Annotated in this window: 97 protein-coding genes and 1 tRNA gene (1 of these 98 running past the window's edge); 47 read left to right on the top strand and 51 right to left on the bottom strand. The window is 70.4% G+C overall.

Features of this window, described 5'->3' with window-relative positions; all coding sequences use genetic code 11:
- From ACH34W_RS31130 to ACH34W_RS31110, 5 genes are all read right to left on the bottom strand, one after another.
- Positions 1-1,842 carry the 5' portion of a HelD family protein gene (locus tag ACH34W_RS31130; RefSeq protein WP_395964695.1) on the bottom strand. It extends 171 nt beyond the left edge of the window, so 1,842 of the gene's 2,013 nt are visible here — the first part of the coding sequence; the start codon lies at positions 1,840-1,842; the stop codon falls past the left edge of the window.
- A gap of 74 nt (positions 1,843-1,916) precedes the next feature.
- Entirely contained in the window at positions 1,917-3,314 is a 1,398-nt protein-coding gene (locus ACH34W_RS31125) for a M1 family metallopeptidase (RefSeq protein WP_395964694.1), read from the bottom strand.
- Positions 3,296-7,153: a Pls/PosA family non-ribosomal peptide synthetase gene (locus tag ACH34W_RS31120; RefSeq protein WP_395964693.1), complete on the bottom strand. Its 3,858-nt coding sequence runs from the start codon at positions 7,151-7,153 to the stop codon at positions 3,296-3,298. Before ACH34W_RS31120 ends, ACH34W_RS31125 begins: the two co-directional genes overlap by 19 nt.
- A 308-nt stretch (positions 7,154-7,461) precedes the next feature.
- Entirely contained in the window at positions 7,462-8,832 is a 1,371-nt protein-coding gene (locus ACH34W_RS31115) for a M28 family peptidase (protein ID WP_395964692.1), read from the bottom strand.
- A gap of 179 nt (positions 8,833-9,011) precedes the next feature.
- The gene (locus ACH34W_RS31110; protein WP_395964691.1) at positions 9,012-10,022 is read right to left on the bottom strand and encodes an NAD(P)-dependent oxidoreductase; all 1,011 of its coding nucleotides are present in this window, start codon (positions 10,020-10,022) and stop codon (positions 9,012-9,014) included.
- Positions 10,023-10,171: 149 nt separating this feature from the next.
- On the opposite strand from ACH34W_RS31110, the gene ACH34W_RS31105 reads away from it, so the two are divergent.
- Positions 10,172-10,597, top strand: coding sequence for a Fur family transcriptional regulator (locus tag ACH34W_RS31105; RefSeq protein WP_395964690.1), 426 nt, complete (start codon positions 10,172-10,174; stop codon positions 10,595-10,597).
- A gap of 30 nt (positions 10,598-10,627) precedes the next feature.
- On the top strand, positions 10,628-12,856 hold the full coding sequence (gene katG, locus ACH34W_RS31100; RefSeq protein ID WP_395964689.1) for a catalase/peroxidase HPI: 2,229 nt from the start codon (positions 10,628-10,630) through the stop codon (positions 12,854-12,856).
- A gap of 78 nt (positions 12,857-12,934) precedes the next feature.
- Here the strand turns inward: katG and ACH34W_RS31095 are convergent, their stop codons facing one another.
- Positions 12,935-16,117, bottom strand: coding sequence for a carboxyl transferase domain-containing protein (locus ACH34W_RS31095; protein ID WP_395964688.1), 3,183 nt, complete (start codon positions 16,115-16,117; stop codon positions 12,935-12,937).
- A 12-nt stretch (positions 16,118-16,129) separates the two neighbouring features.
- Positions 16,130-16,939, bottom strand: a complete 810-nt coding sequence (locus tag ACH34W_RS31090; RefSeq protein ID WP_395964687.1) for a class I SAM-dependent methyltransferase — start codon at positions 16,937-16,939, stop codon at positions 16,130-16,132.
- Positions 16,940-16,989: 50 nt separating this feature from the next.
- Here ACH34W_RS31090 and ACH34W_RS31085 point away from each other — a divergent pair, with 50 nt between their 5' ends.
- Entirely contained in the window at positions 16,990-17,580 is a 591-nt protein-coding gene (locus ACH34W_RS31085; RefSeq protein WP_395964686.1) for a TetR family transcriptional regulator, read from the top strand.
- Positions 17,581-17,776: 196 nt separating this feature from the next.
- Entirely contained in the window at positions 17,777-19,261 is a 1,485-nt protein-coding gene (locus tag ACH34W_RS31080) for an RtcB family protein (protein WP_395964685.1), read from the top strand.
- On the opposite strand, the gene ACH34W_RS31075 is transcribed toward ACH34W_RS31080, so the two are convergent.
- The gene (locus tag ACH34W_RS31075) at positions 19,262-19,657 is read right to left on the bottom strand and encodes a DUF6463 family protein (protein ID WP_395964684.1); all 396 of its coding nucleotides are present in this window, start codon (positions 19,655-19,657) and stop codon (positions 19,262-19,264) included. It abuts the gene before it with no gap.
- Complete coding sequence (locus ACH34W_RS31070; protein ID WP_395964683.1) at positions 19,654-20,232, bottom strand: TetR/AcrR family transcriptional regulator; 579 nt, start codon at positions 20,230-20,232, stop codon at positions 19,654-19,656. The genes ACH34W_RS31075 and ACH34W_RS31070 overlap by 4 nt, the downstream gene beginning before the upstream one ends.
- A 137-nt stretch (positions 20,233-20,369) precedes the next feature.
- Here ACH34W_RS31070 and ACH34W_RS31065 point away from each other — a divergent pair, with 137 nt between their 5' ends.
- Both ACH34W_RS31065 and ACH34W_RS31060 read left to right on the top strand, forming a co-directional pair.
- A complete protein-coding gene (locus ACH34W_RS31065; protein ID WP_395964682.1) occupies positions 20,370-21,551 on the top strand; it encodes an acyl-CoA dehydrogenase family protein in 1,182 nt (393 codons plus the stop codon).
- A 113-nt stretch (positions 21,552-21,664) separates the two neighbouring features.
- Positions 21,665-22,141, top strand: coding sequence for an OsmC family protein (locus ACH34W_RS31060; protein WP_395964681.1), 477 nt, complete (start codon positions 21,665-21,667; stop codon positions 22,139-22,141).
- A 20-nt stretch (positions 22,142-22,161) separates the two neighbouring features.
- Here the strand turns inward: ACH34W_RS31060 and ACH34W_RS31055 are convergent, their stop codons facing one another.
- The 3 genes from ACH34W_RS31055 to ACH34W_RS31045 form a co-directional block, all read right to left on the bottom strand.
- Entirely contained in the window at positions 22,162-23,007 is an 846-nt protein-coding gene (locus ACH34W_RS31055; RefSeq protein ID WP_395964680.1) for an enoyl-CoA hydratase/isomerase family protein, read from the bottom strand.
- Positions 23,004-23,957 (bottom strand): alpha/beta hydrolase, encoded by a 954-nt coding sequence (locus ACH34W_RS31050; protein WP_395964679.1) that lies wholly within the window; start codon positions 23,955-23,957, stop codon positions 23,004-23,006. The genes ACH34W_RS31055 and ACH34W_RS31050 overlap by 4 nt, the downstream gene beginning before the upstream one ends.
- Positions 23,958-24,048: 91 nt before the next feature.
- On the bottom strand, positions 24,049-24,801 hold the full coding sequence (locus ACH34W_RS31045; protein ID WP_395964678.1) for a gamma-glutamyl-gamma-aminobutyrate hydrolase family protein: 753 nt from the start codon (positions 24,799-24,801) through the stop codon (positions 24,049-24,051).
- Positions 24,802-25,361: 560 nt separating this feature from the next.
- On the opposite strand from ACH34W_RS31045, the gene ACH34W_RS31040 reads away from it, so the two are divergent.
- Complete coding sequence (locus tag ACH34W_RS31040) at positions 25,362-26,495, top strand: globin domain-containing protein (RefSeq protein WP_395964677.1); 1,134 nt, start codon at positions 25,362-25,364, stop codon at positions 26,493-26,495.
- Positions 26,496-26,544: 49 nt separating this feature from the next.
- Here the strand turns inward: ACH34W_RS31040 and ACH34W_RS31035 are convergent, their stop codons facing one another.
- On the bottom strand, positions 26,545-27,381 hold the full coding sequence (locus ACH34W_RS31035; protein ID WP_395964676.1) for a helix-turn-helix domain-containing protein: 837 nt from the start codon (positions 27,379-27,381) through the stop codon (positions 26,545-26,547).
- Between the two features lie 119 nt (positions 27,382-27,500).
- Here ACH34W_RS31035 and ACH34W_RS31030 point away from each other — a divergent pair, with 119 nt between their 5' ends.
- The 4 genes from ACH34W_RS31030 (at position 27,501) to ACH34W_RS31015 (ending at position 29,800) form a co-directional block, all read left to right on the top strand.
- Positions 27,501-27,908: a PaaI family thioesterase gene (locus ACH34W_RS31030; RefSeq protein ID WP_395964675.1), complete on the top strand. Its 408-nt coding sequence runs from the start codon at positions 27,501-27,503 to the stop codon at positions 27,906-27,908.
- Between the two features lie 87 nt (positions 27,909-27,995).
- Positions 27,996-29,090 (top strand): WD40/YVTN/BNR-like repeat-containing protein, encoded by a 1,095-nt coding sequence (locus ACH34W_RS31025; protein ID WP_395964674.1) that lies wholly within the window; start codon positions 27,996-27,998, stop codon positions 29,088-29,090.
- On the top strand, positions 29,087-29,374 hold the full coding sequence (locus ACH34W_RS31020) for a ubiquitin-like small modifier protein 1 (RefSeq protein WP_395964673.1): 288 nt from the start codon (positions 29,087-29,089) through the stop codon (positions 29,372-29,374). The genes ACH34W_RS31025 and ACH34W_RS31020 overlap by 4 nt, the downstream gene beginning before the upstream one ends.
- 45 nt (positions 29,375-29,419) lie before the next feature.
- On the top strand, positions 29,420-29,800 hold the full coding sequence (locus ACH34W_RS31015) for a VOC family protein (RefSeq protein WP_395964672.1): 381 nt from the start codon (positions 29,420-29,422) through the stop codon (positions 29,798-29,800).
- A gap of 30 nt (positions 29,801-29,830) precedes the next feature.
- Here ACH34W_RS31015 and thyX read toward each other — a convergent pair whose 3' ends face one another.
- Entirely contained in the window at positions 29,831-30,559 is a 729-nt protein-coding gene (gene thyX, locus ACH34W_RS31010; protein ID WP_395964671.1) for an FAD-dependent thymidylate synthase, read from the bottom strand.
- Between the two features lie 168 nt (positions 30,560-30,727).
- On the opposite strand from thyX, the gene ACH34W_RS31005 reads away from it, so the two are divergent.
- Both ACH34W_RS31005 and ACH34W_RS31000 read left to right on the top strand, forming a co-directional pair.
- Complete coding sequence (locus ACH34W_RS31005; protein ID WP_395964670.1) at positions 30,728-32,785, top strand: molybdopterin-dependent oxidoreductase; 2,058 nt, start codon at positions 30,728-30,730, stop codon at positions 32,783-32,785.
- Positions 32,786-32,809: 24 nt separating this feature from the next.
- Positions 32,810-34,084: a DUF1266 domain-containing protein gene (locus ACH34W_RS31000; RefSeq protein ID WP_395964669.1), complete on the top strand. Its 1,275-nt coding sequence runs from the start codon at positions 32,810-32,812 to the stop codon at positions 34,082-34,084.
- An 18-nt stretch (positions 34,085-34,102) separates the two neighbouring features.
- On the opposite strand, the gene add is transcribed toward ACH34W_RS31000, so the two are convergent.
- Together add and ACH34W_RS30990 are read right to left on the bottom strand one after the other, a co-directional pair.
- Entirely contained in the window at positions 34,103-35,215 is a 1,113-nt protein-coding gene (gene add / locus ACH34W_RS30995; protein WP_395964668.1) for an adenosine deaminase, read from the bottom strand.
- A 68-nt stretch (positions 35,216-35,283) separates the two neighbouring features.
- Positions 35,284-36,000 carry a FadR/GntR family transcriptional regulator gene (locus tag ACH34W_RS30990; protein ID WP_395964667.1) on the bottom strand — a complete coding sequence of 239 codons (717 nt, stop codon included), beginning with the start codon at positions 35,998-36,000 and terminating at the stop codon, positions 35,284-35,286.
- Positions 36,001-36,085: 85 nt separating this feature from the next.
- Between ACH34W_RS30990 and ACH34W_RS30985 the strand changes: the two genes are divergently transcribed.
- Complete coding sequence (locus ACH34W_RS30985; RefSeq protein WP_395964666.1) at positions 36,086-37,048, top strand: helix-turn-helix transcriptional regulator; 963 nt, start codon at positions 36,086-36,088, stop codon at positions 37,046-37,048.
- Here ACH34W_RS30985 and ACH34W_RS30980 read toward each other — a convergent pair.
- The 3 genes from ACH34W_RS30980 to ACH34W_RS30970 form a co-directional block, all read right to left on the bottom strand.
- Positions 37,039-37,959 carry an SDR family oxidoreductase gene (locus tag ACH34W_RS30980; RefSeq protein WP_395964665.1) on the bottom strand — a complete coding sequence of 307 codons (921 nt, stop codon included), beginning with the start codon at positions 37,957-37,959 and terminating at the stop codon, positions 37,039-37,041. The two genes, ACH34W_RS30985 and ACH34W_RS30980, sit on opposite strands and share 10 nt — an antisense overlap.
- Before the next feature lie 36 nt (positions 37,960-37,995).
- A complete protein-coding gene (locus ACH34W_RS30975) occupies positions 37,996-38,145 on the bottom strand; it encodes a GPGG-motif small membrane protein (RefSeq protein ID WP_192809483.1) in 150 nt (49 codons plus the stop codon).
- Positions 38,146-38,237: 92 nt separating this feature from the next.
- Positions 38,238-40,388, bottom strand: a complete 2,151-nt coding sequence (locus ACH34W_RS30970) for an anthranilate synthase component I (RefSeq protein WP_395964664.1) — start codon at positions 40,386-40,388, stop codon at positions 38,238-38,240.
- Between the two features lie 291 nt (positions 40,389-40,679).
- Here ACH34W_RS30970 and ACH34W_RS30965 point away from each other — a divergent pair, with 291 nt between their 5' ends.
- The 3 genes from ACH34W_RS30965 to mctP all read left to right on the top strand — a co-directional run bounded on the left by ACH34W_RS30965 (position 40,680) and on the right by mctP (position 43,226).
- On the top strand, positions 40,680-41,237 hold the full coding sequence (locus ACH34W_RS30965; protein ID WP_395964663.1) for a VOC family protein: 558 nt from the start codon (positions 40,680-40,682) through the stop codon (positions 41,235-41,237).
- Between the two features lie 165 nt (positions 41,238-41,402).
- Positions 41,403-41,627: a DUF3311 domain-containing protein gene (locus ACH34W_RS30960; RefSeq protein ID WP_395964662.1), complete on the top strand. Its 225-nt coding sequence runs from the start codon at positions 41,403-41,405 to the stop codon at positions 41,625-41,627.
- Positions 41,628-41,630: 3 nt separating this feature from the next.
- Complete coding sequence (mctP, locus tag ACH34W_RS30955) at positions 41,631-43,226, top strand: monocarboxylate uptake permease MctP (RefSeq protein ID WP_395964661.1); 1,596 nt, start codon at positions 41,631-41,633, stop codon at positions 43,224-43,226.
- 53 nt (positions 43,227-43,279) lie between these two features.
- Here mctP and ACH34W_RS30950 read toward each other — a convergent pair whose 3' ends face one another.
- Complete coding sequence (locus ACH34W_RS30950) at positions 43,280-43,621, bottom strand: DUF6285 domain-containing protein (protein WP_395964660.1); 342 nt, start codon at positions 43,619-43,621, stop codon at positions 43,280-43,282.
- Between the two features lie 80 nt (positions 43,622-43,701).
- Here ACH34W_RS30950 and ACH34W_RS30945 point away from each other — a divergent pair, with 80 nt between their 5' ends.
- The 4 genes from ACH34W_RS30945 (at position 43,702) to ACH34W_RS30930 (ending at position 49,180) form a co-directional block, all read left to right on the top strand.
- The gene (locus ACH34W_RS30945) at positions 43,702-44,895 is read left to right on the top strand and encodes an acyl-CoA dehydrogenase family protein (RefSeq protein ID WP_395964659.1); all 1,194 of its coding nucleotides are present in this window, start codon (positions 43,702-43,704) and stop codon (positions 44,893-44,895) included.
- A 169-nt stretch (positions 44,896-45,064) separates the two neighbouring features.
- A complete protein-coding gene (locus tag ACH34W_RS30940) occupies positions 45,065-47,869 on the top strand; it encodes a family 20 glycosylhydrolase (protein ID WP_395964658.1) in 2,805 nt (934 codons plus the stop codon).
- Positions 47,870-48,036: 167 nt separating this feature from the next.
- Positions 48,037-48,576, top strand: coding sequence for a hypothetical protein (locus tag ACH34W_RS30935; RefSeq protein ID WP_395964657.1), 540 nt, complete (start codon positions 48,037-48,039; stop codon positions 48,574-48,576).
- A complete protein-coding gene (locus tag ACH34W_RS30930; protein ID WP_395964656.1) occupies positions 48,563-49,180 on the top strand; it encodes a class F sortase in 618 nt (205 codons plus the stop codon). The genes ACH34W_RS30935 and ACH34W_RS30930 overlap by 14 nt, the downstream gene beginning before the upstream one ends.
- On the opposite strand, the gene ACH34W_RS30925 is transcribed toward ACH34W_RS30930, so the two are convergent.
- Positions 49,181-50,149 carry a phosphotransferase family protein gene (locus tag ACH34W_RS30925; RefSeq protein ID WP_395964655.1) on the bottom strand — a complete coding sequence of 323 codons (969 nt, stop codon included), beginning with the start codon at positions 50,147-50,149 and terminating at the stop codon, positions 49,181-49,183.
- A gap of 122 nt (positions 50,150-50,271) precedes the next feature.
- Between ACH34W_RS30925 and ACH34W_RS30920 the strand changes: the two genes are divergently transcribed.
- The 4 genes from ACH34W_RS30920 to ACH34W_RS30905 are packed head-to-tail and all read left to right on the top strand — an operon-like array spanning position 50,272 to position 54,034.
- Positions 50,272-51,018 (top strand): dolichyl-phosphate beta-glucosyltransferase, encoded by a 747-nt coding sequence (locus ACH34W_RS30920; RefSeq protein WP_395964654.1) that lies wholly within the window; start codon positions 50,272-50,274, stop codon positions 51,016-51,018.
- Positions 51,015-52,739 (top strand): hypothetical protein, encoded by a 1,725-nt coding sequence (locus ACH34W_RS30915; RefSeq protein ID WP_395964653.1) that lies wholly within the window; start codon positions 51,015-51,017, stop codon positions 52,737-52,739. Before ACH34W_RS30920 ends, ACH34W_RS30915 begins: the two co-directional genes overlap by 4 nt.
- 6 nt (positions 52,740-52,745) lie before the next feature.
- Positions 52,746-53,369 carry a SigE family RNA polymerase sigma factor gene (locus ACH34W_RS30910; protein WP_395964652.1) on the top strand — a complete coding sequence of 208 codons (624 nt, stop codon included), beginning with the start codon at positions 52,746-52,748 and terminating at the stop codon, positions 53,367-53,369.
- Positions 53,366-54,034 carry a hypothetical protein gene (locus tag ACH34W_RS30905; RefSeq protein WP_395964651.1) on the top strand — a complete coding sequence of 223 codons (669 nt, stop codon included), beginning with the start codon at positions 53,366-53,368 and terminating at the stop codon, positions 54,032-54,034. The genes ACH34W_RS30910 and ACH34W_RS30905 overlap by 4 nt, the downstream gene beginning before the upstream one ends.
- A gap of 24 nt (positions 54,035-54,058) precedes the next feature.
- Here the strand turns inward: ACH34W_RS30905 and ACH34W_RS30900 are convergent, their stop codons facing one another.
- The 6 genes from ACH34W_RS30900 to ACH34W_RS30875 all read right to left on the bottom strand — a co-directional run bounded on the left by ACH34W_RS30900 (position 54,059) and on the right by ACH34W_RS30875 (position 64,488).
- Positions 54,059-54,637 carry a TetR family transcriptional regulator gene (locus ACH34W_RS30900; RefSeq protein WP_395964926.1) on the bottom strand — a complete coding sequence of 193 codons (579 nt, stop codon included), beginning with the start codon at positions 54,635-54,637 and terminating at the stop codon, positions 54,059-54,061.
- Positions 54,638-54,795: 158 nt separating this feature from the next.
- Entirely contained in the window at positions 54,796-56,223 is a 1,428-nt protein-coding gene (locus tag ACH34W_RS30895; protein WP_395964650.1) for a cellulase family glycosylhydrolase, read from the bottom strand.
- A complete protein-coding gene (locus tag ACH34W_RS30890) occupies positions 56,220-57,860 on the bottom strand; it encodes a carbohydrate-binding protein (RefSeq protein ID WP_395964649.1) in 1,641 nt (546 codons plus the stop codon). Before ACH34W_RS30890 ends, ACH34W_RS30895 begins: the two co-directional genes overlap by 4 nt.
- 50 nt (positions 57,861-57,910) lie before the next feature.
- Positions 57,911-59,875: a glycosyl hydrolase family 28 protein gene (locus ACH34W_RS30885; protein ID WP_395964648.1), complete on the bottom strand. Its 1,965-nt coding sequence runs from the start codon at positions 59,873-59,875 to the stop codon at positions 57,911-57,913.
- Complete coding sequence (locus ACH34W_RS30880; RefSeq protein WP_395964647.1) at positions 59,872-62,019, bottom strand: discoidin domain-containing protein; 2,148 nt, start codon at positions 62,017-62,019, stop codon at positions 59,872-59,874. Before ACH34W_RS30880 ends, ACH34W_RS30885 begins: the two co-directional genes overlap by 4 nt.
- A gap of 21 nt (positions 62,020-62,040) precedes the next feature.
- Entirely contained in the window at positions 62,041-64,488 is a 2,448-nt protein-coding gene (locus ACH34W_RS30875; RefSeq protein ID WP_395964646.1) for a PQQ-dependent sugar dehydrogenase, read from the bottom strand.
- 229 nt (positions 64,489-64,717) lie between these two features.
- Here ACH34W_RS30875 and ACH34W_RS30870 point away from each other — a divergent pair, with 229 nt between their 5' ends.
- Positions 64,718-65,518, top strand: coding sequence for a twin-arginine translocation signal domain-containing protein (locus tag ACH34W_RS30870; protein WP_395964645.1), 801 nt, complete (start codon positions 64,718-64,720; stop codon positions 65,516-65,518).
- A 44-nt stretch (positions 65,519-65,562) separates the two neighbouring features.
- Here ACH34W_RS30870 and ACH34W_RS30865 read toward each other — a convergent pair whose 3' ends face one another.
- The 7 genes from ACH34W_RS30865 to ACH34W_RS30835 form a co-directional block, all read right to left on the bottom strand.
- Entirely contained in the window at positions 65,563-67,890 is a 2,328-nt protein-coding gene (locus tag ACH34W_RS30865) for a glycosyl hydrolase family 95 catalytic domain-containing protein (protein WP_395964644.1), read from the bottom strand.
- Positions 67,891-67,896: 6 nt separating this feature from the next.
- Positions 67,897-69,255, bottom strand: a complete 1,359-nt coding sequence (locus tag ACH34W_RS30860) for a BNR-4 repeat-containing protein (RefSeq protein ID WP_395964643.1) — start codon at positions 69,253-69,255, stop codon at positions 67,897-67,899.
- Complete coding sequence (locus tag ACH34W_RS30855; RefSeq protein ID WP_395964642.1) at positions 69,252-72,095, bottom strand: glycosyl hydrolase family 95 catalytic domain-containing protein; 2,844 nt, start codon at positions 72,093-72,095, stop codon at positions 69,252-69,254. The genes ACH34W_RS30860 and ACH34W_RS30855 overlap by 4 nt, the downstream gene beginning before the upstream one ends.
- Positions 72,096-72,107: 12 nt before the next feature.
- Positions 72,108-74,192, bottom strand: a complete 2,085-nt coding sequence (locus ACH34W_RS30850; RefSeq protein ID WP_395964641.1) for an NPCBM/NEW2 domain-containing protein — start codon at positions 74,190-74,192, stop codon at positions 72,108-72,110.
- A 221-nt stretch (positions 74,193-74,413) separates the two neighbouring features.
- Positions 74,414-75,643 carry an acyl-CoA dehydrogenase family protein gene (locus ACH34W_RS30845; protein ID WP_395964640.1) on the bottom strand — a complete coding sequence of 410 codons (1,230 nt, stop codon included), beginning with the start codon at positions 75,641-75,643 and terminating at the stop codon, positions 74,414-74,416.
- Positions 75,644-75,766: 123 nt separating this feature from the next.
- A complete protein-coding gene (folP, locus tag ACH34W_RS30840) occupies positions 75,767-76,672 on the bottom strand; it encodes a dihydropteroate synthase (RefSeq protein ID WP_395964639.1) in 906 nt (301 codons plus the stop codon).
- Between the two features lie 96 nt (positions 76,673-76,768).
- Positions 76,769-78,361, bottom strand: coding sequence for a hypothetical protein (locus ACH34W_RS30835; RefSeq protein ID WP_395964638.1), 1,593 nt, complete (start codon positions 78,359-78,361; stop codon positions 76,769-76,771).
- On the opposite strand from ACH34W_RS30835, the gene ACH34W_RS30830 reads away from it, so the two are divergent.
- On the top strand, positions 78,354-79,166 hold the full coding sequence (locus ACH34W_RS30830) for a glycosyltransferase family 2 protein (RefSeq protein WP_395964637.1): 813 nt from the start codon (positions 78,354-78,356) through the stop codon (positions 79,164-79,166). The two genes, ACH34W_RS30835 and ACH34W_RS30830, sit on opposite strands and share 8 nt — an antisense overlap.
- Before the next feature lie 42 nt (positions 79,167-79,208).
- Here ACH34W_RS30830 and ACH34W_RS30825 read toward each other — a convergent pair whose 3' ends face one another.
- Entirely contained in the window at positions 79,209-80,645 is a 1,437-nt protein-coding gene (locus ACH34W_RS30825) for a helix-turn-helix domain-containing protein (protein ID WP_395964925.1), read from the bottom strand.
- A gap of 150 nt (positions 80,646-80,795) precedes the next feature.
- Here ACH34W_RS30825 and aceA point away from each other — a divergent pair, with 150 nt between their 5' ends.
- The 5 genes from aceA (at position 80,796) to ACH34W_RS30800 (ending at position 86,569) form a co-directional block, all read left to right on the top strand.
- Positions 80,796-82,079: an isocitrate lyase gene (gene aceA / locus ACH34W_RS30820; protein WP_395964636.1), complete on the top strand. Its 1,284-nt coding sequence runs from the start codon at positions 80,796-80,798 to the stop codon at positions 82,077-82,079.
- A 238-nt stretch (positions 82,080-82,317) separates the two neighbouring features.
- A complete protein-coding gene (locus ACH34W_RS30815) occupies positions 82,318-83,820 on the top strand; it encodes a M1 family metallopeptidase (RefSeq protein WP_395964635.1) in 1,503 nt (500 codons plus the stop codon).
- A 181-nt stretch (positions 83,821-84,001) separates the two neighbouring features.
- Positions 84,002-84,790 carry an ABC transporter permease gene (locus ACH34W_RS30810; protein WP_395964634.1) on the top strand — a complete coding sequence of 263 codons (789 nt, stop codon included), beginning with the start codon at positions 84,002-84,004 and terminating at the stop codon, positions 84,788-84,790.
- On the top strand, positions 84,783-85,604 hold the full coding sequence (locus ACH34W_RS30805; protein WP_395964633.1) for an ABC transporter permease: 822 nt from the start codon (positions 84,783-84,785) through the stop codon (positions 85,602-85,604). Before ACH34W_RS30810 ends, ACH34W_RS30805 begins: the two co-directional genes overlap by 8 nt.
- Positions 85,605-85,609: 5 nt before the next feature.
- On the top strand, positions 85,610-86,569 hold the full coding sequence (locus ACH34W_RS30800) for an ATP-binding cassette domain-containing protein (protein ID WP_395964632.1): 960 nt from the start codon (positions 85,610-85,612) through the stop codon (positions 86,567-86,569).
- On the opposite strand, the gene ACH34W_RS30795 is transcribed toward ACH34W_RS30800, so the two are convergent.
- Positions 86,545-87,027 (bottom strand): hypothetical protein, encoded by a 483-nt coding sequence (locus tag ACH34W_RS30795; protein WP_395964631.1) that lies wholly within the window; start codon positions 87,025-87,027, stop codon positions 86,545-86,547. The genes ACH34W_RS30800 and ACH34W_RS30795 overlap by 25 nt on opposite strands.
- 206 nt (positions 87,028-87,233) lie before the next feature.
- Here ACH34W_RS30795 and ACH34W_RS30790 point away from each other — a divergent pair, with 206 nt between their 5' ends.
- Together ACH34W_RS30790 and ACH34W_RS30785 are read left to right on the top strand one after the other, a co-directional pair.
- A complete protein-coding gene (locus ACH34W_RS30790) occupies positions 87,234-87,833 on the top strand; it encodes a hypothetical protein (protein ID WP_395964630.1) in 600 nt (199 codons plus the stop codon).
- Between the two features lie 6 nt (positions 87,834-87,839).
- Positions 87,840-88,412, top strand: a complete 573-nt coding sequence (locus ACH34W_RS30785) for a hypothetical protein (RefSeq protein WP_395964629.1) — start codon at positions 87,840-87,842, stop codon at positions 88,410-88,412.
- 120 nt (positions 88,413-88,532) lie between these two features.
- Here ACH34W_RS30785 and ACH34W_RS30780 read toward each other — a convergent pair whose 3' ends face one another.
- On the bottom strand, positions 88,533-89,990 hold the full coding sequence (locus ACH34W_RS30780) for an alpha/beta fold hydrolase (RefSeq protein ID WP_395964628.1): 1,458 nt from the start codon (positions 89,988-89,990) through the stop codon (positions 88,533-88,535).
- Between the two features lie 193 nt (positions 89,991-90,183).
- On the opposite strand from ACH34W_RS30780, the gene ACH34W_RS30775 reads away from it, so the two are divergent.
- The 6 genes from ACH34W_RS30775 (at position 90,184) to ACH34W_RS30750 (ending at position 94,876) form a co-directional block, all read left to right on the top strand.
- Positions 90,184-91,590, top strand: a complete 1,407-nt coding sequence (locus ACH34W_RS30775; protein WP_395964627.1) for an aldehyde dehydrogenase family protein — start codon at positions 90,184-90,186, stop codon at positions 91,588-91,590.
- A gap of 123 nt (positions 91,591-91,713) precedes the next feature.
- Positions 91,714-92,466, top strand: a complete 753-nt coding sequence (locus tag ACH34W_RS30770; RefSeq protein ID WP_395964626.1) for a hypothetical protein — start codon at positions 91,714-91,716, stop codon at positions 92,464-92,466.
- A gap of 45 nt (positions 92,467-92,511) precedes the next feature.
- A complete protein-coding gene (locus ACH34W_RS30765; protein ID WP_395964625.1) occupies positions 92,512-93,369 on the top strand; it encodes a helix-turn-helix domain-containing protein in 858 nt (285 codons plus the stop codon).
- Positions 93,370-93,460: 91 nt separating this feature from the next.
- Positions 93,461-93,853 carry a VOC family protein gene (locus tag ACH34W_RS30760; protein WP_395964624.1) on the top strand — a complete coding sequence of 131 codons (393 nt, stop codon included), beginning with the start codon at positions 93,461-93,463 and terminating at the stop codon, positions 93,851-93,853.
- Between the two features lie 57 nt (positions 93,854-93,910).
- Positions 93,911-94,468: a hypothetical protein gene (locus ACH34W_RS30755; protein ID WP_395964623.1), complete on the top strand. Its 558-nt coding sequence runs from the start codon at positions 93,911-93,913 to the stop codon at positions 94,466-94,468.
- An 18-nt stretch (positions 94,469-94,486) separates the two neighbouring features.
- Positions 94,487-94,876, top strand: a complete 390-nt coding sequence (locus tag ACH34W_RS30750) for a YkvA family protein (RefSeq protein ID WP_395964622.1) — start codon at positions 94,487-94,489, stop codon at positions 94,874-94,876.
- On the opposite strand, the gene ACH34W_RS30745 is transcribed toward ACH34W_RS30750, so the two are convergent.
- The 5 genes from ACH34W_RS30745 to ACH34W_RS30725 form a co-directional block, all read right to left on the bottom strand.
- Positions 94,809-95,249: a DUF5360 family protein gene (locus tag ACH34W_RS30745; protein WP_395964621.1), complete on the bottom strand. Its 441-nt coding sequence runs from the start codon at positions 95,247-95,249 to the stop codon at positions 94,809-94,811. The two genes, ACH34W_RS30750 and ACH34W_RS30745, sit on opposite strands and share 68 nt — an antisense overlap.
- Complete coding sequence (locus tag ACH34W_RS30740) at positions 95,246-95,575, bottom strand: DMT family transporter (protein ID WP_395964620.1); 330 nt, start codon at positions 95,573-95,575, stop codon at positions 95,246-95,248. Before ACH34W_RS30740 ends, ACH34W_RS30745 begins: the two co-directional genes overlap by 4 nt.
- A 1-nt stretch (position 95,576) precedes the next feature.
- The gene (locus tag ACH34W_RS30735; protein ID WP_395964619.1) at positions 95,577-96,107 is read right to left on the bottom strand and encodes a TetR/AcrR family transcriptional regulator; all 531 of its coding nucleotides are present in this window, start codon (positions 96,105-96,107) and stop codon (positions 95,577-95,579) included.
- 96 nt (positions 96,108-96,203) lie between these two features.
- Positions 96,204-97,067, bottom strand: a complete 864-nt coding sequence (locus ACH34W_RS30730; protein WP_395964924.1) for an LLM class flavin-dependent oxidoreductase — start codon at positions 97,065-97,067, stop codon at positions 96,204-96,206.
- Positions 97,068-97,113: 46 nt separating this feature from the next.
- Positions 97,114-98,223, bottom strand: a complete 1,110-nt coding sequence (locus ACH34W_RS30725; protein WP_395964618.1) for a helix-turn-helix domain-containing protein — start codon at positions 98,221-98,223, stop codon at positions 97,114-97,116.
- Between the two features lie 131 nt (positions 98,224-98,354).
- Between ACH34W_RS30725 and ACH34W_RS30720 the strand changes: the two genes are divergently transcribed.
- A complete protein-coding gene (locus ACH34W_RS30720) occupies positions 98,355-99,149 on the top strand; it encodes a class II aldolase/adducin family protein (protein WP_395964617.1) in 795 nt (264 codons plus the stop codon).
- 215 nt (positions 99,150-99,364) lie between these two features.
- Entirely contained in the window at positions 99,365-100,204 is an 840-nt protein-coding gene (locus ACH34W_RS30715) for an endonuclease/exonuclease/phosphatase family protein (protein ID WP_395964616.1), read from the top strand.
- Here the strand turns inward: ACH34W_RS30715 and ACH34W_RS30710 are convergent.
- Positions 100,198-101,256, bottom strand: a complete 1,059-nt coding sequence (locus ACH34W_RS30710) for a Gfo/Idh/MocA family oxidoreductase (protein ID WP_395964615.1) — start codon at positions 101,254-101,256, stop codon at positions 100,198-100,200. The two genes, ACH34W_RS30715 and ACH34W_RS30710, sit on opposite strands and share 7 nt — an antisense overlap.
- 194 nt (positions 101,257-101,450) lie before the next feature.
- Here ACH34W_RS30710 and ACH34W_RS30705 point away from each other — a divergent pair, with 194 nt between their 5' ends.
- Together ACH34W_RS30705 and ACH34W_RS30700 are read left to right on the top strand one after the other, a co-directional pair.
- Positions 101,451-103,097: an FAD-dependent oxidoreductase gene (locus ACH34W_RS30705; RefSeq protein ID WP_395964614.1), complete on the top strand. Its 1,647-nt coding sequence runs from the start codon at positions 101,451-101,453 to the stop codon at positions 103,095-103,097.
- 52 nt (positions 103,098-103,149) lie between these two features.
- Positions 103,150-104,544, top strand: a complete 1,395-nt coding sequence (locus ACH34W_RS30700; protein WP_395964613.1) for an ATP-binding protein — start codon at positions 103,150-103,152, stop codon at positions 104,542-104,544.
- Between the two features lie 65 nt (positions 104,545-104,609).
- Here ACH34W_RS30700 and ACH34W_RS30695 read toward each other — a convergent pair whose 3' ends face one another.
- The 8 genes from ACH34W_RS30695 to ACH34W_RS30660 form a co-directional block, all read right to left on the bottom strand.
- Positions 104,610-105,617 (bottom strand): coiled-coil domain-containing protein, encoded by a 1,008-nt coding sequence (locus ACH34W_RS30695; protein WP_395964612.1) that lies wholly within the window; start codon positions 105,615-105,617, stop codon positions 104,610-104,612.
- Positions 105,618-105,779: 162 nt separating this feature from the next.
- Positions 105,780-106,229 carry an HNH endonuclease gene (locus ACH34W_RS30690; RefSeq protein WP_395964611.1) on the bottom strand — a complete coding sequence of 150 codons (450 nt, stop codon included), beginning with the start codon at positions 106,227-106,229 and terminating at the stop codon, positions 105,780-105,782.
- 14 nt (positions 106,230-106,243) lie between these two features.
- Positions 106,244-106,314: transfer RNA gene (locus ACH34W_RS30685), tRNA-Asn, on the bottom strand.
- Between the two features lie 117 nt (positions 106,315-106,431).
- A complete protein-coding gene (locus ACH34W_RS30680) occupies positions 106,432-107,337 on the bottom strand; it encodes a hypothetical protein (protein ID WP_395964610.1) in 906 nt (301 codons plus the stop codon).
- Positions 107,338-107,440: 103 nt separating this feature from the next.
- Entirely contained in the window at positions 107,441-108,415 is a 975-nt protein-coding gene (locus ACH34W_RS30675; protein ID WP_395964609.1) for a GNAT family N-acetyltransferase, read from the bottom strand.
- An 80-nt stretch (positions 108,416-108,495) separates the two neighbouring features.
- Positions 108,496-109,476, bottom strand: a complete 981-nt coding sequence (gene meaB, locus ACH34W_RS30670; RefSeq protein WP_395964608.1) for a methylmalonyl Co-A mutase-associated GTPase MeaB — start codon at positions 109,474-109,476, stop codon at positions 108,496-108,498.
- 7 nt (positions 109,477-109,483) lie between these two features.
- Positions 109,484-111,694, bottom strand: coding sequence for a methylmalonyl-CoA mutase (scpA, locus tag ACH34W_RS30665; protein ID WP_395964607.1), 2,211 nt, complete (start codon positions 111,692-111,694; stop codon positions 109,484-109,486).
- Positions 111,691-113,520, bottom strand: coding sequence for a methylmalonyl-CoA mutase family protein (locus tag ACH34W_RS30660; protein ID WP_395964606.1), 1,830 nt, complete (start codon positions 113,518-113,520; stop codon positions 111,691-111,693). The genes scpA and ACH34W_RS30660 overlap by 4 nt, the downstream gene beginning before the upstream one ends.
- 197 nt (positions 113,521-113,717) lie before the next feature.
- Here ACH34W_RS30660 and ACH34W_RS30655 point away from each other — a divergent pair, with 197 nt between their 5' ends.
- From ACH34W_RS30655 to ACH34W_RS30645, 3 genes are all read left to right on the top strand, one after another.
- Positions 113,718-113,927 (top strand): HGxxPAAW family protein, encoded by a 210-nt coding sequence (locus tag ACH34W_RS30655; protein ID WP_395964605.1) that lies wholly within the window; start codon positions 113,718-113,720, stop codon positions 113,925-113,927.
- A gap of 13 nt (positions 113,928-113,940) precedes the next feature.
- Positions 113,941-114,126 carry a hypothetical protein gene (locus ACH34W_RS30650; protein WP_395964604.1) on the top strand — a complete coding sequence of 62 codons (186 nt, stop codon included), beginning with the start codon at positions 113,941-113,943 and terminating at the stop codon, positions 114,124-114,126.
- Positions 114,127-114,198: 72 nt separating this feature from the next.
- On the top strand, positions 114,199-115,284 hold the full coding sequence (locus tag ACH34W_RS30645) for a glutamate--cysteine ligase (RefSeq protein WP_395964603.1): 1,086 nt from the start codon (positions 114,199-114,201) through the stop codon (positions 115,282-115,284).
- The last annotated feature ends 59 nt before the right edge of the window (positions 115,285-115,343 follow it).

Raw genomic sequence — 115,343 nt, 5'->3', positions numbered from 1 at the left:
AACGATCAAGACCCGCTCGTCCGCGACGGCCTGCGGGCCGAGCACATCGTGCGCCAGGCCCGCCTCGGACAGGACCGCCGCGTACGCGGGAACGGCGTCGTCCGGCACGATCAGGCCGATCGAGCCCTCGCGCTCCCGCGTGGTCATCACCGCTTCGACGGCACCGGCGGCCAGCTCCGGAACGCGCCGTACGGTCAGCGCACCCGCCCCGGGCCGCAGCGAGCGCGGCACCGCCAGCTCGGGCGCCACGTGGGGCAGGAGCCGAGCCGCGAAGTCCAGTACCGAGCCGGGGACGCGGAAGCCGAGCGTCAGTTCGGTGACCTCCCCCTTCTGGCCGAGGTGCCTGAGCACGTCGTCCCAGGAACGCGCGGACCACGCGGTGGTGCCCTGCGCGAGATCGCCCAACACCGTCGCCGACCCGGTGCCACAGCGGCGGCCCAGCGCGCGCAGCTGCATCTCCGACAGGTCCTGGGCCTCGTCCACCACGAGGTGGCCCAGCGACGGCGTCCGCTCGATCAGGTCGTTGAGCTCGTCCAGAAGCGCGCGGTCGGCCGCGGTCCACCGGGCCGAACGGTGTGAGCGGGCAGGCTTGGCCCACGCGATCGCCGCCTGCTCCTCATCGGTGAGCACGCCCTTGGCGGCGGCCCGGAGCTCCGCCGGATCCGACAGCAGCCGGAAGAGCACCTGCTCGGCGGTGACCTTGGGCCAGACCTGGTCGAGGAGCTCCTTCACCGGCTTGGACCGGGCGACCTGATCCTGCACCCGGTCGTCGGGCGCCTCGCCGCGTTCCTCCATCCGGACCAGGATCTGGTGCGCGAGTCTCTGGGCGAACGAGGTGCGGCCGTTGCCGTACCGCATGGTCCCGCGGAGTGCCGCGGCGATCTCGCGGACCTCGTGCTCGGCGAGCCGGAAGCGGCTCGCGCCGCGCGTGACGACCAGGCCCTCCTCCGGCTTGCGCAGGTGGCGCCAGAGTGCCCTGCGCAGCACGTCCGCCATCCGGGCGTGGCCCTTGACGGCCGCGACCGCGGCGGGTTCGGTGGCCGCGGGCTCGCCGAGCAGGTCGTCGATGGTGGCCTGGTCGACCTGGACCTCGCCGAGCGCGGGCAGCACGGCGGAGATGTAGGCGAGGAACGCGCGGTTGGGGCCGACGATCAGCACACCGGACCGGGCCAGCCGCTCCCGGTGGGTGAACAGCAGGTACGCGGCGCGGTGCAGGCCGACAGCCGTCTTGCCGGTGCCCGGCGCACCCTGAACGCACACGGTCGCCGGCAGGCCGGCGCGGACGATCACGTCCTGCTCCGGCTGGATGGTGGCGACGATGTCGCGCATCGGCCCGGTGCGCGGCCGTTCGATCTCCTCAGTCAAAATCGCCGAAGGGCCCAGGGTGCGGCCGTCCAGGGGCTCGTCCTCGAACGCGGTCAGCTCGCCGCCGCTGAAGCCGAACCGGCGGCGCCGCCGCCACCCCATCGGGTCGGCCGGTCCCGCCTGGTAGAACGCCCGCGAGACCGGCGCCCGCCAGTCCAGGACCAGCGGGCGGCCCTCGTCGCCGTCGTGGATGTGCCGCCGCCCCACGTACATCGTCTCCGGCAGGTCGCTGCCCGAGTCATCGTGGTCCATCCGGCCGAAGAAGAGCGGGGCGTCGGGGTGATCGGCGAGGGCGGCGACGCGCAACTCCAGCTGCGATTCCAGGATCTGCTTGGACACCCAGTCCGCGGCCACGTCGGCGGACAGCGCCGCGGTGTGCTCGCGCATCCGGCGCAGCGCCGCGCGCGATTCAGCCAGGTGCGCCCGCTCGGCGGTGAGGGTCTCCGCTTCGGTGATCTCGGGTTCGGCTGTGGGCATGCGAGCAGACCTCCGGACGAAGGCGTGATTGCGGGCGAACCGAACAGCTTAGCGGTCTCTGGAGCCCGTGTGGCTCAGGGCAGCCGGGGCAACTGGCGGCCGTAGAGCCACGACGCGAACAAGGGCTCGGTCGTCTGCGAGGCATGGCGTTCGGCCAGCCTGGTGAACTCCTCGGTCGTCACCGTGCCGTGCCGGTGCTCGGCCGTCCACTCGCGCAACATCGGGAAGAACCGCCCCTCCCCCATTGTCCGCCGCAACGCGTGCAGGGTCAGCGCACCCCGCTTGTAGACGCGGTCGTCGAAGATCCGCTCTACGCCGGGGTCGGCCAGGACGAGGTCCTGGGGCTGCACTGTAAGGCGTCTGTGCCAGCGAAGCGCGTGCTCGTCGGCGGAGTCGCCTCCGGAGGCCTCCGACCACAACCACTCGGCGTAGGTGGCGAAGCCCTCGTGCAGCCAGATGTCACGCCACCGCGCCAGGGTCAGGCTGTTGCCGAACCACTGGTGGGCCAGCTCGTGCGCGACCAAGCGCTCGGCGCCGCGCCGCCCGTCCACATGGTTGGTCCCGAAGATCGACATCCCCTGGGCCTCGACCGGGATCTCCAGCTCGTCGTCGGCGACCACGACGGTGTACGCGCCGAACGGGTAAGGCCCGAACCGTTCCTCGAACGCCGCGATCATCTCGCCCTGGCGCCCGAAGTCATGCCGGATCCGGCTGGCCGCCCGGCTCGGATAGGCCAAGCGCTGCTGCACCCGTCCGTGTATTTCTGTGGTCTGGTAACGGCCGATCTGGACGCTCGCCAGGTAGGGCGCCATCGGCTCGTCCTGCTCGTACACCCACGTGGTGCTGGCTCCGGACCGGCTCCGCCCGGTCTCGCGGCCGTTGGCGACGACGTGATAGGCGGACGCGGTGGTCACCGAGATCCGGAAGGGGGCCTTGTGGTCGGCCCGGTCGTTGCAGGGGAACCATGAGGGGGCGCCGATCGGCTGCCCCGCCACGAGCGATCCGTCGGTGAGCTGCTCCCAGCCGAGCCCGCCCCACGGGCTGGAGACCGGGCGCGGGTTGCCGGTGTAGCGGACCTCGACGGTGAACCGCTGGCCGCTGCCGAGACCTCGCGGCGGCGTGACGTGGAGCTTGTCCCGCCGATGCCGGAAATGGCTGGGTTTGCCGTCGACCAGGACCTTGCCGATGCGGAACGGTCCAAGGTCGAGGTCGAACCGCACGAGCGGCGCGGTGGCGACCGCCGACAGGCGCGCGGTGCCGCTCAGCCGGTTGGGCCCGACCCGGTAGTCGAGCTCCAGGTCATAGTGGCCGACCCGGTAGCCGTCGTCGCCGTGCCCGGGAAAATACGTGCACCGCTCGATGCCCGGAGCATCCTCGATCATGACGCGTTCACTGCGGTCGGAGTCCTCCGGGGTCGAGCTCGTCGGCGTGCCGCTCCTCAGCGCGCCCCTCCTCAGCGCGCGCCAGGCCATGCCGCGATCGGGTTGCCCAGCCACCGGGTGCCGGCGGGCAGCTGCTCGCCGCGCATCACCAGGGACGCGGGTCCGACCGTGGTGTCCGCCCCGAGGCGCGCCGCGGGGAGGACCACACCGTTCGAGCCTAGCGTCGCACCCCGCTCCAGCACGACCGTGTCAATGCTCATGATTCGGTCATGGAAGAGGTGAGTCTGCAGGACACAGCCCTGGTTGACGGTGGCGCCGTCGCCGAGCCGCACGAGGTCGGCCTCGGGCAGCCAGTACGTGCCGCACCAGACACCGCGGCCGATGCGGGCACCGAGCGAGCGGAGCCAGAGGTTCAGTGGCGCGGTGCCGAGCCACGGTTCGGCGAACCAGGGGGCGGCGAGCACCTCGACGAAGTTGTCGGCCAGCTCGTTGCGCCAGACGAACGAGCTCCACAGCGGCCGTTCACCGGCCTTGATCCGGCCGACCACGGCCCACTTGGCCGCCGTCGCGATCGTGGCCGCGAGCACTCCGGCGGCGATGGCCACGGCGCCGCCGAGCAGGGCGGCCGTCCCGAATCCGTACGAGCCCGCGAGCCATTCCAGGGCCGCCACGGCCAGCACGCCGACGGCGACCGTGAGCATGGCGGGAATGATCCGGCAGAGCTCCACGGCGGCACGCGCGGCCTTGAGCCCATGGGGCGGCCGGTAGGTGCGTGACTGGTCGCCCGCGCCGACCGTGCGGTGCAGCTTGACCGGCGGCATGCCCAGGTAGGAAGACCCGGCCTTGGCTTTCTTCGGCGCGGCCGACAGGACGCCGATCAGCCCGCCCTTGGGCACCTTGCGGCCGGGGGCGGTCATCCCGGAGTTGCCGAGGAACGCGCGCTTGCCGATGCGGGCCCGGGCGATCCGCATCCGGCCGCCGCCCAGCTCGTACGGCGCCACCATCGTGTCGTCGGCGAGGAACGCCCCGTCGTTGACCGTGGTCATGGAGGGCAGGGCCAGCACCGTGGACAGCTCGACGTCACGGCCGACCTTCATCCCGAGGGCGCGCAGCCAGGCGGGCGTGAGGATGCTGGCGTACAGCGGGAACAACCACACGCGCGCCATGCCCATCAGCCTGCTGGTCGCCCACACCTGCCAGGCCTGGCGACTGTGCACAGGATGGTCGCCCTCGTGCAGTCCGAGGGAGAGCAGCCGGACCAATACCAGCGTGGCCAGCGCGAAGGTGCCCATGCCCGCGAGGGTGGCGAGGGGCACACCAGCGAGCGCGGCCGTAAGCGCCTCACCCAGCGTTGTCGTGCCCTGTACGAACGCGCCGAGCACGGCCAGCCCGGGGACCGCCGTGATCAGCGGGAGCATGCTCAGCAACACCGCGGACGTGCCATAGAGCGCCGCCCATCGACGCCGCCGCGCCGGCGGTTCGCCCTCGTGGGGACGCGCCTTGCCCCTGCGCACGGCAGGCGCACCGGCCCAGCGCTGCCCGGCCGGGACCCGTCCGGTCACCGCCGAACCGGCCGCCACGCGCGCGTTCTTGCCGATCCGGGTGCCGGGGAAGAGCATGGCGCGGGCGCCGACCGTGGCCCCCGAGCCGACGCGGATCTCACCGATCCGCAGCAGGTCGCCGTCCAGCCAGTGGCCGGTCAGGTCCACTTCGGGATCGATCGCGGCGTTGCGCCCGACCCTGAGCATCCCGGTGATGGGCGGCGGCGAGTGCAGGTCGACGTCGGGGCCGATCTGGGCGCCGAGCGCGCGGGCGTACAGCGTGAACCACGGCGCGCCCGACAACTCCGCGGCGCCGAGCCGCGCGGCGAGCTGCTCGGCGGTCCAGAGCCGCAGGTGCACGGATCCGCCGCGCGGGTGGTCGCCGGGCTGGACGCCGCGCAGGAGCAGCCGTGCTCCGGCGGCCGACAAGCACATCCGCCCTGCGGGCGTCACGAACAGCAGCCCGCCCGCGAGCACCCACCACCAGGACACCGACGGCGCCCATGGCAGGCCCGCCACGTTGTTGAACGCGGCGAGACCGACCACCCAGCGCATCGTGCCGAGCGTCAGCAGCGGGATCATCAGCAGTGCCTGGAGCAGCGCGGCGCGCCTCGGCATGGGCGTGACCACCCGGTCGGCGACCGCGCTCTCGGGTGCGTCCTCGACCTCGGTCGCGCCGAGATGACCGGCGAGCGCCCGGAGCGTGGGGTGCTCGTAGATGTCGCCGACCGCCACCGACGGGTGGTGCGGACGCAGCGCGGAGACCAGCTGCGCCGCGCCAAGGCTGCTGCCGCCGAGGGCGAAGAAGTCTGCGTCGGGGCCGCTGGGCGTCTCTCCGAGGATCTCCGCCCAACGTGCGGCCAACCATTGCTCCGCGCCGGTCATGGGCGCGCCGGATCCGGCCGTGTCGTCGCCGCTGCCGGGCAGCGGCCACGGCAGCGCATCCCGATCGACCTTGCCGGAGGTACGGGTGGGCAGCGTCTCGACGCGTGCGAGCCGCGGTATCAGCGAAGCGGGCAGGGCCTCCCGCAGGCGTTCGCGCGCCGTCGCCTCGTCGAAGCCCTCGTCGGGAACGAGATAACCAACAAGAAGCTGGTGCCCGGCCCCGGTCGCGCGCACGGCCGCAGCCGCGCCGGTGACGCCGGGCAGGGCCTGCAGCGCGGCGTCGACCTCGCCGAGCTCGATGCGGCGGCCGCCCAGTTTGATCTGCTCGTCGGCACGCCCCATGAAGACGAGGCCCTCGGAGTCGGCGCGCACCAGGTCGCCGCTGCGGTAGGCGCGGTCCCAGTCCAGTGCGGGCAGCGGTGCGTACTTCTCGGCGTCCTTGTCCGGGTCGAGGTAGCGGGCCAGGCCGACGCCGCCGATGACCAGCTCGCCGGTCTCACCGAAGGCGACCGGCTCGCCGCCGGAGTCCACGACCGCGAGATCCCAGCCGTCGAGCGGCAGGCCGATGCGTACCGGGCCGTCACCGCCGAGCGGAGCGGCGCACGCCACCACGGTGGCCTCGGTCGGGCCGTAGGTGTTCCACACCTGGCGGCCGGGAACGGCCAGGCGCTCGGCGAGCTCGGGTGGACAGGCCTCCCCGCCGAAGATCAGCAGCCGGATGCCGTCCAGGGTCTCCACCGGCCAGAGCGCGGCCAGGGTGGGCACGGTCGACACGACGGTGATGCCGCGTCCGGCCAGCCAGGGCCCGAGGTCCATGCCGGTGCGCACCAGTGACCGCGGCGCGGGGACCAGGCAGGCGCCATGCCGCCAGGCCAGCCACATCTCCTCGCAGGAGGCGTCGAACGCCACCGAGAGCCCGGCCAGCACACGGTCGGACTCGGCGGCCGGGAAGAGCCGGGCCTCGGCGTCGACGAACGCCGCCGCGCTGCGGTGCGTGACGGCCACGCCCTTGGGCTTGCCGGTCGACCCCGACGTGAAGATGATCCAGGCGTCGTCGTCCAGGCCGGCACGCCCGGTGCGGCCGCCGGGCGTGCCGAGCATCGTGATGGCGCAGCCGTCGCCGATGACGGCGCAGACCCCGGCCTCGCCGAAGACCAGCGCGGCTCGTTCGTCCGGGTCGTCGGCGTCGACCGGAACGTACGCGGCGCCGGCGGTGAGCACGCCCAGGATCGCCACGTACAGGTCGACGGTGCCCGAGGGCACGCGGACGCCGACGCGGTCACCGGGGCCGATCCCGGCCTGCTCCAGCTCCTTGGCCAGGCGGCAGGCCTGGGAGCACATGCCGTCGTAGTCGAGGCGGGTGACGCCGTCGTCGAGCGCGGGCGCGTAGGGATGCCGCAGCGTCGTGGCGTCGAGGATGTCCAGCAGCGTGCGCGGCGGCGGTGCGCCGCCAGGCGAGCGGAACATGGCGCTCGCAGGCGCGTCGGCGAGAATCGGGCGCAAGCTCTCCCCCGGTGTAGAGGCGACGTTAAGCCAAAACGGGGTGGCCGCCCCACCGCGGCACCATCGTGGCGCCCCGGTGATGCCCGGGGGGCCGTGCCGCTCGGCCACCGCGGCGGCGCACCTCGCGCCACCGGGGATACCAGCGATCCCCGCGGCCGCCGGCCACCCGGACGGTTCCCGTCCGGCCCCGGTCGGCGAGCCACAAGCTCGACACTCTACTCGATGGAGACGAAAACGCTCGGTGGCGGGCGCGCCGTCAGGAATCCCCCTGACGGCGCGCCCGCCACCGGTGCGCGCGAAACCTCAGGTCAGCGGCGGCGCGCCACGTCGTACGCGGCGGTGCCGATCAGTTCCAGCGACACCTGGAGCCGCTGGAGGCTGACGTTGCCCCGGACGGTGTCCTCGGGGGTGTGGTAGACCGGCTCCAGCTGCGCCGGGGACTCGCCGCCACGCCAGCTGAAGTTGCCCGCCGCGACGCCCTTCTCGAAGAAGGCCTCGTGGTCGCTCGAACCGCGGGCGACCGGGCCCTTGGTCTGGCCGACGTAGCCGAGCCGCTTGGCGGCCTCCAGCACGGCGGTCGTGGTGGTGTTGGCGTTGCCGTCCACCGACAGCAGCCAGTAGGTGCCCGCCGGCGGGTGGCTGGTGGCGACCATGTCGTTCTGGAACACGCCCGTGATCTGCTTGAGCTCCTCGGCGCTGAGCTTGCTCACGTAGTAGCGGGCGCCGACCAGGCCGAGCTCCTCCGCGCCCCACAGGCAGATCCGGATGTTCTGCTGGGTGGGCAGGCGCTTCAGCACCCGCGCCAGCTCCATGGACAGCACGGTGCCGCTGCCGTCGTCGTTGCCGCCGGGCGACCCGGGCACGGTGTCGTAGTGGCCGCTGACGATGACCGTCTTGCCCTCGGGGTTGGGGAAGGTGGCCTTGCGGTCGGCGATGACGTTGTACGAGGTCAGGTTGGTGTGCTTGGTGACCTCGAGGGTGAAGCGCCGGGCGCCGGAGCGCAGCTGCGTGCCGTGGTACTCGGCCAGGACCAGCACCGGGACGGGCACGTACTCGGCGAACACGATGTTGAGGGACTGGGCCTTGCGCTCGGGGTAGGTGGTCGAGCGCACGTTCTGGATCAGGACGGCCTTGGCGCCCTTGGCGACGGCGGCCTTGGCCTGGTCGAGCTCCTTGCCGGCGACCCGGTTGAAGAGCGCGATCTTGCCCGTCAGGTCGGCGGTGACCTCGGTGGCGTCCTTGAGGTCGACGACCTCGCCCTTGACCCGGCCGGTGGCGGCGTTGAGGATGGCCCAGCTCTGCCAGTGCTCGCGGCGGCCCTTCACCTCCACGCGCATCTCGGCGAGGTTCTTGTCGGGCACAGGCAGCGGCTGGAGCTGGACCTTGTAGCCCAGGTCGCGCAGCACTCCGGCGGCGTAGCGGGCGGCGCGGTGCTCGCCGCGGGTGCCGGCCACACGCCAGCCGATCTCGTCGCTGAGCACCTTCAGGTGCTTCAGCGCGCGGCGCGCGTCGACGCGGGCGACCACGGCCTTGTCGCCGGTGCTCAGCGAGGGCGGCAGGGCGGCGCCGGGGCGCTGCCGGGTCGTCGCGGCGGCCGTGCCGGGCAGCAGGCCCACGGTGGCGAAGCCCGCGAAGGCCGCGGCTCCGGCCAGCAGGTCGCGGCGGTTGACCTCGGACATGGCGTCTCCTCCGGGGGAGTAAGGGCAGGTCTGCACGCCCGAACCCGGACCCGGATCGACGGGCGGGACGGTCGACGCTGACCTGCCGGGGACGTTCAGGGGCACCCCGTTTGCGGCGAACTTACGAAATGCCCGGTTCATCAGGCAAGATCGTCTACGGCTGTGCAACCGAAACGTGATCAACTTGATCGCCCCGGCCCGGCGCCGAGAACACCCTGGAAGACCTCGGGATTGACGCAGTGCTGGGGCAGTTCGCCCAGTCGCAGCCGCTCGATGTCGGCGGCCACGAGCTCCGCCTGCTCGGCCTCGGCGTCGAAGGTCGCCCCGCCTATGTGCGGCGTCAGCACCACGTTCGGCACCCCCGCCAGCGGATGCGAAGGCTCACCGGAATCGAGTCCGGCCCCTGCCAGATGGCCCGAGGACAGCGCGCTCGCCAGCGCGCCGGTGTCATGCAGCTCGGCCCGGGCGGTGTTGAGGAACACCGCGCCGTCCTTCATGATCTCGAACTGCCGCTCCCCGATCATCCCGTGGGTCTCGTCGGTGAGCGCCGCGTGCATCGACACCACGTCGGCGACGTTGAGCAGCTCCGGCAGCTTGTGCGTCGCGCCCTCCGCGTAGGGATCGCAGGCGACGACCCGCATGCCCAGGCCGTCCATCCGCCACCACACGGCCCGGCCCACCGCGCCCAGGCCCACGATGCCGAACGTCCGCCCAGCCAGCTGCCATGCCCGGTGCCGCTGGTACGGGGTGACACCCCCGGCGTAGACCGACGCCTCCCGTACCGTCCGGTCGGCCGCCACGACTCCCCGCGCGACCGCGAAGAGCAGCGCGACCGTGAGCTCGGCGACCGCGTCCGCGCCCTTCCCCGGGGTGTAGAGCACCGGAATCCCCCGGGCGGTCGCCGCCGCGACGTCCACGTTCCCCGGATCACCCCGGGTGACCGCGATCAGCTCCAAGGGATGGTCGAACACCGGCCCGGCGACCTCGTCCGCCTCGGTCATCAGGATCGTGGCGCCGGTCTCCGCAAGGCCCCGCGCGACATCGGCCGCCGAACGGAGCGGGAAGGGCCGCTGCTCCGCCGCTGGTTCGTACACGGGCTCGTAAACAATGTCCGTCAGCTCGTTCAGCAGTTCCCAACCCGGCCCCCGCATGGGCGCGAGCACCAGCGCCCGCCCTTTCCGCTCGGCCATGCCGTCCCCTTTCGCTCCGCGACGTCCCGTTTCTCACCCATAGAAGGCGAGGGAAACCGGCATCGGATCGTTTGGGGGCCCGGGCCACGCCGCTCCGAGCGCTTGTCTTGACTCATTCAAGAAAATGGGCTTACCTGTCTCCCGTGGCCATGACCTCGGATTTCCAGGAGCTGCTGCGCGGCGCCGCGCTGCGGGTGACCCGCCCTCGGGTCGCCGTGCTGAGCGCCGTGTACGCGCATCCGCACGCCGACACGGATTTGATCATCCGTGCCGTGCGTGAGGATCTCCCGACGGTGTCCCACCAGGCCGTCTACGACTCCCTGCACACCTTGACGACCGCGGGGCTGGTGCGCCGCATCCAGCCGTCCGGTTCCGTGGCCCGCTACGAGTCCCGCGTCGGGGACAACCACCACCACGTCGTGTGCCGGTCGTGCGGTGTCGTCGCCGACGTCGACTGCGCGGTCGGGGAGGCGCCCTGCCTGACCGCGTCCGACGACCAGAGCTTCTCGATCGACGAGGCCGAGGTCACCTACTGGGGCCTGTGCCCCGACTGTTCCACCACTCGCAGTTCCTGAGCTCCGATCCCCTGGTCCGGAAGGATTCCCATGACCGAGAACCACGACGCAATCGTCACAGACGAGAAGCCGGAGAGCGCGGGCGGCTGCCCGGTCGCGCACGGGCGCGCACCGCACCCGACTCAGGGCGGCGGAAACCGCCAGTGGTGGCCGGAGCGGCTCAATCTGAAGATTCTTGCCAAGAACCCCGCCGTGGCCAACCCGCTCGGCGAGGAGTTCGACTACGCCGAGGCCTTCCAGAACCTCGACCTCGCGGCCGTGAAGCGCGACATCGCGGAGGTCCTGACGACCTCCCAGGACTGGTGGCCTGCCGACTTCGGCAACTACGGCCCGTTCATGATCCGGATGGCGTGGCACAGCGCGGGCACCTACCGCATCAGCGACGGCCGCGGCGGCGCCGGGGCGGGCCAGCAGCGCTTCGCTCCGCTCAACAGCTGGCCGGACAACGGCAACCTGGACAAGGCGCGCCGGCTGCTGTGGCCGGTCAAGAAGAAGTACGGCCAGAGCCTCTCGTGGGCCGACCTCATGATCCTCACCGGCAACGTCGCCCTGGAGACGATGGGCTTCGAGACCTTCGGCTTCGCCGGTGGCCGTGCGGACGTCTGGGAGGCCGACGAGGACGTCTACTGGGGCCCCGAGACCACCTGGCTCGCCGACGAGCGCTACACCGGCGACCGTGAGCTGGAGGACCCGCTGGGCGCCGTCCAGATGGGCCTCATCTACGTCAACCCCGAGGGCCCGAACGGCAACCCCGACCCGCTGGCCGCGGCCCGCGACATCCGTGAGACGTTCCGCCGGATGGCGATGAACGACGAGGAGACGGCGGCCCTGATCGTCGGCGGCCACACGTTCGGCAAGACCCACGGCGCCGGCCCGTCGGAGCACGTCGGCGACGACCCCGAGGCCGCCCCGATCGAGGAGCAGGGCTTCGGCTGGAAGAGCACCTTCGGCACCGGCAAGGGCGCCGACGCGATCACCAGCGGTCTGGAGGGCATCTGGACGCCCACCCCGACCCAGTGGGACAACAGCTTCCTGGAGACCCTGTACGGCTACGAGTGGGAGCTGTTCCAGAGCCCGGCCGGCGCGAACCAGTGGCGGCCGAAGGACGGCGCCGGGACCGACACCGTCCCCGACGCCCACGACCCGTCCAAGCGCGTCGCCCCGACGATGCTGACGACCGACCTCTCGATGCGCGTCGACCCGGTCTACGAGCAGATCACGCGGCGCTGGCTCGACCACCCCGACGAGCTGGCGGACGCCTTCGCCCGGGCGTGGTTCAAGCTGACCCACCGCGACATGGGCCCGGTCGTGCGCTACCTCGGCCCGGAGGTCCCCGCCGAGACGCTGATCTGGCAGGACCCGCTGCCCGCCGTGACGGGCGAACTCATCGACGCCGACGACGTCGCCTCCCTCAAGGCCCAGGTCCTCGCGTCCGGCCTGTCGGTGTCCCAGCTGGTGTCCACCGCGTGGGCGTCGGCCTCGACGTTCCGCGGCAGCGACAAGCGCGGCGGCGCCAACGGCGCCCGCATCCGCCTCCAGCCGCAGAGCGCGTGGGAGGTCAACGAGCCCGACCGGCTCGCGGTGGTGCTGCGCACCCTGGAAGGCATCCAGCAGTCCTTCAACGCCGCCCAGACCGGCGGCAAGCAGGTCTCGCTCGCCGACCTGATCGTGCTCGCCGGCGGCGCGGCCGTCGAGAAGGCCGCCAAGGACGCCGGTCTCGACGTGACGGTCCCCTTCACTCCGGGCCGCGTGGACGCCTCGCAGGAGCAGACCGACGCCGAGTCGTTCGCCGCCCTTGAGCCGAAGGCCGACGGGTTCCGCAACTACCAAGGGAAGGCCAACCGCCTGCCGGCCGAGTACCTGCTGCTCGACAAGGCGAACCTGCTCACCCTGAGCGCCCCCGAGTTGACGGTCCTCGTCGGCGGCCTCCGCGTCCTCGGCGCGAACTACCAGCAGTCGCCGCTCGGCGTCCTCACCGAGAACCCCGGGACTCTGACCAACGACTTCTTCGTCAACCTGCTCGAGCTGGGCACGACGTGGAAGGCGACGTCGGAGGACGCGACCACGTTCGAGGGCCGCGACGCCACGGGCAAGGTCACGTGGAACGCCAGCCGCGCCGACCTCGTCTTCGGCTCGAACTCCGAGCTGCGCGCGCTCGCGGAGGTCTACGCGAGCGATGACGCGAAGGAGAAGTTCGTGACCGACTTCGTCGCGGCGTGGGACAAGGTCATGAACCTCGACCGGTTCGACCTCGCCTGATCACGCTCCGCTGATCACGCTCCGCTGATCAGGACGTCCGTCTGAACGCCGGCGCAGGGGGTCACCCTGCGCCGGCGTTCACCATGTGTCGATCCAGGGGCGGGGGGTCGTGGGGAGTTCCGCGCCGGCGAAGGCCGTGGTGATCCAGCGGCGAGTGTCGGCGGGGTCGATGACGTCGTCGAGTTCGAAGACCGAGGCCGCGTTGAGCGCCTTTCCATGCTCGTAGGCCGCGGCGACCATCTGCTCGAAGAGTGCCTGGGGGTCCTCGGCGGCTTCGAGTTCCTTACGGAAGCCCAGGCGGACCGCGCCTTCCAGGCCCATGCCGCCGATCTCGCCGGTCGGCCAGGCGACGGTCGCGAGCGGCGCCTTGAAACTGCCGCCCGCCATGGCCTGCGCACCGAGGCCGTAACCCTTGCGCAGCACGATCGTGACGATCGGGACGCGGAGGTTGGCGCCGATCACGAAGAGGCGGCTGAAGTGCCGGACGGTGGCGGTGCGTTCGGCGTCGGGGCCGACCATGAAGCCCGGGGTGTCACAGAGCGAGACGACCGGGAGGCCGTGGGCGTCGCAGAGCTGCAGGAAGCGGGCGGCCTTGTCGGCCGCGTCGCGGTCGATGGCGCCGCCGAGGTGCACGGGATTGTTGGCGATCAGCCCCATGGGGCGGCCCTCGACGCGGATCAGGGCGGTGATGATGCCGGCGCCGAAGCCGCGGCGGAGTTCGAGCACCGAACCGGTGTCGGCCAGGTGCTCGACGGCGCGGCGGACGTCGTAGGCGCGGAGGCGGTTCTCGGGGATGAGGTGGCGGAGGAGGCGCTGGTCGTCGCAGGTCCACGAGGCTTGCCGGTCGTGACGACGCGTGTCCTGGAAGTAGGAGAGGTAGCGCTTGGCCGCGTCCACGGCCTCGGACTCGTCCTCGACGAGGATGTCGATGACGCCGTTGGGCACCTGGTCGGCGGCAGGGCCGATCTCCTCGGGACGGAAGACGCCCAGGCCGCCGCCCTCGATCATCGCGGGGCCGCCCATGCCGATGTTGGCGTCGCGGGTGGCGATGATGACGTCGCAGCAGCCGAGAAGCGCGGCGTTCCCCGCGAAGCAGCGGCCGGACGCGATGCCGACGAGCGGGACCAGCCCGCTCAGGCGGCCCATCGCGTGGAAGCTCATGACGTCCAGGCCGGACACGGTCGTGGTGTCGGTGTCGCCGGGCCGCCCGCCGCCGCCCTCGGCGAAGAGCACGAGGGGCAGGCGGCGGCGTTCGGCGAGCTCCAGCATCCGGTCGGTCTTGCGGTGGTTCTGGTAGCCCTGCGTCCCGGCCAGCACCATGTAGTCGTAGGACATGATCACGCACTGGTGCCCGTTGACGTCGCCGACGCCGCAGACCATGCCGTCGGCGGGGGTCCGTTCGATGAGGTCTTCCAGGGAACGCCGCTGGCGCTGGGCGGCGATGGCGAGCGCGCCGTACTCGGTGAAGGTGCCGGGGTCGCAGAGGTCACCGATGTTCTCGCGGGCGGTCCGGTGGCCGCGCGCGTGCCGCCGCGCGACGGCCTCGGGGCGTGAGGCGTCCAGGCCGATGTCGTGGCGCCGCCGAACCTCGGCCAGGTCGTCGCGGATCTCGTCCAGGTCGATCTCGGCTTCGTCGTCGGCGTGATCGCCGCCGGTCTCCGCGGGTTCGATGAAGAGCAGCGGGGCGCCGTCGGTGACGGTTTGGCCCGGCGTGACGGCGAGCGCCTGGACGAGGCCCGACTCGGCGGCACGGACGACGTGCTCCATCTTCATGGCTTCGAGGATCACCACGGGTGCCCCCGCCCGGACGAGATCGCCCTCGGCCACGTCCACGCTGACCACCGTGCCCTGGAGCGGCGCGGCCACCGCGACCATGCCGGGTGCAGCGGGAACGGCGGCGGGCCGTTCCGAGGTCGTCGGCAGCTCGGCGAGGTGCTCGGCCACGAATCCGGTGTCGAACGTGCCGGAGGCGAACGCCGGGTGCCGCAGGATCCCCTGGAGCAGCGGCACGGTCGTCGACACTCCCGCGATCTCGAACTCGCTGAGCGCGCCGGTCGCCCTGGCCACTGCGGCCGGGAAGTCCTCCGCGCGGACGATGACCTTGGCCAGCAGCGAGTCGTACCGCAGGCTCGTCCGGTAGCCCGTGTAGCCGTGGGTGTCGACGCGCACGCCGGGCCCCATGGGCGGGCTGAAACCGCTGAGCGTGCCCGCCTCCGGCCTGGGCGTGCCGTCGGGATCAAGCGTCTCGGTGTTGACCCGTACCTCCAGCGCGCATCCGGTCAGCGCAGGCGGGCGCACCAGTCCGAGGTCGGCGAGGCTCTCTCCCCGCGCCAGGCGGATCTGCGTCTTCACAAGGTCGACACCGGTGATCTCTTCGGTGACGGTGTGCTCGACCTGCAGGCGTGGGTTGGCCTCCAGAAACCAGAACTCCTCGCCTGTGACGAGGAACTCGAACGTGCCGAGGCTCCCGTACCGCACGTGAGCCGCCATCGTCGTCGCCGCGCCGAGGATGCGGTCGCGAAGTCCGGCGGCGAGCGAAGGGGCGGGCGCGATCTCGATGAGCTTCTGGTGCCGCCGCTGGATGCTGCAGTCGCGTTCCCACAGGTGGGTGACGGCACCGGAGCCGTCACCCACGATCTGCACCTCGATGTGCCGGGCGTGCGGTGCGTACCGTTCGACGTAGAGATCGCCATTGCCGAACGCGGCGAACGCCTCGGACCGGCAACGTTCGTACGCCTCGGGCAGCTCGGCGGCGCTCTCGACGACGCGCATGCCGCGTCCGCCGCCTCCGGCGATCGCCTTGAGCATCACCGGCCCGTGGGCCGCCGCGAACGCCTGCGCGTCCGCCGGCGAGGTGGACCCGCTCGTGCCCGGGGTCACCGGCACGCCGAGCTCGGCGGCGACCTGCCGGGACCGGGTCTTGTCACCGAACAGCTCCAGCAGCTCAGGCCGCGGCCCGGCAAAGGTCAGCCCGGCGTCGGCGCACCGCGCCGCGAACGAGGCGTTCTCGCTCAGGAACCCGTACCCGGGATGGATCGCGGAGACGCCGCAGTCCTTGGCCGCGGCCAGGATCGTGTCCGCGTCCAGGTAGCCGGCGGCGCCCTCCCCGGGCAGCTCGCGCACCTCGTCGGCCCGCCGCGTGTGCAGAGCCGTGGCGTCGTCTCGGGTGTGGACGGCGATCGTCCTGATGCCCAGCTCGGCCGCCGCACGCATCACCCGTACGGCGATCTCACCGCGGTTGGCCACCAGGATGCCGTTCATGACCCTCCCAGATCAGGACGCGCCAGGCTTTTCCGCCTTCAAGGAGTACATCAGAGGCACCCGGGGCCGCCCGGCGGGGAGGCGGTAGACCGCGCCCTCCCGCTCCAGCGACCGGTAACGCTGGGAGAGCGTGTAGTCGAACTCGTGCAGGAACTCCACCCGCAGCCCGGCCGCCGCGAGCGCGCTGACGACATCGCCGATCCCGTGCTCGAACTGCACCGACGTGGTGTTGGCCGTGTCCGCGTCCGGGTCGGTGTAGCTGCCTTGCACGTCCCAGACCTGCGGCGACCGGTCGAAATAGTCGTAGGCGACGGTCCGGCCGTCCTCATCGTCCAGGACGTCACCGAACGGATGGAACTCGACGAGGTAGAGGAAGCCGCCCGGCTCCAGGAGCCCGGCCACGGTCCGCGCCCACCGCTCGACGTCCGGCAGCCACACGAGCGCGCCCAGGCCCGTGTAGACGATCTCGTACGTCTCCCCCAGCGCCTCGACGGCGTCGTACACGTCAGCGGCCACGAACCGCGCGGGCAAGCCGAACTCGGCGGCCAGTTCCTGCCCGGCCTTGACCGCCGGCTGGGAGAAGTCCAGACCCGTCACCACGGCTCCCCGGCGAGCCCACGAGAGCGTGTCGAGCCCGAAGTGACACTGCAGGTGGACCAGCCGGCGCCCGGTCACGTCACCCATCTCGGCGGGCTCGAAGTCCCGCAGGCTGGACGCCCCCGCGCGGAATCCGGCCACGTCGTAGAAGTCGCTGGCGACATGGATCGGTACGCGTTCGTCCCACAGGGCACGATTCAGTGACAGGTAGTCATCTTTGACCATGTGCCGACGATAATGGTCACCGGCGAACGGACAGGAAGGGAGGGCCTCGCATGCCCGGAGACCGTGGCTCCCTCCGGCCCTCGCTCCGTGACTCCCTGCTGGACGCCGCCGCCGAGCTCCTCGTCCAGCGCGGCTACCGGGGTGTGCGGATGCGGGACGTCGCCGTCGCCGTGGGCGTGAGCAGGCAGACCGTCTACAACGAGTTCGGCGACAAGTGGGGCATGGCCCAGGCGGTGGTCATGCGCGACAACGACCGGTACCTGGACGGCATCGACAGGATCCTCACCGAGCACAGCGACGACCTTTACTCCGCCGTCGCCGCCGCGGTGCGCTTCACGCTGGAGCTGTCCGCCGACGACCCGATCTCGAAGGTGGTGCTGACCGGCGCCGGCGGCGACGAGCTGCTCCCCCTCCTCACCACCCAGGCCGAGCCCGTGTTGTTCACCGCGCGGACCCGCATCATCGAGCACGCCCTGGCCGAATGGCCGGAGCTCGACCGCGATGCGTTCGCCGAGATCGCCGAGGCCGCGGTCAGGCTGACGATGAGCCACATCGTGCTGCCCACCGAACCCCCCGACCAGGTGGCCGATCTGATCGCCCGCATGGTCACGCGCTATCTGGACCTCCCCGGAAGCCGATAACCGCTGGCGCGCGCCGCCCAGCGCGCGCTACATTCGCCTCCGACCTCGCGGCTGCTGAACCCGAGGCCCCAGGCGGGGAGCCACCCGCCCTTCTCTCTTTTCCCGTCTCCTTTTCGCGCGCTCCGCCGCGCTTCCAGCAGCCCGAAGGATCTTCGTCATCATGCCTGCTCGCCCATCCATGCCTGCTCGACCATCCATGCCTGCTCGCCAGGACCACCGGCTCGTCCGCGTCGACGACGCCTGGCTCCGCCTTCCCAACCCCTGGGACATCCCCGTCGAGATCTGCGCCGGCCCCGACGTCCCGCTCGAACCCGCCGCCGTCGACGAGGTGCTCACCCTCCTCGAGACCGCCGACACGCTCGCCCGGGTCGCGCCCGGCGCGCGCATCACCCGGGTCGCCCTGACGCCCGACCTCCACAAGGGCGCCGGGATCCCGATCGGCACGGTCCTGGAGACCGAGCACGCGCTGCTCCCCCAGGCCGTCGGCAACGACATCAACTGCGGCATGCGGCTGGAGATCACCTCGCTCCAGGCCGACCGGGTGCGCCCCCGGCTGGACGCGCTCGAACGCCGCCTCCGGCATCTGTTCTTCGAGGGCGGCCGGCGGATCGCGCTCACCCCGGCCCAGCGCGAGGCCCTGTTGCGCGACGGTCTGCCGGGGCTGCTGCTCACAGGCGACGCCCGCTGGCCGGGTGTCCAGCCGGAGGACGCCGACGACTCCCTCGACCGGATGCACGCGCCGGCCTTCCCTGCGGCCACCGCCGAGGCGTTCGCGGACTGGATCGGCAGCGCGGGCGGCGCGAGCCACGACAGCATCATCGGCGGCATCGGCGGCGGCAACCACTTCGTCGAATTGCAGTACGTCTCGGCCGTGCACGACGCCGGCGCCGCCCACGCATGGGGGCTGTCCCCCGGAACGGTCGTCGTGATGGCGCACAGCGGCTCGCTGTCGCTGGGACACCAGGCCAATGCCACCGCGCTCGACCGCCTCCGCGCGAGCTGGCCGTCCGGCTTGCCCCGGCCACGGAACGGGATCTTGCCGTTCCCCCTTGACGAAGGGTCTGAGCCTGCGCGGCGCCCCTACCTCGACGCCTTCGGCAACGCCGCGAACTTCGCGGTCGGCAACCGGTTCTTTCTCGCCCTCACGATGCGGGCGGGCCTGGCGGCCGAGTGCGGCGAGCTGTCGGCGCGCCTGCTGTACGACGCGCCGCACAACCTCTTCTGGCGGGACGGCGATCGTGTCGTGCACCGCAAGGGCGCGACGCCCGCTGGTGGTTTCGCCGAGACCGCGGACGGCCCGTACGCGATGTGGGGCGAGCCGGTGATCGTGCCCGGCTCGATGGGGGCGGCGAGTTACGTGCTCCGCGGCCACGGCAACCCGCGGACGCTGGCGAGCGCCTGCCATGGCGCCGGGCGGCGCGTTCCGCGCGGGGCGACGGCGCGCGCCGGTGACGACGAGCTCGACGCATTCCTGCGGGACTTCCGTGTGGTCACCCCGCTGGACCACCGCGACCCCATGGTGGCGCGGCGGTCCGACGTGATGGCGGCGTGGCGCCGCGATCTCAAGCAGGAGGCGCCCTGGGCGTACAAGGACATCGGCCCCGTCGTCGCCGGCCTGGCGGCGGGGGGCGTCGCCGACCCGGTCGCCGAGCTCCGCCCCCTCCTCACCGTCAAGGGGTGATCAGCGGGTGTCGGCGGCGGTGAGGCGTGCGGCTGCCAGGGACAGGGCGCCGGCGACGAGGACGAGGATCCCTCCGGAGGCGGGCATGATGACGACCATGGTCCCGCCGATCAGGAGCAGGTAGACGCCCACCTGGAGGGGCAGACGGCCGGTGGTGTGGATCGCACGGTAGGCGAACGTGCCGATGGCCATGAAGCCGATGCCCGCGTAGAAGAACCAGAGGGCGGCCTCGCGTTCGGGGTCGCCGCTGACCGCGTTGAAAACGCCGTCCTGGAAGATGTCGCCCCAGGTTCCGGCCAAGGCGACGAACGCGTAGACGGTGTGCAGAATCGCGATTCCGATGATGAGCCAGGGGATGACGGCCGGCCGGGGAACGCGGCGGTTGAGGGTGTTCATGGGGCGTCCTCCTGTGAGGGGTCGGCTGCGCGGTCGCCGGCGGCGAGGCGCAAGGTGTGTTCGAAGAGGCAGCGCAGATCGGCCTTCTCCAGCGGCGGGATGACGTGCTCCGCCCCGATCGTGATCATGTAGAAGAGGTTCGCGACCCGGACGGCTTCGTCCGGGTCGCCGGTGAGTTCCTGCCAGAGGGCACGCAGGTAGTCGACCCTGGTGCGGTCAACACGTTCCTGGAGCTCGCGCGCCTCGGCGTCCTGCTGTGCCCAGGCCCGGACCGCCACCTCCAACTCCGGGCCGTAGTCGTCCTTGTCGACGACCAGGTCGAGGAGCCGTTGGAGGCGGGTCAGGGCCGGGGCGTGCGGGTCCGCCTCGGTGAGCTCGATGAAAAGGGTCGTCGACTCCGCCTCGAAGTGGGCGAGCAGCGCGGTCTTGTAGCCGCCCATCCCCTTGAAGTGGTGGTAGAAGGACCCCTTGGTCAGCCCGAGCCGCCCAGTGAGCCGCTCGATCGTGAGCGCCGGGGCGCCCCGCTCCGCCAGGATCGCCAGGCCCGCGTCCAGCCAGTCTCGTCTGCTCGCCATGCCCTCACCATTCCATACCGTTTGGTATGGCACGAACATACCAAACCGTATGGCATGGCGCGAAGAGGGGTGTGATGTCAGTGACCGCTTACCGGGTCGGCTACGGTCTGGGGAGAACGGCTTGCGGAGGAGGCGCAGTGGACTTCAACCTGCCCGAGAGCGCGATCGCGGTCCAGGAGGGCGTGCGGGCGATCGCCGGGAAGTACGACCAGGCCTACTGGGACCGGTGCGACGCGGAGAAGCGCTGGCCGGAGGAGGTCTGGCAGGAGCTCGTCCAGGGCGGCTGGCACAGCCTCGCCGTTCCGGAGGAGTACGGCGGCGCCGGCCAGGGGCTGCTGGAGCTGTCGGTCGCGCTGGAGAGCCTGGCGGCCGGCGGCGCGGGCGGCGCGGCCTCGTTCATGTACCTGCTGACCCCGGCCTTCGGCGGGCTGACCATCATGCGGCACGGCACCGAGGAGCAGAAACGCGAGTTCCTGCCGAAGATCGTGTCCGGCGAGATCGAGACCTGCTTCGCCATCACCGAGCCCGACGCGGGCAGCAACGCCATCAACATCACCACCCAGGCCCGCCGCGAGGGTGATCACTTCCTGGTCGGCGGCCAGAAGATCTGGATCTCCGGGGTGGAGCGCGCCGACTTCCTGGTGCTGGTCGCCCGGACGATCCCGGCGGCCGAGGCCGAGCCGCGTACGGCCGGCTTCACGGTCTTCCTCGTCGACATCAAGGAGGCGATCGCCCAGGGCACGCTCAGCTACCAGCCGATCCCCAAGCTCGGCACCAACACCGTCGCGTCCAGCATGGTGTTCCTGGACGACGTGCGGGTCCCGGCCGAGCGCGTCCTCGGGCACGTGGACCAGGGCTTCGCCGTGATGTGGGACATCCTCAATCCCGAGCGCATCCTCGCGGCGGCCAGCGGCGTGGGCTTCGGCGAGCTCGTGCTCCAGGTCGCCTGCGACTACGCGCGCGACCGTGCCCCGTTCGGCAAGCCCATCGGCGCCAACCAGGCCGTCGCCTTCCCGCTCGCCAAGATCAAGGCGCAGGTCGAGCTGGCCCGCCTCATGACCTACAAGGCGGCGTGGCTCTGGGACCAGGGCCGGCCGTGCGGCTCGGAGGCCAACATCGCCAAGCTCACCGCCGCCGACGCGGCGTGGCAGGCGGCCGACCGGGCGTTCCAGACGCACGGCGGCATGGCGTACTCGCTGGAGTACCCGGTGGCCCGCATGTTCCGCGACGCGCGCATCGCCAAGAACATCCCGGTCGCCGAGGAGCTCGTCCTCGCCCACATCGCCCAGCATGAGCTCGGCTTGCCCAAGTCCTACTGAACCGCAAGCGGTTCATGGCACTAGTTTGGCCTCTTGAGGACGACATCGGAGGGCCACCACCCGTATCTCGGCGGGGTAGTCCTTCGTTGCGGGCGCTGAGGAAGAGAGGCTGCATGCCGAAAACGCACCACTACGCACTGGAAGTCACCTGGACCGGCAATTCGGGCACGGGCACCAGCGGATACCGGGCCTTCGGACGCGACCACGACGTGAGCGCCGCCGGGAAACCCGGCATCCCCGGCTCCGCCGATCCCGCGTTCCGCGGTGATCCCGAACGCTGGAACCCCGAGGAGCTGATGGTCGCCGCCCTGTCGCAGTGCCACATGTTGTGGTACCTGCATCTGTGCGTGGGCGCCAAGATCACCGTCACGGCGTACGTCGACCGCCCGTACGGGACGATGCTGGAGACGCCCAACGGCAGCGGCCACTTCCAGGAGGTCGTGCTGCGGCCCCACGTGACGGTCACCGACCCGGCGGACGCCGATCGCGCCGTCGCCCTTCACGAGCGGGCCCACGAGATGTGCTTCATCGCCAATTCGGTCAACTTCAAGGTGCACCACGAACCGACGGTCAGCGCCCCGGAATCCTGAGCACGGCACCCCGAACGAGATCAGCCGAATTGGGCGGGCCGCTTTTCCCGGATGGCGGCGACGCCCTCGCGGACGTCGGCTCCGGTGAATCCGAGGAACTCCAGCGCGAGCGAGGCGTCGAAGGCCGGCCCGGCCATGCGCAGCCAGTTGTTGAGCGCGTGCTTGGTGAACCGCACCGCCTCGGCGGCGCCGTCGGCGAGCCGCCCGGCGATCTCCAGTGCCCGCTCGTGCACTTCGTCGTCGGCCACGCAGAGGCTGACGAGCCCGATGCGCTCGGCCTCCTCGCCGGTGAGGACGTCGTTGAGCAGCAGGTAGTACTTGGCCTTGGCCATCCCGCACAGCAGCGGCCAGATGATCGCCGCGTGGTCGCCGGCCGCGACGCCGAGGCGGGTGTGGCCGTCGAGCAGCTTGGCCGTGCGCCCGGCGACCGAGATGTCGGCCAGCAGCGCCACGGCCAGCCCTGCGCCGACGGCGGGCCCCTGGATCGCGCTGACGACCGGCTTGCCGCACTCGATGATGTTCATGACGATGTCGCGGGCCTCACGCAGGATCCGGGTGCGGACCGCGTGGTCGGTCATCATCTCCTCGATCATGGCGAGGTCGCCGCCCGCGCAGAACGCTGTGCCCTCGCCGCGCACCACCACCGCGCGCACCCGGTCGTCGGCGTCGACGTCACGCCAGATCCCGGCGAGCTCACGGTGCCCGACGGTGTCGACGGCGTTGAGCTTGCCCGGGCTGCTGATCGTGACGCGCAGCACCCGCGGCGCCGCCCAGTCGATCTTCAGCCGCTCGTACGCCGCGTACCGTGCCAGGCCGTCGTCAGCCGCATCGTCCCGTGCCAGGTCGTCACTCACGCCGCTGCTCATGCCGCACCCATCTCCCCGGAGATCGCGTCGTCGAATGCCGCGCGCAATCGTCGCACAGCGAACTCCATCGCCTCGACACCGGCATCGAAGATCTCGGGGAGCAGGAAGAACGAGTGCACGACACCCTCGAAACGGCGGAGTTCGACCGGGACTCCGGCCGCCCGCAGCTTGCGCGCGTAGGCCTCGCCCTCGTCGCGGAGGATGTCGTATTCGGCGATGATGACCGTGGCGGGGGCGAGCCCGGACAGGTCGGGCGCGCGCAGCGGCGCCATCCTCGGGTCGGCGGGATCGGCGGCGCCGCGGTAGAGCTCCATGAATCGGCCCAGCGCCGGCCCGTCCAAGCCGTATCCCGTGGCGAACTCGGCATGGCTGGCGGTGTCCATGGCGGTGTCGGTGACCGGGTAGACGAGCAGCTGGTGGACGAGCCGCACGGCGCGTTCACGGGCGAGCAGGGAGACCACGGCGGCCAGGTTGCCGCCGGCGCTGTCGCCGGCCACGGCGACGGCGCGCGGATCGACACCGTACGGCTCGGGATCGTGCACGACGCCGGCCGTCACCGCCCAGGCGTCCTCCACGGCCGCCGGGAAGGGATGCTCGGGCGCGAGCCGGTAGTCCACGCTGATCACTGCGCAGCGGGCGCGCGCAGCCAGCTCGCGGCAGGCGGCGTCCACGCACTCCAGATCACCGATCACCCACCCGCCGCCATGGAAGTAGACGACGGCGGGCAGGGGCGGGCCGCCTGGGGGCACGGGGCGGTAGAGGCGCACGGGCACCGGTCCGCCCGCGGCCGGGACGGTCGTGTCGATCACCTGCGGCAGATCGCGCCGTTCGCTGAAGAACGAGAGACCCAGCGCGCGGCGCATGTCCTCGATCGTGGGCTCGGGTCCGGCGAACGCGGTCAGGGCACGGACGTCTTCGAGGAATCTCGCGGTCTGCGGATGCAGGGGCATGCGGCGACCTCCGGCGGGCGGTGTGGCACGAAATCTACCCACCGGGAGGGACAATGATCAGCGGCCTGGACAGTGATCAGCGGCCGAGTGATCAGCGGCCGGACGCCTCGGCTATCAGGGCCTCGAACAGGCGGCGGTCATCCCCCTCCTCGGGGTGCCACTGCACGCCGAGCCCGAACCGGTGGCCCTGGAGCTCGACCGCCTCGACGACCTGGTCTTCGGCCCAGGCGACCGCGACCAGGCCCTTGCCCAGCCGGCTGACCGCCTGGTGGTGGTAGGTCGGCACCTCCGCCGCGTCCCCGAGGATCTTGCCGATCGTGCTGGTCGCGCTGATCTGCACCCCGTGCCTGCCCACCAGTCCCGCATCGGGGGCGTGCCTCTCATGGCCGACGGCCTCGGGCAGGTGCTGGATCAGCGCCCCGCCGCGGGCCACGTTGAGGACCTGCATCCCCCGGCAGATGGCCAGGAACGGAAGGTCGGCGTCCACCACCGCGCGGGCGAGCGCGAGCTCGAAACGGTCCCGCTGCGGCTGGGGCGGCCCGGTGGCCTCGTGCCGTTCCGCGCCGTACAGCTCCGGATCGAGATCCCCGCCCCCGGCGAGGATGACGCCGTCGAGCCCGCCGACCAGGCTGTCGAGCCCGCGCAGGCCGGCCATCGGCGGCACCATGACCGGAACGCCTCCCGCACGTTCGACCGCGCGCACGTAGGGCGCGGGCAGCAGCGCCGCTTCGCGGACCCACACGCCCCAGCGGGCCGGTTCGAGGTAGGTCGTGATGCCGATGAGCGGCGGAGATTTCTCGGGGGTGGCGTGGGGGCCCGGGGCCCCGCGGGTCGCCTCTCGCATGACTGTGTCCCCCTCCTCGATGAGCACTGGCCACGGCTCGGTACCCGATCTGCGGCGAATCGTCGTGTTCGCCAGGGCCATCATGACGGATGACCCCGCTTTTCGGACCGTCCCACCCCTGGCCTGGTCCCGTCCCAGCTTGCCGTAATCCCCCGGCCCACGCAGGCCCACCCCCTCCCCCGAGCATGAATTCGGAAACTTCATACCCAGGATGAAGTTTTTCCACCGCCTCCACCTCCCTCCTCTTTCCCCTTCCTTGCCGATCTCCAGGCCCATTTGTGGTGCCGGATTTTGCGATCCACAAGGGTTATTCGTCGCGACGATCACCCCCGGGGCAACCCGCCACATTGAATACCGATCAGTATTCTTCACCCAATTGCAATTACAGAGAATAATGCTGTGATTACTAATAGTGGGCAAGCGTGTACCTTGCCGCGAAACGGTTGAGTAGCAGCGGCTTTGGGTGCGAGAATCTCATCAGGCCGGGCACCTCGTGGGCGTTGGAGACGCCGTGGAAGGTCGAGGGACCGGAGACAAAGCCAGGGGGGCGAGCTTGGCAAATGTCATTGGAACCCCGCCTTATAAAAGAGAATTTCGCGCAACTCGGGACATCCGCCGACAAGGCGGCTGCCTATTTCTACGGGCGGCTATTCGCGGAGAATCCGCGGCTGCGCGCCATGTTCCCACCGGCAATGGACGCCCAGCGCGACCGTCTCTTTCACGCGCTCACCAAGATCGTATGGAGCCTGGACAGTCCCGGTACGCTCGCGGGCTACCTCGCACAGCTCAGCCGTGATCACCGCAAGTTCGGGGTGCTCCGGGAGCACTACCCGGCCGTGGGGGCCGCGCTCATCGCGACGCTGCGCAAGTTCAGCGACGAGTGGACCCCGGAAGTGGAGGCCGCCTGGACCGCCGCCTACCAGGAGGCGAGCGGCCTGATGCTCGCCGCCGCCGACGAGGACGCCGCGCAGGCGCCGCCCTGGTGGGTGGCCGAAGTCCACGACCACGACCGCCGCTCGCATGATCTGGCCGTGCTGACCGTACGGCCCGCCCAGCCGCTGCCGTACATCGCCGGGCAGTACGTCACGGTGCAGGCCGCCCGGTGGCCGCGCGTCTGGCGGCCCTACTCGATCGCCAACGCGCCGCGCTCGGACGGCATGATGCGTCTGCACGTCCGGGCCCTGCCCGGCGGCTGGGTCAGCGGCAGCCTGGTCCGGGACACCAAGGCCGGCGACAGCGTGCTGCTCGGCCCTGCGCTGGGCACCATGACCCTCGACCCGGAAGGCGATCGGGACCTCCTGCTCCTCGCCGGAGGGACCGGCCTGGCCCCCCTCAAGGCCCTGACCGAGCAGGTCATCATGTCCGGACGGCATCGCAACATCCACCTGCTGGTGGGCGCGCGCGCCGAGCACGGCCTGTACGACCTGCCGGATCTGCGTCTGCTGGAGTCCAGCTATCCCTGGCTCCAGGTGATCCCCGTCGTGTCAGAGGAGCCCGGATACGACGGCATGCGGGGGCGGATACCCGATGTGCTCAGCCAATTCCACGACTGGGAGGACCACGACGTCTACGTGTCCGGTCCCACCGAGATGATCCGGAGTTCGGTCGGCGAGCTCCAGCGGCTCGGCGTGCCGCCGGCCCGCATCCACCACGACCTCCTCGGCGCCGAGGACTCCCAGCCCGGCAAGTCCTAGTCCGCAGAGTCCGTCGAAGTCCCGCTCACCGTCCCGCTCACCAGCCCGCTCACCAGCCCGCGCGCCGGCGAAGGAAGTCGGTCGTACGCTGATCAGCCGGGTAGAACGACTCGATGGCCAGCTCGGCGACCGTGATGTCGACCGGCGTGCCGAACGTGGCGATCGTGCCGATGAACGACAGCTCCTCGCCGCCGACCCGCATCCGCAGCGGCACCACGACCTCGTTCCCGGAAGGCGTCACCACGGCCTCGGCCACCGGGTCGGTGCCCGGGTAGTCACGCAGCTCGCGGTAGAGCTGCGCGAGGGACTCGTCGGCGGTGAGCGCCACATGCCTGCGCACCCGGTCGACCATGTGAGCGCGCCACTCCCCCAGGTTGAGGATGTTCCTGGCCATGCCCTCCGGATGCATGCTGAGCCGCAGCACGTTCACCGGCGGCTCCAGCAGTTCGGGCGGCGCACCCTCCATGAACAGGGCCGCGGCGCCGTTGGCGTCGATCAGGTTCCAGAACCGGTCCACGACCACCGCGGGAAACGGTTCGTGCGCCTCCAGGACGAGCCGCAGCGCCGACCGCACCGAGTCCATCCGTGGTTCCTCCATCGGCGTCTCGGCGTACACCGGCGCGAACCCCGCGGAGACCAGCAGCAGGTTGCGGTCGCGCAGCGGCACATCCAGATGCTCGGCCAGCCGCAGGACCATCTCCCGGCTCGGCGCGGAACGCCCCGTCTCCACGAAGCTCAGGTGGCGGGTCGACACGTCGGCCGCCGAAGCCAGCTCCAACTGGCTCAGCCGCCGCCGCTGGCGCCAGGCGCGCAGTTGCTCCCCGATCGGCCGCACGTCGCTGAGTGATGTCGTCATCGTCGTCACGTCCAGGACGCTACCGATCATCACGTCACGGAAGCCATTACCTTCCACGTAATGCCGCTCACCCGCCGCTTTACCTCCCAGGTAATGGACCCCGCCATGGTCGGGCCACGAAGGTGATCTCAACCCTGATCGCAAGGAGCATGATGACCACCGAGATCACCCCCGGCCAGCTGGCCGATGCCATGCCGTTCGCCCGCGCGCTGGGGCTGGAGATCGACACCGCGGGGCCCGAGGAGGTCACCGGGCGGCTGGCATGGGACCCGGACCGGTGCACCGCCGGCGGTGTGATGCACGGTGGCGCCCTGATGGCCCTGGCCGACACCCTGGGCGCCGCGTGCGCGTTCCTCAATCTGCAGCCGGGAACGTCCACGACCACGCTGGAGTCGAAGACCAACTTCTTCCGCGCCGTCCGCTCCGGGCACGTGAACGCCGTGGCACGGCCGCTCCATGTCGGCCGCACGTCCATCGTCGTGCAGACCGACCTGCACGACGCCGACGGCAAACGGATCGCCCAGGTCACGCAAACACAGGCCGTCTTGCGGCCCTGATCTCAATCTCGTTCCACGAGTCGCTGGGCCAGGCGGCCAGCAGCGTGTCAGCATGGCGTTACACCAGGTCTCACCGGGGAGAACGTCATGGACGACGTCGTACTCGTCATCGGCACACGGAAGGGTCTCTTCACCGCCCGCAGCCGGCACGGCCGGGCAGAGTGGACGACGGATCCCCTCCGTTTCCCCAGTACTCCGGTCACCGCCATCGGGATCGCGGACGGCGGCCGGATGCTGGCCGCCGTCAACAGCCCGTTCTGGGGCATCTCGATCGTCACCTCGGACGACTTCGGGCAGACCTGGAGCGAGCCCGCCAAGGACGCCGAAGAGCCGCCGATCGCCTTCCCGGAGTCGGCGGAGACCACCCTCGCCGACATCTGGCAGCTGCGCTTCTCCGAGGCCGAGCCCGATGTGGTGTACGCGGGCGTCGAGCCCGCGGCGTTGTTCCGGTCCGAGGACGGCGGGCACACGTTCCAGCTCGTCGAAGGCCTGTGGGGCCATCCGCACCGGCCTACCTGGCAGCCCGGCGGTGGCGGGCTGTGCCTGCACACCGTGCTGCCCGACCCTGAGGACCCCCGGACGCTCACCGTGGCCATCTCGACCGGGGGCGTGTACAGGACGACCGACGGCGGTGCGACGTGGGCGCCGCACAACCAGGGCATCAAGGCGGACTTCTTCCCCGAGGCCGAGGCGTTCCCCGAGTACGGCCAGTGCGTGCACAAGGTGGACCTGCACCCGTCGCGCCCAGGGCGCTTCTTCCTGCAGCATCACGGCGGCGTCTACCGGAGCGACGACGCCGGCTCCTCGTGGACGCGCATCGACGAGGGGCTCCCCGCCGACTTCGGCTTCCCGATCGCCGTCCACCCGCACCGGCCCGACACGGTGTACGTGCTGCCCCTCAACGGCGCCGAAGACCGCAGCCCCGCCGGCCATCGCCTGCAGGTCTACCGGTCGGACGACGCGGGCGGCTCCTGGCGGTCACTGAGCAAGGGACTCCCCGAGGACCCCTGCTACACGACCGTCCTGCGCGACGCGATGTGCACCGACCAGGCCGACCCGGCGGGGGTCTACTTCGGCACCCGCGACGGCTGTGTCTACGCCAGCCGCGACGATGGCGAGTCGTGGACCGAGGTCGTCCGCCATCTGCCCGACGTCCTCTGCGTGCGGGCGGCCACAACGTGATCACCGTTGAGGTCCGGCTGCCGGGAGCCCTGCGCGACCTCGCCGGCGCCCGGCCGGTCGTCCCTGTGGAGCTGCCCGACGGGGCGACGGTGGGCGATCTTCTGGACGCGCTCGGCCGCGAGCTGCCCGTCGTCGAACGCCGCGTACGGGACGAGCAGGGCGCGCTCCGGCCGCATGTCAACGTGTTCATCGGGCCCGCGAACGTGCGGGACCTCGCGTTGCTGGCGACGCCGCTGGTGCCGGACGCCGAGGTCTACATCCTCCCCGCCGTCTCCGGAGGCTGACGCCTTTACATTGTAGATCTATTCCGCGGCTTCTACGGTGAGAGCATGCGCATCGACAGGCTCGACCACCTGGTACTGACCGTCGCCGACCTGGACGCCACGATCGACTTCTACACCCGGGTCCTGGGCATGGAGGCGGTCTCGTTCGGCGACGGCCGCCACGCCCTCGCGTTCGGCCAGAGCAAGATCAACCTGCACCGGGCCGGTCACGAGTTCAAGCCCAAGGCCGACCAGGCCCTCCCGGGCACCGCCGACCTCTGCCTGATCGCCACCACCCCGCTCGACCAGGTCGCCAAGGAGCTCACCGAGCACGGCGTGCGCATCGAGGAGGGGCCCGTCGAACGCACCGGCGCGACCGGCCCCATCCGCAGCGTCTACTTCCGCGACCCCGACCGCAACCTGATCGAGATCAGCAACTACCTGTGACCGCTGAGCGGCATGGGCAGACGCTGAGCGCTAGGGGCAGACGCGGCCGTTGGCTTCGAAGGCGGCGTGGGTGAGCGGCATGAGGGCCGCCCACTGCTCCTCCATCTGCTCGGCGACCATCTCGATCTCGCGCTGCGGGAACGAGGGGAACGCCGAGTCCTCGCGCTGGGTGCGCAGGGAGAGGAAGTTCATGAGGGCGCGGGCGTTGCAGGTCGCGTACATCGAGGAGTAGAGGCCGACCGGCAGCACCGTGCGGGCCACCTCACGCGCCACGCCTGCTTCGAGCATCTCCAGGTAGGCGCGGTAGGACTGCCGGTAGCTCTCCTTGGTGGCCTCGGTCACCAGCTTGTGCTGCTCGGGCGTGCCGTCCACGAAGACGTACTTGCCCGGCTTGCCCTCCTGGACGAGCTTGCGCTCGGGGCCAGGGACGTAAAAGACCGGGTCGAGCTTGCGGTAGCGGCCGGACTCCTCGTTGTAAGAAAAGGTGCGGTGCCGCATGTGCTCGCGAAATACGAAGATCGGAGCCTTGATGTAGAAGGTCATGGACGAGTGCTCGAACGGCGTGCCGTGCCGGTCGCGCATCAGGAAGTTGATCAGGCCCTTGGAGCGCTCGGGGTCGGCCTCGATCTCCGCCAATGAGCTCTCGCCCTTGGTGGACACGCGGGCCGCCCACAGCACGTCGGCGTCCGACGCCGCGGACTTGATCAGCTCGACGACCATGTCACTGCGAAACTCGATCTCGACCTCGTCGACCGCCACCGGGATCTCCCCCTCCTCGTTCGGTTCACCGCCCCGGCAACCTTAGTCCCGCCCGCCGACAGGATCCGCTCTGGGCGCGACGTAATGTCCGTCTCAGGATGACACTCGTGATGTCTTCGAGCACAATGGTGACGTCCGCCTCGCCGACACGTTCGAAGGGAAGGTCTGATGGGCACCGAGTTGAAGGTCCTGGGGGCCTGCCCGCTGGACTGCCCCGACGGCTGCTCGTGGGTGGTGACCGTCAAGGACGGCAAGGCGGTCAAGCTGCGCGGCAATCCCGACCACCCGTACACCCGGGGCGCGCTGTGCACCAAGGTCAACCGGTGGCTGGAGCACGCCGAGGCACCCGACCGGATCCTTCATCCGATGCGCCGGGTCGGCGCCAAGGGCGAGGGCCGGTTCGAACGCATCAGCTGGGACGAGGCGCTCGACGAGATCGCGACGCGGCTCGGCCGGGTCGTCGAGGAGCACGGCGGCGAGGCGATCTGGCCCTATTGGGGCACCGGAACGCTGGGCTTCATCCAGGGCCTGGGCGGTACCCCGGGGCGCCGGTTCTTCAACACGCTGGGCGCGTCCGGTCACGCGCCCAACATCTGCTCGTGGGCGGGCAGCGAGGGCCTGAGGCAGGCAATGGGCTCCTCGGCGGGCATGGACCCTGAGGACCTCGCCCATGCCAAGCTGATCATCCTCTGGGGCTCGAACCCTCTGACCAGCGGACACCATGTCTGGAAGTTCATCCAGGAGGCCCGCCAGGCCGGTGCCCATCTGGTCGCCATCGACCCGGTGCGCACCCGTAGCGCCCAGCAGGCGGACGAGCACCTGGCGCCGCTGCCCGGCACCGACGGGGCGCTCGCCCTCGCCCTGCTCCACGTGGTCGTCGGCCTCGGCGCCCAGGACGAGGACTTCCTCGCCCAGCACACGCTGGGCTGGGAGGAGTTCCGGGACCGGATCGCCGAGTTCCCGCCCGACCGCGCCGCCGAGATCACCGGCATCCCCGCCGAGTCGATCGTGGCTCTGGGTGAGCGCATCGCGCGGACCCGGCCGACCGCCATCCGCGCCACCATGGGCCTGCAGCGCAACGCGGGCGGCGGCATGACGCTGCGGACCATCGCGGGCATCCCCGGCGTGACCGGCGACTGGGCGCTGCGCGGCGGCGGGGTCAGCTACTCCACGTCCGAGCACGTCAAGCTCGACCAGGCCGCGGTGTTCCGTGACGACCTGCGGCCCGGCCCGGTGCGCACGCTCTCGATGAGCAGGCTGGGCGAGGGATTGCTCGAACGGGACGATCCGCCGGTCAAGGCGTTGTTCGTCATCGCCGCCAATCCGGTTGGCAGCACCCCGCACCAGAACAAGGTCCGCGAAGGGCTGGCCCGCGAGGATCTGTTCACGGTCGTGCTGGAGCAGTTCCCCACTGACACCGTCGACTACGCCGACATCGTGCTGCCCGCGACGATGCAGCACGAGCACAAGGACCTGAACGCGGGCTACGGGCATCTCTACCTCGCGTGGAACGAGCCCGCCGTGGAGCCCGCAGGCGAGTGCCTGTCCGGCACCGAGACGTTCCGCCGGCTGGCGCACCGGATGGGTCTGACCGAGCCGAGCCTGTACGACTCCGACGAGGAGATCGCCGAGCAGCTCCTCTCGTCCGGGCACCCGTGGCTGGACGGCATCACGCTGGACCGGCTCCGCAAGGAGGGCTTCGTCCGCTTCAACGTGCCGGAGCCGTTCCTGCCGTACGCGGAGGAGTTCCCCACGCCTTCGGGCCGCCTGGAGTTCCGGTCTCAGCGGGCGGCCGGCGGCGGGCACCCGGTGCTCCCCACCTACGTCGCGCCGGTCGAGGTCGCGGACCCCGAACGGGCCCGCCGCTATCCCCTGGCGCTGGTGTCGGGCGCGTCCCACACGTTCCTCAACACGATCTTCGGCAACAACGCCGAGCTGCGCCGCCGGTCGGGCGGTCCGGCCGTCCAGCTCCACCCGGACGACGCCGCCGCGCGCGGGCTCGCCACCGGCGACCGCGCCCGGATCGTCAACGAGCGCGGCTCGTTCGAGGTGACCGTGGAGGTGACCGACCGGCTGCGCCCGGGGGTCGCGGGCACCACGAAGGGACACTGGGCCAAGTTCGGCGGCGGGGCGAACGCCAACGCCGTCGTCGACGAACGCGATACCGACCTGGGCGGCGGCCCCGTCTTCCACGACACCCGCGTCGAAGTGGAGCCCCTGGCCTGACCGCGGCCGGTACGGTGTGATCCCATGACATACCAGGCCGCCGACAACACCGGCGAGCTGCTCGCCCAGGCGCGGAAGTACGAGCGGCAGGGACGGTTCGAGGACGCCGCCGCCGCGTTCGCCGCCCTCGCCGACACGATGGAGGCCGGCGGTGACCGGGCCTCGGCCGTCGCCGTGCGGGGCCGGGAGGCCCGTGCGTTACAGGGCGCGGGCCGTACGGACGAGGCGCTGCACGTGCTGGGCCGGGCCGACCAGGCCGCGGGCGGGCTTCCCGGCGACGCGGCCGAGGCGCGCGCCGTCCTCGACGGCCAGGCCGCCCACGTGCTGGCGGGTGCCGGACGGACGGGCGAGGCGGCCCGGCGTGCCTGGGGCGCGATGACGGGCTTCCGCGCCCTGCAGGACAACAAGCGCGCCGACCGGGCAGCGGTCCACGCGGCCCGCCTGATCGTGGCCGACGCCGGAGCGCGCGAGGCAGTCGCGCCCCTGCGGGACATGCTCGCCCAGATGCCGCCTGCCGGCGACGGCTACCAGCAGGTCGCCGCCATCCTCGCGGAGGCCGAACGGCGTCCCGACCGCGACTACGACATCCTCATCACCGACCACGAGGCTCCCACTTGGGGACGGCTCACCGCCGCGCTCGCGGTGGGCGCGCACCTGGCCGTCGGCAACGGCGTCGCGTGGAACACCATCACCGGCACCGACCGCGACCCCGAGCACAACCGCACGCTGCTCTCCCGCGACTGGGGCATCACCGGCACCGACAGCTGGAAGAGCGCGATGGACGCGCTCCTGGCGGCCGAGAACTGCGATCCGGCCATCCAGATCGTCCTGGACCGGCGCGCGGCCGGGATGACGGATCCGCTCGCCTGGCACTCGGCCATCGCGGGCTGGTGCCAGGAGAAGCAGATCTCCGTGGAGACCACCGAGGAGCTCGTCCAGCTCGCCCGGCAGATCGCCCGGTATGAGGAACGGTTCCGGATCGACGGCCTGCTGCCGCCGGAGGCCCGCGTGGACAGCGTCTTCGGCTATGACTTCGGCCGCGCCGTCAACATGGCCCGCTGGGGACTGAACGCGGGCTACTGCGACACCGAGACCGCCGAGGACTGCGTGCTGCGCGCCGGCCACTACGCGTCCAAGGTCTACAAGTCCTGGGAGGACTACTCCGCCGGGTACATCCTCGGCCGCATGCTCCGCTTCGACGAGGGCGAGCTCGGCGACTGGTACGACCGGTCGCTCACCGGCCACCGGATCCTCGTCGAGGACCCCGGCAGCCCCTGGCGCAAGCTCGCCTGGGGCTGACGCGGGGCGGGGGATCGTTCACGCGACGGCGTCGATCTCCTGGACGATCGCCTGCTTGCCCGGCCCGTCCAGCGACGAGGCGGCGACCGCGTTCCGGGCGAGCGCGGCGAGCTGCTCCCGGCCGAAGCCGAAGACGTCGGCGGCCACCCGGTACTCACCGGTGAGGGTGGTGTCGAACATCGGCGGGTCGTCGCTGTTGAGGGTGACGAACAGTCCCTCCTCCAGCAGGCGCGGCAACGGGTGCGCGGCGATGTCGGGGACCTGCCCGGTGCAGACGTTGGAGGTGGGGCAGACCTCCAGCGGGATCTGCGTCTCGCGCAGGTGGGCGACCAGGCGCGGATCGTCCAGGCAGCGGATGCCATGGCCGATCCGTTCGGCGCCGAGGCCGTCGATGACCTCCCAGATCGTCTCGGGGCCGCTCATCTCACCGCCGTGCGGCAGGCTGCGGAGCCCGGCGCCGCGCGCCGCGCGGAAGGCCTCGCGGATCTCGTCGCGGATCGCGGTGCGCATCTGCTCAATGCCGCCCAAGCCGAAGCCGATCAGGGCCTCCGGCGGGTGTTCCAGTGCGTGCCGGGCTGTCTGGCGGCAGCCTTCCGCCCCGAACTCACCCGGGATGTCGAAGATGTAGGCGACCTGGATGCCGTAGAGATCCCGCGCCTGCCGTACCGCCAGGTCCAACGCCTCGGTGATGGCGGGCATCGGCATGCCCATGCGCTGGTGCGTGTAGGGGGTGACGGTCAGCTCGACGCACCGGACGTTCTGGGCCGCTAGGTCACGGGCGGTGCCGAGGACCAGCGTGGCGACGTCCTCAGGGGTGCGCACGAGGCTGGAGACCGCCTCGTACACCTTCGCGAAGTGCGGGAAGTCGATGAACTTGTAGAAGCGCCGGAGCCTCTCCTCTTCGGTGGGCACGGGGCCGCCGGGGTGCCGCCGGGCCAGCTCCAGCACGGTCGGCACCGACGCCGAGCCGACGAGGTGGACATGCAGCTCGACCTTGGGCAGCGCGTCGATGAAGGAGTGCAGGGACAGCCGGTGATCGGCACGCTGACGGTCGGCACGTTGATGATCGGCACGTTGATGGTCAGCAGCTGTCGCCGCGGCCCCGGAGAGTTCGTGTTCGGTGGTCGCCATGTCGCGAGACGCTAACAAGGCCGGACGACTCCACAACAGGCAAAAGCCGTGTTCCTGACACAAAGCTGTCAGATATTGCGAATCACCTGGTCGGCAAGGGGTGGATTGAGCATGAGCCGCTCGGTCTCGGCCAAGTAGGCGTCGGCTGCGGCGCGAGCCCGGTCCCGGTCGCCCGCGCACAACGCCTCGACGAGCGGGGCGATCCGGTCGGCGGCGGCCTCCGGGTCGGCGAACGCGTACCGGAAGACGTCGCGGACCTCCAGGTAGGCGTTGAGCAGCGCGTTGACCAGGAACCCGTACACCCGGTTGCCGGTCGCGGAGGCGATCACCCGGTGGATCTCGCACTCGGTCAGCTGTGCCGACCCGGCGTCGGGAGCCCCGCGCAGCCGGGCGGCCAGCTCCACGAGCCGGTCGCGCTGCTCGCCGGTGATGTGCACGGCCGCCTTGGCCGCCACCTGCGCTCCGATCTCGCGCCGGACCTCGAAGATCTCCCCCATCCAGGAGGGCCCGACGGTGCGGACGAGCAGGGGCAGCAGCTCCGGGCCGCCGAGCCTCTCATAGTCACGGACCCGGGTGCCCACGCCGTGCTTGGTCTCCACGAGCCCCACCTGGGCCAGCCGGACGATGGCGTGCTTGAGCGAGGTCCGGGTCACCTCGTACGCGGCGGCCAGCTCACGTTCGGGCGGCAGGTACGAGCCGGGCGGATAGCGGCCGCTCAGCACATCGTCCCGCAGCCGTTCGGTCAGCGCGTCGACGACGGTGTCACGGGCGATCGGCGAGGTCATGGGGCGGCTCCGGACCGGAACTGTGGATCATCCACTGAGCCACGCCAGCGTCGCAGCCCCTGCCGCGCTGCGTCAAGATGGGCACATGCGCGCCGCCCGGCTGATCTCACTCGTGCTGCTCCTGCAGGCCCGGGGCACGATGACGGCCGGGCAGCTGGCCGAGGAGCTGGAGGTCTCCGAACGTACCGTCTACCGGGACGTCGAGGCGCTGTCGGCCGCGGGCGTCCCCGTCTACGCCGAGCAGGGCCGCAACGGCGGCTACCGGCTGGTCGGCGGTTACCGGACGCGGCTGACCGGGTTGAGCCGCGAGGAGGCCGAGGCCCTCTTCCTGTCGGGCTTGCCAGGGCCCGCCGGCGACATGGGCCTGGCCGACGCGGTCGGGGCGGCGCAGCTCAAGGTGCTGGCTGCTCTCCCCGCGCCTTTCCGTGACGCGTCCGCGCGTGCCGGGCAGCGTTTCCACCTGGACGCGCCGGGATGGTTCGGCAACGCCGATCCGCCGCCGCTGCTGGAGCGGCTGGCGCAGGCGGTGTGGGGCGACGAGACCGTGGAGATCCGCTACCGGAAGCAGCACGAGGTCACCCGCGTCGTCGAACCCTATGGGCTCGTGCTGAAGAACGGGGTCTGGTACCTGATCGGCCATGTCGGCGACGGCCACCGCACCTACCGGGTCGAAAGGATCACGGCCGTCGAGCCGGTCGGTGAGATGTTCGACCGCGACGAGGGCTTCGATCTGCCCGGTTACTGGGCCGGACAGGCGGCCGCGTTCCTGCGGTCCATGCTCCGCGACGAGATCACCGTGCGGCTGAGCCCGCTGGGCCTGCGGCGGCTCAAGTACAACGTGGAGCCGTACGCGGCGCAACGGGCCGCCGAGGACGCGGGCGAACCCGACGAGCACGGCTGGGTCACCACCCGCCTGCCCGTCGAGTCGCCGGACGTCGCGCAGACCGAGTTGCTGCGTCTGGGTCCCGAGGTCGAGGTGCTGGAACCGGCGGAGCTGCGGGACCGCATGCGCGAGACCGCCGCCCGGCTCGCCGCCCTCTACCGGTAGCCGGTGGTGTCGGCGGGTTTGCCCGCCCGCTCGACCTCCGCGATGTAGCGCCAGGCGTCCGGGCGGCTGCCGTCGAGGTCGGTGAAGCCGTACACCTGCGCCAGCCCGCCGCTGGACAGCGACTGCCCGGTCCACCGGTGCCGGTCCGGATCGGCCGCGAGGGCCGCGACCGCACGCCCCACGAACGCGGGCGACTCGGAGATGGCGAAGTGCGGGCTCTTCTTGGCGCCTTCAAGCCAGTTGTCCTCGGTGACGCCGTAGTTCTCCAGCATGTTCTCGGAACGGATCCAGCCGGGCGTGATCGAGACGGCGGTGCATCCGTGCGGTTCGAGCTCGGCGGCCTGCCCGAGCCCCATCCGGATCACCGTCCATTTGGCGAGGTCGTAGAAGTAGCCCGATTCCTTGCGGTACTCGGCGTTCGTCTCGGCGGTGCCGTCGGTGACCTCCACGACCAGCCCGCCGGGGTTCCTGATCAGCAGCGGCAGCGCGCGGTGGCTGGTGATGACGTGCGTTTCGATCGCCAGCTTGAGCAGCCGCAGCCCGTTCTCCAGGGAGTGGTCCCACAGGGCGCTGCCGAACTCGAAGAGATGGTCGGCGCCCCAGATGTCGTTGACGAGGAGGTCGAGGCGGCCCTGCTCCTCGTCAATCCGGCGGACGAGCCGGTCGACCTGGTCGATCTCCAGATGGTCGGTCTGGACCGCGATGCCCGTCCCGCCCGCGGCGGTGACGAGCTCCGCGGTCTCCTCGATGGTCTCCGGCCGGTTCATCTCCGACCGGCTCTCGCGGGTCGTGCGACCCGTCACGTACACGGTCGCCCCCGCGGCGCCCAGCTCGACGGCGATGCCGCGGCCCGCGCCACGGGTGGCCCCCGCCACGAGTGCGATCTTTCCTGCCAGCGCTTTCTCACTCATGGGAACGAGCCTGGCAGGAATACGTGTCAGGTCCTGTCAGGGATTGAAGATGCTCACCCCGCCGGGGCCGACGAGGAAGCCGAGGACGATGAGGATGATCCCGAACAGCAGTTCGCGCCGGGCGATGATGACGTAGATGCCTGCGATGATCATGATCACCGCGATGAGCCAGAGTAGTGTCAACATGGCGGCGGGGTCCCCGCGCGGGGACCCCGCAAACCAGCCTGCATTTCCGGTCCTGCCCTAATCCCGGCAGAGGCCCTACTTTTTGCAGAGACCTACTTTTTGCAGAGACTCAGCACATTGGCCACGATGCGGTGGCCGGACCGCCCTGCCGCGGTGAGGATCGACTCGGGGTGGAACTGCACCGCCCAGCGCTTGCGCCCGGGATCCTCGATCGCCATCACCACGTCCCCGATCTGGGCCGTGATCTGGAAGCCCTTCACCTGCTCGGGCTTGGCGTGCAGGGAGTGATACCGGGCGGCGGTGAACTCCGCCGGCAGCCCTCCGAGGATCTCGCCGCCGCTCACCTGCACCTGCCCCGGCTTGCCGTGCGCGGGCTCGGCCAGCAACGACAGCTCGCCGCCCGCGTGCTCCACCATCGCCTGCAGGCCGAGGCAGACGCCGAAGACCGGCAGGTTGCGCGCCTCCAGTGCGTCGAGAAGGCTCGCCGTGTCGAAGTCCTCCGGGCGGCCCGGGCCGGGTGACAGCACGACCAGGTCGGGGGCCTGCTCGTCCAGCATCCGGACAGGGAAGCCGTGCCGGAGGGTGACCACGTCGGCGCCCTTCTGGCGGAAGTAGTCGGCGAGGGTGTTGACGAACGAGTCCTCGTGGTCGACGAGCAGCACCTTCACGCCGTCGCCGGGCCGTTCCGCCGCCTCGGCCTCGCGTTCGCCGGGCTCGTCCTGGCCGTGTTCGAGCGCGCGCAGCAGGGCGCTGGCTTTGAGGTGCGTCTCGCGCTCCTCCTCGTCCGGGTCGGAGTCGTACAGCAGCGTGGCCCCGGCGCGGACGGTGGCGACGCCGTCGCGGATCTGGGCGGTACGGAGCGTGAGGCCGGTGTTCATGGAGCCGTCGAAGCCCACGAACCCCACCGCTCCGCCGTACCAGCGCCGCGGCGACTCCTCGTGGTCCTCGATGAACTGCATCGCCCAGGTCTTGGGCGCGCCGGTGACGGTGACCGCCCACATGTGGGTCAGGAACGCGTCGAGGGCGTCGAAGCCCGGGCGCAGCCGCCCCTCGATGTGGTCGACGGTGTGGATCAGGCGCGAGTAGAGCTCGATCTGCCTGCGGCCCAGCACCTTGATGCTGCCCGGCACGCAGATCCGCGACTTGTCGTTGCGGTCGACGTCCGTGCACATCGTCAGCTCTGACTCGTCCTTGAGCGAGGTCAGGATGGTCCTGATCTGCTCGGCGTCCTCCAGCGCGTCCGCGCCGCGCCGGATCGTGCCCGCGATGGGGCACGTCTCCACCCGGTCGCCGCTGACGCGGACGAACATCTCCGGGGAGGCGCCGACGAGATACTCGCCGTCGCCGAGATTGAAGAGGAACTCGTACGGCGCGGGATTAGTCTCGCGCAGCCGCTCGAAGAACGCCGAGGGCGAGTCGCATCGCCCGTACATCGTGTGGCCGGGGGTCACCTCGAACAGGTCGCCGCGAATGAACTTGTCCTTCGCCTCCCGCACCATCTGCGCGTAGACGCCCGGGACCGGCTGCGGCGGCAGCTCGGCGGCGACCACGGCCGGGGTCGGCTCGGTCTCGCGCGGCAATCCGGTGGTGCTCGCGTCGCCGACCGTGAAGTCGTACGACATCCGATGCGAGACCTCCAGCTTGCGGTCGACGACCACCATCTCGTCAGCGAGGTGCAGCACGAGGTCACGCTGGTCGGCGGGCCGCTCCAGATTGAGCCGCAGCGGCTCGAACTGCAGCGAGAGGTCGTAGCCGAAGGCCCCGTACAGTCCGAGATGCGGGTCGTCGCACCGGAACAGGTCGACGATCGCGCGGATCGCGGTGAAGACGGTGGGCTGCCGGCTGCGTTCCTCCTCGGTGAAGAACTCCTCGGTCGGCGGAACGAAGATCTCGAACCGGTCCCGCTCGTCGGCCCGGACCTCGCCGGTGCCGCGCAGGACGCCCGCGAGCGCCGGGAGCACCACCTCGCCGCGGCCGTTGAGCGCCCGCGCCGTCAGCACCCGGCCCCGCGCGACGATCTCCAGGCAGGGATCGAGATAGGCCATGTGCCAGCGGCTGTAGCGGCCGGGGTATTCCATGCCGGAGCTGAGCACGCCGCCGCGCCGCTCCCCCACGGCGGCGACCAGGGCGTTGAGCACATCGGACTTGCGCTCGGGGTCGACCGGCGTCGCCGTACGGGTGACCCGTACGCCCCCGGCTGTCACGAACTCGCTGGTCTGCGGCTGATATCGATCGTTCTCCACCGCGGTGGCCCCTCGTCGTCAGGCCCTGCACACCGGCGGAAAACGGAAACGACCACCGGGTGAGGGCGGTCGCCTGGAAGTTCGAGCAAGCACGAATCTGGCTCCGCCTCAGCGGCGCCACCACCAACGGCGGGTCCCGATTCGCATGCGCAGAGCTTACCGGCTCTCCAGCCGGGGGTCGAGCAGCCCGCCCCCGGCGCGCCGGGGGATCCACCGGCCAGGGTTCTCAATTCCGGCCGGGCTTGCCATCATGGATGCAAGGGACCACTTACGGCACGGGAGCTCCCACTCATGACCGGCAAGAACACCGAGTTCGAACTGCGCGGGGTCAACCACCTGGCGCTCGTCTGCAGCGACATGAAGCGCACGGTCGACTTCTACTCCGGCGTCCTCGGCATGCCGCTGATCAAGACGATCGAGCTCCCGATGGGCTGGGGCCAGCACTTCTTCTTCGACTGCGGCGGCGGCAACGCGCTGGCGTTCTTCTGGTTCCCGGACGCCCCCGAGCCCGTGCCCGGCGTGTCGGCGCCCAAGAACCTGCCCGACCGCGGGGAACTGCTGTCGGCGATCGGCTCGATGAACCACATCGCCTTCGACGTGCCGCCGGAGAAGATCGAGGAGTACCGCGACAAGCTCGTGGCCAAGGGGATCGACGTCGGCGTCCTGCTCAACCACGACGACAGCGAGTTCGGCGTCGCCAAGGACGTGCACGACGGGGTCTTCGTGCGGTCGATCTATTTCAAGGACCCCGACGGGATCCTGGTGGAGTTCGCCTCCTGGCTCCGCGAACTGGACCGGCCTGAGGACGTCCGCCACGAGCCGAAGACGGCGGCGGACCGGACCGTCTGACCGGACTCCCAGGTCCTGAAAAGTTGGACCGATCCACCCAACTCGTACCATGTCCGATATCCGCCTGTGACCAGGGAGAAGGTAGGCTCCGCCCTCGCACCCCTGAGAGTGATCCGTCTCACAATGTGGACGGGTCGCGCATGAGCACGGTACGAGGAGGACCCCTTGGCCTCGCAAGAACCGCCGGAGACGCGGCGGACCGACCGCAGCCATTGGAACTGGCTGCTGGTGGTCCCCATTGTCATTCCCCTGCTGACGATGCTGTTCAACAAGGAAGAGCCCCGGCTGGCCGGCTTCCCGGCCTTCTACTGGATGCAGCTCGCCTTCATCCCCCTGGGCGTGGTCACGACGCTGGTCGTCTACCGCATGACGAAGCGGAAGGGGGACTGACCGATGCGCGACCACCTCACCGAGTTGATCGTTTTCGGCGTCCTCTTCCTGACCGTCAGCGGCATGGGATTCGTGGCGGCGCGCTGGCGGCGCCCGACCACGATGGACAGCCTGGACGAGTGGGGCCTGGGCGGCCGTAACTTCGGCTCCTGGATCAGCTGGTTCCTGATCGGCGGTGACCTCTACACCGCCTACACCTTCGTCGCGGTTCCGGCGCTGGTGTTCGGCGCGGGCGCGATGGGCTTCTACGCCGTGCCCTACACGATCGTCGTGTACCCCCTGGTCTTCCTCGTGCTCATCCGGCTCTGGTCGGTGTCGCACGTGCACGGCTTCGTGACCCCGGCCGACTTCGTACGGGCCCGGTTCGGCTCTCCCACGCTGGCGCTGCTGGTGGCGATCACCGGCATCGTCGCGACGATGCCCTACATCGCGCTGCAGCTGATCGGCATCGAGGCCGTGCTCAAGGCGATGGGCGTGACCGGCCATCTCCCGATCATCATCGCGTTCGCGATCCTGGCCGCCTACACCTACCAGTCCGGGCTGCGCGCGCCGGCGCTCATCGCGTTCGTCAAGGACGTGCTGATCTACCTGGTGATCATCGTCGCGGTGATCTACATCCCGAGCAAGCTCGGCGGCTGGGGCGACATCTTCGACGCGGCCGAGAAGAAGTTCGCCACGACCCCCAACCCCGGCGACGGCACCCTGCTGAACGGCGCCAACCAGCTCAACTACGCCATGCTCGCCTTCGGCTCGGCGCTGGCGCTGTTCCTCTACCCGCACAGCATCACCGGCGTGCTGGCCAGCAAGGACCGCAACGTCATCAAGCGGAACATGGCGGCGCTGCCCGCCTACAGCCTCGTGCTCGGCCTGATCGCGCTGCTGGGCTTCATGGCCATCGCCGCCGGGACCAAGCCGATCGGCACCGACAGCAACACCGTGGTGCCGGTGCTCTTCGACCAGATGTTCCCGAGCTGGTTCACCGGCGTGGCGTACGCCGCGATCGGCATCGGCGCGCTGGTCCCCGCCGCGATCATGTCGATCGCCGCGGCCAACCTGTTCACGCGGAACATCTACAAGGAGTACATCCGCAAGGACGCGACCGAGAAGCAGGAGGCCACGGTCAGCAAGCTGGTCTCGCTGATCGTCAAGGTCGGCGCGGTCGCGTGCATCCTGCTGCTGGACCCGCAGTTCTCCATCGACCTGCAGCTCATCGGCGGTGTGATCATCCTGCAGACGCTGCCGGCGGTGGCGCTCGGCCTGATGACGCGCTGGTTCCACCGTGGCGCGCTGATCGCGGGCTGGGCGGCCGGCCTGGCGTGGGGCATGTGGCTGCTGTACGAGATCCCGAACCCGCTCAAGGGCAAGAAGCACTTCGGCGGCTCGGCCTACAACCTGAGCGAGCTGGGCTTCGACACCAAGATGACGATCTACGTCGGCGTCCTGGCCCTGGCGCTCAACCTGCTCGTGGCCATCCTGGGCACGCTGATCCTCAAGGCGGCCAAGGTCAAGGACGGCGACGACGCCACCAAGTCGGACGACTACGTCGCCGACGCGGGCGACCCGAAGGTCAAGGACCTGGAGCTCACCAGCTCCACCTGATGCCGGACGTTGCCTGTTGAGCCCGGGCGTCTCCCTTGCGGAGGCGCCCGGGCTCAGCTCGTATAGGACGGGTTGGCGACCGCGAGCTTGTCGCGCGTCATCTCCAGGAGCGCGGACTTCAGCTCGCCGTAACGGCCGTCCAGGCGCCCTTCCCGGATCGCGGCGGCGAACTCCGCGTCGTCCGCGAATCCCAGCTCGGCGAGCCGTGCCGCATGGGCCTGGTCCTGTGCCGCGCCGAGGTCCAGTTCTCTCTCGACCATCCCGAGAACGTTGACGGCGACCAGGCCGTGAAAACGCGTACGACCCTCCAGCGAGCCCAGCACGTCGCGTTCGAGGAACTCACGGACGGCGGCGACGAGCTCGGCGGCGGTCGGGGCATCGTGCGGCTGGGGCATCGCGCTTCTCCTCGGATCATGGGGGGGTCGCCCCCCACCGAGAAAGGGGACAGAATGCGATTCTAGACCGAGGAGGGATCATGAGCTTTGAGGTGCCCGCGTCCGTGCGGCCGATCCGCGACGCCGTTCACGCCTTCATGACCGAACGGGTCGAGCCCGCCGAGCCGGTCTTGCAGAGCGGTGGGGAGGAGGCGGCGGAGGCGCTCGCCGACCTCCAGCGCCAGGCCAAGTCCGAGGGGTTGTGGGCACTCGGCCACCCGAAGGAGCTCGGCGGTGGCGGGCTTCCGTTCCTCGACTACGTGTACGTCAACGAGGTGCAGGGGCGGAGCGAGTTCGGCCAGCTCGCGCTCGGCACCTACACCCTGCAGGATTCGCTGATGCTCCACCGGTACGCGAGCAAACCGCAGCGCGACCGCTTCCTCAAGCCGCTGGTGCAGGCGGAGATCAATCCGAGCTTCGCGATGACCGAGCCGGGGATCTCCAGCTCCGATCCGACGCAGCTCACCACCACCGCCACCCTGGAGGGCGACGAGTGGGTGATCCGGGGCCGCAAATGGTTCACCACGCTTGCGAGCCGCGCCGCGTACACGACCGTGATGTGCCGGACGGAGACCGAGGGCACCTCGCCCTACCTCTCGTTCAGCATGATCCTCGTGCCGACCGACACCCCCGGCTACACGATCGTGCGCGACACCCCGGTGCTCGGGCTGGACGGCGCTCACTGCGAGGTGCTGTACGACGAGGTGCGGGTGCCGAAGGACAACCTGCTGGGACCGCGCGGGCACGGCTTCGTCATCGCCCAGGAACGCCTCGGGCCCGGCCGGATCTTCCACTGCATGCGTTTCCTGGGGCAGGCGCAGCGCGCGTTCGACCTCATGTGCGCGCGGCTGCACGAACGCACCGCCTTCGGTGAGCCGCTCGCCAAGAAGCAGCTCCTGCAGCAGCACGTCTTCGATTCGTACGCCGAGATCCAGTCGTCACGGCTGCTGACGCTGCACGCGGCCCACAAGATCGACGAGGGTGACCAAGCGCGCGTGGAGATCGGCGTCATCAAGGTGGCGGCCGCGCGCATGCTGCACAACGTCATCGACCGTGCCATCCAGGTGTACGGGGCGCAGGGGCTCACCCCTGACACGCCGCTCGACCACATGTACCGGCACGCCCGTGCCGGGCGCATCTTCGACGGCCCGGACGAGGTCCACGTGACCACGACCGCGCGGCGGATCCTCAAGGAGTACAAGGAGGGCCGCAACTGGGAGTTCGGCCTGCGCTGAGACTCCGTCAAGATCTCCCTGGTGACCGGCTCCGGCCAGCCCGTCCCGGCCTGCGCTTTTCCGCGTGGCCGGATCAGGCGCTGGGCTCACGGCAAATAGATAGGTTACTTTCCTATTCGATTCATGCCGCTGAGATCGACGCCGATTCCAGGAAAGCGGTCACGCTGCCATGACACCCCCTACTGCTTTCAAGATCACCAGAAGGTCCACAGCCGTCGTCGCCGCCGCCGCGCTCGCCGCGACGTTCGCCGTGGCCTCCACCCCCCGCGCCGCGTCCGCCGCCTGTACCCCGGACGCCCGCGACCTGCTGATGACCTACCAGCCGGCCGACCACACCGTCACCGACGCCAGCTACTTCCTGGCGCGGCTGACCCTCGCCAACGGCGACCGCCGGTGCTCGCTGGCCGGCGGATGGACGATGTACTTCAGCTCCGTCCGCCAGCCCGCCGCCGTCCTCACCGGCGCCGCGGGCGACATCGCGCGCAAGCAGCTCGCCGACCAGGGCCTGTCGGTGGCCCGTGCGGACCGGGCCCAGAGCGGCGACTTCTACGCGCTCAAGCCGACGGGCACGTTCACGCCGGTGGCGACCGGCGAACGCCGTAAGATCGACATGAACATCGAGCTCTGGGCGACCCACAAGTCGGACGGGCCAGGCGGGTGGAGCATCGCGTACGGCGACGGCAAGCCCCGGTGGGTGCCGTCCAAGACCCTGCTCGATCCCGCCGACCCGAAGCAGACCAAAGCCTTCTCCGGCGACGTGCGCCCTGTGCAGTCCGCGGCCACCCGATTCGCCGAGAACACCTCCGGCAGGCGGCAGTTGACGCTCCAGCAGCGGATCCTCCCGCAGCCCCTGTCCGCGACAGCCACCGGCGGCACCGTGCGGATCGGCGGTTCTTCGCCCATCAGCGCCGCGGCGGCCCTGCGCGGTGAGGCGGGATACCTGAAGTCGGCGCTGCGCGACGTGGCCACGGGCGGCGGCGCGCCCATCTCGCTGCGCCTCGACCCGAAGCTGGACGTCGACCGCGACGGCAAGGCTGACCCCGAGGGCTACACCCTCACCAGCTCCGGCAAGGGCGTGGACATCGCCGGCACCGATCGCGCCGGCGTGCTCTACGGCATCCAGACTCTGCGGCAGCTGATCCCCGCCGCCGCATACAAGACCGGCGGCGCGGGCACGGTCGCCGTCCCGCGGGCGTCGGTCGCCGACGCGCCGCTGTTCGGCTACCGCGGCCTGCACATCGACGTGGCCAGGCACTTCGAGACCAAGGAGACCATCAAGAAGTTCCTGGACCTGATGGCCTTCACCAAGATGAACCGGCTGCATTTCGGCGTGACCAACGACGAGGGCTGGCGGGTCGAGATCCCCGGACTGCCCGAACTCACCGGCTTCGGCTCGAAACGGGCGCTGGACCTGCCCGAGAAGAACGCGCTGCACCAGGGATTCGGCTCGGTGAACGACCTCGGCGGCGGTGACGGCGTCGGCGGCAAGCCCGGCGGCGAGACCGAGGCGAACCTGGGTCGCACACCCGCGTACCAGAGCTTCGAGCAGTCGATGTCCAACTTCGTCGGCAAGGGCACCGGCCACTACTCGGCGCGGGACTTCAAGGAGATCCTCGCGTACGCCACCGAGCGTCACATCGAGGTCGTGCCCGAGTTCAACTTCCCCGCGCACGCCCGCGCGGCCGTGCAGTCGATGGAGCGGCGCTACCAGCGCACCAAGGACGACACGTACCGCCTGCTCGACCCGGCCGACACCTCGCAGCACGTCAGCGTGCAGTACTACAACGACAACCTCGCCAACCCGTGCATCCCAAACACCTACGCGTTCCTCACCAAAGTCATGACCGAGGTCGGGAAGATGTACGCGGACGCCAAGGCTCCGCTCAACCGGATCCACCTCGGCGGCGACGAGCCCCCCGGGCCGCCCACCGGCTGGTGGTCGGGCTCGCCCGCCTGCCAGAAGAACCCCGAGACGGCGGGCAAGAGCGGCGAGCAGCTCGCGGACCTGTTCTTCACCAAGTGGAACGGCATCGCGCAGAAGGTCGCCAAGACCACGGCGGGCTGGGAGGACGTCACCGACCCGGCCCGTGACCTGCGGCTGAAGAACTTCGCGCCGCTCCCCTGGCAGAACGTCTGGGGCTGGGGCCGTGAGGACTGGGCCTACAGGTTCGCCAACGAGGGCACGCCGGTGATCCTCGCGCACGCGACGAACCTCTACATGGACCTGGCCTACAACAAGGACCCGGACGAGCCCGGCTATTACTGGGCCGCCTATGTGGACGAGAAGAGCACGTTCACCTACCAGCCGTTCAACGTGTATGCGAACGCGACCGAGACGCGATGGGGCGGCCCGGTCACTCCCGACCCGAACTGGGTGAAGCTCACCGAGACCGGCAAGAAGAACATCCTCGGACTCGAAGCCCAGCTGTGGGCCGAGAACGGCAAGACCCCCGAGCTCCGCGAGTACCAGGCGTTCCCCAAGCTCCTCGGCGTGGCCGAGCGGGCCTGGAACCGCAGGACCCCCGGCACCGCCGAGATGCCTGCGGCGTGGGACGTCTTCAACAACACTCTCGGGCAGTCCACTTTCCCGCTGCTGTCGTCCTACAAGCCGGTCGGCCTGCGCGGCGAGGGCGTGAACTACCGCGTCCCGCTGCCCGGCGCGAAGATCTCCGGCGGCACGCTCACCGCCAACGTCCGCAACCCCGGGCTGGCGATCGAGTACTCCACCGACGGCGTGCGCTGGCGGCCGTACAACGGCCCGGTCAGTGCCGGCTCGGCCGTGCTGACCCGGACGCGAACCGCCGACGGCCGTACGAGCCGCATCTCGCCGGTGGGCGTGCCCGTCTGGCAGGGCGGCACCGCCTACCAGGCGGGCTCCCTGGTGACCCACCAGGGAGAGATCTTCACGGCGAAGGCCCGCACCACCGGCCAGGCCCCGGACCTCTCGCCCCGGTCATGGCGCCTCCTCCAGTGATCGAGTGACCGGATAGAGAGAAATGAAGAGAGGCCGGGCCCCTGCCCCCACCGGGTGGCCCGGCCTCTCCGCGCCGGTAAGAGTCGTTAAAGATCCCTCCAACGCGGCCTTGGCCGGGCACCCCGCCGGGAATCATCGCCGGAGCGGGGCAGGACCCCCGCGGCGCCATGAGTCTCGGGGGGAAGCAGGTGCGTACCAGGGCGGCCGTCATCTGCACGGCGGTGCTCGCGGGCACCATGCTCACGAACACCGTGCTCACGGGCACCATGCTGGCGGTACCGGTGGCATGGGCCGACGACCTCGAGATCGACCCGGGAACGGCGCGGGCAGGCGACACGATCACGGTGTCAGGCGGCTGCAGGGACAACGACACGTTCGTCAGCGTCTCGGGTCCGGCGAGCGGCAGGGGCGCGGTCAGTACGGGCTACTTCAGCATTCAGGCGAGGGTGAAGAAGGTGGAGCCAGGCCGGTACACGCTCATTTCCAAGTGCATCCCGTCCGGCTACCCCCAGACCGGCCGCATCCAGATCGAGAAGCACAAGTCGAGGGACCGCGAGCGCAAGCCGGACGGCTGGGTCAAGACCGGCGGAGGCGGGACCCAGCGACCCGGACCTCCTTGGACGGGGCTGGGGCTGGCCATGTTCGCGGGCGCGATGGGGATCGGCGGCGTGGCACTGCTCCGGTCCAGGGCACGTGGGCGAGAGTAACGGCGGCTACCTGATCGCCGTCGGCCTGGCGGTGTTCGGCGCCGTGGCCGTGGGCCAGGGCGTGAAGGAGCCGGGCGGGCAGCCGGACTACCGCGGCCAGGGCGGGCCACGGGCGATCTGGAACATCCCGGACGGCCCGGAGCTTCCGGCGTCGCCGCCGGAGCGGCTGGAGATCCCGGAGATCGGCGTGGACGCGCCGGTGATGCGGCTGGACAAGAAGCAGGACGGGACCGTGCAGGTCCCGCCGTTCGAGCGCTCGGGTCACGCAGGCTGGTACCAGCGCGGGCCCGCGCCGGGCAGCCGGGGCTCGGCGGTGGTGCTGGGCCATTACGACGACCTGGACGGCGCGGCGGTCTTCTACGAGCTCCATACGCTCAGGCCGGGCGCGCGGATCAGGGTGCTCCGCCGCGACGGGAGCAAGGCGCTGTTCCGGGTGGACGCCGTCGAGCAGATCCACAAGTGGGAGTTCCCGCGCGACCGCGTCTACGGGGACGTCCGCTATGCGGGTCTGCGCCTGGTGACGTGCGGCGGCGCCTACGACAAGAAGGAGCGCTCGTACCGCGACAACGTCATCGTCTACGCCCATCTCGCCGGCGGCAGGTGATCACGGGAGCATCCGCAGCAGATCCCATTCGTTCTCGGCGACCCGGCGTCCCAGCGCGGCCAGCTCGACCGAGCGCTCGCCGCCGCTGAGGTGCCGCTGGGCCTGCATGACACAGATGATCGCCCAGCGTGCCACGCCGAACATCTCCCACCATCGCAGCGCCACGCGGTCCACCTCGGCGCCACCGGCCTTCTCGTACGCCTCGATCAGCTGGTCGTACGTCCCGAACCCGCCGACCGGGGGCTCGGCCCCGAACCGCCAGGCCTTCACGCACAGCCAGCCAAGGTCTTCCAGCGGATCGCCCAGGTGGGCCAGCTCCCAGTCGAGCACCGCCCTGATGCCGTCGGGGCCGACGATCAGGTTGCCGTTGCGGAAGTCGCCGTGGACCACGACCGACCGGTGTGCGGGCGGGCGGTTGCGGGTCAGCCAGCGCAACGCGAACTCGAGCGCGGGATGCGGCTCGCCGATGGCGTCCAAGACCGCCTGCCAAGCCTCCAGCTGGTCGGCCTGCTCCAGTTGCGGAACGCGGGCGACGGGGATGCGGTGGATCGCCGAGAGGACCTCGCCGCACTGACCTGCCAGCAGGGGCCGCACGTCCGCCAGGGCGGGGTCGCGGAGGATCCTGCGCGGGATCGTCTCGCCCTCCACCCGTTCCATCACCACGAACTCGGCGCCGAGCGCGCTGCCCGCGTCCCCGGCGGCGATCACCTCGGGACTGGGCACTCCGGCCGCGCCCGCCTCACTCATCAGTGCGGCCTCCTGCGACAGCGGCCCACCTGCCATCGCGCCCTGGGTGGCGAGCCGGAGGATCAGCGGGTGAGCCTCGCCTGTCTCAGTGACGGCCTCGAATCCGCAGGTCACACGGGAGGCACCGCCACTGCCCCGGCGCAGCCCGCGAACCTGGACACTGGCGCCGTAGCGCTCGGCGAGCACATCGGCGAGCGGGCCGGCCAGCCGCTCCAGCTCCATCCCGGGCCTCCTCCCGATCAGAAAATAAGTGATCGCTTTCCCATCCTGGCAGCGATCGGCCGTACCGGCGCATGTGACCTACGTCATACAACCGTCTCCGCGACCGGCGTGGTCCCCGGGATGTGAACAGAGCCACGGTCGACCTCACGGTGGTCATCCCCGTCTACAACGAGCAGGCCCGGCTGCCCGCGACCCTCGCCGCACTGCGGGACCACCTGGGCGCATGCCCGGTGAGCTGGGAGCTGATCGTCGTCGACGACGGGTCCACCGACGGCACCCGGCGGCTGGTCGGGGCCGCCGCGCGCCGGGACCCGCGGATCCGGCTGCTGGGCACCCCGGACAACCGCGGGAAGGGGCACGCGGTGCGGACCGGAGTGCTGTCCTCCGCCGGCCGGCTCGTGCTGCTGAGCGACGCCGACCTGGCGACGCCCATCGCGGAGCTCGCCCGGCTCCTCGGTGCACTCCGCCCTGGCTACGGCGCCGCCATCGGCTCCCGCCCGCGCGGGCGGAGGCATCCGTTGCGGGAACTCCCCGCGCGCCTCGGCGGCGCCCTGATCCGCCTGCTGGTCGCCCCCGGGATCACCGACACCCAGTGCGGCTTCAAGCTCTTCGACGGCGCCAAGGCCCGCGCGGCCTTCCTGGACGCCGTGATCGACGGCTGGGCGTTCGACGTGGAGATCCTCTGCCTGTTCGCGAAGGCGGGATGGCCCGTCGCCGAGGTGCCGGTGGAATGGAGCCACCGCCCGGGGTCGAAGTTCCGGCCGCTGGACTATTTGCGGATCGTCGCGGAGATCGTCCGCATCCGGCGGTCGCATGGCCGCCCACGCCCCGCTGTGACGGCGCCGGTCCCGCTGCGGGCGGCCGCGTGATCGACCGCATGATCGGACCGGCCGCCGTGATGGCGGGCTATGTGGCGGGGGCCTTCGCGCTGTTCTGGCGGCTGTGGGCCGACGTTGACCGGCGCTACCTCGTCGACGGCGGCCAGGACCAGAACCAGTGGGAGTGGTTCTTCGCGGTGACCGCACGGGCGGTGATCCGCTTGGACGACCCGCTGTTCACCACTCTGCAGAACCATCCCGACGGCGTGAACCTCATGGCCAACACCGTCATGCTCGGGCTCTCCATCCCGTTGGCGCCGGTGACGTTGGTGTTCGGCCCCTCCGTGACGTGGGCGCTGGTGCTGACGCTCGGCCTGGCCGGAACGGCGGCCGCGTGGTACCGGCTCGTACGCCGCCACCTGCACGGCTCCCAAGCGGCGGCGGGGGTGGCGGGCGGTTTCTGCGCCTTCGCGCCGCCGATGGTCTCGCATGCCAACGCCCATCCGAACTTCGTCGTCCTGTTCGTGATCCCGTTCATCATCGGGCGGCTCGTCCGCCTCACCCGGGACGGCCGCGTCCTGCGCGACGGCGCCGTGCTCGGCGGACTTGGCGCCTACCAGATCTATCTCGGCGAGGAACCGCTCCTGCTGACCGCGATCGGCCTCGCGTTCTTCGCAGCCGCTTACGCCGTCCTGCGGCCGGACGCGGTGCACGCGGCGGCCGGGCGGCTGGCGGGCGGCCTGGGGGTGGCCGCGCTGGTCTCCGTGCCGCTCGTCGCGTACCCGCTGACCCGGCAGTTCTTTGGGCGGCAAAGCTACGACGGGCTCGTCCACGGGCCGTGGGGCAATGACGTCCTCCAGTTCACCGCGTTCGCCCGCCAGTCGCTGGCCGGGCACACGGCCGAGCCGGGCCCGCTCGCCGCCAGCCCCACCGAGCAGAACGCGTTCTTCGGCCTGCCGCTGGTGATCCTCGTCGCCGTGCTTCTGATCTGGCTGCGCCACCTCGTGGTGGCCCGGGCCCTCGGTGTCGTCCTGGCGGCCGCCGTCCTGCTGTCGCTGGGGCCGGAGATCATCCTTGACGGGCGTCCCACGGGCATCCCGGGCCCCTGGCTGCCGGCGGCCCGGCTGCCGCTGCTCGAATCGGTGATCGAGTCGAGGCTCGCGATGATCTGCGTGCCGGCGATCGGGCTGCTGCTGGCGCTCGCGATCGACCGCGTCCGGTCTTTCACGCCTGAGCGGTGGACAAGTGCGGCCTGCTGTGTGGTGCTCGCCCAGGCGCTGGTGCCGATCGCACCCAAGCCGCTGGCGGCGAGCGACCGGCCCGAGACGCCGCGCTTCTTCACAGACGGGACATGGCGGCGGTACGTGAGTGAGGGGCGGACCCTCGTGCCAGTGCCTCCGCCGAACGGAGGCGACGCCTCGGCGCTGCACTGGCAGGCGAAGGCCGGGTTCGGTTTCACGCTGCCCGAGGGTTACTTCGTAGGCCCGTACGGCCCGCAGCGGGAAGGCGTGTACGGGGCTCCTCCCCGGCCCACATCGGTCCTGCTGCGCCAGGCCCGCGACGACAAGGCCGTCCCGGTCGTAGGCGACGCTGAGCGCGCGGCGCTCCGGGCCGATCTCGCCTACTGGCGGGCGGACGCCGTCGTCCTCGGGCCGCATCAGCAGTGGAAGGTGCTGTACGAGACGCTCCAGTTGCTGCTCGGACCGGGCCGGTTCGAGAACGGCGTCTGGGTGTGGGACGTGCGGCCGATCACACGCGAGACGGCGAGGTGACCCGGTATGGCGATGGAACATCCGATCTTCGTGCCGCCCGAGCGCGTCTCATGGAACGGCGAGGGCGAGGAGAGGCGGCGGAGGGCCGGTTTGCGGGCGAATATGCGGGCGGAGGACGAGCGGCAGTACGTGGAGTACGTGACCGGCGCGCTGCCGGGGCTGCGCCGGATCGCCCACCTGCTCTGCCGGGACCCGCACCGCGCCGACGACATCGTGCAGACGGCCCTCACGCGCCTGTACGTGCACTGGCGGCGGGCCCGGTCAGCCGACGATCTCGACGCCTACGTCCGTACGATCCTGGTGCGGTCGTTCCTGAACGAGCAGCGCCTCGGCTGGGCGCGCGTGCGGCTCACCGGTGGCCCGCGGGACATGCCGGCCGTGCAGGCTGCGGCCGGACCGGATATCGAAACCCGGACGGTGGTGCACACGGCCTTGGAGAGGGTCCCGCCGAAGCAGCGGGCCGTGCTGGTGCTGCGGTTCCTGTGCGACCTGCCGGTGGCCGAGGTGGCGAGAGTCCTCGGCTGCTCGGAGGGCAATGTCAAGAGCCAGACATCCCACGGGCTGGCCAGGCTGCGCACGCTGCTGGGCGACCAGATCCCCGGCACTCTGGGAAGGGAGGAGCCGCGATGAGCGAGAACGATCACCAACGCGAGGCGGAGGCCGCAGCCGAGGCCGAGCGGTTGCTCGGCGCGCTCCGGGACTTCGCGCCGCAGGGCCTCGACACCGTCGATCCGGCGCGGGCCGTGCGGACGGGGCGGCGGAAGGTCCGCGTCCGTCGCGCGGCGGGTTCTGCTGCCGGGGCCCTGGCGGTCATCGTGATCGTGCTCGTCTCCACCCTGCTCGGGCGGGCGGGCTTCGGCACCGATCCCGGCCCGGAGCCCGGCCCGGCCGGGCCGCCGGGCGAACGGTTCGATGACCGGCGGCAGGAGTTCCGGGTGGGTTCAGGGGGCGGCTTCACTCCGGCTTCGTACGAGCCCGGTGCCTTCGTCCAGCGGATCGTGCTGCGCCCGGAGGTACCGAACGGGCCGTTGCGCGGCGCCGACGGGCTCGTGCTGATGTATCCCAAGGGCCACCTGCCAGACGGCCTCGCCGGTGGTGAGCCCCAAGGCCCGGCCGTCGAAGCCGTGCACGGCCGCCGGGCGGTCCGGCTGGCTCCGGCGCTGCTCCGCCCCGGCGCGGTGGAGTTGGCGTGGGAGTGGAAGCCCGGCGCGTGGGGTTTCGTGTCCCTCAAGGGCCCCGGAGTGACCGAGGTCCGGGCCCGGCACGTCGCTGAGAGCGTCCTCCCGGCGGCCTGAGCACACGATCCCCCTCGGGGGTCGTCATTCGCTGAACAGTTCCAGGACGTGGGGGGACGACGCGGTGGCGGCCGGCAGGCCGCCCAGGATGAGGTCGGCGAGGCTGTCCACCACGGTCTCGCGCGGCACCTCGTCGGCGTGGTCGAGCCACCAGTCCCCGGCGGTCTGCACCATGCCGACGACCGCGTGGGCCCACACGTAGGCGCGGGTGCGGTCCGTCAGCGCGCTCTCGGCGATCATGACCTCGGCCAGCTCCCGGCTGAGCCCCCGGATCATGGTGCTCATCGCGCCGTGCGTGGCGGCGTCCTCGGCGCTGGCCCGGTGCATGAGGAACCGGTAGAGGTTCAGGTTGGCCGAGATCGTCGACAGATAGGTGTCGATCGTCGAACGGGTGCGGGCCCGGATCGAGGTCGCCCGGGAGAACTCCTCCTGCACGCCCTCGATCAGCTTGCGGGTGTGCCGCTCGGCCAGCGCCTGGTAGAGGCCGCTCTTGTCGCCGAAGTGCCGGTAGAGGATGGGCTTGCTGATCCCCGCCTCGGCGGCGATGGAGGCCATCGACGCCCCCGGTCCTTCGCGCTGGATGACCTGGTCGGCCGCCTCCAGCAGGGCACGCCGCCGTCCCCGTAGTCGTCATGGTGAGAACCGTACGCCATGACGGAGCCGAGATCGTCACGATGGTGGCCGCTGCGATCAGAGTCACTGACGTGATGTCCAATACGGTCCGGTGCCGCCTCCGGGCGGGGGCGGCACCGGAGTTCGGGTCAGCCTGCCGGGAAGTCGTCCGGGGTCATGGTGCGCTCCCGCACCCAGACCCCGGCGGGCTTCAGCGGCCCGGTCCCCGTCCAGGGACCGTTCGGGCACGTGCCGCCCTTGAAGACGGCGCCGGACCGGGAGTCATCGGAGTAGTTCCAGTTCGTCCAGCTGATCTTCTTGCTCGCCATCAGGTCGAGGTACTGCTGCGACCGGGTGAAGTTGTTGCCGCCGTCACCCGAGGCCGTCTGCGTGCCGAACTCGGTCACGAAGATCGGCAGTCGGTCCGCCGCCCGCGACAGGGTGCTCAGGTACTCCGAGCCGTGCGAGGCCGCGTAGAAGTGGAAGGTGTACATGATGTTGGACGCGTTCACCGGGCTGTTGACGATCTCGGTCTCGCTGGCCCCGTCGGACACGCCGAGCGACGACCACGCGCGGGTGCCGACCAGGATCGGGGTGTCGGAGTCGTTCTGGCGGATGACCGGGATGAGGTTCTCGGCGTAGCTCTTGATCCTCGCCCAGCTCACCCCGTTCGGCTCATTGGCGATCTCGTAGAGAAGGTTGTTCTTGCCGTTGTGCCGCTGGGCGATCTCGGTGAAGAACGTCTTGGCCCTGGCGAGGTTGTGGTGGGGGTCGCCGGGGCTGAGCATGTGCCAGTCGACGATCGCGTACATGCCGCGCGAGGTGGCCTGTTCGATGAGGTTGTGCACCCGGTCGGTGAACAGGCGCGGGTTGGTCTCGTACCCGCCCTCCTGGATGTACATCGAGATCCGCAGGACGTCGGCCTTCCAGTCCTGCGCCAGCGCGTTGAGCGAGCCGGTGCTGAGGCACTGGTGGTACCACTGGAGCCCGTGGCTGCTCATGCCGCGCAGCTGGATCGGCTGGCCGTGCTGGTTGCACAGCTTGGTCCCGCAGACCTTGAGCTGTCCGTTGGCCTGGACGGGCGTGCCGGGGTTCGGTGTCCCACCCATGTCGACGTCGAGGTAGTCGAGGTTGGGCCCGCCGGTGCTGGTGGTGGCGGTCAGCCGGATGGTGTTGGCGCCCGCGTTGACCGCAGCGGTGAGGGTGGAGGTGGCCCAGGTGGTCCAGGCGCCGGTGCCGCCGAACGCCCGGCCCGCCGACACCACCGTTCCGTTCACGGCGACGTCCATTGGGCGGTTCGCCGTCGTCCCATTGGCATACCGGATCGCGAGGTCGGCGTTTCCGGCCGACGCGGCGTTCACCGTCCATTCCACGTAGCTGCCGGTCGCGTTGGTGCCGTTGACGAATCCGCTCCCTGAGTAGCCGGCGTGGTTGGACTCCACCGCCCCTTGGGAGACGGTGGCGTTCTCCGCCTCGTACCGCGCCGGGGCGCCGGCGGCGTCCGGGACTCGCATGGGCGCCAGCAGTGCCACCGTTGCGAGAACGGCGGTCAGGCGCGCGATCGCTCGCCTTCTCATGATCCGACCTCCAGGGTGTCGAGGTAGTCAAGGTTCGGCAGGCCGCCCGTACCGGTGGCGGTGAGACGGATCGTGTTGGCGCCCGCGTTCAGGTTCACCGTCACCGTGGCGGTGCGCCAGAGGCTCCACGCACCCGTGGGGGTGAACGGGACCGTGCCGGTGGCCGTCCCGTTCACGCTCAGGGAGGCGGGCCTGTCGGCGGTGCCCGCGTTGGCGTAGTCGAAGGCGAGCGTGTGCCGTCCGGTTTGCGTCGCGTTCACCGTGAACTGGGCGTAGCTGCCGGTGGCGTTGGGGGTGTTGACGAATCCCGTGCCTGAGTAGCCGGAGTGGTTGCGGTCGACGGTGCTGCCGCTGACGAACGTGGCGTCCTCGGCTTCGTACCGCTTCGACGTGCCGTCTCGGGATACGCGGTAGAGCACGGTGCCGTGGCCGGGCACGGAGGCGCTGATGGCTCCGGTGCTCGTCCGCGTCGACTTCGTCCATAGATCCTTGAGCGTGTACGAGGCCGAGCCGCCGAGCCCGATCGCGGCCGCCGTCGTGCCGATCGTCGCCGTAGCGGTGGTCTCATTGGAGAGGGCCACGGCGCGATCACCGTTCGCCAGGACCTTGCTGTAGACCACGTGGCCGCCGGAGGCGCTGACGACGGTGGCCTGGCGGCCGAGCTTGTCCTGGTCGACCGCGATGACGTCGGTGTTCTTGAGGATCGTGAACGTGTCCTCGGAAACCTCACGCAGATCGGATCCGATCAGCAGCGGGGCGGCCATGACGGCCCAAAGGCTGAAGTGGGTGCGGTACTCGGCCGGGGTCATACCGCCGTTGCCGACCTCCAGCATGTCGGGGTCGTTCCAGTGCCCCGGCCCGGCGTACCGCGTCAGGCTGCGGTTGGCCTGGGCCTTGCCGATCATGCTGGTCCAGTTGTCGCTGATGTCGCCTGTCGTACGCCAGAGGTTGCCGACGTCCTTGCCCCACTCCCAGACGCGCGGCGGGCCGGTCCTCCCCCACTCGCAGATGGAGTAGACGATGGGGCGGCCGGTGTTGGCGAGAGCGTCGCGCATGCGGGTGTAGCGCAACTGCGCGTCTACGCCCTGGTTATTGCAGTTGTCGTATTTCAGGTAGTCGACGCCCCAGCTCGCGAAGAGATTGGCGTCTCGCTGCTCGTTGTTGAGGCCGCCGGGAAACCCGCCCGCGCCGTTGCAGGTCTTGGTGCCCGCCGAGGTGTAGATGCCGAACTTGAGTCCCTTGGAGTGCACGTAGTCGGCGACGGCCTTGATGCCGTTCGGGAACCGCGTCCGGTGGGGCACGAGGTTGCCGTTCGCGTCACGCTGGGGCTCCGCCCAGCAGTCGTCGATGTTGACGTACTCGTAGCCGACATCCTTGAGCCCTCGCGAGACGAAGATGTCCGCGATCGACTTGACCATCGCCTCGTTGAAGTCCGGTCTGCAGGCGGTGGTGTTCCAGTTGTTGAACCCCATCGGGGGTGTTCGGGCGAGGCCGTTCTCCAAGGCGATCGCCGACTGGGCCGGCGCGCCGTACGCGCTGGCCCTTCCTGTCGTGACCACACCGGAGGCGGCCAGCAGGGTGAGAGCGGTCAGGGCCGCGGATGTTCTCCGGGCATGGGTTTTCCAGGCACAGGGCACGGCGGCCTCCTGGTGGGGGATCAGGCGGGCAGTGTCAGGCGGGGCAGGTGTCAGCCGGGCAGGGCGAGATGGTCGAGGTTGGGTCCGCCGTTGGCCGTCGTAGCGGTCGCCCTGATGGTGTTGGCGCCCGCGTTGAGCGGAACGGTGATGCTCGTGGTCGTCCAGTTCGGCCAGGAGCCGGTGCCCGGGAACGCGAGCTCGTCGGAAGCGAGGACGCCGTTGACGGTGATGTCCATCGGCCGGTTGACCGTCGTGCCGTTCGCGAAGCGGAAAGTGAGCGGCATAGTGCCTGCCTGCGCCGCGTTCACGGTGAACTCCACGTAGGAGCCCGCGACATTGGTGTAGTTGACGAAGCCAGCGCCGGTGAATCCGGCGTGGTTGGACTCCACCACGCCTTGCGAAATCGTCGCGTTCTCGGCCTCGAACCGGTTGCCGGGCGCCGGGGTGCACTCCTGGGTGGAGCCGCCGGCCGTGCTGGTCCGGAGCGTCCCGCCGCCGGTGTTGGAGCTGTCGGCGACGCAGTAGCCGGTGATGGACTGGAACCCCATGTCGAAGGGGCTGTTGCTGCCGCGTTCGGCCGTGAAGCGCTCGAACGAGACGCCGCTGCCGGTGTTGGCTATCACCGCCGGACGGCAGTCGTTGCTCGCGAACTGGACGGAGCTGTCCACGAACCTGATGTCGTGGGCGTTGTGGATGTACCAGCCGTACGCGGGCCGGGTTCCGATGCTCACCGGGTTGTAGTTGTTCGGGTCGTTGCTGGGCACGCCGGTGCCCATGCAGCCGTTCCCACCCGGGACGGTGAGGTCGACGTTGGTGAACGTGACGTCGCGGATCCGGTTGTTCGCGCCCGACTCGCCCCACAGCGTCGCGGTGAAGTTGTTGCTGCTCTGACCGGACGAGGTGACGTTCTCGTAGGTGATGTTCTGGATGCGCCCGACGCCGGGGCCGTCCCCGCATCGCCTGCGGGTGCCGACCTTCTGCATGATCGCGCCGCGCACGTTCGTCATGGTGATGTCCTTGTAGTGGACGTCGGAGATCGTCGTCCCGTCCATCGACACCATGCCGAGACCCGACTTGTTCGAGCCGTTGATCGTGATCCGCTCGAACCGGTAGTCGGTGAAGTCGCCGCAGGTCTCCGAGCCGAACATCAGCGCGTTGCAACATCCCGCCGAGAGCCGGGAGTCGGTGACCGTGGCGTGGCCGTTGTCGTACGTCCGGCCCAGCGCCCAGTCGCTCTTGAAGGCCAGCGCGTCGTCGTCGGCCTCAATGTCGGCGTTGGTGATGGTGACGTTCTGGGCGTTGATGACGTTCCAGCCGTCCCGGTCGCTGGCGGTGTCGACGCGCAGCCGGTCTGAGGAGATGTTGTTGCAGGCGTTGGTGAGCATGGCGAAGTGCCCGCCGCGGCGCAGCGTGATGCCGTTGACGTTCAACCCCTCGCAGCGGGTCAGCGAGATGATCTTGTCGGCCTCGCCGGAGTCCGGGTTGCCGGTGATGAGGTGGCCGCCGCCGTCGATGGTGCCCGAGCCGGCGAAGCACAGGTTGGACAGCCGGTCGCCCCAGATCATCGCGTTGTGGAAGTGGCTGTGGCCGTAGTCCTGGTACTCGTCGTTCGGGTTCGGCTCGGGCGGGTCGTAGTCGTCGTTGGGCGAGCCGAGGATGGTCGAGCCGCTGTCCAGCTGGATCGTGATGTTGCTCTTCATGTGGATGGAATTCGCGGACCGGTAGGTCCCCGCCGGGAACTGCACGACCCCGCCGCCGGCGGCCGACGCGGCGTCGATGGCCCGGTTGATGGCGCCTGTGTCATTGGTCGAGCCGTTGCCGGTCGCGCCGTAGCTCCGCACGCTGTAGGGCCCGCCGGACGGACACGTGATCGGCGCCCGCGCGGAGGCAGCGGGCGCGGCCGAGGCGGTGGCCACCTCGGTCACGGTGATGGCGAGGACGGCTGCCGCGACGAGTGCGACGAGAGCCGTCAGGGGTGGGATGCGGTAGCTGCGCATGGGGGTCACTCGCCTCATCCGATGGTGATCTTGTCGAGGTTGGGCCCGCCGTTGGCGGTGGTGGCGGTGGCCCTGATCGTGTTGGCCCCGGCGTTGAGCGGAACCGTGATGGTGGTCGTGGCCCAGGAGGTCCAGGCGCCCGTTCCCGCGAAGGAACGCGCGGCCGACACCACGGCGCCGTTCACGACGATGTCCATCGGCCGGTCCGTGGTGGTGCCGTTGGCGTAGCGCAATGTCAGCGTGGTGTTGCCCGCCTGGGCGGCGTTGACGGTGAACTCCACGTAGGAGCCCGCGACATTGGTGTAGTTGACGAAGCCGGTGCCGGTGAATCCGGCGTGGTTGGACTCGACCACACCCTGCGAGATCGTCGCGTCCTCCGCCTGGTGGTCGCCGGGGCCGCCCGGACCACCGTTCCCGGCGTACGCCGTGCCGATCCACGCCTCGTCGACCCGCAGACGCGCGACGCCGTGGCTGTTGACCTTCTCGACCCGCACATGCCGGGCGGTGGTGACAGGCAGGTCGATGATCTGCATGCCACGGTGGTTGGGCAGCGTGCCCGTCTTGATCGGGCTGCCCCAGTCGCTGCCGTCGTCGCTGACGTAGACCCGGTAGTCGCGGATGCGGGCCGAGCCCGATGCGGGGTGCGTCGTGGAGTCCTCGCGCTGGTTGATGCCGACGTACCGCACCTGCTTGGCCGAGCCGAGGTCGAAACGCAACGACACCGGCTGCGCCGATGTGGCGTCCCAGTAGGTCAGGTAGTCACCGTCGGCCGCGTGCGAGGCGGGGTGACCGCTCGCCGAGGCGCTCGCGCTCATGGTGTAGGAGGAACGCGGCAGGATCCCCTCGCGCCCGGCCGTGACCACCTTGAACACCGTGTCGTACTGGTCCCAGCTCGACACGCCGCTGAGCGTCAGCGTTCCGCCTGACTGGCCGAAGCTCACCGGGGCGCCGGTCCTCAGGTCGGTCACCGCGGCGACCTTGTAGCCGTTGTCGCGGATCCGCAAGGTGCTTCCGGACGGCCGGGTGATCACGTGTACGTAGTGCAGGTCCGCGTCGGTCTTGCTGATCGTCGTGACGCCGTGCGCGCCGTCGTTCCAGAAGCCGGGCTTGAGACCGCCGTACATGTAACCGCCGCCCTCGGTGCCCTGCAGCGACTCCCAGATGTCCTCCAGGTAGGTGTTGGCGAAGTTGTTGAAGGCCTCCTGCGCGGGCGGCATCCGGCCCGCCTTCATCGGCGTCTCCGCCATCAGCGCCTTGACCGACGATCCCGCGTTGGTGATGAGGCGGCCGAACGTCAGCCGGCGGTCCACCGCGTTGTCCGAGCCCGTGTACCACCACGCGCCGCTGGTGGGCAGTTTGAAGTCCGCCTCGATCAGCCGTGGCGCCGCGGTGTAGACGGCCTGCGGGTAGTCGTACGACGGCGTCATCCCGGTCTTCTGCTCGTTGCTGATCATGTCCATGATCGGCGTGTCCTCGTTGTTGTTGCTGAGCGTGAAGTGGGGCCGGTCGCGCCGGATCCGTTCGTACAGGCCGTTGCGCTCCCAGTAGGCGTTGTCGTTGTCGATCCAGAACCCCGCCAGCTCCGGATAGCGCTGCATGACCTCCACGAAGTTGTCGTAGGAGAACTCGCCGAACCCGTCACGGGTGTGCAGGTCGACGCTGCGGCCCTTGTACGAGGAGTAGGCGGAGGAGTTGAGCCAGCTCTGCCCCGAGCCCAGGCCCTCGTTCCACCACTGCGGGTCGTCGGTCATGTAGAGGATGACCCGCAGCCCCTGTCCGTTGGCCGCCGTGATGAGCTCACCGAGGAAGTCCCGGCCGGTCCGGCAACTGCCGGGGATCGCCGACGGCCAGGGCCGCGCGTAGCCGAGCCTGCTGTGGAACGTGGCGAGCACGATGTACTGCGTGTGCAGCTTCTTGGCCTCGTTCACCCAGTACGAGGGATTCCAGCCACCGTTGGTCACGGCCGCCTCCCAGGCGCTGCAGCTGGTGTGCGCAGGCGCAGTGCGCATGCCCCAGTGCAGGAACAGGCCGCCGACGGAACCGCGCAGGAACGCCTGGCGCGGATGTTGCAGTTCGGCGTTCGCGGGCGGCGCCGCGGTCACGGCGAGCACCGCCGTGACCGCGGCGAGCATCGCGAGCACCCTGAGGGAGAGGCGTCGCATGGCTGGCTTCTCTCTGGCACGTCAGCCGACGTTCGACCGGAAGAGCCGGTCAGCCGTGCCGTTGCCGTTGTTGTCGGAGTTGGTCGTGCCGAACCAGAGGGCGTTGGCCCCGGGCACCTTCTCCACCGCGCGCAGGCGGCCGTACGTCCCGTTCCAGTACGAGTTGACCGAGACGACGTTCGGGCCGTCGAGGACGATCCGCCACATGCGCTGGCCTCGCAGGGCCGCCATGAACAGCGCGCCGTTCACGTAGGCGATGCCGCTGGGCGACGCCGAGGAGACCGACCAGGTCCGCTTCGGGTTGGTCATCCCCGCGGTGCCGCACTCGCCCTCGCAGGTCGGCCAGCCGTAGTTCTTGCCGGGCTCGATCAGGTTGAGCTCGTCGACGGAGGAGTTGCCGAGCTCGGAGGACCAGAGCCGTCCCGCCGCGTCCCAGGTGATCCCCTGCGGGTTGCGGTGGCCGTAGCTGTAGACGCGGCTGCCGAACGGGTTGCCCGGGGCCGCCGCCCCGGACTTGGTCACGCGCAGGATCTTCCCGTTGAGGGAGTTGCGGTCCTGCGCCAGGCTCCCCTGCTGCGAGTCTCCCGTGGCCGCGTACAGCTGGCCGTCCGGGCCGAACTTGATCCGTCCGCCGTTGTGGTAGCGGTTCTTGCGGATCCCGGTCACGATCGCGGTGTAGGCGCTGAGCGCCGAGCCGTTGAAGCTCATCTTCGCGATGCGGTTGCCGTCGGAGGAGGTGTGCATGAAGAACACCTCGTTGTCACTCGTGCCGTTCCAGGTGGGTGAGAACGCGACGCCCATGAGGCCGCCCTCGCCGTCGGTGGTTTGGCTGTTGGGCACGGTGCCGACCTGGGTCTTGCCTGACCCGTCCTTGTTGATCTTGAAGACCCGGAAGGTGTCCCGCTCGGTGACCAGGGCGAACGAGCCGTCCGGTGACCAGGAGATGTCCCACGGAATGTCCCAGCCGCCCGAGACCTGGGCGGGCGTGCCCGGGGTGTTGCCGCAGCCGCTCGTGGTGAACGAGACCACGTTGCTCTTGGCCGAGGTGTTGCCCGCGGCGTCGCGGGCGACCACGTGCAGCCGGTAGGCGGTGCCGCAGGCGAGCACGGTCACGTTCCGGCTGGTCGCGGGCGGGTTGCCGGTGACCTGGTCGACGACCGCGTTGTTGTCGTCGGCGCGGATCTGGTACGCGGTGACCCCGACGTTATCGGTCGACGCGGTCCAGCTGAGGCTGACGCTCGTCGAGCCGACGTTGGAGCTCGTGAGGCCGGCCGGCGCGGTCGGCGCCTGCGTCTCCCCCGGCTTGGTCCTGCAGGTCACCTCGGGACTGCTGGCCGAGACGTTGCCTGCGGCGTCCCGGGCGAAGACCGAGATCGTGTACGTGGTGTTGGCGGTCAGACCGGTGACGGTGTACGGCGGGCCGGGCGGGTTCGGGGCCTCGGCGATCTTCTGGCCGAGGTTGTAGATGTCGTAGGCGACCACGCCGGCGTTGTCCGTGGAAGGGGGCCAGCTCAGCTTGATCGTCGTTTCGCCGATGTCGGCGTCGGTGCAGACCGGCTGGCCGGGCGCGGTGGGCAGCTCGGTGTCGACGGGGGCGCCGACGCGCAGCCGGTCGAGGTTGGGGCCGCCGGTGGCCGTCGTGCCGGTCGCCTTCACCGTGTTGGCGCCCGCCCTGAGCGTGGCGTTGACGGAGATCTCCTGCCAGTTCGTCCAGGCCGAGGTGCCCGGGAACGACTGGCTCGCCACGACGGTCGTGCCGTTGACGGCGACGGACACCGGCCGGTCGGTCGTGGTGCCGTTGGCATACCGGAACGTCAGCGACGCCGGCCCGGCGCTCGCGGCGTTCACCGCGAACTCCACCGACGAACCGGCCACGTTGTCGTAGTTGACGAAGCCCGCGCCGGTGAACCCGGCGTGGTTGGACTCCACCACGCCCTGCGAGATCGTCGCGTCCTCGGCCTGGTAGTCGTTGCCCGGCGCGGCCACTTCGACGTCGAGGCAGTCGAGGTTGGGCCCGCCTGCGTCGGAGGTGGCGGTCAGCCGGATCGTGTTGGAGCCAGCCTTGACCGGAGCAGTGAGGGTGGAGGTGGCCCAGGTGGTCCACGCCCCGGTGCCGCCGAACGCCCGCGCCGCAGACACCACCGTTCCGTTCACGGCGACGTCCATCGGCCGGTTCACCGTCGTCCCGTTCGCGTACCGGATGCCCAGAGTGGCCGTCCCGGCAGAGGCCGCGTTCAGCGTCCATTCCACGTGGCTGCCGGTCGCGTTGGTGCCGTTGACGAAGCCGGTCCCCGAGTAGCCGGCGTGGTTGGCCTCGACCACCCCCTGCGAGATGGTGGCGTTCTCCGCCTCGTACCGCACGGGCGCCGCACCGGCGGGCGCCGCCGCGAGCAGCCAGGCGACGAGCACCATCGCCGTCGCCGCCGCCAGCGCCCGCGGCCGGGTCTTCCACGAAGCTCGGGGCCGCATGATCCCTCCGTTTTCCGACTGCCGGACGGGCGGGGAGCCAGACCGGAAAGGTTGGATCTATGGACCCCTGTCTTGTCATGACCGGGCACGGCTGTCAACGGATTGAAATTTCACATCGGGCCCTTGATGACCTGAAAACGCCGCATCAACAGGGAAGAGTCGGAGGGGTGACATTCGAAGTAAGTTAGAGACCTTTACAAACCAAACATCGGATGTATCTTGGTCAGCTATGACTACACGCCGGACCTTCCTCAAGGGCACCGCACTCGGCGGCGGGCTGGCCGCAGCCGGACTTCCCCTAGGCTCGCGTGCCATGGCGGCGGCACCCACCTGGCAGCTGCGCTGGTCCCCCGTTCCCAGCCGGGACGGGCTGCGCGCCTTCGAGACGATCGAGGACGACCGGGCCGACTCCCACCCCGGAGGCCAGCCGCACATCCTCGTCGAGGGTGACCACTACCGCTGGAACATGCACACGGTCGACCGCGACACGTCGACCGACCGGCAACGCCAGGAGGTCACCGGCGGGCGGAATCCCGCCGGCGGCGCGTACCTCCGGATGTTGCAAGGCGAGACCTGGCGCCTCACCTACTCGATGTTCATCCCGAACTCGCTGCGGGCCACCACCACGTTCACGCACATCATGCAGACCAAGCAGCCCGGCAGCGGCACCGCGCCGATCACGGTCACCTCGCTGCGCCGGGTGAACGGGCGGCAGACGATCGAGCACAAGGTCTTCGAACCGAACATCCTGGTGGGCCGCACCGACCTCGAGCCCCTGCACGACAAGTGGATCGACATCGAGTACGAAATGAAGATCGGCAATGGCAGCTCGGGCTCGGTCCGCTGGCTGATCCGCAGCGGCGGGACCACGGTCATCGACGCCCGGCGCACCGGCGTGGACACCTTCCTCGCCGACCGGGTCCGTCCCAAGTGGGGCATCTACCGCTCCCTCGGCGACACCTCAGGCTCCCTCCGCAACTGCCACCTGCTCATCAGGGACCTCCGCGCCTACCAGCTCACCGGGACCTGAGGGTAGGCGCGGCCCACGTCGAGGTCGCCCAAGGTCGAGGTCGCCTAAGTGGGAAGCCCCCAGGGCGGAGCTGGGGAGCTGGGCGCCACCGGCCCGATCTGGAGAGCGGGCCGGTGCCTGGCGCTGTGCACGACCACTTCTTCGCCGCGGCGCATGCCGATCTCGACGTCGCCGTTCGGCAGGACGCGCCACGGCACGCGGCGTCCCGACGCGCTGCGGACCTTGAGGGGGCCGGGGATGCCGGGGCGGAGGCGGCAGGGGGCACCGGCGAGGCTCTTCAGGCGGACGAACTCCGTACGGCCCGACCGGCGCACTGCCGACAGGAGGAAGGCGCCCTGCGTCCGGAAGTCGTGCACGGCGAGGTCCGGCCACGAGGCGGGCAGGGCCGGGAAGACGCGGATGACGTCACCCCAGCTCTGGCAGACCATGTCGTGCAGGGACTGCGCGGCCGACAGGGGCGTCTCGATGACCGGGCCGGACTCCTTGTACATGGTGTTGGGCTGAACGAAGCGGCGGAGCAACTCCGACAGGTAGAAGGCGGCGTCGTCACCGCGCGACATCTGCGCCGAGATGGACGCTGCACCCGTGAAGCTGTAGCCCTGGAGTGCCCCTTCGAAGCTGATCCAGTGCTTCAGCGAACGGTCGATGAGCTCGCGCTTGTCCGGCTGCTCCCACGTGACCTCGTACAGCGGATAGACCATGAGCAGGTGCGAGTAGTGCCGGTGCGACTTGGCGAACGGCACGCCGGCCCCGATCATGTAGCCGTTCCCGTCGACCGGGTAGCCGGCGAGCGTGGCGAGGATCTTCTTCCACTCGGGGACCAGCGGGTCGTGGGCGCCCAATGCCGCCACGGTGTCCAGGAGGGTCTGGCATCCCCACCGGATCAGGGCCAGGTCGTAGTTGCAGTCGGGCGCGTTGACGCCGTACTCCGGCGAGAAGGTGAACGGCAGGTGCAGCCGCCCGTCGGGGCCGGGAGCCAGGAAGTGCCGGTAGTAGTTCACGGCCCGGCGCAGCAGCGGGTAGAGGACGTCGCGCAGGATCGTGGCGTCCATGGTGTGGCGGTAGGACAGCCACACGTTGTGCAGCGCCCAGACCAGGTTGCCCACCTCGGGAGTGGGGGACTCCTGGCCGGGGATGCCCACCGGGAAGCCGCTGGTGCCGGTGCCGCCGCTGTTGAGCAGGGTCATGTCGGTCGTCCGCGGGATGCCCGCCGAGTCGGCCCGGTACCGCTCGTCGACCTGCTCGACCAGGTTGCGGCGGTACCTGTCGAGACTGCGGGTGACCGCGTCGAGTTCCAGGTGGTTCGAGCCGTGGATCATCCAGTATTCGAGCTGGACGTTGAGGTTCCACCAGACCGCGGGCCAGGGCGTCGGCTCCAGCCAGGGGCCGCTGGTCGCCATCACCGGCGCGTCCCGCCGCGCCGCCGAGGCGATCTTGTAGAGCTGGATCCAGTAGAAGGCCTGCGTCCGGCTGTCAGGCAGGGAGAGGAAGCTCTTGCGGTAGTAGGAGTGCCACCAGGAGCGGTGGGTGGAGGTGAGCGCGGTGAACGGGCTGCGGGCGGCGCCGCGTACCATCCGCACCGCCTCGCCCTCCGCCGTCGTCCCGGGGAACGACCAGGCCACGCCCGCGTACAGGGTGCGGCGCGGGCCGTGGCGCGACTCCTGCCAGGCGGTGACGTGCTGCCCGCCGGACAGCAGCGGCTGCACGATCACCTCCAGGTCGCCGTGCCGGGACACCGACGGGTCCGGGTTGGCGGTGTATCCCTCGGGCGGCGGCTTGTTGAAGACGGGATCCGCGCGCGGACTGATCGCCTTGGCCGGGTGGAAGGCCCAGCGGAAGCCCCGTTCACCCTCGCTCGGATAGACCTCGACGGCCAGCACTGACCGATCGTTGTGCACGATCGCGCGCAGAGTCAGGCTGCCGGCCGCCGTGGTCACGGTGCCGCGCAGCTCGGCGTTCCACAGGTCGAGCCGCCAGTCGACCGCGGTGATGGCGCCCACCGGCTCCAGCGTGAGGTAGCCGATGGGCAGCCGGGCCAGGCCGAACAGGGAGCCGAACTGCGGGCGGTGGTCCTGCACCTGGCTGTGCTGAACGTTGAACCGGATCGCGTTGGCGCCGGGCTCGGCGTAGATGCCCGAGCCGAGGAGCGCGTTGCCGAGGAAGGGCCCCTCGGACCAGGTCTGCGGAAGGCGTTTCCAGATCAGGTCTGCGTCCGCGAGGAACCGTGGCCAGTCGACATCGACGTCCACGAGGCCGTCGGCGGCGCCGTCGGCGGCTGCGGCCGTGGCCGTTCCCCCGATCAGCGTGGCGGACGCCGCGCCGGCGGCCGTGGCGCCCAAGAGCGCGCGACGTGAGAGCGGGTTTTCGGTCATGGGGAGTCATCTCCAGGTCAGGCCCGCGACATGGATGTCGCCGTCGGCGATGGACACGTCCCGGGCGCTCGACGCCCCGGTGATGAGGATCCGGGCCGGGTCGCGGAACCCGGCGATCAGTTCGATGCGCTGCACGGGCTTGGCCGTGGCGATCTGCGTCTCCAGCCGCCAGGAACGGCCGGGCCCGAGGAGGTACGTCGCGACGCCGGGCTCTGCGTCACGCGTGGTGTAGACCCGCCAGACATCCCCGGCCACCGGCTCCATCTCCCGCGTGCGCAACCCCGACGCGACCTCTGCGGTGTGCCATCGGCCGGCCAGCCACCGGGAGACGAAGACGTGCCAGAGCCCGGTGTCGTCGGCTGCGGACCACACGGCGAACGGGCGACCGCTCGCCGTCGTGCCGACGAGCTGGATGTAGTCGGGAGACTTGAGCTGCGCGGGGCGCACGAGCGGCGTGATCGCGACCTTGCAGGTGTGTTCCTGCTCGTCGTCGGTGAGCTGGACACCGAGGTCGCGTCCGCCCGCACCGTGAAAGCGCAGGGTTCGCGGATCGAACGCGGCGTAGTGGATGTCCTTGTGAAAGTAGTCGTGCAGATGCTGGTCGGGGCCGCCGCCCGCGAGCGTCCAGACCAGGTGTGCGCGTTCAGGCCGTCCGCGACCGCCGGGGTCGTACCGGAGCTGGCCGATGTAGATCTCGTTCAGGTTGTCTACGCGATCGGTCGAGCCGAGCGCGTACGGGGCACCGGTGAGCGCTGCGGAGCTCCGCCATGTGCGTCCGTGATCCCGGGAGCGCAGGTAGAGGATCGGCCGGGTGTCGCTCGGCACGCCCGGGTCGATGGTCTTGGTGGTCTCGCGGAAGAACACGAAGATCTCCCCCGACCGCGCCCTGAACGGCATCGGATAGCTCGCCGCCGCGCCCTCGGCGACCGTGCGCACCTGCCAGGGGCCTTCGATCGAGTGCGGGAGGGCGGAGCGCGCCACGACCGTGCCGACGTTGTGCATGCCGACGACGATGAGCAGGTGCCCGTCCCTGGCTTGGATCAGGGTGGGGTAGTTGTGCGAGTCGTGTTCGCCCTCGGTCACCTGAAGCGGCTCCGACCACGTCTGTGAACGGTGGTCATAGGCCTGGACGAAGCCGTTCTCGAACTGCCCGCTCCACGAGATGAAGGTGCGGCCCACGATCGGGTCGTGCACGCCGCCCGCGACAGGCCGCCGGTCGGTGCGCGCCGCCACGGTCGCGGCGGGCGTCATCACATGGAACCCACGTCTGCCCGTCGCCGCACGCGCGCCCTCCGGGGTGAACGCGGAGGTGAGGGCCCCACCGGCGAGGAGGCCGCCGCTGGTCAGCACGGTTCGCCTCTTCATGACGGTTTCTCCAGGGTGAGGGAGAAGAGATGCGGCCGAGGCCGGGTCAGGTTCGGCAGCCGGAGCGCGGTGAGCTCCCTCGCCGGGTCCAGGTCGGCCTTCTGGTGGAAGATCGTGACCGCGATGTCCTTGGCGCCCGTTCGGGTGTGGAACTGCGGCGCTCGCACCGCAGCGGACTCGCCGTAGGCCGGGTTGGACTTCCAGTCGGTGAGCCGGAGCGGGACAGCCGCACTGCTGCCGTCGGCGTAGACGGCCGTCACGGTGGTGTCGGTGTTGCCGTTGTCGCTCGCACCGAGCACATGCAGCCGCGCGTATCGGCCTGCCGGAACGGGGATCGTCTGCCCGGCCGCCGTGACGTTGTTGGCGCTGCCCTCGATTCCATTGACGAACAGGAACTCCACACCATCGGCGGTCACCCGTCCGGTCTGCGGCAGGGCGGCGGCCGGGTAGGTGGCACCCGTGCCGTCGAAGTCACCATCGCCCATGAAGAACTCGCTGGTGATGCCGTCGTTGTCGAAGTGCCCGGCGAGTTCGACCGGCACCGCCTGCCCGGCCGGCGGGAGCGGCGGCAGTCCCCAGGGCGGTGCCTTGGTCGTGATGCGGACGGGCGCGATCACCAGATCCGGGTCGGTGCCGCGGACGTGCACGATGGCCTCTTGTCCCCGCGCCAGGTCGATCTCGATCACGCCGCCGCCGAGGTCGCGCCAGGCAGGCGGGCGGCCACGCGTGCCGCGCACGGCGGGCCTGCCCGGCAGTCCGTGTCGCAGGCGGCAGGTCTCCCCTGCCAGGCTCAGCACACGGACGAACCTCGTGACCCCCCGCTCGCGTACAGCGCTGACCTGGAACGCTCCCTCGGTCAGGAAGTTGTGCAGGGTGACGTCCCGCCAGGCCGCGGGCACGGCCGGGAAGACGCGGATCACGCCGCCCCAGCTCTGGCAGAGCATGTCGTGCAGCGACTGCGCGCCTGACAGGGGCGTCTCGATGACCGGCCCCGCCTCGTAGTAGTGGGTGTTGGGCTGGGCGAAGCGCGCGACGAACTCCCGCAGATACTTCAGCGCGTCGTCGCCACGGCCCATCGAGGCCGAGATCGACGAGGCACCGGTGAAGCTGTAGCCGCGCAGTGCGCCCTCGAAGCCGATCCAGTGCCGCAGCGACCGGTCGATCAGGTCGCGGTCCTGCGGCCGGTCCCAGTTGACCAGGTAGAGCGGGTAGACCGCGAGCATGTGGGAGTAGTGCCGGTGCGACTTGGCGAACGGCACGCCCGTCCCGACCATGAACCCGTTCCCGTCGACCGGCGGGTCCACGAGCGTGTCGAGCACCTCCTGCCAGCGCGCGGCCAGCGGGTCGGCCACCCCGAGGCGCCCGGCGGCGTCGAGCAACGTCCGGCAGCTCCACCGGATCAGCGCGAGGTCGTAGTTGCAGTCGGGCGCGGTCCCGTACTCCGGGGAGAACGTCGGCGGCAGGTGCAGGCGACCGTCGTCACCGGGTTTGAGGAAGTGCAGGTAGTAGTTCATGGCCCGGCGCAGGATCGGGAACACGACCTCGCGCAGGATCCGTTCGTCCATGCTGTGGCGGTAGGTGAGCCAGGCGTTGTGCAGCAGCCATGGCAGGTTGCCTATTTCGGGATCCGGCGATGGATACCCGGGCGCGCCCACGAAGCCCGCGTCGTCGAACTGCGCGTCGGTGCTCCGTCGCAGCCCCATCGAGTCGGCGCGGAACTCCGGGCGCAGCGCGTCGACCAGGATGCGCTGGTACGCCTTCAGCGAGCGCGGTATCGGGTCGAGCTCCAGGTGGTTGGACCCGTAGACCGGCCAGTACTCGAGCTGGGAGTTGAGGTTGTTCCAGACCGAGGGCCAGGGCGTGGGCTCCAGCCACGGCCCGGTCGTCGCCATGATCGGCGCGTCAGCGCGGGCGGCGGAGGCCAGTTTGTAGAGCTGGATCCAGTAGAAGCTCTGCAGCAGCCCGTCCGGGACCGAGATGAAGCTCTTGCGGTAGAAGCGGTGCCACCAGGCGCGGTGCTCCCGCTCCAGGACGGCGAGCCGGGGCGCGGACCGCACGGTGCCGAGCGCCTTTGCCTCGGCGGTGGGCTCCGGATGGGAGTGCGCGACCGTGAGGTAGAAGATCCGCTCACCGCGCTCGCGCTGCTCGGCGTGCGCCGTCACGGTCTGGCCGCCAGCCGCGAGCGGCTGGACGGTGAGCGTGACGCCGCCCTCCACGCGGGTGTGCGGGTCCGGGTTGGGTTGCATCGCCTTCGGCGGGTCCTCACGGATGATCCGCGGGCTGACCGCCTTCGAGGCCCGGTAGACCAGCCGCGCGTCGTTCTCCCCGGCGGTGGTCCTGATCGCGACGGCCAGCAGGGACCGTCCGCTCTCGATGAACGCGCGCAGGCGGATGCGCCCGCGGCTCGTGGTGAGGGTGCCGCGCAGTTCGGCGTTCCACAGGTCCAGGCGCAGGTCGACATCGGTGATCTCACCGGCCGGCTCAAGGGCGAGGTTGCCGACCGGCAGCCGGGCGACGCCCCATTCGTTGCCGAAGGTCGGCCGGTGATCCTGCACCTGGCTGTGGTGGATGGTGAAGCGCAGCGCGTTCCTGCCCGGCTCTTGATAGACCATCGACCCGAGGAACCCGTCGCCGAGGAAGGGTCCCTCGTACCAGGCGCGGGGCAGGCGCGCCCACCGCAGGTCCTGGTCGGCGAGGAACCGTTCCCATGCGCGGTCCGTGCTCATCAGGTCGCGCAGCCCGCGCCTGGCCGCCGCCCTCGGCAGGGGTACGGCCCCAGTCGCGGCGCCGCCGAGGACTCCGCCGAGGAAGCCGCGCCGTGAGGGGGTGAAGGGATTCATCGGCCTGTCACCTCACTGTCCGCAGGTGAGTGTCGGAGCCGCCCAGTCGCCGCGGTCCCAGCGGAAGCCGTCGGGGCCGCCGTCGGTGACGATCCGCACGTACGAGGCGCCGCGCAGGTCGCCCTCCAGGTGCACGGCGTCGTCGCGCCAGGTGCGCACGCCGCTGTCGGCGGCCTTCGTGCCGTCCGCCCAGATCTGGAAGGTCGCCGTGCCCTGGGTCGGATCCGGCCGTGGGTCTCGTTCGTCGTCGATGCCGACGTCGGTGGCCAGCGAGGAGCAGGTGCCGTCGAGGTAGAAGATGAGCTCGGCGGGTGCATGTGTGCCGAGGCCCGTCGCGTACACCTTGCCGTTGATGCTCATCGGGCGGCCGTCGCCGGGCCGTGCGCCGCCCACCGAGGTGTTGCGCTCGACCGGGCCGAGGCCGTTGCGTGCTACGGCCCATCGCACGTCACCGAGGTTGGAGGTGCCGGACGGCACCCGTTCCGGCACGATCAGCTCCTCGGTGGCGACGGACCTGGCCCGCCCGCCCGCGGCCGAGCGGTATGTGAGGGCGCTGGTCAGTTCGTGGCCGCCCGGCGCGAGACCAGCCGGCGGCGTGATCCGGTAGCGCGTGGTGAACCGCCTGCCCGGCGGGAGCACCGATGTGCTCGTCCGGCCGAGCGGCTCGGCCTTCCAGCCGTCCGGCGCGCTGATCGTGTGGCGCACGGCGAGCATCGGCGCGCGGCCCCGGTTGGTGACGGTCAGGTCCGCGGTGAACGGACGTCCCGCCGGGGTGATGGTGCCGGGGATGCCCGCCGCCGGAGCGGCCAGGCTCAGCCCGTACTCGGGGAGCGGCGGCTGCCGCCACCAGTCCCTGGCGCCGGGCTTGATCCGGTACAGGACGGTGCCGTGCGCCGGAACGGACGCGGAGAACGTGCCCGCGCTCTCGAACGAGCGGTGCGCCCACAGGTCGCGCAGCACGTACGACGGGCGTTTCGGCAGCCCGAGCTCCGCGGCCGTCACGCCGAAGGTCGCGGTCTCCTCGGTCTCGTTGAAGAGGGCCACCGCGACGTCGCCATTGGCGAGCGGCTTGACGAGCACCCAGCGCCCGCCGGCGTCGCGGAGCACGCGGCCCTGCACGCCCAGCGCGTCCTGGTCCACGGCGATGACCTCGCGGTTGCGCAGGATCTCCATCGTCTGCGGCGTCGCCTTGCGCAGGTCCGAGCCGATCAGCAGCGGCGCCGCCATGATCGACCAGAGGCTGAAGTGCGAGCGGTACTCCCGGCCGGTCATGCCGCCGTTGCCCACCTCCAGCATGTCCGGGTCGTTCCAGTGGCCCGGTCCGGCGTACGGGGCGAGCGGGGCGTTCTGCTTGAACAGCGAGACCACCGAGGTCCAGCTGTCGGTGATGTCACCGGTGGTGCGCCAGAGGTGGCCGACGTCCTTCCCCCACTCCCAGGGTTTGTTCTGGCCCCATTCGCAGATCGAGTAGACGATGGGGCGCCCGGTCTTCTTCAGCGCGTCCCGCATCTTGGTGTAGCGCTCGATCGCGGGACGGTCCTGGTTGTGGCAGTTGTCGTACTTGAGGTAGTCCACGCCCCAGTCGGCAAAGGTCTGCGCGTCGAGCTCCTCGTGGTCGAGGCTGCCGGGCATCGTCCGGGCGCAGGTCTCAGTGCCCGCGCTGGTGTAGATGCCGAGCTTGAGGCCCTTGGCGTGCACGTAGTCGGCCAGGGCCTTGATGCCGCTCGGGAACCGCTCGTGGTGCGCCACGTACCGTCCGGTCACCGGGTCGCGCTGCGGTTCGGCCCAGCAGTCGTCGATGTTGACGTACTCGTAGCCGGCGTCCTTCAGCCCGGACGAGACGAAGATGTCCGCGGTGTCGCGGATCATCTGCTCGTTGATGTCGCAGCCGGTGGCGTTCCAGTTGTTGAACCCCATCGGCGGCTTCAACGCCAGCCCGTCGGGCAACGCCCGGGACGCGGCAGGCGACACGGCGGGCAGCGCGGCCGAAGCGGTCTGGGTCGCGGCGGCGGGACCGGTCCCGGCGGTCGCGAACGAGGTGAACAGGAGGGTCGACAGAGCCAGGATTCTCAGGCGTGAAGGCCGGCGCGTACGCAACGGGGGGCTCCCTTCCGCGATCCACTGACGGGATACATCGGATCTTTACATGAGATCCGGCGGAGAGAAAGCGCTTTCTACATGAATATCAAGAAATAGGTCTGACCTCTTACTCGGCGAGGTGGTCGTTCTCCGACAGCAGCGCCCCCGGCGGCCGGTGACCACCAGGGGCGTTTCCTTCTCGTGCTCTTCTCGTGCACCGAGGGGCTTGCGCGGAGGGATTATCGGACGGGGAGGCCCGTGATCGTGCGGCCGATGACGAGGCGCTGGATCTCGCTGGTGCCCTCGAAGATCGTGAAGATCTTGGAGTCGCGGTGCATGCGCTCCACCGGGTACTCGCGGGTGTAGCCGTTGCCGCCGAGGATCTGGATGGCCTCCTCGGTCACCCGGACGGCGGCCTCGCTCGCCATGAGCTTGGCCATGGAGCCCTCGGCGCTGGTGAAGTCCTTGCCGGTGCGGGCCATCCAGGCGGCGCGCCACACCATGAGGCGGGCGGCGTCGATCTGGCACTTCATGTCGGCGAGCTTGAAGGCGATGGCCTGGAAATCACCGATCTTCTTGCCGAACTGCTCGCGCTCCTGGGAGTACTGGAGGGCGTAGTCGTACGCGGCGCGTGCGACACCGAGGGCCATCGCGCCGACGGTCGGCCGGGTGGTCTCAAAGGTCTTCATCGCGGCCTGGCCCTTGGCGCTCTTGCCCTCGCGGACCCGCGCGATGCGCTCGTCGAACTTCTCCTTGCCACCGATGATCAAGTGGCTCGGGACGCGCACGCCGTCCAGGACGACCTCGGCGGTGTGCGAGGCGCGGATGCCGTGCTTCTTGAACTTCTGGCCCTGCTTCAGGCCCGGCGTGTTCGGCGGGATGATGAAGCTGGCCTGGCCGCGGCTGCCGAGCTCGGGGTGGACGGAGGCGACCACGACGTGGATGTCGGCGATGCCGCCGTTGGTCGCCCACGTCTTGGTGCCGTTGATCACCCATTCGTCCTTGGCCTCGTCGTAGGAGGCGCGGGTACGGATCGAGCCGACGTCGCTCCCGGCGTCCGGCTCGGAGGCGCAGAAGGCCCCCAGCTTGACGTCGTCGGGGGTGCCGAACATCTGCGGGACCCAGTCGCCGATCTGCTCGGGCAACCCGACCGCGGCGATCGAGGCGGCGGCGAGGCCGGTGCCGACGATCGACAGCGCGATGCCGGCGTCACCCCAGAACAGCTCCTCGAACGCGACCGGGATGCCGAGCCCGGTGGGCTCCAGCCACTGGGTGGCGAAGAAGTCGAGTGAGTAGAGGCCGACCTTCGAGGCCTCCTGGATGAGCGGCCAAGGGGTCTCCTCGCGCTCGTCCCACTCCTCCGCGGCGGGACGAATGACGTCCTTCGCGAACTCGTGGACCCACTGCTGGACTTCGCTGACGTCCTCGCTGAGCTCCAGCGAGAACGGCGTCGCCTCGGTGCTCGTCATCGTTATTGACCCTCTCTCCAATATCATCTGTTACCCACGGTAGCATCGGTGCCGTTACCGGTGGTAACACCGTGGCCAGAGTCACAAACACACGATGAAAAAAGGGTGTTCAGCGGCCGGCGATCAGAGGTTGTGGCGGGGGGCTAGCGGCTCACGGAATCCGAGCACCGCCTCGATCGTCCGCACTGCGGCCACCGTGGCCCGGACGTCGTGGACACGCACGATCCGTGCGCCCTGCAGGACGCACGCCGCGGTCACAGCGAGCGTGCCCTCCAGGCGGTCGTGCTGCGGGCGGTCCTCGATCTCGCCGATGAAGTCCTTGTTGGACACGGCGACGAGCAGCGGGTAGCCGATGGCGGCGATCTCGCTCAGCCGGCGGGTGATCTCCAGCGAGTGGTAGGTGTTCTTGTTGAGGTCGTGGCCGGGGTCGATGACGATGTTGCCCGGATCGACCCCGGCGGCGAGGGCCTGCGCCACCCGGTCGCGCAGGAAGGCCGCCACCTCGCCGACCACGTCGTCGTAGGTGGGCTTCGGGTGCTCCACCCTGGGCCCGGCCAAGCTGTGGGTGACGACGAGGCCCGCCCCGGTCTTGGCCACCACCGGGGCCAGCTCCGGGTCCTTGAGACCGCTGGTGTCGTTCACGACGTCGGCCCCGGCCGCGAGCGCCGCCTCCGCCACCTCGGCGCGGAAGGTGTCCACCGAGATCACCGCGTCGGTCTTGGCCCGGGCCGCCTCGATCACCGGCGCGACCCGGTCGATCTCCTCGGCGACCGGGATCTCCGGGCCCCTGCCGAACGGCATCCCGCCGATGTCCAGCCAGTCGGCGCCGTCGGCGACCGCCTGCTCCGCCGCCTCCACCGCCCTGGCGAGCTGGAACGTCGCCCCCCGGTCATGGAACGAGTCGGGCGTGCGGTTGATGATGGCCATCACCGCGACCCGCCGCGAGAAGTCGAACCGGCGGGCGCCGATGGTGCGATCCGGCTGGATCAGCTCAGGCAGGAACACCGCGCTCTGTCCGTTCCGCGACATGGACATGTCCTCCTCGATACCCTGCGCCGGGCGACGGTGAGTTCTCAGTCAAGCACGCCGCGAGACCGGCCCGTACGACGAGGGCCACACCTGCCGTCAGGCCTCCGCCGGCTGCTCTCCCTCGGCGAGCGGCGGCGGGACGGGCGGCGGCACAGGAGGCGCCGGCGGCGGGGTGCGCTGCGGCGGGAGGGGCGGCTCCGGCGGCGGGGGTTGCCCGGACCGCTCGGACTGCTCGGCGATGGCGCGCCGCAGGGCACGCGCGCGCCGCCTGGCCCGGGGCCCTCCGCGGATCGGCAACCGGCGGGAGAAGGGGCTCAGCGTGCGGGTCACCCGCCGGATCAGCGTGATGGCGCCCGCGAACGAGATGATCATGAGAGTCAGCATGGTCAGCGCGAACAGCCAGCCGAAGTCCTGGAAGACCTTGTCCGGCTCGCGGCCCAGCGTCTGGCTGAGCACCGCCTTCAGCGCCTCCTGGAGGCTGAGCACCATCGCCACGGTGCCGACCGAGGCTCCCACCAGGCCGCCGGTCCAGGCCGAGAGGGTGTCCAGGCGTTCCTGGAACCAGGCGAGGTTGGCCCGCACCTGGCGTTCGAGGTCGCCGAGGTCGCGGATGAGGATCTCGTTGCTGTTGTGCAGGCGGATGGGCTCGATGAGCTGGCCGATGCGGTCATGGAGCACGTAGTCGTCGGTGGTGCTGGCCACCATGTGCTGCCACCGTTCGAGCTGGTAGCGGGTGACCGTGCGGCGTTCGGTGAGCACCCGCTGGGTGTCGCGCTGGACGCACCGCAGCACGGCCCGGCGCAACCCGAGCGCCTCCAGGAGCTGGGTCCGGTCCGGGTCGATCACGTCCATCTCGGCGTCCGGCTCGCCCGCCGGGACCAGCGTGAGCGCCTGGTTCTCCGACAGGTACCAGCGATCGAGCGTCTCCCTGCCCAGGGTGATCGGCACCGCGCGGATGTCGGTGCGGTCGGGGAACATGAGGTAATCGATGGTCCGCTGCCACTCGCCCTCGGTCTCCATGCCCCGGAAGAGCGGGCTGAGCTGCGGATTGACGATCTCGAACTGGGCACCGAAGCTGACCGGGAACGGGTAGCTGATGAATCCCTCGGCGTACATGTCATGCAGGCGGTCGCAACCCTGGATGCCTTCGTGCGCCCACCGCGCTACCTGCTCGGGGTTCGACACACCGTGCACGCGCTCGTAGAGGTCGAAGAAGACCCAGTTCATGACGCACCGGACGCTGCCCTCGATCACATGCCCGCCGGATACGTGCCAGCGCAACGGGTACCCCGTAATCCACATGGCCCGTTCGAGCTGGCTGAGGACCTCGGCCGTCACCCGGCCCTCGGTGCTCAGCCACGCCGACCGTAGGGTAGGTCTGATGACCATGAATCCGGAGGCGTGCACCAGCAGGTGGACCGACACCTTGCCGCTGACCGGACGCTCGCCGGCGCGCAGCCGCAGCACCCCGTCGAACGTGATCGGGGGAAGGCGGTATCTGGCCACATGACCGAGCCGCAGGGTCTGGATGTCGAAGAACGCCTGGGCGTCGGCGTCCAGGAGCTCCCCCGTGCCGTCACTTCCCGCGATGAGGAGATCACGAGGGGCGATGTCGGCCAGGTCACCGAGATCGTAGGTACGAATCCAGCTAATAGTCCACTCTGGAGGGATTTGCCCCGCAATGCTCACTATCGCGATCGTAGCCCACAACGAGGAGCCCTATGTAGAAAATGCGATCCGCCAGGCAAGGGAGGCCGCGGACTCCTCCACTCGCGTCGTGGTCGTCGATAGCGCCTCGACCGACGGCACCGCCGAGCGCGCGCGTTCTCTGGGCTGCGAAGTGCTTCCGGCGCCTTTGGGAAAGGGCGCCGCCATGGTGGCGGTGGCCCGTGCGACGGAAACTCCGTGGTTGTGTTTTCTGGACGCCGATATCGTCGAGAACGGCCGCAACATTCCGTTGACATTGCGCAAGGCGATCGAAGCGGCTCCCGAATCGACGGCCATGGTGGTCGCTGATTTCGACGACCCGCCGCCCCCGCCCATTCTGAGTGCGACGATCTCCATTTACGGCCCGCTGGTCCGCGCTCTGGTCCCCGAGGCCGACGGCCGGTTCGGCGACCGCCCGCTCAGCGGGTTCCGGGCCATCCGCCCCGAACTCCTGGACGACGACGCCCCCGCGGACTTCGGCATCGAGGCGTACCTCAACCTGTCTGCGGCACTCAGCGGCCGGCCGGTGACCCTCACCCATATCGGCCTGTTCAAGCAACGGTTCCGCTACAAGGCCGACATGGGCTGGGAGATCGGCCGCGCGATCCTTGACATCGCCGTCAAGCATGACCGGCTCGATCCCACGCTGCGCCCCGAGTGGGACGCATGGGTCGACCGGATCCTGAAGGTCATCCGCACTTACAACGGTGATCTCAGCCAAGGCCAGGCCTATTTGACGAGGCTGTACGCGGCGATGGACGAGCCAATGCCGCCGCGTTTCCGCTGAACCACCATGCGTCCCTAAGCCGCGTTTGCCCTCAGACCCGTGTCACTCGGCGGCATGCCGGTCCAGGAAGGCGTAGACATCGGCCTCGTCGACTCCCGGAAAAGCGCCGGGTGGCAGGACCGACAGCACGTGGGAATGGGCGCGGGCCGAGGGCCACGCCATTCCCTCCCACCGGTCGGCGAGCTCCTTCGGCGGCCGCTGGCAGCAGTCGCCGTCCGGGCAGGCCGACTTGACCCTGTTGGTGGACTCCCGGCCGCGGAACCAGCGTGAGTCCTCGAACCGCACGCCCAGCGTGATCGCGAAGTCCCGCTCGTGCGACGGGTCGATATGGGAGAGGCACCAGTACGTGCCGGTCGGGGTGTCGGTGTACTGGTAGTAGACCGAGAAGCGGTCGGCGGCGCTGAAGACGTGGCGCCCGGCCCACTCCCGGCACATCCGCTGGCCCTCGATCGCACCGTCCTCGTCCTGCGGGAAGAGCAGGCCGTCGTTGGCGTACGCCTTGTAGATGGTGCCGTTCTCGTCGTTCTTGGTGAAGTGCAGCTGCAGGTCGAGGTGATGGGTCGCCACGTTGGTGAAGCGGTGCGCGGCCATCTCGTACGAGACGGCGAAGACGTCGGCCAGGTCCTCCACCGACAGCTCGCGGGCCTCCTTGGCCTCCTGGAGGTACGGGGCGACCGCGCGCTCGGGCAGAAGGATCGCGGCGCCGAAGTAGTTGGCCTCCACCCGCTGGCGCAGGAAGTCGGCGAAGTCGCGCGGCTGGTCGTGGTCGAGCGCGATGTGCCCGAGGGTCTGCAGCAGGATCGTGCGGGGCGTGTGCATGCCGAGCTGCTCGCGCTCCAGGTAGATCCGCCGGTTGCGCAGGTCGGTGATCGAACGCACCGAGCGGGGCAGGTCCTGGACGTACTGCAGGCCGAAGCCGAAGTGGCCGACCAGCGTCATCAGCATGCCCTGCGACACCGGGCCGCGCCGGTAGCCGATCGCGTCGAGGGTGCGCGCCGCCACCGTCTCGATCTCGCCGAAGTAGTTGCCGCGCTCGTGCATCTGGCGCCGTAGCTCGGCGTTGGCCTTGCGGGCCTCCTCCGGGCTCGCGGTGGGCTTGGTGCGGCTGCGCCGCAGCTCACCGTAGAGGGCCAGGATGTGCTCGATCACCTCGTTCGGCATGCGCTTGCTGACCTTGAGGTGCGACAGGCCGAGCGTCTTGTACAGCGGATCGCGCTGGGCCTCCTCCAGGGCGATCTCGAGCTGGGCGCGCCGGCTGGGCGGCTGCCGGCGCAGCAGCTCCTCCACCGGGACCTCCAGCGCCGCGGCCAGGGACTGCAGGAGCGAGAGCTTGGGCTCGCGCCGCCCGTTCTCCAGCAGGGAGAGCTGGGACGGCGCCCGGCCGACCCTCGCGCCGAGGTCGGACAGCGTCATGCCGCGGCCGCGCCGGAGATGGCGGAGCCGCTGGCCGAACGTGACGAGATCTACGTCACTCGTCAAGTTGAGGGGTTCTTCTGGCCGCAAGGTCGTCACGGGTTGATGATACCGGAAATTTCGACAATCTTTCGTTACTCGCGAGTTCATTAAGGGCTTGATCCAGGGGCAGACTCAGGCTCAAGCACCCAGGGGACGACACAGAAGGGCAAGACAATGAGCGATAGTCGCCTCAAGGGCGCAGCCGACGAGCTGCAGCGTCAGTGGGACACCGATGAGCGTTGGGCGAGCATCGAGCGGACCTACTCCGCCGAGGACGTCGTCCGGCTCCGCGGTTCGGTCCAGGAGGAGTTCACCCTCGCCCGCCTTGGCGCGGAGCGGCTGTGGCAGCTGCTGCACGAGGAGGACTACGTCCACTCGCTCGGCGCGCTCACCGGAATGCAGGCCGTCCAGCAGGTGAAGGCCGGGCTCAAGGCCATCTACCTGTCGGGCTGGCAGGTCGCCGCCGACGCCAACCTGGCGGGCCAGACCTACCCGGACCAGAGCATCTACCCTGCCAACTCGGTCCCGCAGGTCGTGCGGCGCATCAACAACGCCCTGCTGCGCGCCGACCAGGTGCAGTGGTCCGAGGGCTCGGGCGACACGCACTTCCTCGCCCCGATCGTGGCCGACGCCGAGGCCGGCTTCGGTGGTGTGCTGAACGCCTTCGAGCTGATGAAGGGCATGATCGCCGCCGGTGCGGCGGGCGTGCACTGGGAGGACCAGCTGGCCTCCGAGAAGAAGTGCGGCCACCTCGGCGGCAAGGTCCTCATCCCGACCTCGCAGCACATCAAGACCCTCAACACGGCCCGCCTCGCGGCGGACATCTCCAATGTGCCGTCTCTGATCATCGCGCGGACCGACGCCGAGGCCGCGACCCTGATCACGACGGACGTGGACGAGCGCGACCGCGAGTTCATCACCGGCGAGCGCACCGCCGAGGGCTTCTACCGGGTCACCAACGGCATCGAGCCCTGCATCGCCCGCGCCAAGGCCTACGCGCCGTACTCCGACCTCATCTGGATGGAGACCGGTACCCCGGACCTGGAGCAGGCCCGCAAGTTCGCCGAGGCCGTCAAGGCCGAGCACCCGGACCAGATGCTGGCCTACAACTGCTCGCCTTCCTTCAACTGGAAGAAGCACCTGGACGACGCGACCATCGCCAAGTTCCAGCGTGAGCTCGGCCACATGGGCTTCAAGTTCCAGTTCATCACGCTGGCCGGCTTCCACGCCCTCAACCACGGCATGTTCGACCTGGCCTACGGCTACGCCCGCGAGGGCATGACGGCCTACGTCGAGCTGCAGGAGCGCGAGTTCGCCTCGGCCGACCGCGGCTTCACCGCCGTCAAGCACCAGCGCGAGGCCGGTACCGGCTACTTCGACCAGGTCAGCACCGCGATCGCCCCGAACTCGTCCACCACGGCGCTCAAGGGCTCCACCGAAGAGGGCCAGTTCCACTAAGGCCAGTGCCGCTATGGCCAGCTCCACTAAGGCCAGCTCCACTAAGGACGGCCGGTCACCACCGGCCATGAGAAGGTCCCTCCGGCTCCTACACCCCGGAGGGGCCTTCTCGTGTCCGCCGTCCGGTCAGGCCCGTCAGGTCCCCGCGGCGGCCAGATCCGGCAGCGCGCTCGACATTTCTCTCTTATCCGGCCAATGTAGACAGGCTGTTTGATCACTCAAGGGAGAGGATCCAACGATGGCCTTGCGCCACCCTCCGCAGCTTCGCCTGCGCCGTACCCCCGGGCGCGTCCTTCCTCTCGCCCTCGCCGCCGTCAGCGTGGTAGCGCTGGCACCCGCGGCGACCGCCGACCGCACCCGGTACACCCCTGGTGCGTCCGGGGTCGGCGACGAGTACTTCCCCTTGGAGGGCAACGGCGGGTACGACGCCCAGCACTACCATCTCGACCTCGCCTACGACCCCGACTACGACCAGCTCGACGGCGTCGTGACGATGACCGCCCGCGCCACCCAGAACCTGTCCAGCTTCAACCTGGACCTGTCCGGCATGGACGTCGAGCGCGTCAAGGTCGACCGGCAGAAGGCCTCGTTCACGCGGCGCGGCCAGGAACTGACCGTGAAGCCCCGCAAGGGCATCCGGAAGGGCCGGACCTTCAAGGTGACCATCACCTACGGCGGCGTCCCGCAGACCATCGTGGGGTCGCCGATCGTCTTCGGCTCGCCGTACGGGTTCCTCCACACGCCGGACGGCGCGTTCGTCGGCGCGGAGCCCAACGGCGCCTCCACGTGGTTCCCGTCCAACGACCACCCGAGCGACAAGGCGAAGTACGACTACACCATCAAGGTCCCCAATGGCCTGAGCGCCGTCACCAACGGCGTCCTGAAGAGCAAGACGTCACAGGCCGCCTCGTTCAGCCGCCGCCGTTCCGCGACCCAGGCCAACGTCTTCAAGTGGCATGAGGACAGCCCCATGGCGACGTACCTCACCACGCTCGACATCGGCAAATGGCAAGTGAAGACCGGCAAGTCGCCGCTTGGGACGCCCAACTACACCGCGGTCGACCCCACGCTCATCGCGGCCCAGCCGAACGCGGTCGACTTCTTCTTCAACACCACCAACGAGGCCACGGACCTCTGGACCAAGACCTTCGGCCCGTACCCGTTCAACACCGCCGGCGCCATCGCCGACGACGCCCGCTTCAACGACCAGCCGCTCGGCTTCTCGCTGGAGACCCAGGGCAAGCCCGTCTACTCGGCGGTCCGGGACACGACCACCATCGCGCACGAGATGGCGCACCAGTGGTTCGGCAACAGCGTCTCCCCGGCGCGCTGGAAGGACATCTGGCTGAACGAGAGCTTCGCGACCTGGTCGCATCTCTGGTGGAACGAGAAGCAGGGCGGGGCCAAGGTCGCCGACGCGGTACGGGCGACCTACAACGCCAGGCCGTTCCCAGACCCGGCGGGACGCCCCTTCTGGTCGGTCGTCGTCGCCGACCCCAAGCGCGACACCATGTTCAACAACCGCGTCTACAACGGCGGCGCGATGGTGCTGCAGTTCCTGCGCGAACGCATCGGCGACGAGAAGTTCTTCCTGCTGCTGCGCACCTGGGTCAAGAAGTACGCGGACAAGAACGTGACGACCGAGCAGTTCACTGCCCTGGCCAACCAGATCTCCGGCCAGGACCTGACCCAGTTCTTCAAGACCTGGATCTACTCCCCCGGCAAGCACCCGCTGCCGTAAGCGGCCCACTGCCGTAGCGGTCCGCTGCCGTAGCGGTTCGCCGTCGTAAGTGGTCCGCTGCCAAAGAAGTCCCCTCCGTGCTGGCCGGACCGGGCATCGCCCGGTCCGGCCTTCGCGCGCTCCGGGGCTTTCGTGAATTTTGCATGGAGCCGCCTCCGGATCCTCCCTATGCTCCTTGTAAGTGAGCGTCTTTCCGTGGGTGGCGTGGTACGCGCTCCGCCGGTACACCGCCTACCCGCTCAGCTCCATCGCCGAGTCCATCACCAACACCGTCTTCGCGTTCATGCGGGCGTACGTGTTGATCGCACTCTGGCAGGCCCGCCCGGCGCTGGGCGGCTACGACGTCACCGACGCGATCACCTTCTGCTTCCTCACCCAGGCCTTGATCGGGCCGGTGCAGATCTTCCGCGGGCTGGAGCTCAGCGACCGCATCCGCAGCGGCGACGTGGCGATCGACCTCTACCGGCCGGTCGGCCTGCAGGGCTGGTGGCTGGCCGACGACCTGGGCCGGGCCACTGCCGAGTTGCTGCTCCGCAGTGGCCTCCCGATGGTGGCCGGGATGCTGGTCTTCACCCTCCGCCCTGCCGGCCCCTGGGCGCTCGCGGCGTTCACCCTCGCGTTGCCGCTGGCGGTTCTCGTGAGCTTCGCGATCCGCTACCTGGTCGCGCTTGCGGTGTTCTGGCTGCACGACGACCGCGGTCTGCAGGCCATCGCGCTGGTCATGTCGCTGTTCTTCTCGGGCATGATCCTGCCGCTGGTGGTGTTCCCCGGCTGGCTGGGCGACATCGCGCGGGTCCTGCCGTGGGCGGCGCTGGTCCAGGTGCCGGCCGACATCTACCTCGGCAAGCGCACCGGCTCCGACCTGGTCGCGGCCCTGGGGTTCCAGGCCGCGTGGGCGGCGGCGCTGCTGGCGGCCGGTGCCCTGCTCACCGTCGCGGCGCGGCGGAAGCTGGTGATCCACGGTGGCTGAGCCGGTGGTGCCGGGCGGGGTGGTCCGGGTGTACGGGCTGCTCGCCTGGACATGGATCCGGGCGGCGGCGCAGTACCCGGTGTCGATGGTGCTGCTGACCTTCGCGACGGCCGCGGTGAGCATGCTCGACGTGGCCGCGATCATGGTGATGTTCACGCGCGCGCCGCGCATCGCCGGGTTCACCGCGCCGGAGGTCCTGTTCCTGTACGGGACGTCGGCGCTCTCGTTCGCGCTCGCGGACATAGTGTTCGGGACCACCGAACGGCTCGGGAAGCACATCCGGGAGGGCACGCTCGACGCCATGCTGGTGCGCCCAGTGAGCCCCCTCGTGCAGATCGCCACCGAGGACTTCTCGCCCAGGCGGCTCGGCAAGCTGATCCCGGCGTCGGTGGTGCTGGCTCTGTCCCTGCCCCGGCTGGACGTGGACTGGACCGCGGGCCGGGCGGCGATGATCCCGGCGATGGTGCTGGCCGGCGTCGCGATCTTCTCCGGGCTGTGGGTGCTGACGGCCTCGCTGCAGTTCGTGCTGATCGACGGGCACGGGGCGACCAAGTCCGTCACGTACGGCGGCGCTTTTCTCACGCAGTACCCGCTGAGCATGTTCGCCCGGGACTTCGTGCGCGGGGTGACCTTCGTCGTCCCGCTCGCGTTCGTGAACTGGCAGCCCGGGCTGTACGTCCTGGACCGCGCCGACCCGCTCGGCCTGCCCGGGGCGGCGCGTTTCGCCTCTCCGGCGGTCGCCGTGGTGGTCTGCGTGCTGGCGGGGTTCGTCTGGCGGGCCGGGCTCCGCCACTACCGGTCGACGGGGAGCTGAGGAACATGATCGAGGTCGCCGGGGTCGGCAAGTCGTTCACCGTGCGTCGGCGGTCCGGGCGCATCCGCCGGAGCCGGACCACGGTCGCCGCGGTGGACGACGTCTCGTTCCACGTCGCGGCGGGCGAGTTCGTCGGCTATCTCGGGCCGAACGGCGCGGGCAAGTCGACGACCATCAAGATGCTCACCGGGATCCTCACGCCCTCGTCCGGCTCGGTGCGGGTCTGCGGCCTGGATCCCTCCCGGCAGCGCACCACGCTGGCCCGGCGGATCGGCGTGGTCTTCGGCCAGCGCACCACGCTGTGGTGGGACCTGCCGCTGCGCGACAGCCTCACCCTGATCCGGCACCTGTACCGGGTCGACGCGGCCGCGCACCGGTCCCGGCTGGCCGAGCTGACCGGGCTGCTCGAACTCGGCCCGTTCCTCGACACCCCGGTGCGCCAGCTCAGCCTGGGCCAGCGGATGCGCGGCGACCTGGCGGCGGCGCTGCTGCACGACCCCGAACTCCTGGTGCTCGACGAGCCCACCATCGGCCTGGACGTGGTGAGCAAGGCGACGGTCCGGGAGTTCCTGGCGCGTCTCAACTCCGAACGCGGCACCACGATCCTGCTCACCACGCACGACCTCGGCGACATCGAACGGCTCTGCCGCCGCGTCATGATCATCGATCATGGGCGGCTGGCGTACGACGGAGACCTCGCCCGGCTGCGCGCCACCGTGGACGCCGACCGGATGCTGGTGGTCGAGCTCGCCCGGCCGGGCCCGCCGATCTCCCTGCCTGACGTGGTCGTGGAGCGCGTCGAAGGGCCGCGCCAGTGGCTACGGTTGCCCCGTACGGCGAACGCGGCGGCGGTGGTGGCCGCCCTGGCCGACCGCCATGAGGTGCGGGACATCGCGCTGCGGGACGCCGACATCGAGGAAGTGGTCGCCCGGCTCTACCGTCAGGTGGGGACCCTGGCAAAGTAGTCCGGCTGCTCCTCCAGATCGTCGTCGGAACGGCGGCCCGACCACCGGCGCGGCGCCCAGGTGGGGGCCATCAGCGCGAATCCCATCATCGCGTAGACGCCCGTCCCGAGCAGCATGCGCAGGCCGGAGTCGAGCTCGCCGCCGGGCGGCACCTTGTCCGGCAGGTCGAGGACGCGGCCCGGGTCGATCAGAAAGTAGACCGAGAATCCAATAAGGGTCAGCGCGGGCACGAGGGACACCAGCGGCGACGCCCAGCGGGCCACGATGATCACGCCCACGATCAGGCCGACGGCCGCCAGCAGGGCGAACGCCCCGTACATGCGCGTGCTGTCGGTGATCTGCTGGCCCGTGCCATCGAAGGACTGCCCGGCCTGCACATATCCCCAGGCAGAGCCGTACACGAGCGCAGGGGCCAGGAGGACGCCGAGGAGGAAACCGAAGGCGTGGCGCACGCTCATCACATCCCATCAGCACGGGCCCGCGGGAGGCGGGAGGCGGGCTCTCGTCCGGGTCCCATCACAGCACGCACATCCGGCACAGCGCAGCAAATCAGGACATGAGGCTTGGCCGACGACGGACGCGCCTCATCCTAGATGACTGTTTGGATGCGGTTTGTCGGGGCATCGGCCTGCCATTCGTTCCACAAGACCCTCCGGAGGCAACGATGTCGACCGTACTGATGGTCGTCGTAGGCATCGTGATCATCGCGGCCATCGCCGGCGCCGGGTACGTGGCCTGGAACCAGGCCCGGACGCGGCGGTTGCGGCGGCAGTTCGGCCCCGAATACGACCGGGCCGTGGAGCGCCACGGCGGCCGGGCCGCCGCGGAGCGGGAACTGCTCTCCCGCCGGCAGCGGCACGAAGAGCTGGAGCTCCACGATCTCGAACCGCGCCAGCGCGATCTCTACCGCGAGCAGTGGGTGCACGTCCAGGAGCAGTTCGTCGACACGCCCGAGGCCGCCGTCGAGCAGGCGGACCGGCTCGTGACGGTGGTCATGGGCGAGCGCGGCTACCCGACCCGCGACTTCGACGACAAGATCGCGCACCTGTCGGTCGAGCACGGACGCACGATCGACCACTACCGCCGCGCCCACGACATCAGCGAGCGCGCCACGCAGAAGGAGGCCAGCACCGAGGATCTCCGCCAGGCGATGGTGCACTACCGGGCCCTCTTCGAGGACCTGCTCGCCGTGCCGGTGGAGGAGCGCGGCACCGTGCCGCGGCCGGCCGAGCGCCGCGGCGACGAACCCCAGGCCAGGAGCTGATCGACCATGGAGGACCGACCTGCCGACCGCCCCGGCACGCGACCGGGAAAGGCACCCGGGCCCGCCGGGCAGGAGTTGACGGCCGACGAACGCGCGAAGGCGGCGGGCACTGGCGACGCGGCGGTGACCGGGGACACCCGGGTCGCCGGCCCCGCGCCGGAGAGCGACGTGGCCACGGCGTTCCCCAACCCGCGTGACACGGCGAAATCGGAGCCGGTGGCCAAGCCGGAGGCGGCGACCAAGCCGGGGCCGGTGCCGGTGCCCGAGGCCGAGAAGCCGTCCGGGCGGGCGTCCGAGGAGCGCATCGAGCGGCTCATGGACGCCGAGGACGCCGACCGGTTCCACGCCCGCTGGCGCGACCTGCAGTCCGCGTTCGTCGACGACCCGCAGGACGCCGTGCGCAAGGCGGATGAGCTGACCACCGAGGTGGTCGAGGCGATCAAGACGTCCGTCGGCGAGCGCAAGCGGTCGCTGGACGAGCGCTGGCGCACCGAGAAGGACGCCCCCGCCGACACCGAACGGCACCGCCTGGCGTTGCGCGCCTACCGCGACCTGCTTGAGCGCCTGCTTTCCGCATGACCGGGCACCGACCCGGGTGAGCCCCGCCTCCTTACTCCCGCAGGCGGGGCTCATCCGCCTAGCCGTGCAGCTCAGTCGTGCAGCCAGCCGTGCAGCTCAGCCGTCCGGCCGGTGCTGCCGTCAGCCGTTCAGGAACGCGTTGACCGCTTCGCGGCCCTGGGTGCCGAGCTCGCGGTTCTGGATCGAGTGCGATGCGCCCTTGACGATGACGAGCCTGCCGCCTGGCGCGTACCGCAGCTCCTCCCGCGCCCATTCGAGCGGCGTCGACAGGTCACGGTCACCGTTCAGGATCAGCGTCGGGACGCGCGGAAGCCGCACACTGGGCTCGGCCGTGTGCTGTGACCTCGGCCAGTTGAGGCACTCCTGGATGAAGCCGTTGCCCACCGCGGTGTCCGCGGTGAACGGCCACACCTTGCGGGCGGGCAGGGTTCTGCGGGTGCGTTCGAGGATCTCCTGCCGGCCGGCGACGGGTGCCTCCGACGTACCCCAGGGGAACCTGCCGTCCCCGCAGACGGTCGCGATGTGGAGTCCCGAGCTGTAGCGGTTGACCGGATCGCCGCCGGAGTTCAGCAGGGCGAGCTGCTGGTCCAGCCGCGCCGGGTTCCCGTTGCGCGCCTCGTGGATCGCCCCGATCACGTCGCCGGCTCCGGCGGGCAGGCCCGCCGGGTTCGGGTCGCGGTAGGTGGGGTCGAGGAACTCGTACGTGACGATCAAGTCGAAGATCATCACGTGGTCCTTACGGTGCCGGGCCAGCCACGCCAGGTCCTTGGCGGGGTCGAACCCGCAGGCGGGGGCCACGGTACAGGCCTCACGCAGGACCCGGGCGGTGGCGCGCAGGCCGGTGAGGTAGAGCATGTCGTCGCCCTGGGGATCGACGTGCGGCAGCACCGAGTCCAGCACCAGCTTGCTCACGTTCCGCGGATGGGCGACGGCGTACCGGGCCGCGGTGAGGGAGCCATAGGAGACCCCGTCCACCACCCAGCTCCGCACCCCGAGCGCCTGGCGCAACATCTCCAGGTCACCCGTGGTCTGCTCGCTGGTGAAGTAGTGCCGCCGGTCGCCGAGGATCCCGGCGCACTCCTCGATCGCCGCGACCGTCGGCGGCTCGATGTCGGAGCTGCCGACCTGCGCCTGGAGCTGCGGGCAGTTGATCGCCCCGAAGTCGCCGGTGCCGCGCTGGTCGATCATCACGATGCGGTAGTTCTTCGCCACCTCGGGCAGCCGCTGGGCGATCCGCGTGATGAACGGGACGCCCGGCTGGCCGGGACCGCCCGTGAGGAAGAGGAGGGTGCCCTTGGGCGCGCCCGCGTTGTCCGCGGTGGCGACCTGGAGCTTGAGCTCCCCCTTGCCCTTGCCCTTGCCCTTGCCGCGATGGTCGAGCGGCACGGCCAGCATCGAGCAGGTGTAGCCCGGCTGGCCCTCGCAGGGATGGGGGTCGGAGAGCGTGGGGGGTGCCTTAGCGGATGGGGCCGATGCGGATGGGGCCGATGGGGTCGTGGGTGTCGCGGCCACCGCCGCCCCGCCGGATGCGGTGAGGGCGAAGGTCAGGGCGAACACCGCTAGGAGACGTGATCGCATGAGGCGATCATGTATCGGCCCACGCCGCCGGCATGCCCGATCAGCCGGAAGCGGCCGTGGCCCGCTCTGGCCGCCAGGTCCGGGAACAGGCCGCCGCCCGGCTCCCGCCGACAGGCCCCGGGGCTGGTGGACGGCGGTTCCGGGGTGAATACTGAACGCCATTCGGTATGTGCTGCGAAGGGGAGGCTCAAGGGTGACCGGTTTCACGATGACCATCGGCGGGCGGAGCGCGGAGGCGCACGGCACGTTCGACGTGATCAACCCCGCGACCGGTGAGGTGGCCGAGCAGGCCCCCGACGCCTCGCGTGAACAGCTGGACCAGGCCATGGCCGCCGCCCAGGCCGCCTTTCCCGAGTGGCGCCGCGACGAGGAGGCCCGGCGCAAGGCACTGCTGGCCGCCGCGGACCTCATGTTCGCCCGGTCCGAGGAGATCGGCCGGATCCTCACCCTCGAACAGGGCAAGCCGCTCCGCGACGCCACCAGGGAGGTGGTCGGCGCGGGCGTCTGGCTCAAGTACTACGCGGGACTGGAGACGCCGCGCGAGATCATCCAGGACGACGACGCCGCGTTCGTCGAGGTGGTGCGGCGCCCCATGGGCGTCGTCGCGGCCATCACGCCGTGGAACTACCCGCTCCTGCTGGCGACCTGGAAGCTGGCGCCCGCGCTGCTCGCCGGCAACACCGTGGTCCTCAAGCCCTCCCCGTACACGCCGCTGAGCAGCCTGAAGCTCGGCGAGGTCCTGCGCGAGGTGCTGCCGCCCGGAGTCTTCAACGTGGTGACCGGCGGAAACGAGCTCGGCGCCTGGATGACCTCCCACGACGTGCCCCGCAAGATCAGCTTCACCGGCAGCGTCGCCACCGGCAAGCGGGTCGCCGCGGCGGCGGCGCCCGATCTCAAGCGGGTGACGCTCGAACTGGGCGGCAACGACCCGGCGATCCTGCTCGACGACGCCGATCCGGCCGTGGTGGCCGACAAGCTGTTCGGCGCGGCCTTCCAGAACAACGGCCAGGTCTGCTCGGCGATCAAGCGCGTGTACGTGCCGGAGAGCCTGTACGCCGACGTCGTGGACGCGCTCGCCGCCAAGGCCCGTTCAGTCAAGGTCGGAAACGGCCTGGCGGAGGACGTCCAGTATGGGCCGATCAACAACAAGCCGCAGTACGACCGCGTCTCCGAGCTGGTCGCCGAGGCGCTGGCCAAGGGCGCCCGCGCCGCCGCGGGCGGCAAGCCCATCGACGGCCCCGGCTACTTCTTCGAGCCGACGATCCTGGCCGACCTCGCCGACGGCAGCCGGATCGTGGACGAGGAGCAGTTCGGCCCGGCGCTGCCGATCGTGAAGTACACCGATCTGGACGAGGCCGTCGCCCGGGCCAACGGGACGCACTTCGGCCTGTCCGGCTCGGTCTGGGGCGCCGACGCCGATCGCGCCAGTGAGGTCGCGAGCCGTCTCGAATGCGGTACCGCCTGGGTCAACACCCATCTCGCGCTCGGGCCGCACCAGCCGTTCGGGGGCTTCAAGTGGAGCGGCGTCGGCGTGGAGAACGGCCCCTGGGGCCTGTACGGCTTCACAGAGTTGCAGGTGATCCACCGTTCCAGGCACTGACCGTAGGTCACGACTTCGAGTCCGGAAAGTGACACGGCAACTACTGTTCGTTGGCCACCCGGATGGGAGACTCTCTGCGCGGGGGAGCTGAAACGGCACTGATCGGCGACCGCGGAGGCCCGGATGGACAGGTGGATCGTCGTTCGCCAGGACGACCTCGGCAACGAGTTCCCCGTGGCCACGCACGAGTCCCGCATCGCGGCCCTGGCCCAGGTCTTGGCACTGGAGAGCGGCGTTCCGCACAAGCAGCTCTACTGGATCAGCGGGCCGCCGGGGCCGAGCCTGCACACCAACCGCGACCTCTACCTGCACTTCCTTCACCTGGGCCAGGAGGCGCGGGCGAGGTCCTGGTCGCTGTCGGCGTTCCTGCGGTCGTTGTGGAAGGTGAGTGCTCCGCTCCAGACCCGGGAGGTCCTCGAACCGGACGACGTGGCGGCGATGTTCTCGGCGGCCGCCACCACGCCGCCCGCCGAGTTCGACCCGGCGTGGCGGACCAAGGATCTGTCGCTGCCGCGCGGCGAGCCGCACGGGTACGGCGACTGGGAGCGGGTGATCCTCTCCCAGCTCGCCGACCTGGCCGATTTCCTGGTCTCGCCGCCGGGCCGCCAGGCCCGTTTCGGCGTCGACGCCCCGCGCCCGGCGGGCACCGGGCGCCGGGCTACCCCGCCCCGCTGGTACAACTTCGACCCGGCCACGTATTTGGAGTGCGCCGTGGCCGGCAGCCTCGGCGGCTGGGATCCGGCGGACGGCGCCCGCGTACCGCTCACCGCCGGGTCTCCGGGCCAGGGCAAGCCGCGTTCGTATGTTCGCTCGATCACAACGATGACCTGGGCCGACCTGGCCCGGATCGCGGTGTGCGGCCAGATGTACGAGTGACGCCGTCCGCATAGGCCTGTCTGACCCGGATGCCAGAATGGGAGAGTGAGCGACAGGCCCGTCCGGTTCGAGAGCCATGGCGACTTTCGGCTGGCAGAGAGCCGGCCCCATGCGGCGCTGCGCCCGTTCCTCAACATGTACGAGGGTTACTGGGAGTCCCGGGTCGTCCCGAGCCGGATGCGGACCCTGCCCACCCGCCACACGGTCATCATCGTCAACCTCGGCCCGCCGCTCCTCCTGCACGTACCCGACCCGGCGGCGCGCCCCACCGCCTACGACTCGTTCATCGCGGGCATGCACGACGGCCACGGGATGTACGAGCACGAGGGCGGACAGCGCGGCATCCAGCTCGACGTCACCCCGCTCGGCGCCTACACGCTGCTCGGCGTCCCGATGGGCCACCTCACCAACCTGGCCGTCGATCTCGCCGATGTCCTGGGCCCGGAAGTGCCCGCGCTCGTGGACCGGCTCCAGGAGGCGCCGAGCTGGGGCGACCGCTTCGACCTCCTCGACGCGTTCCTGCTCCGGCGGCTCGAGGTCGGCCCCTCCCCCGACCCCGAGGTACGGGAGGCCTGGCGCCTGCTCACCTCGACCGACGGCCAGACGCCGGTGGCCGTGCTCGCCGGTGAGGTGGGTTGGAGCCGTAAGCACCTCACCCACCGATTCAAGGAGCAGGTCGGCCTCAGCCCGAAGGTGATGGCCCGCGTGCTGCGGTTCCAGCGCGCCGTCGAGCTCATGTCCCGGGGCGTGCCGAGCTGGGTCGACATCGCCATCACCTGCGGCTACTACGACCAGGCCCACCTCAACCGCGAGTTCCGCGCCCTGGCCGGGTGCACCCCCACGGAGCTGCTGACCGGTCAGGCCCCCGAATACCTGACCACGACCGCCCGCATGGCACCCTGACCCGCGGCAGGTCTCATTCGTCCAATACGGCCCCGTAGGCAGGCTCCTACCGTCGTCAGCAACGGCACAACAGCGAAAGGAGACAGGAATCATGACGGCACCGACGGTCTTCCCCGCCCTGAGCTACGACGACGCCCCGGCGGCGATCAAGTGGCTCACCAGCGCTTTCGGGCTCACCGAGCACTTCGTGGCGGAGGGCCCGGACGGCACGGTGGCGCACGCCGAGCTGGCCTGGGGCGAAGGCGGCATGATCATGCTGGGCTCGACGAGGGACTCCGAGGACGACACCCTCCGGACAGGGCGCTGCTGGCTCTATCTCATCGTGGACGACCCCGACGCGCACTATGAGCGCGCCGTCGCAGCGGGAGCGGAGGTGGTCCGGCCACTCAAGGACGAGGACTACGGCAGCCGCGGCTACACCGTGCGTGATCCCGAAGGGCACCTGTGGAGCTTCGGCACCTACCGGCCGGCCTCCGGAAATTGACCCGCCCCCGACCATCCGGGTCTGGACGCGGCGGCGCGGCGGGGTGACCATCGGGGTGTGGCACGGCTGATGCTGCTCGGTATCGGGACGGCCAGGTCGCCCCGGTTCGCACCGGCGGGCCTGCTGGTCGAGTACGGCCACACGCGGGTGGGTCTCGACGGCGGCCCGGGCTCCGAGCCGCCGGAGAACGTGCACGCCTGGCTGGTCACCGACGAGCACGGGCCCCTCCGCGACGACCTGCACCGGATCGCCCACGAGTCCGAGATGCTCGAACCCACGGTGGCGCCGTACTGCCACGGCACCCTGCACGTCGATCCGCTGCCGGTCGCGCATCCCCGGGCCGGCGTGCACGGCTACAAGATCACCCGGGGCCACCGGGCCGCGGTATGGGCGCCGGAGTTCGTCAAGCTGCCCGACTGGGCGGAGGCGGCCGATCTGGTGTTCGCCGGGGCGGAAGGCTGCGACGTGGAGGAGACCGCGGAGGCGGCCCGGCGGCTGGGCGTGCGGCGGCTCATCTTCGTCCGCCTGGGCGACGAGGCGTGCGCGGCCATGGACTCGGGGGAAATTCCGCCGTTCGGCGAGTGGGGCGAGGAGGGCGGGCAATACCGGATGTAACTACATACGGTGGTGCCCATGGTCTGGCTCGGTCTTCCCCTTCTCCTCGCAGGCACGATTCTGCTGTTCGCCACAGACCTCGACGTGGCGGGCACGGTCCTGATGACACTCGGCGCGGTGTCGGTCGTCACGGGGATCCTCCGGCTCCGCCGCCGCTCGAAGGACCGCGCAAAGGGCCCTTCGGCGGTCGAGGCGTACTACCGGACGAGCACCGGGAAGATCGCCGCAATGATCGCCGCGGTGGTCTACATCGTGTCCCCGATCGACATCGTCCCCGACCCGCTGCTCCCGTTCGGGATCGTCGACGACGCCACCGCCCTGACGTGGCTGGTCATCGCGTTCAGCCAGGAGGCCGCACGCCGTCGCCGCCGCCGCGAGGCCCTTGACGCGCAGGGCCGCCAGGCCTGAGCACGGCGGCCAAGAAGGGCAGCGGGAACAGCAACAGGAAGAGGTTCGGCAGCCACCAGGTGAGCGAGAAGTCGCCCCGCAACGCCCAGAACGCGATCGCCTGCAGGCCCGCCGTGCTCGTCAACGTGAGCGAGACCGTCATCAGCGTCTGCCAGCCCCGCGGTCGGCAGAGGCTCGCCAGCCCCGTCAGGCTCGCGGCCAGATCGAGCGGGAGGAACGAGGTGTTCCAGTCGCTCAGGATGGGATCGGCGTAGTCCTTGTACGCCAGGTCCTGCGGGATGAGCCCGCCGCACGCGACCACCCAGTAGAGCAGGAAGCCCACATCGGTCAGCAGCATGGCCACCTTGGTCGGCCCGAGGATCCGCTCGTTCATCCGTGGCTCATCCCGCCGCCGAGATTCATCACGATCACGCCGACCACGATGATGCCCGCGCCGATGATCGCCACCGGCCTGACCGGCTCGTCGAAGAGCAGCACGCCGCCCGCGAAGGCGCCCACCGTGCCGAGCGCCGACCAGATCGCGTAGACCGGGCCCACGTTCAGCGCCGTCAGCGCCTTGGCCAGCAACAGGAACGAGACGAGATAGCCGATCACCACGATCGCGGACGGGCCGAACTTCGAGAACCCCTCCGAGGCCCGCAGCGACAGGGTCGCGGTCACCTCGGTGGCGATGGCCAGCCCGAGCAGCACGTACGGCACTTCAGTCCCCTCCAGGGATCAGTTCGCTCAGCCGGGCGCGGACCTCCCGGTGGAGGTCGTCGCGCGGCGGGGCCAGGTCGAGCAGCCGCGCCATCCACCACCCGTCCACCGCGAGGCGCACGAGAGTGGCGGTCGCCGGATCGAGGCCGTCGTCGGCAATGCGGCGCTGCCAGAACTCGTAGCAGCGCCGCAGCGCCCCCAGGACCTCCGGGCCGCCGGACATCCCGGCGAGCAGCGCCACCGACACCTGGTCGAACCGGTCCCGCGCCGGAACGTCGTCCACTGGGATCGTCGCCTCCAGCCAGGCCCGGGTGAACGCGCCCGGCGGGGATCCCGGCGGTGGCAGTTCCGCCTCGAACCGGTCCACCAGCCGGCCGAGCACCCCTTCGACCAAGGCGCGCTTGGACCCGAAGTGATGGAGCAGCCCGCCCTTGCTGACCCCGGCCTCGGCGGCGACGGCGTCCAGCCTGACGGCGTCTGCCCCGCCCGTGACGAGCATTCGTTCGACGGCATCCAGGATCCGGTCCCTCATCAAGCCTCCAAACCGTCTAGACGGTCGGTACCGAGCCTAGCCCAGCGGAGACCGGTGATCCAGTCGTTCACTCCAGCCGTTCACCCAAAGGGCGACTCAACCGCGGTGCGCGCTCGCGACGGCTTCGAAGACCTTCATGTCGGCGTCCCACGTGGTGCCGGGACGCGGCCAGTGGAGGGCGATGTCGGTGATGCCCAGCTCGGCGTAACGGCCGGCGAGATCGGCGAACGCCTCAGGCGACTCCAGCCAGGGCTCCTCGGTGAAGCCGGTGAGGAACAGCCGCCGCAGCTCGCCCGGGTCGCGGCCCTCGGCCTCGCACGCCTCACGCAGGCCCTCCAGCTGCTGGCGCACCGCCTCCTGCGGGTCGTGGCGGAGCTTGCGGCTGCCGGTGGTGACCCACAGGTCGCCCTGACGGGCGGCCACCCGGAGTCCGCGCGGCCCGGTGGCGGCGATCGCGAACGGCAGCCGTGGCCGCTGGACGCACCCCGGCGAGGTCAGCACCTCGCAAGCCGAGTAGTGCGTGCCTTCGAAAGTCACCTCGCCCCCGCGCAGCAGCGCGTCCATGAGGTCCGTCCATTCGGCGAACCTCCCGGCGCGTTCCCGGGGCGTCCACTCCTCGTCGCCGAGGATGCCGGCGTCGGACTTGCGGTTCGCGCCGCCCGCGCCGATCCCCAGCGTGAACCGGCCGCCGCTGATGTGATCGATGGTCTTGGCCGCGTGCGCGGTGGGCACCGGATGGCGGAAGTTGGGCGAGGTGACGAGCGTGCCCAGCCGGATCCGCGAGGTGATCGCCGCCGCGGCGGACAACGTGCTGTACGCGTCGTACCAGGGCGTGATCCCGCGCCAGGCGATGTGGTCGTACACCATCGCGGCGTGGAACCCCAGCTCCTCAGCGCGGCGCCAGAGCGTGCCCGCCTCCGGCCACGACTCCGTCGGCCACATGACCGTGCTGACCCTCACCTGGCTCAAGACGCCCCCTGGAATGTGTGTTGAAGTCAGGATTTCATCAACGGTCGAGCCAGCTGCGCAACGCCCACCACCAGTGCGCGGCGGACTCCACTCCGGCGGCGTCTGACGGCGAGCGGCCCGTCAGCTCGCGTAGGCGCCGGAGCCGGTATTTCACCGTGTTCCCATGGACGTGCAGCGCGCCCGCCGTGTCGTCGATCCGGCCGCCATGGTCCAGATAGGCCAGGGCGGTCTCGGCGAGCTCCCGGTGGAACGGGTCGTCGGCGTTGAGCTCGCCGAGCAGGCCGCCGGCCAGCAGCCGCCCGAGCGCGGGCTCCGCTTGGGTGACCGTGAGCAGCGCCAGGTCGGTCAGGCTCCGCAGGCCGTGCAGTCCGGCTGTGCGGCCCGCCCGCAACGCCCGCCGTCCGAGCTCGTACAGCGGCGCGATCTCGGCGGGAGGCACCGCCGGGGCCGCCACCAGGAGCGGGGTGTCCGGCGGGAACGACGGCAATCGGGTGACGAGTGCCGCCAGCCGTCCGTCGACGAGCCCGCAGAGTCCGTGCCCGGTCGCCGTCAGGGCGGCCTCGATCCCGGCGGCCACGGCCGGGTCGCTGACGTCGGAGACCACGCAGTGGTACGGGACGGCGGGATCAAGCGGGGCGAGGACCGGTTCGTACTCGCCGTGCAGGAGCTGGCGCAACATCTGGATGTGGCTTTCCCGCGCGGTGCGGGCCATCTCCAGCTCGGCGACGCGGTGCGCGTGGACCATGCGGTGGACGAGAGCGGTGGTGATGTCGTCGATCCGGGTGACGCCGTCGAGCAGCGCGCCCGCAGGCACCCCGAGGTCGCGTCCCTCGTCGATCAGCAGGCGGACCAGGTGCGACCGGCCCGCTTGGAAGCCGTCGAGGAGCGCGGCCACCGGGACCCCCTGCCGGGCACGATCCGAGCCGAGCCGTTCCGCCGCCCGGAACACGTCCTCGCCGGGCTCACCGCTGGCCAGGGCGGCCAGCACGCCGCTGAGGAGTGCCTGGGTGTGGCGCTGGGTCTCTTCTTCCGGCAGGGCCGCGACCAGCTCGGACTTGCTCCGTGCGGCCCGGACCGTGGTGTCCAGCAGAGCGGGGTCTTTGCTCCGCTCCAGCAGCAGCTTGAGGAACGGGTCCGGTGACGCCATGGCCGCCCCCTCCTCGCCTCGCTCATTGTCCGCATCGGACAACGGCCACCCTCTTGCTTGGACCAAACCAGCCTAGGCGACGTGGCCGCGGATGATGTTTGGTGGTACGAGACAATCGAAGGAGTGTCCCCGTGTCCGATGAAGAGAAGTTCCTCGACAAGCTGGCGACCGACTTGATCTTCCGGCTGCCCCCGTCCTTCGACACCGTCGAGGACGAGCGCCGGCACCGCAAGGAACGGCTCACGGCCGCGTTGCGGATCTTCGGCAAGTTCGGGTTCGAGGAGGGCGTGGCCGGTCACATCACCGCCCGCGACCCCGAGCACACCGACCATTTCTGGGTCAACCCGTTCGGCATGTCCTTCAAGCACATCAAGGTCAGCGACCTGATCCTGGTCAACCACCAGGGCCAGGTGGTGGAGGGCCGCTACCCCGTCAACGAGGCCGCCTTCGCCATCCACTCGCAGGTGCACCAGGCCCGCCCCGGCGTGGTGGCCGCCGCACACAGCCACTCCACCCACGGCCGCGCGATCTCGGCGCTGGGCCAGAAGCTGGAGCCCATCACCCAGGACGTCTGCGCGTTCTACGAGGACCACGGGCTCTTCGACGACTACACCGGCGTCGTCACCGACCTGGAGGAGGGCAAGCGCATCGCCGCCGCCCTCGGTGACCACAAGGCCGTCATCCTGCGCAACCACGGCCTGCTCACCGTGGGTGAGACGGTCGACGCCGCCGCCTGGTGGTTCATCACGATGGAGCGCTCGTGCCAGGTGCAGCTGCTGGCCAAGGCCGCCGGGCCGGTGGTCCCGATCGAGCCCGAGAACGCCAAGCTGACCCACTCACAGATCGGCAACGACCTCGTCGGCTGGATCAACTACCAGCCGCTGTACGACCAGATCACCCGCGAGCAGCCCGACCTCTTCGACTGACCGATCAAGCGCGGACCCGGACCGCGGGGGCGTCGGTCCGGGTCTCGCTTCTTTGCCGGTGTGAGCCCGACAATCTTGAGCAAATCACAACATCTGGCTGGAGGCTTGTGCGCCTCGGACAGATTCCGCGCGGTGGTTTTCGCTGTGCGCACAACGCGGCCGGATCGGGGCCGGTGAGGCTGGAATGCCGTGCCGGGCGGTGAAACGCTCATGGAATGGGCTACGACATCGACCAGCCATACGGGCCGTTGATCGAGACCACCATGCGGGTGGCGACCTGGAACGTCTGGTCGCGGTACGGCCCGTGGCGCGAACGCGAACGGGCGATCCTCGACGTGCTGAAGGCCGCCGCGGCCGATCTGGTGGTGCTCAACGAGGCCTGGGAGAGCTACGACGACACCCAGGCCGAACGGCTGAAGCTTGCTCTCGGGTTGCCCCACCACGCCTTCCTCGGCTCACCTGAGGACGGCTCGGAAGACGGCGGGATGTCGGGCATCCTGATCATGTCTCGCTGGGCGCTCTCCAGGGTGGGCCGGCAACGGCTCGGCGACCAGGAAGGCTGGGACTCGGGCCTGGCGGTGTACGCGCGGGCCGACGGGCCGCGCGGGCCGGTGCACGTGTTCGGCATCGGGCTCGGCTGGAAGCTGGGGCACAGCGCCCAGCGCCAGGGCCAGGTCCGCGACCTGGGCGCGTACGTGCGGAAGGCGGCCGACACGTCGGCGCCCGTGGTGCTCTGCGGGGACTTCAACGCCGGGCCCGACAGCGACGAGATCCGGATGCTCACGGGCCGCACCGCCGTGTCCGCCCCGGGGCTTGTCTTCTACGACGCCTGGGAACTGGCGGGCGACGGCACTCCTGGGCACACCTGGGCCAACACCAATCCGTGGGCGCGCCCGGTGCTCTTCCCCGACCGCCGGATCGACTACGTCTTCTCCGCCTGGCCGCGGGCGGGCGGCGCCGGTCACCCCGTGCGCTGCCGGCTTCTGGGCACCGAGCCTGTCGACGGCGTCTTCGCATCCGACCACTACGGGGTCCTGGCGGACCTCCGCTACTGACCGGCGACCGGCTCGGTGACCTGGCCGTCCCGGGCCGAACGGAGGGCGGCCTCGATGACCTCCAGTCCGAGGATGGCGTCGGCGAGCGTGACCGGAGGGGGCGCCTCGCCGCGGACGGCCCGTTCGACACCCGCGTAGAACTGCTGGTACGCGCCCAGCTCCGTCGGCTGGGCGCGTTCGTCACCGGGCGTGCCGATCCGCCCGTACGCCTCGGGCGACGTGACGCCCCAGCCCCGGTCCTGCGGAGTCGCGCCCGCGCGCAGGGCGTCCTCCTGGCCGTCCAGCCCGCGGACCGTGTACGCGGCGCGGCTGCCAAGGATCCGGAAACGCGGCCCCAGCTGCGCCGCGGTCGCGCTCATCCAGAGGTGGGACCGCACCCCGCCCGGGTGGGCCAGCGCGACGAACGCGTCGTCGGGGGCCGCCGCGCCCGGCCGTCGGACGTCGATCTCCGCGTACACCTGCCGCGGCCGGCCGAAGAGGTGGATCGCCTGGTCGATGAGGTGCGAGCCCAGGTCGTACAGGATCCCGCCGGCGTCCCTGGGGTCATCGCTCTCCTTCCAGCCCTGCTTGACCTGCGGCCGCCATCGTTCGAAGCGCGACTCGAAGCGCCGCACGTCACCCAGCGCACCGTCCCGGATCAGCGTCCGGGCGGTCTGGAAGTCGCCGTCCCACCGCCGGTTGTGGAACGGGATCACCGGCAGCCCGCGGACGGCGCTCAGCGCGGCGAGCGACCGCGCGTCGGCCGCCGACGCCGCCACCGGCTTGTCGATGACCGCCGGCATCCCGCAGCTGAGGGCCTCCCGGGCCAGCGGCACGTGCAGGCGGTTGGGGGCGGTCACCACCACCAGGTCGTACACCCCGGTGGCCTCCCACAGCCGGTCCGCGCTGTCCAGGATCTTCGTCTCCGGGTAGCGCTCGCGGACGGCCGCCTGGCGTCCCGGATCGGAGGTGACCACGGCGGCCAGCCGCAGCCCGGGGACCGAGGAGATCAGCGGCGCGTGGAAGACCGCGCCGCCGGTGCCATAGCCGATCAATGCAACGCGCAGATCCATGGTCTGATCATTGCCGATGCCGCCTCCCGCGCGTGCCACCGGGGCGACATCGGCCCGGGCCGCCGGAGCGGCATGTGCGGGCCTGCAGGCGTTTGGCCGGGTTCAGGATCAGGACTCCGCACGGATCGTCCGGCGACGTAGGCTTTGACGGGATCGCGGAGAACGCGATCAGGAGAAGACCAGGGAGTTGGGTGTTGTCCAAGCCTGTGCTGCTGACCGTGGACGACGACCCGGGGGTGTCCCGGGCCGTGGCGCGTGACCTGCGCCGCCGGTACGCCGAGATGTACCGGGTGGTACGCGCCGAGTCCGGGCCGCAGGCCCTCGACTCGCTGCGGGAGCTCCGGCTGCGCGGGGACGACACCGCGCTGCTGCTCGCCGATCATCGGATGCCCGAGATGACGGGCGTGGAGTTCCTGGAGCAGGCCATGGACCTGTTCCCGTACGCCCGGCGGGTGCTGCTGACGGCCTACGCCGACACCGACGCCGCGATCCGCGCCATCAACGTGGTGGATCTCGATCACTACATGCTCAAGCCCTGGAACCCGCCGGACGAGAAGTTCTACCCGGTGATCGACTCGCAGCTGGAGGCATGGCTGCGGACCGAGCGGACCACGCCCGGCGAGCTGCGCGTGGTCGGGCACCGCTGGTCCAACCGCTCGTACCAGGTCCGCGACTTCCTGGCGCGCAACCAGGTGCCCTACACCTGGCTGCTGGACACCGCCCCGGAGGCCGCTGAGCTGCTCAAGGCCGCGGGCAACCCCGAGCTCCCGCTGGTCGTCACCGCCGACGGCACCACGCTCTCCGCCCCCACCGACGCCGAGCTGGCGGCGGCGGTCGGCCTGTCCACCGTCCCCGAGGCCGACTTCTACGACCTGATCGTGGTGGGGGGCGGCCCGGCCGGGCTGGGCGCGGCGGTGTACGGGGCGTCGGAGGGCCTGCGCACCGTGCTGATCGAACGGCACGCCTCGGGCGGGCAGGCCGGTCAGAGCTCGCGCATCGAGAACTACCTCGGCTTCCCCGACGGCGTCTCCGGCGCCCAGCTCGCCGACCGCGCCCGCCGCCAGGCCGAGCGGTTCGGCGCCGAGCTGATCACCACCGGCAAGGTCACCGGCCTGGAGACGCGCGGCCAGGCCCGGGTGGTCCGGCAGGCCGACGGCACCGAGATCGCCGCCCACGCGGTCATCCTGGCGACCGGGGTCTCCTACCGGCGGGTGGACGCGACAGGCCTGGACGACTTTGTCGGCGTCGGCGTCTACTACGGCGCGGCGATGGCCGAGACGTCCAGCTGCACCGACGAGGAGGTGTACGTCGTCGGTGGCGCCAACTCGGCCGGGCAGGCGGCTGTCAACCTCTCCCGCGTCGCCAAGCGCGTGCACATCCTCGTCCGGGCCGCAGGCCTGGAGAGGTCGATGTCGCACTATCTGATCCAGCAGATCGCCGACATCCCCAACATCGAGGTCCACACCCAGACCGTCGTCGTCTCCGGCGAGGGCACCGACCACCTGGAACGGCTCACGCTCGCGGGCCCCGACGGCGAACGGATCGTGGACGCCCACTGGCTCTTCGTCTTCATCGGCGCCGAGCCCCGCACCGACTGGCTCGAAGGCGTGGTCGAACGGGACGCGCGCGGCTACGTGCTGACCGGCCCCGACCTCGTCGCGGACGGCCTCCGCCCACCGGGCTGGCCGGTCCACCGCCAGCCCTACCACCTGGAGACGAGCGTGCCCGGCGTCTTCGCCGCGGGCGACGTCCGAGCGGACTCGATGAAACGGGTCGCCTCCGCGGTCGGCGACGGAGCCATGGCCGTCGCACTCGTCCACCGCTACCTGGAGCAGTCATGAAGAGCCCACGACGGCTCCGCCGCTCCCTCCTCAGTCCAGACAAGGCGGCGCCATGACCATCACGCCCGACGACCTGCGCCCGCTTTTCCTCTTCGAGCATCTCGACGAGGAGCAGCTGATCTGGCTCTCCACCTACGGCTCGGTGCGCACGTACGCCGAGGGCGACATCATCTGCGCGCAGGGCGACCCCGCGGAGTTCCTCTTCGTCCTCCTGGAGGGCGAGATCTCGCTCTCCCAGCTGATCCGCGAGCACCAGGCCGAGCTGACCCGCGGCTCCAACCCGGGGGTGTACGGGGGCGCCGTGATGGCGTACCTCGACGGCGGGATCGAGCAGAAGTACGCGCACACACTGCGCGCCATCCAGCCCACCCGCATGTTCGCGCTGCCCGCCCGCAAGTTCGGCAAGGCGGTCCGCGAGTGGTTCCCGATGGCGACGCACCTGCTGGAGGGCATCTTCTTCGGCATGAGCAACGCCCGGCGGATCGTCGATCAGCGGGAACGCCTCACCGCGCTCGGCACGATCACCGCCGGCCTCACCCACGAGCTCAACAATCCGGCGGCGGCGGCCTCGCGCGCCAGCGCCGAGCTCGGCGACCGGCTCGTCTCCGCCCAGAAGCGGCTGGCCGACCTCGCGGCCGCCGGTGTCGACTGCGAACGGCTCGGCAAGCTCGTCCACCTGCGCGAGACCCTGCCGCAGGCCCGCCCCCGCACCCCACTGGAGATCAGCGACGCCGAGGACGAGCTGGGCGACTGGCTGGAGGACCACGACGTCGACGGCGCGTGGGAGCTCGCGCCCGGCCTGGTGGCCAGCGGGCTCGGCGTGGCCGACGCCGAGGAGGTCGCCGCCGTCGCCGGGGACCGCCAGCTCCCCGCCGCCATCCGCTGGCTCGCCGAGATCATCGAGGTCGGCCAGCTCCAGGCGGAGATCTCCGACGCCACGGGCCGCATCACCGCCCTCCTGGACTCGGCGCGCCAGTACTCCCAGCTCGACCGCGCGCCGCACCAGCGTGTGGACCTGCGCCAGCTCCTCGACAGCACGCTCACCATGCTCAAGCGCAAGATCGGCAACGTCCGGGTGGTCACGTCCTACGACCCCGACCTGCCCGAGGTGCCCGTCTACGCCGCCGAGCTCAACCAGGTCTGGACCAACCTGATCGTCAACGCCCTCTACGCCATGAACGGCAAGGGCACCCTCACCATCAGCACCGCCCGGGAGAACGACCGCGCCCTGGTGGAGATCGCCGACACCGGCGTGGGCATCTCCGAGGAGAACCTGGCCCGGGTCTTCACGCCCTTCTTCACCACCAAGCCCGTCGGCCAGGGCACGGGCCTCGGCCTGGACATCTCATGGCGCATCGTCGTCGACCGCCACAACGGCGACATCCGCGTGGAGTCCCAGCCCGGCAACACCCGCTTCCAGGTGCTCCTCCCCCTAACCGACGCCTAGCCCGTGGGGTGGTGTTGCTCGGGGGGAGCAGGAGTAGAGGAATCCGGCCTGTCCAGACATGGGTCTCAGAGGACGGAGACGTGGTTGTGGTCGTAGTGATTGGCGGTGACGCTGCCGCGGTCGGACATGGACTTCCAGCCGCCGCCACCGCGCATGTCGTAGATGCGCTGGCGCCAGATCACGTACTTCACGCCGTAGCGGGAGGCGTTGCTGATCACGAACTGGGCGACCGCGTCACCGTGGGCGCGGGCCCCCGAGCTGGGCATCTGGCCGCCGGTGCTCTCCATGAAGTCGCACGCCCGCCCTGAACCGTGGTCCTGCGGGTCACCGGGGCGGGAACAGCCGATCGCGGGGAACGGGCCGAACCTGCTGTCGATGGCCAGCATCAGTGTGCGCATGCGGCTGGTCATGGACGGGCCGATGAGCGGGGACTTGGTCTTGGGGGCGCCGTCGGGTCGGCCGGGCGTGGTGGGGACCTCGGGCTTGTACTTGACGAGCAGCTTCTTGACCCGCTCTCGCTGCCCTTCCAGCTCGTCGATCTCCTTGCGCACGTCGGCCAGCTTGGCGCGCGCCGCCTGCTGGGACCGGGTGGCCTGGCTCGCCAGGGACTCCAGGCTCTCGAGGCGCCGGACGGTGTTGCGGGAGAGGTGCTCGACCACGGTCATGTCCCGGATGGCCGCACTCGGGTCGCCGGAGGTGACCATCGGGATCGTCTCGAACCGGCCGTTCATGTAGGAGGACGCGGCGAAGCGGCTCAGGTCGGCCCGGGCCGTGTCGAACTCTCGGGTCAGCCGGTCGGACTCCAGGCCGGCCCGCTCGGCGGCGCGCTTGGCCTGGTCAAGGGAGATCAGCTCACCGCGGTACTCCTTGTTGAGGGCGTCCGCGCGCTTCTTGAGCTTCGCGTACTCCTTCTTGAGGTCCTTGGGTGCCGCCGGGACGCTGACCGCGCCGCTGGACGCCGGGGGCAACGTCGCCGAGACCGCCACAACCACGGCGAGGGCCGCGCAGCGTCTGCTCAGCGAACGTCCGCCGGCGGTGCGCCGTTTTCTGCCGAGGGGGTCGAGGGCCGCCACTGATCTCCTCCGTATCGTCCAGAAGATTGGCGGAACGCTACCACAATCGGCCAATTTGCCTCAGGAGTTCCACTAACCACACAGCGTCACATGGACACTACCGAAGGGCGACCCTACCGTAAAAAGACAGCCGGACCGCCCCAAATGGACGCGGTCCGGCCGCTAAAGTCCGACCAGTTCCTCCCAGCGCGGGATGCGCAGCTCCAGATGCAGCCGCATCCCCGCCTCCTCGGGCGTTCGGCTGCCCTTGCGGTTGTTGCACTTCCCGCAGGCGAGCACGGTGTTGTGCCAGGTGTCCGCACCGCCTCGCGACTGCGGGAGCACGTGGTCGATCGTGTGGCCGCGTTTCCCGCAGTAGCCGCACAGGCCCTTGTCGCGCAGGTAGACGCCCCGTTTGCTCCATGGCGGGCGCCTGCCGTGCCGCCAGCGCATGGCGACATAGCGGACGAGCCTCAGCACCCGTGGCACGGGGAAGTGGCCGAACGTCCGGCCCTCCTCCGCCTCCTCGACGACGGCCACCCCGCGCACCAGCATGCGGATGGCGTGCCGCAGGTCGACCTTCTGGAACGGCTCGTACGAGGCGTTCAGAACGAGCACCGTCACTGCCACCACCTCCCCTCCTCTCGCTCCTCCACCAGGATTCGAACCTGGATATCCGCATTAACAGTGCGGCGTTCTGCCTTTGAACTACAGAGGAATGACCAGACAATTCCTGGGGTTCCGGTTTTCCGGCACCACCATTAGGGTGCCCATCCGGACCAAACCCGGCAACGGATTTTCCCGCCGGATCGCGGCAGGCGGGCGGACGGCGCCGTCACTCCGGAGCGGCGGACATCAGTTTGGGCATCGCCTTCCCCGCCTTCTCCTCCCACCAGACCGGATCGCCCCAGCCAGTGGGAGGAACGGTATCTCGGTCCGTGCCGCACCCGATGGACGGGGGCGCCTTCAGGCCTGCGCCCCGCCGGGTGGGTGGGAGGACCGCTAAGGCCGTGCTGCAGTCGGGGCAGTCGGATTCCGCCGGAGCGAGTCGAAGCGGAAGGCGACCCGCTCGGCCGGGACGGGCGCCCCAGAAGCGGAGGAGGTCGCCTGCTTCGAGTGTGAACTTCGCGGCGAGACCGCCGTCGGAGAGGAGCCTGAACGCGAGCGCACGCAGAATGTTGACCGCCGTGAGCATATGCCCATAGGGCACTTCAGAGGCCATGACCTCGGGCAGGCCGAAACAGTGCATGCCCGCGGTGCCGACCCTGATGCAGTGCTCCACATCCCGATCGTCGGCCAGGGACACGAGGACGCCGACCCATTCGTTCCCCAGCACGAAACGCTCCGGCTCAGTGGTGGTCGAGGAGGCGAGCACCTGATGGGAGTCGAGATCGACCAGGCTGCCGCTCATCGCGGCGGCGAGCACCCGCGCCACCAGGCGGGCCGCCTGGGCGTGCCGGGGCTGATCGGAGGGAGCGGCAACAGACGTGAGAAGAACGTGGTGGCGAGCTTCGATCACCTGCTGGAGCCCGTCGGGTGCCCCGCCCAAGTGGAGAAGGCGAGAACTCCACTGGGTGGGAGCGGCCTGCGCACGGTCGATGCTTAGCAGCGGCGAACCCAGGAGGGTACGGGCCGTACGGGCTAAACCGGTCTTGGGCAAGGCTTCCTTGAGATATCCGATGCCGGGCGTGATGCGCTCGTTCGTCACGACAAGGAAACGGCTCGTCACCATCTCGGCCATCGGCGAGGCCTCCTGCTCCTGCGGCGGTCCGCTTGACCGCGGGTAGGACCAGGTTGGGTGACGAGCCGGAGCCCGCGCACTAGAGCGCCGTTCTGGGGATAACTCAGGCTGGGAGGTCGCCGGCGGAGGCTTGGTACTCGCGGGACTCGCGCTGGTGGCGGAAGCCCAGTTCCTCGTTGACGGCGAGCATGTGGACGTTGTCGCCGGAGTTGTCGGTCTCGATCTCGCGGACCTCCGGGCGTTCGTGCCGCAGCCATTCCAGCATGGCGGCCTTCACCCAGATGCCCAGCCTGCGCCCGCGGTGCTCGGGGACGACGGCCGTGTCGTACTGGGCGGCGCGTTCCGGACCCAGCGCGGGCACGACGATCTCCGTGAAGCCCGCGACGGCAGGGCCCTGGACGGCGGCGACCGTGTAGAGGGCGTCACCGCGCTTGTTGACCATCTCGGCCATCTCGCGGACCCGGTCGGCGTCCCAGGGCACGCCCTCGTACGCTGACATGTCGGCCATCGCGTCCTTGGCGCGGGCGAGGGCGGCGGCGTACTCGTCGGGCACGACGCCCTGCCAGCGGACGAGCTCGTAGCCCGCCGGGCCCGCCGCCACGAGCTCGGCGACGCGTTCCGCCGGTACGTCGTCCAGGTGGAGCATGAGCCCGCTGAGGGTCAGGACGCAGCGGAAGCCGTGTGACTCCAGGAACGGGATCGCCGGGGTCCCCGCCGAGACCTGGGCCAGCACGCTGGAACGGCGGTCGGCGCGCAGGCCGCCGGCCGCCTCGGTGAGCAGCCGGGTGCCGAGCCCCTCGCGGCGCCGGTCGGGGCGGACCCGGATGTCTATCTCGCCCGGCCGGTCGGCGCCGGGCTCCCCCGGGAGCCGGAGGACGGCCACGGCGATCATCTCTCCGTCCTCGACGGCCGCCCAGAACCGCTGCCGTGAGCTCTGCTCGGCGCCCAGCAACCGGGCGGCCGTGTGGTCCGGCTCGGGGGCGTCTCCGTCCGGGTCGTCGGCGTGCACCGCGAGGAGCACGGCGTGCCACTGCCGGATCTGTTCGTCCGTCGGATCATCGACCGCGATGACGTCCATCCGCCCTTTGTAGCGGATTCCGAGCGGGCACGAGTCTCTCCCGGCCTAACCCATGACCCGAATCCGTCCAGGACCGGCCTTCAGGACCGCCGAGTGAACGCCGCGAGGATGCGTTCGGCCGCCAGAGCGGGGGTGAGCTTCCCCTCCGCGACCTGCACCTCCAGCTCCGGCGCGAGCTCCCGGACGGCGGGATGTTCGTGCAGCTCGGTCAGCAGGCGATCGCGCACCAGCGCCCAGGTCCAGCCGACCTGCTGCCGCCGGCGGCGCGCGTCGAGCTCGCCGGCCTCCTTGAGGCGGTCCTGGTGGTCGACGATGTGCTGCCAGACCGTGTCGAGGCCGGTGTTCTCCTTCGCGCTGCACGTGAGCACCCGGATGTCGCGGAGGCGTTCGTCGCTGCGGAGGAGGCGGAGCGCGCCGGCCAGCTCACGGGCCGCCCTCTTGGCCTCCATCGTGTGCGGGCCGTCCGCCTTGTTGACGGCGATCACGTCCGCGAGCTCCAGAACGCCCTTCTTGATGCCCTGCAGCTGGTCGCCGGTGCGGGCGAGGGTGAGGAAGAGGAACGAGTCGACCATTTCGGCGACGGTCGTCTCCGACTGGCCGACCCCGACGGTCTCGACGAGGACGATGTCGTACCCGGCGGCCTCCATCACCACCATCGCCTCGCGGGTGGCCTTGGCGACGCCGCCCAGCGTCCCGGCCGTGGGCGACGGCCGGATGAAGGCATTCGGATCAACGGCGAGGCGGTTCATGCGCGTCTTGTCACCGAGGATGCTGCCGCCCGTACGGGTCGAGGACGGGTCGACGGCCAGCACCGCCACCTTGTGCCCGGCCGCGGTGAGGTTGGTGCCGAGCGCGTCGATGAACGTGGACTTGCCGACGCCGGGGACTCCCGTGATGCCCACCCGCCGGGCCTCCCCGGCGTGCGGGGTCAGTTCGACCAGGAGGCGCTGGGCGAGCTCCCGGTGGTCGGGGCGGCTGGACTCCACCAGCGTGATCGCGCGCGCGATCCACGCTCTGGAGCCCTCCCGCACACCCTTGACGTAGTCCTCAAGTGAGTTCACGTGTCGCTCACGCGGCGTGTCCCAGCTTGGCCGACAGCTCCTCCAGCAGTCCGAGCGCCGCGTCCGCGAGCACGGTGCCGGGCGGGAAGATCGCCGCGGCCCCGGCGGCATGGAGCTCGTCGAAGTCCTGGGGCGGGATGACCCCGCCGACAACGATCATGATGTCGTCCCGGCCGAGTGCCGCCAGTTCCTCGCGCAGCGCGGGCACCAGCGTGAGGTGCCCGGCGGCGAGCGAGTTGACGCCGACGATGTGCACGTCGGCCTCGACCGCCTGGCGGGCGACCTCGCCCGGGGTCTGGAACAGCGGGCCCACGTCCACGTCGAAACCGAGGTCGGCGAAGCCCGTGGCGATGACCTTCTGGCCGCGGTCGTGGCCGTCCTGGCCCATCTTGGCGACCAGGATGCGCGGCCGCCGGCCCTCGGCCGCCTCGAACTCGGCGGTGGCGGCACGGACCTTCTCGATGGCGCGCACCTGGCCCGCCTCCTCCCTGTACACGCCGGAGATCGTACGGATCTGTGCGGCGTGCCGCCCGTACACCCGTTCCAGCGCGTCGGAGATCTCGCCCACGGTGGCCTTGGCGCGGGCGGCGTCGATGGCCAGCGCGAGCAGGTTGTGCGCGAGATCATCGGGACGGGTGCCGTCCTCGGCTGCCTGCGCGGCGTTGCTGAGCGCGGCCAGCGCGGCCTGGGTCTCCTCCTCTGAACGCTCCTCGCGCAACCGCCGCAGCTTCTCGATCTGCTGGGCGCGCACCGACGCGTTGTCGACCTTGAGGACCTCGATCTGCTCGTCGGCGTCCGGCCGGTACTTGTTGACGCCGATGACCGGCTGACGACCCGAGTCGATGCGCGCCTGGGTGCGAGCGGCGGCCTCCTCGATGCGCAGCTTGGGCAGGCCCTCGTCGATGGCCCTGGCCATGCCCCCGGCCGCCTCGACCTCGTCGATGTGGGCCCAGGCCCGCCGAGCCAGGTCGTAGGTGAGCCGTTCGACGTAGGCGCTGCCGCCCCACGGGTCGATCGTGCGGGTCGTGCCGGACTCCTGCTGCAACAGCAGCTGGGTGTTACGGGCGATCCGGGCCGAGAAGTCCGTCGGCAGCGCGAGCGCCTCGTCGAGCGCGTTGGTGTGCAGCGACTGGGTGTGGCCCTGCGTCGCCGCCATCGCCTCGATGCAGGTGCGCGCCACGTTGTTGAAGACGTCCTGCGCGGTCAGCGACCAGCCCGACGTCTGCGAGTGGGTGCGCAGGCTGAGCGACTTGACGTTCTGCGGGTCGAACTGCTTGACCAGCCTGGCCCACAGCAGCCGTGCCGCGCGCAGCTTGGCGACCTCCATGAAGAAGTTCATGCCGATCGCCCAGAAGAACGACAGGCGGGGCGCGAACGCGTCGATGTCGAGGCCCGCCTCACGGCCCGCCCGGATGTACTCGACGCCGTCGGCCAGGGTGTAGGCCAGCTCCAGGTCGGCCGTGGCCCCGGCCTCCTGGATGTGGTAGCCGGAGATCGAGATCGAGTTGTACTTCGGCATCCGCTGCGACGTGAACGCGAAGATGTCGGAGATGATCCGCATCGACGGCACCGGCGGGTAGATGTAGGTGTTGCGGACCATGAACTCCTTGAGGATGTCGTTCTGGATGGTCCCGGCCAGCTGCTCGGGCGCCACCCCCTGCTCCTCCGCGGCCGCGATGTAGAGCGCCAGCACGGGCAGCACCGCGCCGTTCATGGTCATCGACACGCTCATCTGATCCAGCGGGATGCCGTCGAAGAGCTGCCGCATGTCGTAGATCGAGTCGATCGCCACCCCGGCCATGCCGACGTCGCCCGCCACGCGCGGGTGGTCGGAGTCGTAGCCGCGGTGCGTGGCCAGGTCGAACGCGACCGACAGGCCCTTCTGCCCGGCGGCGAGGTTACGCCGGTAGAACGCGTTGGACTCCTGTGCGGTCGAGAACCCCGCGTACTGGCGGATCGTCCATGGCTGGGTCGCGTACATGGCGGGGTACGGGCCGCGCAGGTACGGCGCGATGCCGGGGTAGGTGTCGAGGAAGTCAAGGCCGGTCAGGTCGTCGCCGGTGTAGAGCGGCCGGACGCCGATGCCCTCCGGCGTGTCCCACGTCTGGGTGTCCGGGTCCTGCCCGGTCGCCTCGGTGACGGCTGCGCGCCACTGTTTGGCGGCGTCGTCGGCGGAGCCCGGCGTGCCGAGCTCGATCTCGGCGAAGTCGGGGATCATCGGCTGCTCACTCCCAGATCGTGGAGGGTGGTCTCCAGTACCTCGACCGCGTCGCATCCGGCGAAGACGTGCGCGTCCACGCCGTCGTAGGAACCCTTACCCGCGAGCCATATCTTGATTGCGCCAGCGTCCTTCAGCGTACGTGCGGCCTCCTCCGCTTGCTCCGCGTAGAGCTTGTCGCTTGAGCAGATACAGACCACCGTCGTGCCGCTGCCCGCGAACTCCTCGGGCGTCCCGCTGACGGTCTCGATCCCGCCCGCTTGGAAGAGGTTGGCGGCGAACGAGGCGCGCGCGGTGTGCACGGCGATCGGCCCGAGGGTGGCCAGGAAGACCTTGGGCCGGGCGCCCGTCGCCTCGGCGTGCGCGTCCGATCTGTCCCGGAGCGTCTCGAAGTCCTGCGCGTACCGTACGAGTGCCAGGCCGCCGTCCGGCTCTTCGGGGGCCGGAGATCGTTCGGGCAGCTTCTCGTTCAGGTTGGGAAACTCGCTCACCCCGGTGAGCGGGGCCTTCCGGCGCGCGATGTCCTTACGGCGCCGTGCCCAGGTCGCAGCCAGGCGGCCCGCGACCAGGCCCGACCCCAGGGCCGCGCTCAGTCCCCCGGCCTTCTCGATCTCGGTGAACCACGTCCACGCGGCCTGCGCGAGATCCTCGGTGAGCCGCTCCAGGTACCACGAACCGCCCGCCGGATCGACCACGCGCGCCAGGCTCGACTCCTCCAGGAGGAGCGTCTGCGTGTTCCGCGCGATACGCCGGGCGAAGTCGTCGGGCAGTCCCAGCCGGGCGTCGAACGGCTGGACGGTGACCGCGTCGGCGCCACCGACTCCGGCCGCGAACGTCGCCACGGTGGTGCGGAGCATGTTCACCCACGGATCGCGGCGGGTCATCATCGCCGACGACGTGACCGCGTGGATGCGCATGACGGTGCCGTCAGCGGCACCGCTCACCTCGGCGACCCGCTGCCACAACCGCCGGGCAGCCCGCAGTTTGGCGATGGAGAGGAACTGGTCGGCGTTGACCGCCAGCCGGAACTCCAATTGCCCGAACGCCTCGTCAATGCCCAGTCCCGCTTCGGTGAGCGCCCGGAGATAGGCGACCCCGGCGGCCACCGCGGCGCCGAGTTCCTCCGCGTCGCTGCCGCCCGCGTCGTGGTAGACCGTGCCGTCCACGGTGACGGCGCGCAGCTTCGGGAACTCCCGTACGCATCGTGCGGCCAGCTCCGCGACCCATCCGAGGTCCCACTCGGGACCACCCGTGCGGGCCCTCAGGCCCAAGGGATCGGCGCCCAGGTTGCCGGACACCTCCGCCGCATGCCCTTGCTCCTTGGCCAATGCGAGGAATCTCTCGGCCGCCTCGGTGGTGTCTCCGCCCGCGTCCAGCACGACCGGCGCCAGATCAAGGAAGACACCACGCAGCGCCTCAGGCAGCCCCGCCACCGGCAGGCCCGCCGCGCCGAGCGTCAGCCACACCGATGTCGCGCCGTTCTCCAGGTCGGCGAGGATCGCCTCCCGTGTGACGGCCGGATCGGGATGAACGTGGCGCTGCCGGACGTCCCAGCCGGCCAGGCCTTCACCCTCCGGGCGCACCTCCCGCACGTACGGCGCCAGCCCGGGACGGCCTGGCGCGGTGTCGTCCCTGGTGTAGAGCGCGGCGATCGGGACGCCGTCGTAGGAGTCGCGGGTCAGGAGCCCCTCGATCTCGTCCAGGGGCGTGTCGTCGGCCGCTGCGCCGGACTTGCGCAGCACACCCTTCACCATCTCCCGCCACCGGTCGCGCTCAGCCGGGGGGAAGGCGGCGGCCAGATCGAGTTCTTCAGGCGGCACCGTCATGGCAGGGATGGTAAGCGAGCGCGTACTTGTCATGTCGAGCGGGGTCCCCTTGACCAGCCAGTCTATGACGTACGCCACAAATGCCCGAACGGCCGTCCGCTAACCCGGGATCGGCGTTCAGGGCGCCCATTGCTAAGGTTTTCCGCAGCAGGGTCCGTTCACAAGGTAATCAGTTCACAAGGTAAGAGGTAGCACGCATGTCGAGTGGCAGCCACGCAGGACGGCCGAAGTCCTGGGTCGCGGTGACGATCATCTTCATCGGTTTCGCGGTCGGCGGCGTGGCGCTCGTCCTCGGCCCCAACTGGCCGATGTTCTGGGGCGGCTCCGCGGTCGTCCTGATCGGCTGTGTGATCGCCTGGGCGGTCGACATCATGAGCGACGTCGTCGTGGACGAGCCGCGGCAGTAATGACCTTCAACCAATGATCTTCAACCGTCCCCCGCTCGAGGAGCGGATCGCCGCCCGGCAGCGCGAGCTGGGGCCGCTGAAGCCCGGCAAGTACTTCGAACACGCCGTGGCCAGGAACTTGTTCATCTTCGGCATCGCCATGGTCGTGTTCACGCACTTCGCCGCGTTCGTCATGATCTTCTTCGAGCCGGGCGGCTAGCGGAGCCCTCCCCCCACCACGTAACGTCGAGAGGGCGTGGCCGCCCGCGGCGACCGGAGCAGAGGTGGTGGGATGGCCCTCAGATTCGGCGTCGAAGAGGAGTACTTCGTCGTCGACCCGGTGTCGAGACGGATCGTTCCCCGCGCCGCCGTGGTCGTGGCACGCGCGTCCGCCGACCTCGGCGACCGCGTCTCCACCGAGTTGATCGCCACTTCGGCCGAGGCGAAGACCTCCCCCTGCGACGATCTCACCAAGCTGGACGAGCAGATCCGGTCGATGCGCGCCGCGATGGCCGCCGCGGCCGCCGCCGAGGACCTGCTCCTCGCCGCAACCGGCACCCCCGTCCTCGGCGAGCCGATCCCGCCGCCGATCAGCCGCGGCCCCCGCTACGCCGACAGCCTGGCGCACTACCGGGCGCTCGACGACGATATGAGCATCTGCTCCTGCCACGTGCACGTCGGCATCGCCGACCGCGCCCTCGCGGTGGAGGTGAGCAACCATCTCCGTCCCTGGCTCCCCACACTCCTGGCCCTCGCCGCCAACTCCCCCTACTGGGCGGGCCGCGACACCGGCCACGCGTGCTGGCGCGTGATGTCATGGGCACGCTGGCCCGTCGCAGGCCCACCACCTTTCTTCCGTTCCCTCACTCACTTCGACGAGACCGTGGAGAAGCTCCTCGACAGCGGCGCCCTCATGGACGCGGCGACCCTCTTCTGGGACGTCCGCCCGTCCACCCGCTTCCCCACCATCGAGATCAGGCTGGCCGACGTCGCGCTGACCTCCGACGACGCCGTGCTCTTCGCCGTCCTCATCCGCGCCCTGGTCCAGCAGTCGGTCACCGCCATCGAAACCGGCGCCACCGCGCCCGACCCCGCACCTGAGATCCTCCGCGCCGCCTGCTGGCTCGCGGCCCGCGACGGCCTCTCCGGAAAGGGCATCGACACGTTCACCGGCCGCCCCGCCGCCCAGCGCGACCTGGCCGCCGCCCTCCTCGTCCACGTGCGTGACGCACTCCAGGACAACGGAGATCTGGACCACGCAGCCACCGGCATGCGCCGCCTCCTGACCACCGGCACAGGCGCCGACCGCCAACGAGCCGCCTACCGCCGCCGAGAACGCCTGACCGACGTGGTGGACAGCGCCGCACTCTCCCCATAAGCCTGATTCGATCCGGCACCTGGCGACGGCTGCGGCGGCGGGGGCGGGGGCGGCGGGGG

The organism is Actinomadura sp. 6N118, assembly GCF_044326415.1.
Taxonomy (GTDB): Bacteria; Actinomycetota; Actinomycetes; order Streptosporangiales; family Streptosporangiaceae; genus Spirillospora.
This window is presented reverse-complemented; position numbering and strand designations above follow the sequence as displayed.

Coding starts and splice junctions, on each gene's coding strand:
- ACH34W_RS30770 (WP_395964626.1), top strand. CDS start 91,714: ATGGACAGGTGGATCGTCGTTCGCCAGGACGACCTCGGCAACGAGTTC.
- ACH34W_RS30885 (WP_395964648.1), bottom strand. CDS start 59,875: ATGAGGCGAGTGACCCCCATGCGCAGCTACCGCATCCCACCCCTGACG.
- ACH34W_RS30880 (WP_395964647.1), bottom strand. CDS start 62,019: ATGCGACGCCTCTCCCTCAGGGTGCTCGCGATGCTCGCCGCGGTCACG.
- ACH34W_RS31105 (WP_395964690.1), top strand. CDS start 10,172: ATGACCTCGGATTTCCAGGAGCTGCTGCGCGGCGCCGCGCTGCGGGTG.
- ACH34W_RS30700 (WP_395964613.1), top strand. CDS start 103,150: ATGACCATCACGCCCGACGACCTGCGCCCGCTTTTCCTCTTCGAGCAT.
- ACH34W_RS31000 (WP_395964669.1), top strand. CDS start 32,810: ATGACATACCAGGCCGCCGACAACACCGGCGAGCTGCTCGCCCAGGCG.
- ACH34W_RS31045 (WP_395964678.1), bottom strand. CDS start 24,801: ATGCGAGAGGCGACCCGCGGGGCCCCGGGCCCCCACGCCACCCCCGAG.
- ACH34W_RS30875 (WP_395964646.1), bottom strand. CDS start 64,488: ATGCGGCCCCGAGCTTCGTGGAAGACCCGGCCGCGGGCGCTGGCGGCG.
- ACH34W_RS30645 (WP_395964603.1), top strand. CDS start 114,199: ATGGCCCTCAGATTCGGCGTCGAAGAGGAGTACTTCGTCGTCGACCCG.
- ACH34W_RS30905 (WP_395964651.1), top strand. CDS start 53,366: ATGAGCGAGAACGATCACCAACGCGAGGCGGAGGCCGCAGCCGAGGCC.
- ACH34W_RS30785 (WP_395964629.1), top strand. CDS start 87,840: ATGGAGGACCGACCTGCCGACCGCCCCGGCACGCGACCGGGAAAGGCA.
- ACH34W_RS30760 (WP_395964624.1), top strand. CDS start 93,461: ATGACGGCACCGACGGTCTTCCCCGCCCTGAGCTACGACGACGCCCCG.
- ACH34W_RS30800 (WP_395964632.1), top strand. CDS start 85,610: ATGATCGAGGTCGCCGGGGTCGGCAAGTCGTTCACCGTGCGTCGGCGG.
- ACH34W_RS30950 (WP_395964660.1), bottom strand. CDS start 43,621: ATGCCCCAGCCGCACGATGCCCCGACCGCCGCCGAGCTCGTCGCCGCC.
- ACH34W_RS30715 (WP_395964616.1), top strand. CDS start 99,365: ATGGGCTACGACATCGACCAGCCATACGGGCCGTTGATCGAGACCACC.
- ACH34W_RS31075 (WP_395964684.1), bottom strand. CDS start 19,657: ATGAACACCCTCAACCGCCGCGTTCCCCGGCCGGCCGTCATCCCCTGG.
- ACH34W_RS31035 (WP_395964676.1), bottom strand. CDS start 27,381: ATGATCGGTAGCGTCCTGGACGTGACGACGATGACGACATCACTCAGC.
- ACH34W_RS31040 (WP_395964677.1), top strand. CDS start 25,362: ATGTCATTGGAACCCCGCCTTATAAAAGAGAATTTCGCGCAACTCGGG.
- add (WP_395964668.1), bottom strand. CDS start 35,215: ATGGCGACCACCGAACACGAACTCTCCGGGGCCGCGGCGACAGCTGCT.
- ACH34W_RS31125 (WP_395964694.1), bottom strand. CDS start 3,314: ATGGCCTGGCGCGCGCTGAGGAGGGGCGCGCTGAGGAGCGGCACGCCG.
- ACH34W_RS30830 (WP_395964637.1), top strand. CDS start 78,354: ATGCTCACTATCGCGATCGTAGCCCACAACGAGGAGCCCTATGTAGAA.
- katG (WP_395964689.1), top strand. CDS start 10,628: ATGACCGAGAACCACGACGCAATCGTCACAGACGAGAAGCCGGAGAGC.
- ACH34W_RS31110 (WP_395964691.1), bottom strand. CDS start 10,022: ATGGCCGAGCGGAAAGGGCGGGCGCTGGTGCTCGCGCCCATGCGGGGG.
- ACH34W_RS30795 (WP_395964631.1), bottom strand. CDS start 87,027: ATGAGCGTGCGCCACGCCTTCGGTTTCCTCCTCGGCGTCCTCCTGGCC.
- ACH34W_RS31085 (WP_395964686.1), top strand. CDS start 16,990: ATGCCCGGAGACCGTGGCTCCCTCCGGCCCTCGCTCCGTGACTCCCTG.
- ACH34W_RS31055 (WP_395964680.1), bottom strand. CDS start 23,007: ATGAGCAGCGGCGTGAGTGACGACCTGGCACGGGACGATGCGGCTGAC.
- ACH34W_RS30750 (WP_395964622.1), top strand. CDS start 94,487: ATGGTCTGGCTCGGTCTTCCCCTTCTCCTCGCAGGCACGATTCTGCTG.
- ACH34W_RS30655 (WP_395964605.1), top strand. CDS start 113,718: ATGTCGAGTGGCAGCCACGCAGGACGGCCGAAGTCCTGGGTCGCGGTG.
- ACH34W_RS30985 (WP_395964666.1), top strand. CDS start 36,086: ATGCGCGCCGCCCGGCTGATCTCACTCGTGCTGCTCCTGCAGGCCCGG.
- ACH34W_RS31095 (WP_395964688.1), bottom strand. CDS start 16,117: ATGAACGGCATCCTGGTGGCCAACCGCGGTGAGATCGCCGTACGGGTG.
- ACH34W_RS30910 (WP_395964652.1), top strand. CDS start 52,746: ATGGCGATGGAACATCCGATCTTCGTGCCGCCCGAGCGCGTCTCATGG.
- ACH34W_RS31115 (WP_395964692.1), bottom strand. CDS start 8,832: ATGTCCGAGGTCAACCGCCGCGACCTGCTGGCCGGAGCCGCGGCCTTC.
- ACH34W_RS30745 (WP_395964621.1), bottom strand. CDS start 95,249: ATGAACGAGCGGATCCTCGGGCCGACCAAGGTGGCCATGCTGCTGACC.
- ACH34W_RS30725 (WP_395964618.1), bottom strand. CDS start 98,223: ATGGCGTCACCGGACCCGTTCCTCAAGCTGCTGCTGGAGCGGAGCAAA.
- ACH34W_RS31060 (WP_395964681.1), top strand. CDS start 21,665: ATGCCGAAAACGCACCACTACGCACTGGAAGTCACCTGGACCGGCAAT.
- ACH34W_RS30650 (WP_395964604.1), top strand. CDS start 113,941: ATGATCTTCAACCGTCCCCCGCTCGAGGAGCGGATCGCCGCCCGGCAG.
- ACH34W_RS30925 (WP_395964655.1), bottom strand. CDS start 50,149: ATGGAGCTGGAGCGGCTGGCCGGCCCGCTCGCCGATGTGCTCGCCGAG.
- ACH34W_RS30710 (WP_395964615.1), bottom strand. CDS start 101,256: ATGGATCTGCGCGTTGCATTGATCGGCTATGGCACCGGCGGCGCGGTC.
- mctP (WP_395964661.1), top strand. CDS start 41,631: ATGCGCGACCACCTCACCGAGTTGATCGTTTTCGGCGTCCTCTTCCTG.
- ACH34W_RS30980 (WP_395964665.1), bottom strand. CDS start 37,959: ATGAGTGAGAAAGCGCTGGCAGGAAAGATCGCACTCGTGGCGGGGGCC.
- ACH34W_RS30965 (WP_395964663.1), top strand. CDS start 40,680: ATGACCGGCAAGAACACCGAGTTCGAACTGCGCGGGGTCAACCACCTG.
- ACH34W_RS30815 (WP_395964635.1), top strand. CDS start 82,318: ATGGCCTTGCGCCACCCTCCGCAGCTTCGCCTGCGCCGTACCCCCGGG.
- ACH34W_RS31090 (WP_395964687.1), bottom strand. CDS start 16,939: ATGGTCAAAGATGACTACCTGTCACTGAATCGTGCCCTGTGGGACGAA.
- ACH34W_RS30975 (WP_192809483.1), bottom strand. CDS start 38,145: ATGTTGACACTACTCTGGCTCATCGCGGTGATCATGATCATCGCAGGC.
- ACH34W_RS31050 (WP_395964679.1), bottom strand. CDS start 23,957: ATGCCCCTGCATCCGCAGACCGCGAGATTCCTCGAAGACGTCCGTGCC.
- ACH34W_RS30865 (WP_395964644.1), bottom strand. CDS start 67,890: ATGACCGAAAACCCGCTCTCACGTCGCGCGCTCTTGGGCGCCACGGCC.
- ACH34W_RS30845 (WP_395964640.1), bottom strand. CDS start 75,643: ATGACGAGCACCGAGGCGACGCCGTTCTCGCTGGAGCTCAGCGAGGAC.
- ACH34W_RS31070 (WP_395964683.1), bottom strand. CDS start 20,232: ATGGCGAGCAGACGAGACTGGCTGGACGCGGGCCTGGCGATCCTGGCG.
- ACH34W_RS30790 (WP_395964630.1), top strand. CDS start 87,234: ATGTCGACCGTACTGATGGTCGTCGTAGGCATCGTGATCATCGCGGCC.
- ACH34W_RS31080 (WP_395964685.1), top strand. CDS start 17,777: ATGCCTGCTCGCCAGGACCACCGGCTCGTCCGCGTCGACGACGCCTGG.
- ACH34W_RS30940 (WP_395964658.1), top strand. CDS start 45,065: ATGACACCCCCTACTGCTTTCAAGATCACCAGAAGGTCCACAGCCGTC.
- ACH34W_RS30935 (WP_395964657.1), top strand. CDS start 48,037: ATGAGTCTCGGGGGGAAGCAGGTGCGTACCAGGGCGGCCGTCATCTGC.
- ACH34W_RS30990 (WP_395964667.1), bottom strand. CDS start 36,000: ATGACCTCGCCGATCGCCCGTGACACCGTCGTCGACGCGCTGACCGAA.
- ACH34W_RS30945 (WP_395964659.1), top strand. CDS start 43,702: ATGAGCTTTGAGGTGCCCGCGTCCGTGCGGCCGATCCGCGACGCCGTT.
- ACH34W_RS31015 (WP_395964672.1), top strand. CDS start 29,420: ATGCGCATCGACAGGCTCGACCACCTGGTACTGACCGTCGCCGACCTG.
- ACH34W_RS31025 (WP_395964674.1), top strand. CDS start 27,996: ATGGACGACGTCGTACTCGTCATCGGCACACGGAAGGGTCTCTTCACC.
- ACH34W_RS30855 (WP_395964642.1), bottom strand. CDS start 72,095: ATGAATCCCTTCACCCCCTCACGGCGCGGCTTCCTCGGCGGAGTCCTC.
- ACH34W_RS30660 (WP_395964606.1), bottom strand. CDS start 113,520: ATGACGGTGCCGCCTGAAGAACTCGATCTGGCCGCCGCCTTCCCCCCG.
- ACH34W_RS30895 (WP_395964650.1), bottom strand. CDS start 56,223: ATGAGAAGGCGAGCGATCGCGCGCCTGACCGCCGTTCTCGCAACGGTG.
- ACH34W_RS30675 (WP_395964609.1), bottom strand. CDS start 108,415: ATGGACGTCATCGCGGTCGATGATCCGACGGACGAACAGATCCGGCAG.
- ACH34W_RS30860 (WP_395964643.1), bottom strand. CDS start 69,255: ATGAAGAGGCGAACCGTGCTGACCAGCGGCGGCCTCCTCGCCGGTGGG.
- folP (WP_395964639.1), bottom strand. CDS start 76,672: ATGTCGCGGAACGGACAGAGCGCGGTGTTCCTGCCTGAGCTGATCCAG.
- ACH34W_RS30870 (WP_395964645.1), top strand. CDS start 64,718: ATGACTACACGCCGGACCTTCCTCAAGGGCACCGCACTCGGCGGCGGG.
- ACH34W_RS30680 (WP_395964610.1), bottom strand. CDS start 107,337: ATGGCCGAGATGGTGACGAGCCGTTTCCTTGTCGTGACGAACGAGCGC.
- scpA (WP_395964607.1), bottom strand. CDS start 111,694: ATGATCCCCGACTTCGCCGAGATCGAGCTCGGCACGCCGGGCTCCGCC.
- ACH34W_RS31005 (WP_395964670.1), top strand. CDS start 30,728: ATGGGCACCGAGTTGAAGGTCCTGGGGGCCTGCCCGCTGGACTGCCCC.
- ACH34W_RS30780 (WP_395964628.1), bottom strand. CDS start 89,990: ATGCGATCACGTCTCCTAGCGGTGTTCGCCCTGACCTTCGCCCTCACC.
- aceA (WP_395964636.1), top strand. CDS start 80,796: ATGAGCGATAGTCGCCTCAAGGGCGCAGCCGACGAGCTGCAGCGTCAG.
- ACH34W_RS30735 (WP_395964619.1), bottom strand. CDS start 96,107: ATGAGGGACCGGATCCTGGATGCCGTCGAACGAATGCTCGTCACGGGC.
- ACH34W_RS31030 (WP_395964675.1), top strand. CDS start 27,501: ATGATGACCACCGAGATCACCCCCGGCCAGCTGGCCGATGCCATGCCG.